Raw genomic sequence first — 111537 nt, 5'->3', positions numbered from 1 at the left:
CACGCGCACGGCTGGCAGGCCAGTGGCGTCGATCTTCACCACGGCCACGTCGGTGCGCTTGTCGGCGCCGACGATCTTGGCCTTGAATTCACGCTTGTCAGTCAGGGTCACGACCACCTCGTCCGCGCCCTCGACCACATGGGCATTCGTCATCACGTAGCCGTCGCTGCTGAGGATGAAGCCCGAACCCACGCCGCGCGGCTGTTCCTCGGGCTGCTGGCGCCTAGGCCCCTGCTGGCGCGGAATGTTGGGAACGGGCAGGCCGAAGCGCTTGAAGAACTCCAGCATGTCCTCGTCCATGCCATCGATCGACGGGCGTGCCGCCACCTTCTCCATGGTGCGGATGTTCACGACCGAAGGCCCCACCTGCTCCACCAGCTCGGTGAAATCGGGCAGCCCCCTCAGCGCAGGCGCCGACTGGGCGTGCGCCGCGGATGCGCCCGCCAGCAGGCCCGTTCCCCCGGCCAGCACCACCACCACCGCCAGGACGCAGGACTGCAGCCCCTGTTTCCACTCGATCCTCGACATCATCGGTCTTTCCCATTCCTCAAAGAGTTGCCCCGTCACCCACGGGGAATGCAGTATGTGAAGTTGCGCGGCGCCATTGGTTCCCCGCCATCGCCGCGCCCGGCGCGCGGCCTCAGCGCCCGCGCCGCATGGTTTGCATGAAGTACCGCAGCGTCCGCTGGGGCACCTCGCCCACGACGGTGACCCAGGTGTCGCCCGAAACCTTCTGCGCCAGCACCTGCGTGGCGCCCATGCTGGCCACCTGTTCCGTCAACGGGTGGCGCCGCACGCTGTAGGGCTCCATGAAAACCGACAGGGTCGCCATGCCGTCGGAATAAATGCATTGCACGACCGGCCGCGCCGGTTCCGCCGGCGCGAGGCCGTGCCGCCTGTAGCACCCTTGCGGCGCGAAGCCGGCTACGCTCTCGTCCAGGGTCCAGCCCTCGGCCTGCGCGGTGGTCGGCTGTGTGGGCACGGTCACCAGACGGTAGCCGGCCACGTCGGCCATCATGCGCGCCATCGATTGCAGGCCCAGGGGCACCCCCATGGTCAGCTCCGAGAACGCCGACTGCTCCAGCACGCGCCCGTCGCCATCGATGGTCTGCATCTTCATGAGCAACCCGGATGCCCGGTCGATCCAGACACGGTAGCCAAAGCGCCAGGCATCGCGCGGCACGAAATCCAGCATGTCGGCGTCGAGCCCCGCCACGCGCTCCGGCCGGCCCATCCGCACCATATAGTGCCGTGCCGGCTGGGCGCCGCTGGCGGCAGGCACGCCCGGGAAGGAGCCGGGAGCCTGCCGCATCTCGCTGCGCACGACGCGCTCCTGCGGCAGGAAGGTGCGGACCTCGCCATCACGGCGGAAGACGATGCGGGGCGTGCCGCTCAGCGCCTCCACCCGTTCGATCTGGCGCTGCCCGTCGCAGGCATGCCAGATGCGGTAGCTCGCCATGGCACCGTGCGCCGACAGGACCACGAAGGTGCCGCTGTAATTGCGCTCGAGCGCGGCCTGGCGCATGCGGCCGATCCAGGCGGCCACGTCCATGGACTCGCGCGCCTCTCCTGGCGCCGCCGCGCCCGCCTCGTGCGCGCGGGTAGCAGGTGCTGCAGCCATGAGCATGCAGCCCACCACGGCCACGCACCGCGCCGCCCGGCGAAGGCAGGCACGGTGCTTCGGCGGCAACCGGTTCCCATACACCCTCATGCGCCCGCTCGACTGCCGGACATGCGCTCGCCCCGCGCTCAGCGCGCCGGGGCCTCGAAAGTCGCGTTGCGCAGGAAGCCCGCGGGCATCTGCAGCGCGGAGGTACTGCCGAACTGCTTGTGCGCGGCCAGCAGCTCGTCCAGGCGCGGGTCGCGGATCATGATCTGCTGCCCCTGCGGCCCACCCGCCGTTGCCACGAACGCGGGCGCCACGGCCTCTGCAGGCGGCTGCGCCGCGGCAAGCTGCGCCCCCTGGGGCGCGGTGCCGCCCAGACCCAGGTAGGCGTTCCAGCCCAGGGCCGCCACCGCGGCCAGCGAAGCGAAGCCCGCCGCAAGCTTCCAGCGGAAGACGGAGGCGTTGGCCGCCGCATCCTGCGCATGGGGCGCGGCTTCGCGCGGCGCGGGCGCCACCTGGACCAGCGGCTGGGCCGTGGCCACGCCGGCGTGCCGGGGCTCCAGCGCCAGTTGTTCGCGCAGGCGCCCCAGAAACGCCGGATCGGCGACATACGTCACCTCGGAGCTGCGCAGGGTGTCGCCGATCAGGTGGTAGATACGCCAGGCCGATTCGCCCTCCTCGGTCGCTGCATAGGCCACCGCCTGGGCAAACGCCTCGCCCTGCAACTCGCCATCGGCCAGGGCCGACAGATGTTCACGCATCCTCGCATCGTCGTTCATGGAATCACCTGCCATAGTGCGCAATCTCCGACCTTCCTGCTACCACCGCTTGCCCGACTGCTTTTCGAGCAAGGGCTTGACCTTCGCCGATATGGCCTCGCGGGCCCGGAAGATCCGCGACCGCACGGTCCCGATCGGGCACGCCATTGCCACGGAAATCTCCTCATAACTCAAACCCTCGATCTCCCTGAGCGTCACGGCCTGGCGCAAATCTTCGGGCAAGGCCTCCATGGCAGCGTTCACCGCCGCCGCCACTTCCTGGGCCGCGAGCACGGTTTCGGGGGTTTCGTCGCTGGTTAGTTCGCGGTCCAGCAGGGAAGTTTCATCTTCCTCGTCGCCGCCGCCGCGCAAGCTGCTTTCCGAGATCACGGGGTCGCGCTTGATGTCCACCAGGGCCTTCTTGGCGGTGTTCACGGCAATGCGGTACAGCCATGTATAGAACTGGGCCTCGCCGCGGAACTGGTGCAGCGCGCGATACGCCCGCAGAAAGGTTTCCTGCGTGATGTCGGGTATCAGGTCCACGTCGCGCACCATGCGCCCCACCAGGCGTTCGATGCGGCGCTGGTACTTGATGACCAGCAGCTCGTAGGCCCGCTGGTCGCCGGCGACCGTGCGCTCGACCAGGCGCAGATCGCTGTCGGCGGAATCGGGTGGCGCGGGCGAGGGTGCTGTCATGTCTTGGTGGTTACTCCGCCATCCAGCGCGGGGGGCGCTGCGTCGGTTGCTTCTGCCGGATCCGGCGCTTTGCTACGGGCGGGCGAATATACCGCACGCCGCAGCGCCGCCCATTGAACCGGATCGCTGCGCCGTTCGAGCCAGAGCCACGACGGCCGCCCCCGCAGGAGCCTGACGGACAGCAGCAGGCAGCCCTGCAGATCCAGATGGACATGCGGCTTGCCTTGCACGGGGTCCGGCCCGGGTGCGCCGCAGTCGAGCAGCCATTGGCCGCCATCCCAGGCCAGGTGCCCCATGGGCATGCGCCGCCACCAGAGCCAGGCCGCAGCGGTACACGAAAGCCAGAGCCCCAGGCCGGCCGCGGCCTTGACGGCCATGTCCGCATCTGCGGTGCCCAGCTCCAGCCAGGCAGCCATGCCTGCCAGAGCGGTGGCGGCCACGATGGCCAAAGCCCAGCCCACGGCCGGCGAGCGGCCGCAGGGATAGCGTACGGCCGGCGCATGCAGTGGAGCGCGCATGGTCGCAAGGACTGGTCTATGTCCGGCTCAGGCCGCGTGCGGCTGTGCCGGGTGCTCGCGGCTCAGACGCGCTGGAACACCAGCGTGCCGTTGGTGCCGCCAAAGCCGAAATTATTCTTGAGAGCGACATCCATCTTCATGTCGCGCGCGGTGTTGGCGCAGTAGTCCAGATCGCACTCCGGGTCCTGCGTAAAGATGTTGATGGTGGGCGGCACCTTCTGGTGGTGCAGCGCCAGCACGGTGAACACGCTCTCTATGCCACCGGCCCCGCCCAGCAGATGCCCGGTCATGGACTTTGTTGAGCTCACCACCATCTTCTTCGCATGGTCGCCCAGGGCGGCCTTGATGGCATTGGTCTCGTTCAGGTCGCCCAGCGGCGTGGAGGTGCCATGGGCGTTGAGATAGTCCACCTGGTCGGCATTCAGGCGCGCATTGCGCAGCGCGGCCTGCATGGCGCGGCGCGGACCGTCCATGTTGGGTGCCGTCATGTGGCCCGCGTCGGCGCTCATGCCGTAGCCGGTGATCTCGGCATAGATGCGCGCTCCGCGCGCCTTGGCGTGCTCGTATTCCTCGAGCACGAGGACACCGGCGCCCTCGCCCAGCACGAAGCCGTCGCGGTCCTTGTCCCAGGGGCGCGAGGCGGTCTTGGGATCGTCGTTGCGCGTGGACAGGGCGCGCATGGCGGCAAAGCCACCCACCCCCAGCGGGGACACGGTGGACTCGGTGCCGCCGGCCACGATCACGTCGGCATCACCGTACTCGATCTTGCGCGCGCCCTCGCCGATGCAGTGCAGGCCGGTGGTGCACGCCGTCACCACCGAAAGATTCGGGCCCTTGAAGCCGAAACGCATGGACACATGGCCCGCCACCATGTTGATGATCGACGCCGGCACGAAGAACGGCGTGATGCGGCGCGGGCCGCGGCTGGTCAATTCCGCGTGCGTATTCTCGATCAGCGGCAGGCCACCGATGCCCGAGCCGATGATGCAGCCGATGCGGGTGGCCAGTTCCTCGTCCAGCGCCTCGCCCGTGGGCAGGCCCGCATCGCGCACCGCCTCCTGGGCAGCGGCAATGCCGTAGTGGATGAAGCTGTCCATGGTGCGCGCATCCTTGGCGCTGATGTAGGACTCCAGGTCAAAACCCTTGACCTCGCCTGCGATCCTGCAGGCAAAGTTCGTTGTGTCGAACTTGGTGATGAGGTCGATGCCGGATTTTCCGGCGAGGATGTTGGCCCAGGCATCGGCCACCGTGTTACCCACGGGGGTGATGCAACCCAGGCCGGTCACGACAACGCGACGACGGCTCATGCGTTAAACCTTTTGCTGATCGGATGCCGCACCCCGGTACACGCGGGGCTGCAGCGGCTTAGGCCTTCTGATGGGTATTGGCGTAGTCGATGGCGTTCTGCACTGTCGTGATCTTCTCTGCGTCCTCGTCAGGGATCTCGATGCCGAATTCGTCTTCCAGCGCCATCACCAGCTCCACCGTGTCCAGCGAGTCGGCACCCAGGTCGGCCACGAAGGCCTTTTCGTTGGTGACTTGAGACTCTTCCACGCCGAGTTGCTCGGCAATGATTTTTTTGACACGTGCTTCGATATCGCTCATGGTTTCCCTCGGGGGGTTGTGAATGAATCCGCGATTCTAGCTGCTTCGGGCAAAGCTCCCTAGCAACCCGCCGCACGGACGATCCGGCGTCAACTTGCTTCAACTACATGTACATGCCGCCATTGACGTGCAACTCCTGCCCCGTCACATAGCCGGCGCCCGCCGAGGCGAGGTACGCCACGGCATGCGCGATGTCGCTGGGCTGGCCCAGGTCGCCCATGGCGATCTGAGACTTGAGCGCTTTTTTCTGCTCTTCGGGCAGATCTGCCGTCATGTCGGTGGCGATGAAGCCGGGCGCCACGCAGTTCACGGTGATGCCGCGGCTGCCGAGTTCGCGCGCCAGCGCGCGCGTCATGCCTGCCACGCCCGCCTTGGCGGCCGCGTAGTTGGCCTGGCCGGGGTTGCCCGAGGCGCCCACCACGCTGGTGATGCTGATGATGCGCCCGAAGCGCTGCTTCATCATGGGGCGGATGGCGGCGCGGCTCACGCGGAACACGGCCTTGAGGTTGGTGTCGAGCACGGCGTCCCAGTCGTCGTCCTTCATGCGCATGGCCAGCGTGTCGCGCGTGATGCCGGCGTTGTTCACCAGCACGTGCAAGCCGCCATGCTCCTTGACGATGGCGTCCACCAGCGCGTCCACGGCCGCGCCGTCGGTCACGTTCAGCTTGACGCCCTTGCCGCCCCAGGCCGCCAGGACCTGGGTGATGCGCTCGGCGCCCTCGTCGGTGGTGGCCGTGCCGATCACACGCAGGCCGCGCCCGGCCAGCTCGGCCGCAATCGCGGCACCGATGCCGCGCGTGGCGCCGGTGACCAGCGCAATCTGGGGAGTGGTCTCGCTCATGCCAGCAGCTCCTTGGTTTCGGCCAGCGTGGCCGGGTCGGACAAAGAGGCCCCGATGAGTTCGGGGGAGATGCGCTTGGTCATGCCGGCCAGCACCTTGCCCGGACCGCATTCGATCACGTGGGTCACGCCGCGGGCCTTGAGGGCCTGCACGCATTCGACCCAGCGCACGGGACCGAAGGCCTGACGGTACAAGGCGTCGCGGATGGCGTCGGCGTCTTGCTGCACGGCCACGTCCACGTTGTTGATCACGGGGATCTGCGGCGCGGCCAGTTCCAGCGCAGCCAGGGCCGTGCGCAGCTTCTCGGCCGCCGACTTCATCAGGCTGGAGTGGAACGGCGCGGACACGGGCAGCGGCAGCGCGCGCTTGGCACCGGCTGCCTTGAGCACCTCACAGGCCTTGTCCACGCCGGCCTTGGTGCCGGCGATCACGGTCTGGGCCGGGTCGTTGAAGTTCACGGCCTCGACCACCTCGGGCGAACCCGCCCCGAAGCTGGCCGTGGCCTCGGCGCAGCCGGCAATGACCTTGGCGGCATCCAGCCCCAGGATGGCGGCCATGGCGCCGGCGCCCACGGGCACGGCCTCCTGCATGGCGGCGGCCCGCAGGCGCACCAGGGGCGCGGCCTGCGCCAGCGTCAGCGCGCCCGACGCCACGAGCGCGGAGTATTCGCCCAACGAGTGTCCGGCCACGGCCGCAGGCAGCGCGCCGCCCTCGGCGCGCCACGCGCGCCACGCGGCTACGCCCGCGACGAGCATCACGGGCTGGGTGTTGGTGGTCAGGGCCAGGGCCTCCTTGGGGCCGGAGTGGATCAGCGCGCCCACGTCCTCGCCAAGGGCGTCCGAGGCCTCGCGCAGCGTTTCGGCCACCACGGGGTGGTCGCCCCAGGCGTCCAGCATGCCCACCGACTGGGAGCCCTGGCCGGGGAAAACGAATGCAAAGGTTTTAGCCATTGTCTCTTCTTGGAATACGAACGAAATCAGGCCCCAGCGCTTTCCAGGAAAGCACCAGCAGCTACATTTTCAGGAGTATGGCACCCCAGGTGAAGCCGCCACCCACGCCTTCGAGCATGACGATCTGGCCGGGCCGGACCTGGCCGCAGCGAACGGCGTGGTCCAGGGCCAGCGGGATGGAGGCCGCCGAGGTGTTTCCATGCTGGTCCACCGTCACCACCACCTTGTCCATGGACATTTTCAGCTTGCGCGCCGTGCTCTGCATGATGCGGATGTTGGCCTGGTGCGGAATCAGCCAGTCGATGTCGGCGTCCTTGAGCCCGGCCTTGTCCAGGGCGGCGCGCGCGGCCTTCTCCAGCACGCCCACGGCCAGCTTGAACACGGCCTGGCCGTCCATCTTGAGCAGTGGGTCACCCAGAACCTGCCCGCCGCAGACGTTGCCCGGCACGCACAGGATGCCCACGTGGCTGCCGTCGGCATGTAGCTCGCTCGCCAGGATGCCCGGCGTGTCGGAGGCCTCCAGCACCACAGCGCCGGCGCCGTCCCCGAACAGCACGCAGGTAGTGCGGTCGTGGAAGTCCAGGATGCGGCTGAACACTTCCGAGCCCACCACCAGCGCGCGGCTGGCGGCGCCGGACTGGATCATGGCGTCCGCCACCGTCAGGGCATAGACGAAGCCGCTGCAGACGGCCTGCACGTCGAACACGGGGCAGCCGTTGGTGATGCCCAGCTTGTGCTGCAGGATGGCGGCGGTGGAGGGGAACACCATGTCCGGCGTGGACGTGGCGACGATGATCAGATCGATATCCTGGGCCTCGCGGCCAGCCGCCTCCAGCGCACGGCGCGAGGCCTCCAGCGCCAGGTCGCTGCTGGCCACGTCGCGCTCGGCGAAGTGGCGCGCGCGGATGCCGGTGCGCTCCACGATCCATTCATCGGAGGTCTCGATGCCCTGCCCTGCCAACTGGGCCACCAGATCGTCGTTGGTCACACGGCGCGGAGGAAGCCAGCTGCCGGTACCGGTAATGCGGGAATAGCGTCTCATCTATAGAAGGGCCGGGGCCGGTCAGGATGCGGTTTGGGCGCCTGCGGCGGTCAGCAGGGGCGCCGCATGCGCAACCCGCGCACGGACGCGGTCGAGCAGGTTGTTGCGGGCCGCATCATACGCCCGGTTCAAGGCCTGCTCGAAGGCCAGCACGTCGGCCGAGCCATGGCTCTTGAAGACCAGGCCGCGCAGGCCAAGCAGGGCCGCGCCGTTGTAGCGCCGGTGATCCATGCGGCGCATCAGCGCGGATAGCACCGGATAGGCAACGATGGCGGCCATTTTCGTCAGGATACCGCGCGAGAACTCTTGTTTGAGCGCGCCGACGATCATCGACGCCACACCTTCGCTGGCCTTGAGCGCCACGTTGCCCACGAAGCCGTCACAGACCACGATGTCCACCGTGCCCTTGAAGATGTCGTTGCCCTCGACATTGCCGTGGAAGTTGAGATCGCCGGAATTGGCCGCAGAACGCAGCAGTTCGCCGGCTTTCTTGATGATTTCGCTGCCCTTGATGAGCTCTTCGCCGATGTTGAGCAGACCCACGCTGGGCGCGTCCGTGTTCTTGAGGGCGGAAACCAGGGCCGAGCCCATGACGGCGAACTGCAGCAAGTGCTCCGCCGAGCAGTCCACGTTGGCACCCAGATCCAGCACGGTGGTGGCGCCGCCCCGCTCGTTGGGCATCTGGGTGGCTATCGCGGGGCGGTCTATGCCGTCGAGCGTCTTGAGCAGGTAGCGCGCGATCGCCATCAGCGCGCCAGTGTTGCCGGCCGAGACGGCCGCCTGCGCGGCGCCGTCCTTGACCTGCTGGATGGCCACGCGCATCGAGGAATCCTTCTTGCGGCGCAGCGCCACCTCCACCGGGTCGTCCATGGAGACGACCTCGGAGGCCGCGACCACCGCCGCGCGCTCATGCGCCAACCCCTGCAGGCTGGCAGGCTGGCCGACCAGCAGCAGGCGCGCCTCGGGATGATGCGCGAGAAACTGGCGGCACGCGGGAAGCGTCACGCCGGGGCCGTGGTCGCCCCCCATGCAGTCAACAGCCAGTGTGATCATCGGCAGGTAGTCGGTCCGTCAGGCAGTCATGAAAAACAGTCGTCATTTTGGTGCAAGCCAAAACGACAAAGGCCCGCGCTACGCCATCTGTAGCAACGGGCCCTTTGTGGGCAGCCTGGAGATCAGGCTTCGGACTTGTTCTTCAGCACCTGGCGGCCACGGTAGAAGCCGTTGGGGCTGATGTGGTGGCGCAGATGGGTTTCGCCGGTCGTAGGCTCCACGGCCGTGCCCGGCGTCGTCAGGGCGTTGTGCGAGCGGTGCATGCCGCGCTTGGAGGGGGACTTCTTGTTCTGCTGAACAGCCATGATCGGCTCCTAGGGTCTTGAAAGGGTTGGTGAAAAACGCGATCAGCCCATTGAAGACACGAGGGGGTTTCGCGCGAAGCCCGCCATTATATGACAAATGGCCTGGAATGCGGTGGGCCGGGACGATCGCTGCCCGTCAGCCCCCCGGCTTGCCCTTGCGCAGCCCGGCCAGGGCTGCGAACGGATTGGGCTTTTGCACGCTGGCCTCCTTGAAGTCCTCGTCGCTCGACGCCATCCGGACCTCGGTGGGGCACTCGTCGTGGCGCGGCACCACGGGCAGCGCCATGAGCAGCTCGTCCTCGATGAGCTCGCGCAGGTCGAACTCGCGGCTCAGGGCCAGCAGGTCTTCCTCGCTGTCGCTGTCGAGCGCCTCGGCCGTGGCCTCGTCGGCGACGAAGCGGAATTCCCGGTCCACCTCCAGCGGCACATCCACCGGCTGCAGGCAGCGCTGGCAGATCATGGGCAGGGTCGCGTTCGCCTTCAGGCGCAGCCAGACCTGGCCGCCGACGCCCTGGGTGGTGCGCAGTTCGCCATCGGCCATCCAGTCCACGCGCAGGTCGGGATGCAGGCCCTTGGCCTCTTCGGCCAGGCGTTGGTATTTCAGCAGCGTGTCATGACCGGACAGGTGAGCGCCGGCCTGGGCGAAGGCCTTGACGTCCAGCCGGTCGGGGGAGTGTTCCTTGGTCATGCCGGGCAGTGTAAGAGAATCAGGGCATGCCGGAATCCCCCCCCCTGCCCCGTTCCCTGGTATTGGGATCGACCTCGCGCTACCGGCGCGAACTCCTGGCCCGCCTGGGCCTGCCCTTCGACGTGGCCGCCCCCGCCGTCAATGAAACCCCGCTGGCGGGCGAGGCCCCGCGCGCGCTGGCGCTGCGCCTGGCGCTGGCCAAGGCGCGCGCCGTGGCCGCGGCCCACCCGCAGGCGGTGGTCATCGGCTCGGACCAGGTGGCCGACCTCGACGGCGAGCCCCTGGGCAAGCCCGGCAATCACGAGCGTGCCACGGCGCAGTTGCGCCGGATGCGCGGACAGACCGTCGTCTTCCACACCGCGCTGGCCGTGGTCTGCCAGGCCACGAGTTTCGAACAGGTGGACCTGGCCCCCGTGCGCGTGCGTTTCCGGGACCTGTCGGACGCCGAGATCGAGCGCTACCTGCACGCCGAGCAACCCTACGACTGCGCCGGCAGCGCCAAGAGCGAGGGCCTGGGCATCGCCCTGCTGGACGCGATCGACAGCGACGACCCCACGGCCCTCATCGGCCTGCCGCTGATCCGCACCTGCCGCATGCTGCGCGCCGCGGGGCTGGCCCTGCCATGAGCGGCCCGCCCTCGCCCGGCACGCTGTACCTGGTGCCCGCGCCACTGGACTTCGGCTGCGACGGCGAGACCGCCCTGGCCGAGGTCCTGCCCGAGGGCACGCTGCGCCGGGCCGCGCGGCTCACCCACTGGATCTGCGAGAACGCCAAGAGCTGCCGCGCCTACCTCAAGCGCATCGACGCCCTGCACGCGCTGGCCGCGCCCCTGCAGCAGCAGCACATCGCCGAACTGCCGCGCGAGGTGCACAAGAAGGGCGACCACGGCGGCAAGGACCATGCCAGCATCGACGCCACAGCCCTGCTCGCCCCGCTGCTCGCGGGCCACGACATGGGCCTGGTCAGCGAAGCCGGCATGCCCGCCGTGGCCGACCCCGGCAGCTCGGTGGTGCGCGCCGCGCACGGCATGGGCGCGCGCGTGGTGCCGCTGGTCGGCCCCGTCTCGCTGCTGCTGGCGCTGGCCGCCAGCGGCCTCAATGGCCAGAACTTCGCCTTCGTCGGCTACCTGCCGCAGGACGCCGCCGAGCGCGCCCAGCGCATGCGCCAGCTGGAGGCCCTGGCGCTGAAGACCGGCCAGACGCAGCTCTTCATAGAAACGCCCTACCGCAACGCCGCGCTGTGGCAGGCGCTGCTGCAGGCGCTGCAGCCCGGCACGCGCCTGGCCGTGGCGGCGGGGCTGACGCTCCCGCAGGCCGAGGTGCAATGCCGCAGCGTGCAGCAGTGGCGCGCCCTGGGCGCGCCGCCGCCCGGCAAGCACGTGCCCGTCGTTTTCGCGCTTGGAGCTTGAAGCCTCAGCGCAGCACCGGCGCCGCGCGCATGCCGCGCAGCACGGTCTCGCCGAACGTGGCGCCGAACTTGCGCGCCAGGCGCTCGGCCACGTTGTCGCGGCGCGTGTAGTCGATCACGTCCTCGGCCTTGACGATCTCGCGCGCCACGTAGTCCAGGCTGCCGAACTGGTCGGCCAGGCCCATCTCAACGGCCTGCTGGCCGGTCCAGAACAGGCCGCTGAAGGTCTCGGGCGTGGCCTTCAGGCGCTCGCCCCGGCCTTTCTTGACCGCGGCGATGAACTGCTGGTGGATCTGGTCCAGCATCTGCTGGGCATAGCCGCGCTGCGTGGGCGACTGCGGGCTGAACGGGTCGAGGAAGCCCTTGTTCTCGCCCGCGGTGAGCAGGCGGCGCTCCACGCCGAGCTTTTCCATGGTGCCGGTAAAGCCGAAGCCGTCCATGAGCACGCCGATGCTGCCCACGATGCTGGCCTTGTCCACGAAGATGTCGTCGGCCGCCGCCGCGATGTAGTAGGCGGCCGAGGCGCAGGTCTCCTCCACCACAGCGTACACGGGCTTGTTGTACTTGGCCTTCAGGCGGACGATCTCGTCGTTGATCATGCCGGCCTGCACCGGGCTGCCGCCGGGCGAGTTGATGAGCAGCACCACAGCCTGCGAGCCCGAATCCTCGAAGGCGCTGCGCATGGCAGCCACGACGAACTCGGCGCTGGCCTCGGCGCCGGCGGCGATCTCGCCCTTGACGTCCACCACCGCCGTGTGCGGGGCGCTCTTGGCGGGGCTGGCGATGTCGCGCGAGACCACGGCCCAGCCCACCAGAACGATCAGGACGAGCCAGCCGAAGCGCCAGAAGTTGCGCCAGCGCCGTGCCGCGCGCTGCTCGGCGAGCGTGCCGAGCACGAGCTTCTCGAGCAACTCGCGCTCCCAGCCGGGCGCGGCGGAGGCGGCTTTTCTCGCTTCACTTTCAGTAGCATTCCGCGCCCACAGGTCGGGCGGCTGGGGCTGATTTCCGTCGAATCCTGTGGGTTCGGTGCGGGTGGGCTCGGTCATGGTGTCAGAACGCTACGGGGTGCAGATCGGGGGCAGTATGCCAGTACACCATGCCGCCTTCTTCGCTCAGGGCCACCTTGGCCAGCGGCCCGCGAGCCGGGCCGCCGAGGCACACGCCGGTGTCGGGCGCGAACACCGCGCCATGGGTGGCGCAGATGAGCCGGCAGCCACTGTCGTCGAAGAAATGGCCTTCCTGGTAGTCCATCTCCATCGCCACGTGGGTGCAGCGGTTCAGGTAGGCATGGACCCGCCCCTGATAGCGGATGGCGAAGGCGCGCAGGTTCTGGCCGCGGTAACAGACGTCGAAGGCCGCGGCGAGGCCGCCGTCGACGAGCGCGTCGCTGGCGCACAGGGGTATGCGCTGAGCATCGGGCATGGTCAGGCGTTCTCCAGCAGCCAGCGGTGCAGTTCGGCCACGGACGGGACCACGCACAGCGGACCGAACTCGGCGAAGCCCGCATGGTCGTGCGCGCCATAGCCCACGCCCACGCTGGCGCAGCCGGCGGCGCGGGCCATCTCCAGGTCGTGCGTGGTGTCACCGATCATGAGCAGGCGCCCGGGCTCCACGCCGAACTCGGCCATCAGCTCCTGCAGCATCAGCGGATGCGGCTTGCCGGCCGTCTCGTCGGCCGTGCGCGAGCCGTCGAACATGCCGCGCAGTTGCACCATCTGCAGCACCTGGTCCAGGCCGCGCCGGCTCTTGCCCGTGGCCACGGCCAGCAGGTGGCCGCGCGCGCGCAGGGCCTGCAGCATGGGCAGCACGCCGCCGAACAGGGCCACGTCGTCCTGGCGCTTAAGGTAGTGGTAGCGGTAGCGGTTGCCCAGCTCGGCGTATTTCTCGCGCGGCACGTCGGGCGCGGCATGGGCCAGGGCCTGGGGCAGCGCCATGCCGATGACCCAGGCGGCGGCCTCGTCGCTGGGCACGGCGCCTCCCAAGTCGCGCACGGCGTCCTGGATGCTGCGCACGATGATGGCGGTAGAGTCGAACAGCGTGCCGTCCCAGTCGAAGGCGATCAGGTCGAAACGGCGCGGGCGAGGGGATTCAGGCATCGATATGTCCTGTGGAAAGAAAGGCCGCCAGCTCGGGCGGCAGCTCGGCGCGCAACTCCATGCGCTCGCCGCTGGCCGGGTGGTCGAACTGCAGGCGCCATGCGTGCAGGAACATGCGCCTCAGGCCCTGCTTCTGCAGGCGCCGGTTCAGGTCGAAGTCGCCGTATTTGTCGTCGCCCGCGATCGGGTGGCCCTGGGAGGCCAGGTGCACGCGGATCTGGTGCGTGCGCCCGGTCTTGATGGTCACCTCCAGCAGGCTCATCGCGGGCAGCCCCTGCAGCGGGCGAGCGGGGAGGTGGCTGTGCACCTTGACCAGGGTGATGGAGCGCATGCCGTCGGAGTCCTGGGGCGTGGTGACGCGCACGCGGCGCTCGCCATCCTCCTGCAGATATTTGTGCAGCGGCAGGTCGATGACCTTCTTGTTGGCAGGCCAGGCGCCCGGCACCAGGGCCAGGTAGGTCTTGCCGGTCTCGCGCTCCCGGAACTGGTCCTGCAAGTGCTTGAGCGCCGAGCGCCGCTTGGCCACGAGCAGGATGCCCGAGGTCTCGCGGTCCAGCCGGTGCACCAGCTCCAGGAAGCGCGCCTCCTGCCGGGCCTGGCGCAGCTGCTCGATCACGCCGAAGCTCACGCCGCTGCCGCCGTGCACGGCCACGCCGGCGGGCTTATCGAGCGCGATGAGGTGCTCGTCCTCCAGCAGGATTGGGAATTCGCGCGCGGGCGCGGGGCGTTCGGCCTTGTCCTGCACCTTGTCCGACACGCGCACGGGCGGCAGGCGCACCCGGTCGCCCGCGGCCACGCGCGCGTCGGCGCTGGTGCGGCCCTTGTTCAGGCGCACCTCGCCGCTGCGGATGATGCGGTAGACGTGGGTCTTGGGCACGCCCTTGAGGTGGCGTATCAGGAAGTTGTCGAGCCGCTGGCCCGCAGACTCGGCATCGACCTCGACGATGCGTGCCGCAGGGGCTTCGACTGGGGCCCTGCCCTGGGCGGGTTTGCCCCCTATAATGTGTTTCACCTGCGCGACGAATGTGTAAGCGGTTGATTTGTCTGGAGTTTAAAGGACACAGCCCGACTCGGTGCGCGGTATGGTCGATGCCAACGGGCGTCGTGCGCACGGATTGCAGGCCGGATGCCTGCGATGGTCCGCACGCCACACGGCAGGCTGACACATTGAAACACTGAATACGGAAATTCCAAGCCGGCTCCCGCCCCACCAGGGCGCGGCGGCCGGCGGATCAAAGCGAAAACATGTGGGTACTGCTGGCATGGATGGTGTCGTTGTGGCGCGGGCGTCAGCCCTTGCCATGGACACGAAAATCGCCTGTAGCGCCCGTCCGGCAAGCGCAAGTAGCTACTGTTTCAGTAGTACATCTGCGCCCGCTCCGGCTCGCCCCCATCCACGCGCCACCACCCGGCCCGCGCAGCTAGACGGCTGCGCGGCCGCAGGCATCCCGGCCATTCCCTTCGTTTCGATGCGTCAGTCCAGGCATTCCCGGCTCTTCTAGAGCCTGTATTGGTTTGGCACCGGCGGGACACGCCAGCGCAGCCCTGATGAGGCGCTGCGCGCAGTCCCGCCAGACAACATAACGAAAAGGACACGCATCATGAAACGGATGCTCATCAACGCCACGCAGCCCGAGGAGCGGCGCCTGGCCATCGTGGACGGCCAGAAGCTGCTGGACTACGAGATCGAGATCGAAGGGCGCGAGCAGCGCAAGGGCAACATCTACAAGGCCGTGGTCACGCGCGTGGAGCCGTCGCTGGAGGCCTGCTTCGTCGACTACGGCGAGGACCGCCACGGCTTCCTGCCGTTCAAGGAAATCTCCAAGCAGTACTTCTCCGAGGGCGTCTCGCCCAGCCAGGCGCGCATCAACGACGTGATCAGGGAAGGCCAGGAGCTCATCGTCCAGGTCGAGAAGGAGGAGCGCGGCAACAAGGGCGCGGCGCTGACCACCTTCATCAGCCTGGCCGGCCGCTACGTGGTGCTGATGCCCAACAACCCGCGCGGCGGCGGCGTCTCGCGCCGCATCGAGGGCGAGGACCGCGCCGAGCTGAAAGAGGCGATGGACCAGCTCGAATACCCCAAGGGCATGAGCATCATCGCGCGCACCGCCGGCATCGGCCGCAGCGCGCCCGAGCTGCAGTGGGACCTGAACTACCTGCTCAAGCTCTGGAACGCCATCGACGGCGCGGCCAAGGCCGGCAAGGGCGCGTTCCTGATCTACCAGGAGTCGAGCCTGGTGATCCGCGCCATCCGCGACTACTTCAACAGCGACATCGGCGACATCCTGATCGACACCGACGACATCTACGAACAGGCGCAGCAGTTCATGCAGCACGTCATGCCCGAGCATGCCGCCCGCGTGAAGCGCTACCGCGACGACGCGCCGCTGTTCTCGCGCTTCCAGATCGAGCACCAGATCGAATCCGCCTATGCGCGCACCGTCAACCTGCCCTCGGGCGGCGCCATCGTGATCGACCACACCGAGGCGCTGGTCAGCGTGGACGTGAACTCCGCGCGCGCCATCAAGGGCGGCGACATCGAGGAGACCGCCACGCGCACCAACCTGGAGGCCGCCGACGAGGTGGCGCGCCAGATGCGCCTGCGCGACCTGGGCGGCCTGATCGTGATCGACTTCATCGACATGGAGGAATCGAAAAACCGCCGCGAGGTCGAGAACCGCCTGCGCGACGCGCTGCGCCAGGACCGCGCGCGCGTGCAGTTCGGCGCCATCAGCAAGTTCGGCCTCATGGAGATGAGCCGCCAGCGCCTCAAGCCCTCGCTGTCCGAAGGCGCTCACATCCGCTGCCCGCTGTGCGACGGCACCGGCCACGTGCGCGATACGGAAGGCTTCTCGCTGCAGATGCTGCGCATGATCCAGGAAGAGTCCATGAAGGACAACACCGCCGCCGTGCACTGCCAGGTGCCCGTGGAGGTGGCGAGCTTCCTGCTCAACGAGAAGCGCACCGAGATCGCCAAGATCGAGCTCAAGCAGCGCGTCAACGTGGTGCTGATTCCCAACAAGACGCTGGAGACGCCGCACTACAAGCTCGATCGCCTCAAGCACGACGACCCGCGTCTGGAGAACCTGGACGCCAGCTACAAGCTGGCCGACGTGGTCGAAGAGCAGACCCGCGTCACGCGCCGCTCGCAGGAGCCGACCAACAAGCAGACCCCGGTGATCAAGGGCGTACTGCCCGACGCGCCCGCCCCCGTGGCCGAGCCGCGCCCCGAGGGCGCCCAGCGCGGCGCCGCGCGCGGCCAGGGCCAGCAGCAACAGGCTGCGGCGGCACCCGCCCCTGCGCAGCCGCGCCCCGCACCGGCGCCCGCGCCGGAACAGGGCTTCTTCGCCTGGCTCAAGAGCCTGTTCGGCTTCGGCCCGGCACCCTCGCCCGCCCCCGTGGCCACGCCGGCGCCGCAGCCGGCCGAGCCGGCGGCACGTGGCGAGGCGCGCCGCGGCGGCGAGCGCGGCAACCGCCGCGGCGGCGAGCGCAGCGGCAGCCGTGACGCGAACCGCGAAGGCGCCGGCGCCGAAGGCCGCGGCCGCCGTGGCGAACGCCAGGCCGAAGGCCGCGACACCCGCGAGCCGCGCAACGGCCGCGACGGCGAGCGCCGCAGCGAACGCACCGAGAGCGAAGGCCGGCGCGAAGGCCGTGGCGGCCGTGATCGCGGCGAGCGCGGCACGCAGCAGCCGGCACAGGCCGCCGCCGACCTGGCGGTGAACGCGGAAGCCACGGCAACGCAGGAGCGCGGCGAACGCGCCCCGCGCAACGGCGAACGCGGCGAACGTGCAGAGCGCCGGGAACGTGGCGAACGCGGTGAACGCAGCCGCGAGCGCGGCCCCCGCACCATCGATGCGGACGCACCGGCCGCCACCGCCACCGCCACCGCCACCGCCACCGCCACCGCCACCGCCGCTGCCGCTGCCGACTTCGCCGATACCGCGCCGCTGACCTCGCTGCCCGACCTGGACCTGACGGCCAACGAGACCGCGTCCGCCACGCCCGAGGCCGCCAACGGCGGTGAGGAGCGCCGCGAACGCCGCTCGCGCGACCGCTATGGCCGTGACCGGCGCGAGCGTGGCGAGCGCGGCGCACGCGCTGCCGAGGCTGCGAGCGCGGCCCCGCTGATGGAGTTCGACCTGCCCGCGGCGCAAGCCGAGGCCCCGGCGGACGCGGAGCCCGCGCCCGAACCGGCACGCCGCAGCTACTTCGCGGCACCGGCGGCGCAGCCCGCCGCTGCACCGGCCGCCGAGCCCATCGCCGCGCCCGTGGCGGCAGAGCCTGCCGCAGCAGCCCCGGTGGCGCCCCCCGCCCCCGAGCAGGCCGTGACCGTGGCCGGGATAGCGCCCGCCAGCGCCGAGCCCGAGGCCGTGGCCGTTTCTGCCCCCTCGGCACAGGCCGAAGAGCCGGCACCGACCGGCGGCATGCCGCGCGTGCAGGCCTTCACGCTGCCCGTGGATTCGCTGATCCAGGTGGCGCAGGCATCGGGCCTGGAGTGGGTCAACTCCGACGCCGGGAAGATCGCGGCCGCCCAGGCCGCGATCGCCGCCGAGCCCAAGCCCGTGCGCGTGCCGCGCGAGCGGCCGCCCGCGCCTGTGCTCGACGAGGGCCCGCTGGTGCTCGTGGAAACCCGCCGCGACCTGCGCGACATGCAACTGCCTTTCGAGAAGGAAGGCACGGCCGCCTGAAGCCGGCGCGGCGACACGGCCGCGCGCCATGGCACCGGGGGCGACAGCCCCCGGTTTTGTTTCAACATCAAAAAACAGAGCTGCCAGCGCTTGATATGCAAGGGCTAGAGGCCGATTTGGCTTGAAGGCTTAAAGACTGGCAGCCTGTGGAGTCACGCATGCTGTTCGTGCTATCGCCCGCCAAGTCGCTGGACTACGACACGCCCCTGCCCGAGGGCCTGCCGCACACGCGGCCCGCCTTCGTGCCCGAGGCCGGGCGCCTGATCGAGGTGCTGCGCACGCAGTCGCCGCAGCAGATCGCCTCGCTCATGTCCATCAGCGACCCGCTGGCCGCGCTCAACGTGGCGCGCTACGCCACGTGGCGGCCGCGCTTTTCCGCCGCCAACTCCCGCCAGGCCGTGATGGCCTTCAACGGCGACGTGTACGAGGGGCTGCAGGCACGCACGCTCTCGGCCGAGGACCTGGCGTGGGCGCAGCAGCACCTGGCGATCCTGAGCGGCCTGTACGGCGTGCTGCGCCCGCTGGACCTGATGCAGCCCTACCGCCTGGAGATGGGCACGCGCCTGGCGACCGACGCGGGCGCCAACCTCTACCAGTTCTGGGGCACGCGCATCGCCGGGCACCTGAACCAGCGGCTTGCGCCCGAGCCCTCGCCCGTGGTGGTGAACCTGGCCTCGCAGGAGTACTTCAAGTCCGTGAACCGCAAGGCGCTCAAGGCGCGCGTGGTCGAATGCGTGTTCGAGGACTACAAGAACGGGGCGTACAGGATCATCAGCTTCCACGCCAAGCGCGCGCGCGGGCTCATGGCGCGCTATGCCATACAACGGCGCGCTACAACCCCGCGCCAGTTGGAGGGCTTCGACCTCGAAGGCTATGCTTTCCACCCCGGGGCCTCCGCGCCCGACCGCCTGGTGTTCAGACGCACGCCATGACCGACAGACAGACCATCACCCCCGCGCTGCGCCAGTGGATCATCGACCAGGCCGGAACCGGCATCGCCGCGCCCGCGCTCATCGATGCCATGGGCCAGGTCGGCTGGGCGGAGGATGTCGCCGTCCGGGCCGTCGAGGAGGTGCTGCGTGCTCATCTGGGCGAGGCGGCGCGGGCGCAGGGCCTGCCGCCCGCCGTGCCCGTGCCCGAGCCACCCCTCGCCGACTCGCCGCTGTTCATCGACGCGGGCGACCGCCGGGTCGAGGTGCTGATGGCCATGGCCAACCCGCGCGTGGTGCTGTTCGGCAACCTGCTCTCGCCCGAGGAATGCCAGGCCGTCATCGAGGCCGCGCGCACGCGCATGGCGCGCTCGCTCACCGTGCAGGCCGCCAGCGGCGGCGAGGAGGTGAACAAGGACCGCACCAGCGACGGCATGTTCTTCCAGCGCGGCGAGAACGAGGCCGTGGCCCGGCTGGAGGAACGCATCGCACGCCTGGTGCGCTGGCCGGTCGAGAACGGCGAGGGCCTGCAGGTGCTGCACTACCGCCCCGGCGCCGAGTACAAGCCGCACTACGACTACTTCGACCCCGCCGAGCCCGGCACGCCCAGGCTCCTGAGGCGCGGCGGCCAGCGCGTGGCCACGCTGGTCATCTACCTGAACGACCCCGTCAGGGGTGGCGGCACCACCTTCCCCGACGTGCCGCTGGAGATCGGCCCGCGCCAGGGCAACGCCGTGTTCTTCAGCTACGGCCGCGCCCACCCCAGCTCGCGCACGCTGCACGGCGGCGCCCCCGTGATCGAGGGCGAGAAGTGGATCGCCACCAAGTGGCTGCGCGAGCGGGAATTCAAGTGAAATCGGCCTTCAAGGCTTACCAGGCAAGCGCGACAAGCTATCAAATGAGAAACCCATGACCACGCCGGAACAATCCCAGCTCGGCAGGGCATCCGCCTACGCCGACCAGTACGACGCATCGCTGCTGTTCCCGCTACCGCGCGCGCCCAAGCGCGCCGAGATCGGCATCGCGGGCGACCCGCCCTTCTTCGGCGCCGACCTGTGGACGGCCTACGAGCTGTCGTGGCTGAACTCGCGCGGCAAGCCCCAGGTGGCTATCGCCCACATCACCGTGCCCTGCGAAACGCCGAACATCGTGGAGAGCAAGTCGCTCAAGCTCTACCTCAACAGTTTCAACAGCACGCGCTTCGCGAGCCTGGACGAGGTACGCGCGCGCATCCGCCAGGACCTGAGCGAGGCCGCATGGCGCGGCGCCTCCATCACAGGCACCGTGGGCGTGCGCCTCGTCACGCCCGACCTGTTCGCGCAGGAGCGCGTGCACGAGCAGGATGGCCTGCTGCTCGACCGCCTGGACATCGAATGCACGCGGTACCAGCCCGCGCCCGAGCTGCTCAAGGCCAACCACGACGAGGCCCCCGTGACCGAGACGCTGGTGAGCCACCTGCTCAAGAGCAACTGCCTGGTCACGGGCCAGCCCGACTGGGGCAGCGTGCAGATCGCCTACAGCGGCGCGCAGATCGACCAGGAGGGGCTGCTGCAGTACATCGTGAGCTTCCGCGGCCACAACGAATTCCACGAGCAGTGCGTGGAGCGCATCTTCATGGACGTCTGGCAGCGCTGCCGCCCCATCAAGCTGGCCGTGTACGCGCGCTACACGCGCCGCGGCGGGCTGGACATCAACCCCCTGCGCACCAGCCACCCGCAGCCCATGCCGGCGAACGTGCGCACGGCGCGGCAGTAGCGCGCACCAGCCGGCGGGCAGCCGCCCTGTCAGCGCATCTGGAAGACGTCCAGCGTGCGGCCCAGGATGCCCGCGTTGCCGCTCATCGCTCGCGCCGACGCGGCCGACTGCTCGACCAGCGCGACGTTCTGCTGGGTCATGCGGTCCAGGTCCACGACGGCGTCGTTGACCTGGCCTATGCCCGTGGCCTGCTCGCGCGTGGTCGCCTCCATCTGCTCCATCAGCTGGCTCACGTGGCCGACCGACTCCACCACCTGCACGATGGTCTGGCCGGCCCCGTGCATCTGCTGCACGCAGCGCGTGATGCTGGCGTTGGATTGGCCGATCAGCCCCCGGATCTCGCCCGCCGCCTGGGCGCTGCGCTGCGCCAGCGCGCGCACCTCGCCCGCGACAACGGCAAAGCCCCGGCCCTGCTCGCCGGCGCGCGCGGCCTCGACGGCGGCATTGAGCGCCAGGATGTTGGTCTGGAACGCGATGCTTTCGATGGTGGCGATGATCTGCCCCATCTGGCGCGAGGACTGCTCCATCGCCTGAACCACGTCGCCCACCTCGGTCATGGCCTGGCCGCCGCGCTGCGCCAGCTGGGCGCTGTGGGCGCTGCGCTCCAGCACCTGCCGTGCCGACTCGGACGACTGGCGCACCGTGCTGGCCAGTTCCTCCATCGCGGCCGCCGTTTCCTCCAGGTTGCTGGCCTGCGCTTCGGAGCGCGCCGACAGGTTCTGCGCGCCGGTGGCGATCTCCGAGGAGATGGAGCCGAACTGGGCGATCTCGCTGCGCGCATCGCCGACCACGGCGCGCAGGTTGATCTGGATCTGGTGCAGGCTCTCCAGCAGCAGCCCCAGCGGATGGCGGCCAGCGACCTGGACGCTGGGGGTGTGCAGATTGCAGCAGGCCAGGTCGCGGGCCAGGCGCTGGGCATCGCCGATGGCGGTGGTGATGCGCCGATGGAAGCACCAGAGAATGCCTCCCGCCATGGCCAGCAGCAGCACGGCCTGTACGACCGCCGCCTGCATGCCGCCCCAGCCCAGCAGGGCGGGCGCCAGCGCCACGGCCAGCAGCGGCACCAGCAGGGCCGCCAGGCGCAGGGTGAAGCCGGCGCGCTGCAGCTTGCCCAGTTGGTTGCGCCAGCCCAGGGGCCGGATCTGGCCGCCATGCAGCACGAAGGTGGGGCGCCCGGCCTCGCGCTCGCTGCGGATGCGGGCGTACAGCGCCTCGGCAGCGCGCACCTCTTCGCGCGTGGGCTTCTCGCGCACCGACATGTAGCCCTGGGGCTTGCCGTCCACCATGATGGGCGTGACGTTGGCGCGTACCCAGTAGCAGTCGCCGTTCTTGCGCCGGTTCTTCACCAGGCCGCTCCAGGGCCGCCCATGGCCGATCGTGGCCCACAGATCCTTGTAAGCCTCGGGCGGCATATCGGGGTGGCGGACCAAGTTGTGCGGCTGCCCCAGCAGCTCGTCGATGTCGTAGCCGCTGACCCTGGCGAACGCCGCATTGCAATGGGTCATGAGTCCACGCTTGTCGGTGGTGGACATCAGCAGCTCTTCTGCCGGGAAATCGTATTCGTTGTCGGTCACCGGATCGTTGATGCGCATGGCAATGGCGGCAGAGGACGGCAGAGGGCGGCACAGCCCCGCAACTGAACGGTCACCAGCGGAGCGTGCCGATTGATAGGATGAATCCAGTATAGGAAGCCGTAATGAATTATTACAGGCGTTTCTGTTGTTTTTGACTCAAGTCAACGCAAGAACGGGCGTCAAAGCAACAGGGGCTCTTCCGTCTCCCCCTCGCCCGCCTGCGCGCCGCCGTCGTCCGGCTGCAGCTTGCCCACGCGCACGCCCAGGAGGCGCAGGCGCTTGGTCAGCGGCACGCGCTTCAGGCACTGGCCGGCCGCGCGGCGTATCGTGGCCGCGTCCCGCGTGGGCTGGTCTATGGTCTGGTCGCGCGTGGCGGTCTGGAAGTCGGCATAGCGCAGCTTGATGCCTATGGTGCGCCCCTTGTAGCCCTTGGCGGCCAGATCCTGCGCCACCTGCTGGCACAGGGTGGTGAAGATCTCCCCGAGCAGCGCCTTGTCGCTCACCGCGTGCAGGTCGCGCTCGAAGGTGGTCTCGCGGCTCATGCTCACCGGCTCGCTCTCGGTCACCACAGGGCGCTCGTCGCGGCCCCAGGCTGCGTCGTGCAGCCAGGCGCCGCTGGCCTTGCCGAAGTGCGCCACCAGCCAGTCGCGCGGGCGCGCGGCCAGGTCGCCGATGGTATGGATGCCGTGCGCCTGCAGCCTGTCGTTGGTCTTGGGGCCTATGCCGTTGATCTTGCGGCAGGCCAGCGGCCAGATGCGCGCCTGCAGGTCCCCGGGCTGCACGATGGAGATGCCATTGGGCTTGTCGAACTCGCTGGCCATCTTGGCGATGAGCTTGTTGGGCGCCACGCCGATGGAGCAGGTCAGGCCCGTGGCATCGTGGATGCTTTTCTGGATCAGCCGCGCCAGCACCCGCCCGCCCTCGCGCTGGCCGCCGGGTACCTGCGTGAAGTCGATGTAGACCTCGTCCACGCCCCGGTCCTCCATCACCGGGGCGATGGACAGGATGACCTCCTTGAAGCGCCGCGAATAGCGCCGGTATTCGGCAAAGTCCACCGGCAGCAGGATGGCCTCGGGGCACAGGCGCGCGGCCTTCATCAGCCCCATGGCGGAGCCCACGCCGAACTGCCGCGCGGCATAGGTGGCGGTGGTGATCACGCCGCGGCCCACGTAGTCCTTCAGGCGCGGGAACGCAGCCGGTGGAATCTCGGCCAGGCGCCCCGCATAGGCGGCGGCCAGTGCGTCGTCGTGCTGCCGGCGCCCGCCGCCTATGACCACGGGCAGGCCGGTGAGCTGGGGGTAGCGAAGCAGTTCGACGGACGCGTAGAACGCATCCATGTCGAGGTGGGCGATGCGGCGGGGCTGGGCAATCATGGCCGCGGGATCATGGGGCTTCGGGAACAAGGAATCTGGCACGTAGTACGCAACCGGGAGCTATGGAAAGGCGCATCATGATGCGCCTTCTTTCAATTGCAGCGCCATTTCCGCCAGCAAGGGGCGGATCAGGCTTTCGTGGTCCTCCCCGCGCCAGGCCCCTATGAGCTCCGAATCGACGCGGGTGCCGGCCAGGGGGCGGAACTGCAGGCCATCGATCGCCACGCGGCCAACGGACCGGGGCACGATGGCCACGCCAAAACCCGCCGCCACCAGCGACGCTACCGTGGCGTTGGCGCGCACCTCGTAGCGCACCTGCGGCGTGAACCCCGCCGCCACGCACATGGCGATGATGCGGTCGTGGTACTCGGGCGAGAAATGGCGCGGAAAGAGCACGAAGGATTCGTCCTTCAATGCCCGCAGGCGGATCTCCTTCCTGCCCGCCAGCGGATGGGAGGCCGGCAGGGCGCAGACGAAGGGCTCGCGGTACAGCACCTGGGCATGCAGGCCCTCAGGAATGGAGCGCGGGTGCAGGATGCCGAAATCTATCTGCTCGCGCTGCAATGCGTCGATCTGCTCGAAGCTGTTGAGCTCGTGCACCGTCATGAGCAGGCCCGGACGCTCCAGATCGAACCGCCGCAGCACCGAGGCCATGGGCGTGAGCAGCGCCGCCCCCACGAACCCGATGCGCAGGCTGCCTGCCTCGCCCCGCGCGGCGCGGCCACCCAATGCCTGGGCCTGGTCGGCAAGGCTGAGGATGCGGCAGGCCTCGCGGTAGAAGACCTTGCCAGCCGCCGTCAGCTCCACCGCGCGGGTGCTGCGGCGCAGCAAGGCGTAGCCCAGCGATTCCTCCAGCCGGGCGATGTTGAAGCTCAGCGGCGGCTGCGAGATGGCCAGCCGCTGCGCGGCCTTACCGAAGTGCAGCTCCTCGGCCACGGCCACGAAGTAGCGCAGCTGTCTCAGTTCCATGCTTGTCCCGCCCCGGCTTATTGATATACGAATTAGATAAATAACAAGAAAAAATGTATTGGACGGTATGGATCACGTCAAGAAGAATCAACTCCGGACGCAAGATCCACACACACACACACCATCAGGAGACAAGACATGGACATCAAGCAAATGCTGCTGGGCGCAGCCCTGACCGCCCCGCTCGCCACCGCCGCCTGGGCCCAGGATTACCCGCGACAGCCGATACGCCTCGTGGTGCCGTACGCGGCGGGCGGTATGACGGACGTGGTGGCGCGCATCGTGGGGCAAAGGCTCGGCGACAGCCTGGGCCAGCCGGTGGTGGTGGAGAACAAGCCCGGCGCCTCCACCATCACCGGGGCCGACTTCGTGGCCGGCTCCAGGCCCGACGGCTACACCCTACTCGCGGCCACAAACGCCACGCTGTCCGCCAACCCCTGGCTGTACAAGAACCTGCGCTACGACGCGGTCAAGAGCTTCAACCCCATCGCGCTGGTGGCGATGGCACCCAGCGTCATCGTGCTCAACCCCAAGGTGCCCGCCAGCACCCTGGCCGAACTGGTGCAGCTGGCCAAGGGCAAGCCAGGCAGCCTGAGCTATGCCTCGTACGGCAATGGATCGAGCGCCCACCTGGCCGGCGAGCTACTGCGCACGCGCGCCGGCATCGACGTGCTGCACGTGCCCTACAAGGGCAGCGCACCGGCCAAGGCGGCCACCATCACGGGCGAGGTGTCGATGACGTTCGAGCCCGCCTTCACCGGCGCGCCGCTGATCAAGGGCGGCCAGCTCAAGGCCGTGGCGGTGATGGGCAGCAAGCGCTCCGACGCCCTGCCCGACGTGCCCACCGTGGCCGAGGTGGGCTACCCTGGCATGGAGATGCAGGCCTGGGTGGGCTTCGTGGCGCCCGCCGGGGTGCCGCAGCCGGTGCTCGCCAGGCTGGCCGAAGAGATCAAGAAGATCATGGCCGCCCCCGAGGTGCAGAAGCAATTGGTCAGCAGCGGCGCCGAGCCCGTGGGCTACTACCTGGGCGACTTCGCCGCCTACCTGAAGGACGAGAGCGCCAAGTACAAGGCCGTGATCGAGGAAGCCCGCATCAAGGCCGAATGACGGCGGCCCCCGCAGCGAACCACCCATACCATGAGCGACAAACCACTGCAAAAGTACCGCGTGCTGGACATGACCCGGGTGCTGGCCGGCCCCTGGTGCACGCAGAACCTGGCCGACCTGGGCGCCGAAGTCATCAAGGTGGAGCGTCCCCGCCTGGGCGACGAGACCCGCGGCTGGGGCCCGCCCTGGATGCCGGCCGCCGCGGACAGCGAACGGCGCGATTCGGCCTATTTCGGCTCCGCCAACCGCGGCAAGAAATCGGTCACCATCGACTTCACCACCGCGCAGGGCCAGGCGCTGGTCAAGGACCTGGTGCGGCAATGCGACGTGCTGGTGGAGAACTACAAGGCCGGCACCCTGGCGCGCTACGGCCTGGGGTACGACGATCTCAAGGCCATCCACCCGGGCCTGGTGTACTGCTCCGTCACCGGCTTCGGGCACACCGGCCCGTACAGCCACAAGCCGGGCTACGACTTCGTGTTCCAGGCCATGAGCGGGCTCATGAGCATCACCGGCGAGCGCGACGACCTGCCCGGCGGCGGCCCGCAGAAGGTGGGCATCGCCGTGGCCGACATCACCACCGGCATGTACGCCACCGTGGCGGTGCTGGCGGCGCTGCTGTGGCGCGAGGGCAGCGGCCAGGGCCAGCACCTGGACATGGCGCTGCTGGACTGCGCCATGGCCTTCAACAGCAACCAGGCGGTGAACTACATGGCCTCCGGCAAGCTGCCGCGCCGCTACGGCAACGCCCATTCCAACGCCGTGCCCTACCAGGTGTTCGACACGCGGGACGGGCAGATCGTGGTGGCCGTGGGCAACGACGCGCTGTTCGCCGCCTACTGCCAGGCCATCGGCCGCCCCGACCTGGGCGCGGACGCGCGCTTTGCCAAGGTCTCGGGGCGGCTGCAGAACCGCGACGCGCTGCTGCCCGAGCTCTGCCGCGCCATGGCCGGCCAGGCCAGCGCCGAATGGCTGGCCCGGCTGGACGCGGCCGGCGTGCCCTGCGCGCCCATCAACGACTTCGAGCAGGCGTTGGCCGACCCGCAGGTGCGGGCGCGCGGCATCGAGACCCCGATCACGCTGCACGACGGCGCCACCTTCCGCGCCATTGCCAGCCCGCTGCGTTTTTCCGCCACGCCCCTGGATTACCCCGCCGGCCCGCCCACCCTGGGCCAGCACACCGACGCCGTGCTGCGCGAGCGCCTTGGCCTGACCCCGCAGCAGCAGGCCGCGCTGCGCGCGTCCGGGGTCATCTGAAGCCCTGTCCACCCTCTATCACAAGGAGATTCCGCCATGACCTTCCTGCCCCGCTACAGCGCCTTCGCCAAGCCGCGGCCAGCCACGTCCCGGCAAAGCTCGGACAAGCTGGCGTCCGACTGCGCCGGCCTGGATTTCTTCGAGATCGACCCCGGCCTGCAGCAGCTGCTGCCGCTGTACGTGCCGCAGGCCGAGCTGCAGTACTTCCTGCCGCACCTCAAGCGCCTGGGCCAGCTGGCGGGCGGGCGCCTGAACGAGCTGGCCACCGTGGCCGACAAGCACGGCCCGGTGCTGCATGCGCGCTCGCGCTGGGGCGAGGACGAGGACTGGGTGGAGTACCACCCCGCCTACCAGGAGATGGAGCACATCGCGTTCGAGCAGTTCCAGTTCCACGCCATGACGCACCGGCCCGGCGCCATGGGCTATCCCGGCACCCTGTCGCCCGTCACCAAGTACGCGTTCCAGTACCTGTTCGTGCAGTCCGAGTTCGGGCAGATGTGCCCGATCAGCGTCACCGACACCTCCATCCACCTGATACGCAAGTTCGGCAGCGAGGAGCTCAAGGCGCGCCTGCTGCCGCGCATGCTGGCCGAGAAGCTGGAAGACCTGTGGAAGGGCACCCAGTTCATGACCGAGAAGGCCGGCGGCTCCGACGTCGGCCAGGTGGAGACCACCGCCCGGCTGATCGACGGCCAGTGGCATCTGTTTGGCGAGAAATGGTTCTCCTCGCACGTGGACGCGGATGTGGCGCTCATCCTGGCGCGCCCCGAAAACGCCCCCGCCGGCACGCGCGGCCTGGCCCTGTTCGCCATGCCGCGCCAGCGCGAGGACGGCAGCCGCAACAGCTACCGCATCGTGCGGCTCAAGGACAAGCTCGGCACCCGCAGCATGGCCAGCGGCGAGCTGCGCATCGAAGGCGCCTTCGCCTACCTGGTGGGCGACCCCACCCGGGGCTTGAAGCAGATGATGGAGCAGGTCAACCTCTCGCGGCTGTCGCACGCGGTGCGCGCCGCCGCCATGATGCGCCGCTGCCTCAACGAGGCCCTGCAGGCCGCGAGCAACCGCCACGCCTTCGGCCAGCGGGTGATGGACTACCCGCTGATGCAGCGCCAGCTGCTGAAGATCATGGTGCCCACCGAAGCCGCCCTGTCCGTGACGCTGGCCACCGCGGACATGATGGCCAAGGGCTACGCGGGCGACAAGCAGGCCGCGGCCGCGCTGCGGCTGCTCACGCCGCTGCTCAAGCTGCGCACCTGCCGGGACAACATCACCGTGGCCACGGGCGCCATGGAAGTGCGCGGCGGCAACGGCTACATCGAGGACTTCGTGAACGCGCGCCTGGTGCGGGACGCGCACATCGGCGTCCTGTGGGAAGGCACGAGCAACATCAACGCGCTGGACGCCATCGGCCGCGCCGTGCGCAAGGACCGCGCCCACCTGGCCCTGCAGGCCGTGCTGCGCGAGAAACTGCATGGCGTGCAGCACAGCGCGCCGGACATGGCGCGCCAGTTGGGCCATGCGCTGGACCAGGCCATCGCCCTGGCCGAAACCGTGGCCACCCGCCCCGAGTTCGAGAACGAAACCCGCCGCGCGGCCTCCGCCGTGTACTACGCCGCCGCCGCCGTCCTGCTGGCCTGGGAGGCCACGCAGCCCGGCGTGGACGGCCGGCGGCTGCTGCTGGCCGACGCCGTGCTGCGTACCCACCTGCTTGCCGCAGACCCCATGGCGGCCCCCAGCACCCTGACGCACCCACGCGAGGCCGCCCTGCTGGGCAGCGCCAGGCTCAGCCTCCAGGAAGCCCGGGAATTCCTGGCCCCGGCGCAGCGCACAGCCACGGCGCCAGCGGCCGCCGCGCAGCCGGAACTGGTGGGCTGAACCGCATGCCGCTCAGACACCCTGCAGGCAAATGAGCACCAGCCCCGCCAGCATCAGCGCCATGCCGGCCTTCTCGGGCCGGGTGAAGGATTCGCTGAGCAGGCGGCGCGACACCAGGTAGCTGAACACCACCTCCACCATGCCCAGGGTGCGCACCGGCCCCGCGCCCTGCATGGCATAGGCGGTGAACCAGGCCAGCGACGCGGCCGCGCCCATGCTGCCGGCCAGCAGCGACAGGCGCCAGGCGGGCCACAGCGGCGCCAAGCCCTTTTCGGACGTGAACGCCACCCAGGCGCCCAGGCCCAGCGTCTGCAGCGCCTGCGCGATCAGCACGCCCCAGGCGCCCGAGAGCCACGGCGTCTCGGCCCCCAGGGCCAGCGCGCCGCCGCGAAAGCCCACGCTGGCAATGGCGAAGCTGCCGCCGCAGGCCAGGCCATACAGCGCCGGGCGGCTCAGCCAAGCCGACGGCGACCACAGCTGCCCGCGCGGCGGCAGCGACAGCAGCAGCACGCCCAGCGTGGCCACCGCCATGGCCAGCAGCGCCAGCGGCGTGGGCAGCTCGTGCAGGAAGATGCTGGCGAACAGCGCCACCTGCAGCACCTCGGTCTTGGTCAGGGTGACGGCCACGGCGAAGTTGCGCCCGGCCATGGCCAGCAGCAGGAACGCCGTGCCCGCGATCTGGAAGAACGCGCCCAGGGCGATCCAACCCAGGTAGGCGGCCGTGAAGCGCGGCCAGGCCGGCGCCTGCGCGGGCCACCAGTACAGCAGCGCCAGCCAGGCGGCGGCAAACGGCAGGCCATAGAGAAAGCGCACCAGCGTGGCGGGCAGCGTGCCCAGCTCCTGGGTCAGCGTGCGCTGGGCGGTGTTGCGCAGGGTCTGTGCGAAGGCGGCGAACAGCACCACCGGCACCCAGAGCCAGGCGAGCGTATCAGGGGGAAGGGACATGAAAGGGCGACATGGCAGCGGCCCCGCAGCATAGCCAGCGCCGCCGGCGCCGGGCCGCAGCCATTGGCGAGGGCCGCCCGTGCGCATGGCGATGGCCCATGCGACATTTCAGTCAAAAAGGCCTCCAGCGCTTATCAGGCAAGCGCTGACAGCTATCGAAACGCAAGCAGGCTCAGGCCTGCGGCGCCGTGGGGTAGGTGCCGGGGACGAGGATGGAGCGGTCCACGTTCTGGAGGTTGGTGTGGCCGCAAAAGGCCATGCTCACGTCCAGCTCCTTGTGGATGATTTGCAGCGCCTTGGTCACGCCGGCCTCGCCGAAGGCGCCCAGGCCGTAGACCATGGCGCGGCCGATCATGGTGCCGCGCGCGCCCAGGGCCCAGGCCTTGAGCACGTCCTGGCCGCTGCGGATGCCGCCGTCCATCCACACCTCGATCCTGTCGCCCACGGCATCGACGATGGCCGGCAGCGCGCGGATGGAGGATGGGGCGCCGTCGAGCTGGCGCCCCCCATGGTTGCTGACCACGATGGCATCGGCGCCGTTCTGCACGGCCAGCACCGCGTCCTCCACTTCCATGATGCCCTTGAGGATGAGCTTGCCGCCCCACTGCTGCTTGACCCAGCGCACGTCCTCCCAGGACAGGCGCGGGTCGAACTGCTCGTTGGTCCAGGCGGCCAGCGAGTTCATGTCGGACACGCCCTTCACATGGCCCACGAGGTTGCGGAAGGTGCGGCGCTTCGTGCCAGCCATACCCAGACACCAGCGCGGCTTGGTCATGAGGTTGACGATGTTGGCCAGCGTGGGCCGGGGCGGCGCGGTCAGGCCGTTCTTGATGTCCTTGTGGCGCTGGCCTATCACCTGCAGGTCGAGCGTGAGCACCAGGGCGCTGCACTTGGCGTCCCGGGCGCGCCCGATCATGCGCGCCATGGCCTCGCGGTCGCGCATCATGTACAGCTGGAACCAGAACGGCGCGCTGGTGTTCTCGGCGATGTCCTCGATGGAGCAGATGCTCATGGTCGAGAGCGTGAACGGAATGCCGAACTTCTCGGCCGCGCGCGCGGCGTGGATCTCGCCGTCGGCATGCTGCATGCCGGTCAGGCCCACGGGCGCGATGCACACGGGCATCTTGACCTGCTGCCCCACCATGGTGGTGGCGGTGCTGCGACCCTCCATGTTCACGGCCACGCGTTGGCGCAGCTTGATGCCGTGGAAGTCCGCCTCGTTGGCGCGGTAGGTGCCCTCGGTCCATGAGCCCGAGTCGCAATAGTCGTAGAACATGCGCGGCACGCGGCACTCAGCGACCACGCGCAGGTCTTCGATACAGGTGATTTTGGAAAGATCGGCCACGGCTGTCCCCCGGTGTTTTCGACAAGCCGTGCATCGTAGTGCCAGGCGCCTTCGGCCGGCTTGAAGGCTTTTGCGCGGCCCGTGAATTTTTTTTACTGAACGGGGACGATCAGCGCCACGCGCCGGTTTTCCTGGCGCGCGGCCTCGCTGGTGCCGATGACCAGCGGGCGGCTCGCGCCGTAGCCGCGGATGTCGATGCGCTCGCGCGGGATGCCCGCCTCGGCCAGCACCTGGGCCACCGCCTGCGCGCGGCGCAGCGACAGACGTTCGTTGTAGTCGGGCGAGCCCTGGTCGTCGGCATGCCCTTCCACGCGCAGCGCGCGCACGCCCACGCCGACCAGCGCATGGCCCATGCGCACCAGCATCTCGCGGCGCTCGCCGGTCATGGCGTCGGAGTTGAAGTCGAACAGCAGCTTGCCGGACATCTGCAGCTCCCAGCCGTCGCCGGTCTGCACGAAGCCCTGCTCGCGCAGCACCTGGGCGCGGCGCGCGGCCTGCGCGTCGGCAGCCGCGGGCGGCGGGCTCTGGCATGCGCCCAGGGCCAGCGCGGCGAAGCACAGCCACAGCAGGCGCAGGAAAAAACGGGAAGGGATTGGCATCGTCATCATCTCTGTGCTCTCTCGTACACGTCCGTCGTCCGCCGGCCCCGGCGGGCTTTCACTTCGTACATGGCGGCGTCGGCGCTGTGCAGCAGCGACTCCATGTCGCCGCCCTGCTGCGGGAACACGGCCACGCCCGCGCTCATCTGCGGCCGCAGCACGCCGCCGCTCTCCAGCACCAGCGGCTCGCGCATGGCGGCCGCCACGCGGCCAGCCAGGGCCTGCGCGTCGGCCTGCGTGGCCGGAGGCGCCATGACCACCGCGAACTCGTCGCCGCCCAGGCGCGCGGCCACGTCGCCCGCGCGCACCTGCGCCTGCAAGCGGCGCGCCACCTCGATCAGCAGCGCGTCGCCCGCAGCATGGCCGTGGGTGTCGTTGACCTGCTTGAAGCGGTCGCAGTCGATGAACAGCAGCGCCATGGCCTGGCCGGCGCCGCGCGCCCGCGCGATGGCCGCCTGCAGGTGCTGCTCGAAGCTGGCGCGGTTGGGCAGGCCGGTCAGGCTGTCGTGCAACGCGCGCTGCTGCAGCTCGGCGTTCTTCTGCTGCAGCAGCGCCTCGCGGTCCTCCAGCTCGCCCAGCAGGGCGTTGAAGTCGTCGCCCAGCTCGCGCAGCTCGGCCAGCCGCGCCGGCGGCACGCGCAGGCCGGTGGCGCGCTCGCGCCGCACCGCGCGCGCCACCTGCGCCAGCGCCTGCAGCGGCGTGACCATGTCGCGCAGCATGCGCCGCGCGAGCAGCAGGCCCACCGCGCCGCTGACGGCCGTGCAGGCGAGTAGCGCCACCAGACCGGTGAGCACGAAGTTCAGCAGCGCCTGGCCGTCGCCGCGCAGCTCCACCGTGCCCATGGGCGCGCCTTCATACCGGATGTGCGCCACCGCCGGGGCCAGCAGCGCCAGCCGCGCCAGCGCCTGCCCCGTGCGCGCGCGCAGACCGGGCGCGGCGCCCTGCCACTGCGCGAACACGGCGCCCTCGGCGTCGCGCACCACGGCACGGGCCACGCCCTCGCGCGCGAGCATGCGCGCCAGGGCCTGGCCAGCCTCCTCCGCGTCCTTGAAAACCACCGCCGCCTCGACCGTGTAGGCGACGGAGCGCGCCATCAGCTGCAGGTTGTTTTCCAGGTGCACGCGCAGCGCCACCAGCCCCGCAAGCAGCAGCAGCGACCCCGCCAGCGCCATCGCCATCAGCGCCATGCCCAGGTGCGCGCGGCGCACCACGCCGCGCAAAGAGGAGGACCTTCCCACCGCCCTGCTCCGCTGATCCATCAGGCGCCGCCCTTGCGCCGCGCCAACTGCAGCACGCGCGGGTTCACGCGCACGCCGCTGCGCGCCACGGAGTCGAGGTTGGTCTCGAAGGCCACGCCGCCCTCGCGCACGTCCAGGCAGAACATGCAGCCGATCAGGCACAGCTCCTGCCGCTCGCTGATGGACAGGAGCGGCTGCGATTCGAGCCGCGCGCGCAGCTGGCGCCACGCGGCGTCGTCCAGCATGCCGGCGTAGACGCCGTCGCACTGCGACAGCAGCTCGGAGTCGTCCAGCCGCATGCGGCGCACCTGCACGCGGCGGTCGCCGGGCAGCAGGCCGCCCTTGAGCAGCTCGTCCGCGTATTCGGTGGGGCCGACGACGCACAGGCGCACCGTCTGCGGCGCGGAGGGCCAGCGCGTGTAGCCCAGGATGCCCAGCACCGTCTTGGCCACGGCCTGCGACTTTTCGTCGGTGACGATCTCCTGCGCGCGCGCCGCGCCCGCGGCCAGCCACAGCGCGCACAGCGCCGCCAGGGCACGCATGAAGAGTGGGTGAATCGGCACGCCGCGGTCTTTCGAAACAAAAGGAAACAGTGTAGCGGCCACGCTATTCCCGGGCGCGCACGCCCGCGCCGCGCACCTCGATCGGGATCTGGTCCAGCACCCTGCCGCGCGCGTCCAGCAGCTCCACGCAGTGGCGGCCGGGCCAGGGCAGCCACGCCCACTGCGCGCCCTGCCCGGCCGGCTTGCCGTCGATGCGCCAGAGCACGGCGGCGCTGTCGGCCTCGAAGCGCAGGCGCTGGTGCGCGGGCGGTATGTCGGGGTCCAGCGCGACGATGGTGCCCGGCGCGGGCGCGAGGATGCGTGCCGTAGGTTTCAAGTCTTTTTGACCCTCAGCGCTTTCCTGGTAATCGCTTTCAGCTATTTTATCAATAGCAAACAGCGCCTGCTGCGTGCCGCGCAGGAACCATTCGTCGCGCGCGCTTTCCAGCCGGCCGCCGTCGGGCGCGGGCCCGTAGCGCACCGCCTGCCGCGCCACGCCTTCGGGCGGCCGGGGCGCGCGGCTGGGCGTGCCGCGGTGCAGCCAGCCCATCACGTCGGCCCAGATGGGCGCGGCGCCGCTGGTGCCGCTCACGTCGTGCATGGCCGCGCCGCCGGCGTTGCCCACCCATACGCCCACGGTGTAGCGCCGCGACCAGCCCACGGCCCAGTTGTCGCGCATGTCCTTGCTGGTGCCGGTCTTCACGGCCGTCCAGAAGCGCGTAGCGAGCACGCTGTCGGTGCCAAAGGTGGGCGCGCGGGCGTTCGCGTCCGACAGGATGTCGCCCACGATGAAGGCAGCCCCCGCGTCCAGCGCCTGCGTGAACGCCGGGCGCGGCGTGGCGGCGAAGGCCACGGGGCTGGCCCGCCCGCCGTTGGCGAGCGCGCGGTAGGCGTTCGTGAGGTGCAAAAGGGGCACCTCGCTGCTGCCCAGCGCGAGGCTGTAGCCGTAGTAGCCGCCCGATTCGGCGAGCGGCAACCCCAGCGCGCGCAGTTGCGCGAAGAACGCATCGGGCGTGACCATGACCAGCGTGCGCACCGCCGGCACGTTGAGCGAGGCCGCCAGCGCCTGGCGCACCGACACCCAGCCCTTGAACTGCCGGTCGTAGTTCTGCGGTATGTACAGGCCGCCGGCGGTGGGGATCTGCGCGGGCGAGTCGTGCAGCAGCGATGCCGCGGTGAGCCGCCGCTGCCCGATGGCCTGCGCGTACAGGAAGGGCTTGAGCGTGGAGCCGGGCTGGCGCGCGGCCAGCACGCCATCCACCTCGGCGGCCTGGCTCAGGGGGCCGGACGAACCCACCCAGGCCAGCACCTCGCCCGTGGCGTTGTCCAGCACCACCAGCGCGCCATCCTCCACGTTGCGCCCGCGCAGCTCGCGCAGGTGGCGCGTGAGCGTTTCCACCGCCACGCGCTGCAGCGGCGCGCTGACCGTGGAGCGCACGCGCTCGCCGGGCGGCACCCTGCGCAGCAACTGGCGCGCGAAGTGCGGCGCGATGCCCTCGCTGGCATCGAACGCGCGGCGCTGCAGGGCGGCGGCGGTGAACAGATCGAGCGCATCGCAATGGGCCTGCCTGCGCATCTCGCGCAGCACGCCGCAGGCGCGCCGGGCGACCCGCGCGGGCGCGGCATTGGGCGCGCGCACCAGCACGGCGGCCACCGCAGCCTCGCGCTCGTCGAGCCCGTGCGCGGCCTTGCCGAACAGCGTGCGCGCGAGCGCATCGATGCCCACGATCTCACCGCGAAACGGCACGAGGTTCAGGTACGCCTCCAGGATCTGGTCCTTACGCCAGCGCCGGTCGAGCACCTGCGCGGCCACGGCCTGGCCAAGCTTCTGCGTAACCGTGCGCCCGCCGGGGCCCTGGCGCCAGTCGCCATCGAGCAGGCCCGCCAGCTGCATGGTGATGGTGGAGGCGCCGCGCGTGCGCTGGTTCCACAGGTTGGCCCAGGCGGCGGCGGAGACGGCGGCCCAGTCCACGCCGCTGTGCTCGTAGAAGCGCTTGTCCTCGCTGAGCACCAGCGCCGTGCGCAGCGCGGGGGACACGTCGGCCAGCGGCAGCCACTGGCCGCGGCGCACCGTGGCGTCGGTGCGCAGGCGCTGGATCACCTCGCCCTCGCGCGAGAGCACCAGCGTCTCGGACGGACGGAAGTCCGCGCGCACCTCGTCGAACGTGGGCAGCGCCAGCGCTGGCAGTGCCGCCAGGGCCAGCCAGGCGGCGATGAGCGCGCGCCGCATCAGCGCCCGGCGCGCGAACCACGCAAACGAGCGGCGTCGCACCAGCGCTGCGCCACCACTGGCGAGGTAGTGCACACCGCGTCGTGCGTGGCGGTGGTCACGGCGCGCTCCAGCAGCTGGATGTCGGCCTCGTGCTGGCGCGCGACGTGCGGATCCTCGAAGAAGATGGCGCGGCGGCAGCGGCGCTCCAGCACCAGGTCGGCGATCTGCGCATCGCCGCCCAGCGGGCCGCTGTTGAAGCGCTGCACCCAGGGCTCGCCGGCGGGCCAGCCGCGGCTCCAGGCCATCTCGTTGAGGCGCTGGCCCGTGGTGCCCGTGCCCACGCGACAGCCGAAGCGCGAGAGCAGGTCGAAGTTGCGCGCGGCGAAATCCAGCATGGCGCCCTTCATCGCGTCGTGCGCGATCAGCGCCAGCGTCTGCGCTTCGTAGTCATGGAAGCGGTCGGCATGGCGGTCGGGCGGCAGGCCCGAGTGGATGCGCTCCATCTCCACCCAGTCGCGCGCACTGGCCACGGTGGACAGGAACGGCTTGCCATGGATCACGCACTGGCGCTTGAGCGCGAGCGCCTCGGGGAAGATGGACGAGGGGTCCACCGGGTCGATGAGGTAGATGGCGCCGTCGAGCGTGCGCCCCGGCTCCGGCATGCCCACCACCTCGGCCACGAGCTTCATCAGCCCACCCTCACGCCCGTAGGGGTAGCGCACCAGCGGCGCGTAGCCGCGCAGCATGCCCGCCGCGGCGATCGCGTCGTGCGTGCGGCCCACGGCGTGCAGGCCGAGCCGGAGTTCACGAATGCCCGCCTCGCAGGCGCGCAGGAAAGCGAACAGCGCGGCATCTTCTGACTGGTGGTGCAGGCGGTTGGCGGCAAGGCCCATGAGCATGTGCGGCAGCTTTCTGTGGAAGGTCAATGAAAGCGCCCATCGTAAACGCAGCCGGCACCCGGTGGCGCCTGTCCATTAACGCCCCCACAGCCCCCCAAGGGCCCGGCATTGCAGAGGAAGCCCGGCCCAATGCGCAGGCTCATGGACTGCGATGCCGTGCCACACTTGGGGCTCACGTCCGGTCAAGACCTGCGTGCCACTATAGGCTTGGTGTGTGACGCTGGCATGACTGTCCGGGGCCCCGAGCCACCACCTCATGCGGCGCCTGGCCGGCCCGGTCCAGCGCTGTCCCGGCGTCCGGATTCCATACCGCAAGCACCCATCTCACACCCGCGAAGGATCGCGCTCGGGGCCTGCCACGATGCCGGCGTCGTGCAGGCGGCCGATCACGCCGGAATCGAGGCCCAGCACTTCGTGCAGCACCTGGTCGGTATCCGTCCCCAGCAGCGGCGCCGGGGACGTCGGCTGGCGCGGGAGGCCGGCTGCGCGGACGACTGCACCGGCGGCCAGGTGCGTGCCGATGCCCGGCGTGTCGATGCGCTCGAACACCGGATTGGCGACGCTCGCGCGCGCATCGGCGGCGAGCAGTTCGGTGACCGTGTTGTAGCGGCCCCAGCAGACCTTGTGGCGCGTGAGCTCGGCTTCCGCCTGCGCGCGCGTGCGCGCCGTGAACCACGGTTCGACCAGCGCGGCGATCTCGGCGCGCGCCTCGAAGCGCTGCGCCTCGTCGCGGAATTCAAGGCCCAGGCGCTGCTCGAGCGCCGCGATCGCGTCGGCGATGCCGCACGCCTGCACCAGCGCATCCCACTGGTTGATCGAGATCGCCGCCACCATGATGCGGCCACCGTCGCTGGTGCCGAAATCGCGGCCGAACGCGCCGTACAGATCGTTACCGATCGAGGGCCGGTCCTGGTGCAGCAACTCGGCCTCGCCCATGACGCCGAGGTGCGACAGGGCCGTGAACGCGACGTCCGACAGCGCGATGCGCAGCTGTGCGCCTTCGCCGCACGTTGCGCGGCGGCTGACGGCGGCGACGATCGCGAACGCCGCTTGGTACGCGCAGGCCATGTCCCAGGCGGGCAGCACGTGATTGACGGGGTGCTGCACCGAGCCGCCGCCGGTGACCGCCGGATAGCCGGTCGCGCAATTGACGGTGTAATCGAGCGCTGTCGATCCGTCGCTGTTGCCTTCGATCGTGCACGTGATGACGTCGGCGCGCTTCGCCGCGAGCACTTCGTGCGCAAGCCAGGGCGTGCCGATGTTGGTCAGCAGCACGCCGCCGCGCGGCCCTGGCGCGGTCGCGAGCGCCTGCACCAGCTCGCGCCCTTGCGGCCGGCGCAGGTCGATCGCGATCGAGCGCTTGCCCTTGTTCAGCGCGGTCCAGTACAAGCTGCGGCCGCGCCCATCGGCCTGCGGCATGCGCGGCATGCGGCCGTAGTCGATCCCGCCGCCGATCATGTCCACGCGGATCACTTCGGCGCCGTACTGCGACAGCGTGAGGCCGGCCAGCGGCGCGGCGATGAACGCGGAGCTTTCGATGACGCGTAGGTTGTCGAGGAAGGGGTAGGTCACGGAACTGCCTTTCGTCAATGCGTTACGCCAGGTCCCGGCAGAACGCCTCTGCCGGGCGGTCGGGTGGGAGGGTCCGGCCTTCGGCGCGGTGCGCGCGAAGCGCACGGGACTCGTTCGGTATGGACCCCATTCTTCAGCGCTTCTCCAGCGCCTGCTCCAGCAGGCTGCGCGCGATCACCTTCAGCGCCAGCGTCTCCTCGGCGCCCTCGAAGATCGACAGAACGCGCGCGTCGACGAAGTAGCGGCTCACGGCCGTTTCCTCCGCATAGCCCATGCCGCCGTGGATCTGCAACGCCTCGCGCGTGACCAGCTCCGCCGAGCGGCACGCCAGCAGCTTCACCAGGCTCGCCTCCATGCGGCCGCCGCCCGCATCGAGCAGGCGCGCAACGTCGTAGGCGAGCCAGCGGCAGGCGACGAAGCGCGCCGCCATGGCCGCGATCTTCACCTGAGTGAGCTGGTACGAGACGAGCGGCGCGCCGAACACCTGGCGGTCGCCGGCGTAGCGGATCGCCGCGCGCACCGCGGCCCGCATCACGCCCAGTGCACGGCCGGCCGTCTGCATGCGGCCGCCCATCATGCCGGTCATCGTGAAGTAAAACCCCTTGCCCAGGCCCGCGTCCCCGCCGACCAGGTTCTCGTCCGGCACGAAGAAGTTCTCGAACACGAGGTCGAACGAATGCATGCCGCGGTAGCCAATGGTCGGGATCGCGCGGCCGTGCAGCGTGCCGCCGCCCTCCTGCGCCACGGCGAACTCATGGCCCTCGAACGCGGGCTTCTCGACCAGCAGCAGGCTCAAACCGCGGTGGCCCGCCGCTTTGTCCGGATCGGTGCGCGCGACGACCATCAGCACGCCGGCCTTGCCGGCGAAGGTGCACCAGGTCTTCGCGCCATTCAGCAGCCAGCCGCCTTCGGCGCGCGTCGCCTTCAGCTGCAGGCCCGCGACGTCCGAGCCGAAGTCCGGCTCGGTCATCGCGATCGCGCACAGCGGCTCGCCCACGGCGAGCGCCGGCAGCCAGCGCCGCTTCTGCGCCTCGGTGCCGCCAGCCAGCAGCGCCCGCGCCAGGATCTCGGGCCGCGTGATGAGGCTTCCGGCCGCGCCGAGCGAGCCTTCCGACAGCGCCTCGGTGACGGCCACCATCATCTGCGTGTCGTCATGGCTGCCAGGCGCGGTACCGCCGTAGGCCTCCGGGATCGACAGGCCGAACACGCCCATCTCGCGCAGCGGCTGCAGCAGCGACTCGGGGACGATCTGGTCCTCACGGTGGATGCGCTCTGCGAGCGGCGCCACCGCCTCTGCGGCGAAGCGGCGGAAGCCGTCGCGCGCCATGACGATCCCGGCATCGAGCGGCACGTCGCCGAGTTCGCCATCGCCGGCGGCGACCGCCGCGCCGGCCTGCGCCTGCACCGCGGCGCTCGCCGCCTCGCGCCGGAACTGCGCGAGCTCGCCGCTCGCGGCCAGCGCGTGCAGCTCGCCCAGCTGCAGGTCCAGGCGCAGGTCGAGCAGCAGTGGCTCCAGCCGGCGCAGCACGGCGCCGAGCGCTTCGGCGACGAACACTCCCGCCAGCTTCGCGTCAAGGGCGTTGAGCCGCGCTCCAGCGAGGGTCTCGGCGGCCAGCAGGTCCGCGGCGGCCCACGCGATCTCGTAACTTGCGAACTGCTGCGCGTCCAGCTTGCGCGCATCGAGCTTGTCGCCTTCGGCGCATTCGCGCGCGAGTGCGGTGACCGCGCCGCCGAACAGCGCGCGCGTGCGCGCCAGCAGCGGACTCACGATGGCGGGCATCATGGCCGCCTCCGCAAAACCAGCGCGTCGACCGCGAGCACGCCCGCACCTTCCTTCATCACCATCAACGGATTCACTTCTGCCTCCACGACGCCCAGCTGCGGCTGCAGCGCCAGTTGCGACAAGGCCGACACGGCACGCGCGAGCGCATCGAGATCGCCACGCGGTCGTCCGCGCAGACCCGCCAGGGTCCGGAACGCCTTCACTTCCGCGATCATCTCACGCGCCGCCTCGACGGTCACCGGCGCGAGCCGCAGGGCGCGGTCGCGCGCCACCTCTGTCCACACGCCGCCGGCGGCCAGCATCACCAGCGGACCGGCATCGGGATCGACGCGATAGCCGACCAGCGCCTCCATGAGCCCGCTGCGCATCGTCTGCACGAGCACATCGCGGCACTCGATGCCGGGCGCGCGCTCGGCGAGGTTGCGACGCAGCGTCTCGAACGCGGCGTGCAGCCCGTCCTCGTCGCGGATGTCCAGCACCACGCCGCCGACCTCGGTCTTGTGGGGGATGCGCTCGTCGCAGACCTTCGCTACGACCGGGAATGCGAACGGCAGCGCGCGCGGCGGTTCGGCCAGCGGCATCTTCACGACCGGCGCATGCGGCACATCGAGCTTTTCCAGCAGACCGTAGGCGTCGGCCTCGCTGATGAACGCAGCCTCATCGCGCGCTGGCTGCGTGGCCGCGGCGGGCACCGCCGGCGATCGCCGCTGCAGCACCGCGGCGATCGCGTCGGCGCACGCCTCGGGCGAACGGAAGCACGGCACGCCATGCGCGGTGAGTTCCGCGAGCGCCTGCGGCGCATCGGGCACCAGCATCGCGGCCAGCGGCCTGGTCGCCGTGCACGCGGTGTCGATGACGGGCTTGACCGCCAGCTCCGGCTGGAAGCGCGCCGACGAGCCGACGACGGTGACGACGAGGTCGAACTCCGGCGCGTCCAGCAGAATCGCCAGCAACTGCCTCATGATCTCGTACTTCGCACCGGCCAGCGTCACGTCCAGCACGCGCCCCGGCGTGGCCGGCAGGTTGGCCGCCGCCAGGCGCGCCAGCGTCGCTGGCGAGGGCGGCTCGACGACGATGCCGCGGATGCCGAGCTGGTCGACCACCATCGCGGCACCGCCCCCGGTCGTGGTGACGATGCCGACGCGCGGCGGGCGCGCCGCGCCGGTAGCGCCGAGCGGGATGCGGCGCGCGAGCGCCGGGGCTTCCAGCAGCGCCTCCAGCACCCCCACGCGCGCGACGCCCAGGCCGCGCAGGAACGCGTCGGCCACATCGTCCTCGCCAGCGAGCGCGCCAGTATGCGTGGTCGCCATCTCCGCGGCCGCCTGCGAGCGCCCCAGCTTGTACGCGATCACCGGCTTGCCGCGGCGCGCCGCCTCTCGCGCGAACCGCTGCAGGTCAGCGCCGCGGCGCAGGCTTTCCAGGAACAGCAGGTAGCTGTCGATCTCCGGGTCGTCCAGCGTCGCGCTGCAGATCTCGCCCAGGCTCAGGTCGGCCTCGACGCCGACCGACACCATGCCGGCGAAGCCGACACCGCGCGCCTTGCCGCGCGACAGCAGCGCGCCGAGCATGCTGCCGCTGTGCGAGGCGACGAACACTTTGCCCGGCGGCAGCTCGCGCTCGGCGAATGCGGCGTTGGCCGTGAGCAGCAGGCCCGAGCCCGGATGCGCGACGCCCAGGCTTGCCGGACCGACCAGCCGCAGGCTGCTGGTACGCGCAAAGGCGCGCACCGCCTCCTCGCGCGCGACACCTTCCGGACCCGCCTCGGAAAAGCCGCCGGCCAGCACGGTGGCGACCTTGACGCCCAGGCGCTCGCATTCGCGCAGCGTGTCCAGCACGTGCTCGGTGGCAGTCATCACGAACACATGTTCGGGCACCTCGGGCAGCACCGCGAGGCTGGGCCACGCGCGCTCGCCCTGCACCGTCCCGCGCCGCGGGTTGATCGGATACACGGCGCCCGCGAACCCGGCCTGGCGCAGATAGCGCAGCGGACGCGCCGCCGGCTTGGCCGCATCGTCGGAAACGCCCACCAGCGCGACGCTGCGCGGGCGCAGCAGCACGCGCGCCAGCTCGGCCCCGCTCGCACGTCCGGCGGCCATCACGCCGCCATCCCCGGACGCTGCGAAAAGGTGCGCCCGAAGACACCCTCCGCGATCCGGTTCTTCAGGATCTCGATCGAGCCGCCTGCGATCATCCAGCCGCGCGTGCGGCGTACGCAGTATTCGACCAGCAGGTCCTGCGTGAAGCCCAGGCCGCCCATGACCTGCATGGCTTCATTGGAGACTTCCCAGCCTGCGAGGTTGCACGCGAGCTTGGCCATCGCCGTGCTCTGCGCCGACGGCAGCCCGTGCTCGCCTTCCATCGCCGCCTTGTACAGCAGCAGCTGCGCCTGTTCCAGCTTCATCGCCATTTCGGCGAACTTCCACTGGACGCCCTGGAACTCGGCGAGCGTGCGGCCGAACTGCTTGCGCTGCAGCGCGTGCTCGCGCGCCAGGTTGAAGCAATAGCGTCCGCAGGCCAGCGCGCGCGACGCGTTGCCCAGACGCTCGACGTTGAAGCCGGAGATCTGCTTCTTGAAGCCGCCGGCCCCCAGCAGCAGATTCCTCGCCGGGACGCGCACGTTGTCGAAATACAGCTGCCCCCACTGCTCGCCGTTCATGAAGCGGGTCGGCTGCCCGATCGAGAAGCCCGGCATGCCGCGCTCCAGCAGCACCGAGCCGATGCCGCCCACGCCGGGGCCGAACCGCACGTAGATCAGGAACAGGTCGGCTTCCAGGCCGTGCGAGGAGAACACCTTGGAGCCATTGATCACGTACTCGTCGCCTTCCTGGCGCGCCGTGGTCTTCAACTCGGTGACGGCCGAACCGGCCTCGGGCTCGCTCATGCCCAGGCAGATCAGCTTCTGGCCGGACAACAGGCCTGGCAGGAAACGCGCCTTCTGCTCGGGCGTCGCATACTCGACGAAGGTGCGGATCGGGCCGAAGTTGCCGACCTGCACGATGTCCGCGCTGCGCGGGCACGCCAGCGCCACCTGCTCGATCGCCAGCACCGCGTGCATCAGCGTTCCGCCCTGGCCGCCATCGGCTTGCGCAAACGCAATGCCCAGCAGGCCCTGCTCCGCGATCAGCTGGCCGGCCTCGTAATCCCACTCGTGCGAATGCGCGCGCCGCAGCGCCCCCGCGGCCAGCTTCTCGCGTGCGAAGCGCGCCACCGAATCGGCAAAGGCCTGTTGCTCTTCGCTCAGTTCAAAATCCATGTTGCAGTCCTGAAGGAAAGGCGCGTCGCCGCGCCGGGGTCATTGATCGAACAGCCTCGCCAGCTCGGGAGCGGGCACCGGCCCGCGCTGCAGCGCCAGCATCAGCACGATGCGCGCTTTCCAGGGCGAGAGGTCGCCGGCAAGCACGGCACCAGCCTCGGCCAGCCGCTGCGACGAGCCGGGGAAACCGTAGCCCGCGCGCGTGCCGCCACGGGGAATGCGCGTGGAGACGGCGACGGCGACGCCGCGCGCCAGCACGGCGCCGATCGCACCGGCCATCGCCTCGTTGACATGGCCGGAGGCGACGGCCTGCACGACGATGCCGCGGGCGCCCGCATCGGCGGCGGCCGTGATCAGCGCGCCGCTCGCGCCGGGATACATCGAGACGATCTCGACGGGCGGCAGCGCGGAGGCCGTGAGCGGGATGTGCAGCCGGCGAGCCGGCGCGCGATGGAACGTGACCCTATCGTTCACCACCGAGCCGAGGTAGCCCCACTCGCCCGACTGGAAAGTCTCCACGTCGACGGTGTGGGTCTTGGTCGCCTCGCGCGCCGCGTTGACGTGCTCGTTGAGCGCGACCAGCACGCCCAGTCCGCGCGCCGCCGGAGCGCGGCAAATCTTCAATGCCGTGAGCAGGTTGCGCGGGCCATCGAAGTCCGGCGCCGACGCGTTGCGCTGCGCGCCGGTCACGACGACCGGTTTTTCGGTGCGCAGCACGAGATCGAGGAACCACGCCGTGTCCTCCAGCGTGCTGGTGCCGTGCGTGACGACGATGCCGGCGACGTCCTCGCGCGCGGCAATCGACTGCGCGAGCGCCGACAGTCCCACCCACTCCCGGGGACCGATGTGCGGCGACGCGACGCGGCAGAAGTCGTGCACCTCTACCTCGCCCGGGTCGCCGTGGCCACGCAGCGTGCTCAGCAACTCGTCGCCTGACAGCACCGGCATCGCCAGGCCGGTGGCCGGGTCGATGCGCGAGACGATCGTGCCGCCGGTCGTGATCAGCGCGCAGCGGTGCGGTTCGATGGGCGGCATGGGCGGCTCACTCCAGCGCGAAGCCGGCGGACTGCACCACCGCGCTCCAGGTCTGGATCTCCGAGTTGACGAACGAAGCAAACTCCTCCGGCGTGCCGCCGACCGGATCGCCACCGAGCGACTGCAGTTGCTTCTTCACGTCGGGCAGCGCGAGGATGCGGTTGACTTCCCTGTTCAGCTTCTCGACGATCGCCTTGGGCGTCTTCGCCGGCGCGGCCAGGCCGTTCCACGACAGCACCCAGAATCTGGGCAGGCCGGCGTCCTCCATCGTCGGCACGTCCGGCATTTCCGGACTGCGCTTCGGGCTGGCGATCGCGATCGCGCGCAGGCGCCCGCTTTCCAGATATGGCACCAGTCCCAGCGCTGTCATGAAGCCCATCGACACGTTCCCTGCCAACAGGTCGTTGAGTGCCGGGCCCGCGCCCTTGTACGGGATGTGCACGATGTCGATGCCAGCGCGCATCTTCAGCATCTCTCCGGCCAGATGCGGCGAGCCGCCGACACCGGTGGACGCGTAATTGAGCTTGCCCGGTTCCGCCTTCGCCAGCGCGATCAACTCCTTGAGGTTCTTCGCCGGCAGCTTGGGGTTGACCACCAGCACGCTGGGCGCGGCCATGAACTGGACGATCGGCACCAGGTCGCGCTTCGTGTCGTACTTGAGGTTCTTGTAGACAGACATGTTGGTCGCGTTGGCGATCGTCTCCACCAGCAGCGTGTAGCCGTCGGGCGCGGCGCGCACTACCTGCTCGGTCCCGATGTTGGAGCCCGCGCCCGGCTTGTTGTCGACGACCACGGGCTGGCCCCAGGCCTGCGACAGCTTGGTCGCCACCACCCGCGCGACGATGTCGGTCGGGCCACCGGGCGCGAAGCCGACCACGATGGTGATCGGGCGCGACGGATAGTTCGCCGCATCGTCAGCAGCGAACGCCGGCAGGCCGGCCGCGCCAGCGAGCGCGCCCGCAAGGGCGGTGTTGAACGTTCTGCGGGTGGGATGCTTCATGGTGTCTCCTTGGTATATCGCGACGTCGTGCAGGCTTGCCTCGGGCCGGTTGGTGCGCGTCGAAAAAAATTCTAGTGACCCGGGTCACTTCACAAAAGCTATATTTCGGCAACTAGCAGTGAAGGAAAACTGATGAAGTTCTCGTTTTTCGACACCCTGGAAGCGGTGCTGCGCAGCGGCAGCCTGGCGGGCGCCGCGCGCCTGATGAACGTGACGCCCAGCGCGGTGAGCATGCAGATGAAGCAGCTGGAGGCCCATTTCGGCCGACCGCTGTTCGACCGCGCCGGACTCACGGTGCGGCCGACGCCGCTCGCGCGCGAGATCGTCGAGGTGATGCGCGAGCCCATGCAGCGGGTCGAGGCGCTGCGCCGCCGGCACGGCGCGCAGGTCGACGGGCTGATGCGCCTGGGCGTCATCGAGACCATGCAGTCGGCGCTGCTGCCCGGGGTGGTCGCGTGGCTTCGCGCCCACCACCCGGCGCTGCAGGTGCGGCCGGTGCGCGGGCGCAGCGTGGAACTGCTGGAGTCGGTCAAGGCCGGCCGGGTCGACGCCGCGATCCTCGTGCAGCCGGCCACCGGCGCCTCGCGCGGGCTCGTGTGGTACCCGCTGCTGCGCAAGGAGCTGGTGCTGCTCGCACCACCGGGCACCAGCGAATCGCGGATCCCGGCGCTGTTCCGGACGCACGACTGGATCCGCTTCGACCCCGAGACCAACGCGGGCCGGCTGACAGCGCGCTGGATGCGCAAGCATGTCCCGGGCGCACGCCCGGCGATGGACCTGCAGTCGGTGCAAGCCGTGGTGGCGATGGTCAGCGCGGGCCTGGGCGTGTCGATCGTGCAGCAGCCGGACGCGCACATGACGCAGCCGCTGCCGGTGCGCATCCTGCGGCTGGGGCGCGACGCTCCGTCCGTGCAGGTAGCGCTGATGGCGCGCCAAGCCGACGCGGGCAGCCGCAAGCTGGAGGTGCTGCGCGACGCGGTGGCGTCGGTGCCGGACCCGACCGCCGCCCGCTGATGCGCTTCGGGTGCCGTGCGGTGTTCACGGCAGCGGCCTGCCGCTGCTGCAGCCCGTCGCCTGCTGCATGTCCTGCGCCGGGTGCGTGGCCGGCAGCCTCCAGAGAGGGCTAAGCCTGCGCATCGGCGGGCGTGCCAAAACCCTGCGTTGGCGCCTGTACGCCGTCGTCGAACACCAGCGTGCGCTCGGGCCAGCGCAGGGCGGCCAGCTTGAAGCGGCGCCCCGGCTCCTCGCCATTGCGGCGTGCCACCCAGCGCGCGCCCACCGAGTAGTCCACGCAAAACACATTGCCGCGCAGGCCGTGCCAGGACAGCGGCGAGGTGTGGCCGAACAGGTTTTCCGCCTGCGGTCCATGGGCCGCCGCGTCGCCCTCCAGCAGGCGGCGCCAGTAGTGGCCCACGACGACGGCCTGGGCGTCGGCGTATTCGCTCCACCAGGCCACGCGCTGCACGAAGCGCCATTTGCCGCCCGCGTAGAACGGGGTGCGGCATTCGCGCTCCACCCCGGCGGTCAGCACCTTCAGCGGGTTGACCATGGACTTGCCCAGCTCGCGCTCGCTGTGCGCGGGCAGGAACGGCGGGGGATGGCCATGGTCCTCCAGGCTGTGGGGCCAGAGCTGGCGCTCGTCCTGCATGCGCCGGACCACGTCGCTGGCCTGGGCCTGGCGGGCCGCCACGTCCTCGTAGTGGTCGTAGGCGCTGCGTACGGTGCCGGCGGGCAGGCCGCGGGCCGCGGCGATCTGCGGCTCGCACCAGGCGGCATGCACCACGCGCAGGTCCTCGCGCTCCAGCGCGATCGGCAGCCGGCCCAGCTGCTCCAGGATGGCCGGCGCCTCGCCCATGGGCATGCGCGCGAACGGGGCGTACTTGGCCTCGTCGGACGCGCGGCGGCTGTCGAAGTACCAGCCCGAGCCGTCCTTGGCGTCCCCGCGCAGCAGGTTGATCTCGTGGTTGCCCAGCACCGCCAGGGCCTGCCCGCTGGCGAGCATGGGCATGAGCAGGCGCAGCACCGCGGGGCTGTCGGGGCCGCGGTCGCAGAAGTCGCCGACGAACACCAGGCGGCGCCCCTCGGGGTGCCTGCCCGCGCCGCCATAGCCCAGGTGCGCGAGCAGCTGCTCCAGGGCCGCAATCTCGCCGTGGATGTCTCCGACGATGTCGAGGGGGCCCGCGGGCAGGCGCTGGATGAGGCTCATGGATTCGGACGTTGGCATGGAAGTCGAGCGATTGTCAGGGCTGCACCACCTTCACCCGCGCGTTGGGCGCCTCGCCGAACATCTCGGGCGCGTAGAGCGCCTCCACGCGGCTCGGCGGAAGCTGGAACTCGCCTGCATTGTTCAGGCGCAGCGTGTACTGCATCTTCACCGTGCCCTTGGGCAGGTATTCGTAGTAGCCGCGGAAGGACTCGAAGCCGCGCTCCTCGAACGCGGGCCAGCCCCAGCCCTCGCGCTTCTCGCCCTGGGTGGCGATCTCGGAGTCGCGCCCCAGGCCGCCGCCCAGGATGGTGGCGCCGGCGGGCACCGGGTCGGTGATGGCCACCCAGGCCATGTCGGCCGCGCCCGTGACCTCCAGCGTCACGCGCAGCACGTCGCCGCGGCTGTAGGTGCCCGGGGGCAGGCTCTTGTCGGCCTGCTCGATGGGCGTGACGCTGCGGCGGATGCCGTAGCCGGCGTTCATGGGCGCCTGCAGCGCCACGGCGGCGACGGACTGCAGCGTGAGCCAGGGCTTGCCCGGCCCCTGGTGGGTGACCGTGAGCTGCCCGCCGCCGCCCTCCGCGCCCCAGGGCAGGAACATGGTGTCGTTCTTCCAGCCGCCAGGGGCCGCCGGCGCGCCGAACCAGGTCGTCTGGTGCATGGCGCCGCCTTCGTCGCCGGTGCCGGCACGCACCACCTTGCTCCAGTCCACGCTGGCCTGCCGGCCGCCCATGGCGGCGCGGGTGGTGCCGGCCACGGGCGTGGCCTCGTACCTGGCGCCGAACTGCGCCAGCGCCAGCGCGCCCCACAGGTTGGCCGTGGTGGTGCGCCAGGCGCCGCCCTGCTGGCGCGCGATGAAGCCGCTGGCCAGGCGGCCCATGTCGCCCTGCCAGGCGGGGTCGTCCATCACGGCCAGCATGAGGCGCGCGGCGTTCACGTCGCCGCCCTGCATCAGCCACCACCAGGCGTCGTCCTGCTCGGTGCTGAAGGCGAGCCTGCTGCCCTGGTAGGACAGGCGGGCGCGCAGGATCTGCGTGGCCTCCTGCAGGCGCTGCGCGCGCTGGGGCAGGTCGGGCATGCGCCGCAGGATGTTGAGCCAGTCGATCACCGCGTGCGTGGGCCACTGGTTGGGCGCGATGTTCAGGCTGGTGAGCCAGCGCGCCTGGGCCTTGCCGTAGCGCGACAGCGCCTCGATGGCGGCGAGCTTGCGCAGGTCCAGGTCCTTGCGCGGGCTCCAGAAGCTGCGCTCTATGCGCCCTTCGACGAAGGCGATGAGGCCGCGCTCCAGCGGCTCGCGCGCCTCGGGCGGCAGCGCGAATTCGGGCGACAGGCGCGCCGCCTCGTGCGCGGCCGCGAGCAGGTAGGCAGTGAGCGTGTCGCTGCCGCGGTCGGCACTGCCGGCCTGGGGCGGGAAGTAGTACGCCAGGCCGTCGGCGTCCAGGTAGGTGGGGAGCCTGGCGACGATGGACTGCCACTGCCTGGCGTCGCCCATGCCGATGGCCTTGCTGGCCTGCTGCTCCAGGCAGGCGTAGGGGTAGCGCGCCCACCAGTCGCGCACGCCGGGCAGGCCGTCGGCCAGACCGGGCTGCAGCGCCAGCTTCAGGCCGCCGCGCCCGGGCAGCGCGCCCGCGGGCGGCGCCACGTCCACGCGATAGCTGCCATCGACCTGCACCAGCGTGGCCTGCTGCACGCCGAGCGGCACGGCCGGGATCAGCCGCTGGCGGGCCTTGAGCGCGTCGCGCGCGCCGCCGAGCGTGTCGCGCGCCTCTATCTCCCACAGCAGGGCCTGCGCGCGCGTCTGCCCGGGCTGCGCGGGCGCGGTGACGTTCCAGGCCAGCTCGCGGGCCTGGCCCGCGGGGATGTCCACGGTCTGCCTGTCGAGCGCGAGCAGCGTGGCGCGCGGCGCCACCTCCACCGTCATGGTCCGGGCCGTGGTGTTGCGCAGCGTGACCTGGGCGCGGAACTGGTCGCCCTCGCGCACGAGCGGCGGCAGGCCGCTGATGATCTGCAGGTCCTGCGTGGCGCGGATGCTGGCGCTGCCGGTGCCGAACAGGCCCGTGCCCGCGTCGGCCACGGCGACGATCCTGAAAGTGGTGAGCGCGTCGTTGAGCGGCACCGTCACCCTGGCCTGCCCCTGCGCGTCGAGCCTGACCGCGGGCTGCCACAGCAGCAGCGTGTCGAGCAGTTCGCGCGTGGGCGCGCGCCCGCCGCCGCCGCCCGCGGGCACGGCCTTCCTGCCGTAGTGGCGCCGGCCGACGATCTCCATCTGCGCGGTGGACGTGGCGACGCCCCAGGCACGGCGCTGCAGCATGGCGTCGAGCAGGTTCCAGCTGGTGTTGGGCATCAGCTCCAGCAGCGCCTGGTCCACGGCGGCCAGCGCCACCTCGGCGCCCGCGGCGGGCTTGCCGTCCGGCAGCGTGGCCTGGATGGTGACCTGGGCCTTGCCGCGCACGGGGTAGCTGTCCTTGTCGGCCTTGACCTGCACCGCGATGCGGTGCGCCTGCTCGCCCACGCGCAGCTCGGCCAGGCCCAGGCGGTAGGCGGGCCTGGACAGGTCCACCATGGCCGTGGGCGCCACATACTCGCGGCCCTCGTACCAGAAGGCGTTCCACCATTCGCGCGGCGCCTTGAAGCCCCAGGTGAAGAAGCTGTACCAGGGCACCTCGCGCAGACGCCCGCGCAGCGCCAGCACGCTCACGTAGACGTTGGGCGCCCAGCCATCCTCGATCTTGATCTGCACCGTGGGGTCCTGGCCGCTGAGCTGCACCACGCGCGTGCTGATCACGCCCTCGCGCTCCACGCTGACCAGGGCCGTGGCCTGGCGGAACGGCATGCGCACCTGCAAGCGCGCCGTCTCGCCGGGCTGGTAGCTCTTCTTCTCGGGCAGCAGGTCGATGCGGTCGTGGTCCTCGCCGCCGAACCAGAGTTCGCCGCGGCGCGTGACCCAGACAGAGGACGCGGCCTGCGCCTCGTTGCCATTCTTGTCGCGCGCGCTCACGACCAGCTCCACCTCGCCGGGCTCGTCGAGCCTGGCGTCGCACAGCAGCAGGCCGCGGCCGTCGCTCTTGCCGGTGCAGACGGTGCCCAGGTCCTTCGTTTCGGTCTTGTTGTCGTAGCTGTAGAAGCCGCCCACCATGCGTTTTCGGCTCGTGGTGGTGGTGCGCGCGATGGCCTGCACGGCCAGCGGCACGCCCTCCTGCGGCTTGCCGTCCAGCGACAGGGCCAGCGCCTGCAGGCGCACGCGGGAGCCGCTGGAGACCCAGCCCTCGGCCTTGATGCCGGCCACCACGGCCGCGGGCCACAGCGTGTGCGTGCCGCGCAGGGTCTGCACCTCGCCATTGGGGTCGGAGTAACTGGCCTCCAGCACCAGCTCCTGCGCCCTGGGCGCCTGGGGCACGTCGTCGATGGCGATGCGGCCTGCGCCGTCCTTGTCGAGCGTGAGCGGCAGCTTGTCGGCGATTACGCGCGTGTCCTGGCTCGCGGATTCCTCCTCGTCGTCGCTGCTGCCGCGGGCATCGCGCTTGCGCGGGGGCTGGAAGCTGAAGGCGTCGAAGTCGGAGAACTGCAGCGACTTGGCCCGCACCATGGCCGACACGCGCACCGGCAGGCGCGCCGCGCCGCCGCCCGACACGTAGCCGACCTGCACGTCGGTGGGCACGCTGCGCGCGCGCACCAGGGGCTTGCCGTCCACGGGGGCTATGCGGCCCTCCAGCACGGGCAGGCGGAATTCCTCCACGCGGAAGCTCCCCGACAAGAAGGAACGCGCACCGTCCCCGCCCTCGCCCCCGCGCAGCTCCACCTGGTACATGCCCAGCCTGGCGGCCGGCGGCACGGCGAATTCGCTCTCGGCGGAAAGCCCCCCCGTGGCCGTCTTGCGCCATTTCAAAGGCTGCGTGAACTGCTGGCCGCTGCCAACGTGGGTGATGGCCAGCTCGGCGGGGCGCGCGTCGGGCAGCCCCAGGCCGCGGCCGGTCTGCGTGCGCAGCAGGTGCTTCATGGACAGGGTCTCGCCCGCGCGCAGCAGCGTGCGGTCGAAGATGGTGTGGGCCACCTCGTCGGGGCGCGGCTCGCTGCTGACGGGCACGTTGAAGCGCCAGGGCTCTATGCCGCGCTGCCAGTCGCTCCAGGTGAAGGCCAGCTCGTCCTGCGCGCGCGCGCTCACGAAGTAGGCGTTGCGCCATTCGTCCCCGCCGCCGCAGGCCGGCGGATCGCTGTCCAGGCCCTCGAACCGGGCCACGCCATCGCCGCCCGTGGTGACCGTGGAGAGCAGCCTGCCGTCGCAGGCGGACACGCGCACCTGCGCGCCGGCCACGGGCCGGCCCTTGTCCAGCGTGGTCACCCAGGCCACGGCGTTCTCGCGCCCGAGCTTGAAATGCACGCCCAGGTTGGTGACTAGGACGCTCGTGCGCACGTACATGGTGCGCGACGCGCCGTGGCGCTCGTCCAGCAATGACTGGCCGAGCAGGGGCGAGGCGATCTCCACCACCGAGAACCCGGGCGGCAGCGGGATGCCCACGACCTCGAAGGGGCGCGGGTCGTCCTTGGCGGGCCGGGGCAGGTCGAGCTTCTTCACGCCGGCCTGCCCCTGGAGCAGCGAGAGCATGCGCGTCTGCACCCGGTCGCCGTCCCGCTCGTCGAACGCCGCGGGCAGCGGGCCGCGCGCGTCGCGGCGGGCCTGGGCGCGGTCCACGGTGGCCTCGTCGTAGCGCTGCACCTTGCGCAGCCAGGCGATGATGTCGGCGTCGCTGTCGGGCCGCAGCGTGCTCACCTTGCCGCCCTGCACGGCGGCGCCGGGCTGCAGGCCCTGCACGTCCAGGCCTGCCTCCACCCTGCGCAGCGTGACGGGCAGCAGCGCCGGGCCGTCGGGCCCTTCGGCGAAGCGCTCCACCACGCCGAACGGCGCCGCGGCGAACTTGGCCAGCGGCGGCATGGCGCCGGTCGCCACCTTGAGCGGAAAGCTCTGCGCGTTGGCCAGGGGGCGGCCCGATGCGTCCTTGAAGCCCGAGGGCAGCTCCAGCGTGAACTGCGTCTGCGCCGCGAGCGGCGCGGCAAAGCGCACGCCGTTGACCAGCGCATCGCCCTCCTGCGACCCGTCGATCTCCGGCGCGAGCGTCTGGCCGCCCCCCTTCAGGCGTATGCCCTGCGCCAGCTTGCGCGCCACGGGCGCGTTGAAGGCGAGGTGCATGGGCCGCACGGGCAGACAGTCCGAGCGGGCGTTCTCGCGCTCGCAGCCGAACTCGGCGCTGAAGGGCTGGCGCACCTTGTAGGCGAAGCGCCGCTCCTGCGCGTTGGCCACGCCGCTGGGCGTGGCCACGCCCCGGCCGTACACCAGCTGCATCTGGCTGCCCGCGCTCAGCCGGCGCCCGCAGGTCAGCGTGGCATAGCGCAGCGGCTCTTTGGCCGCCGCCTTGTCCAGGTGCAGGGACTGCAGCAGCGCGGCGCGCTGCGCGCCTTCGACCAAACGCACGGGCACGCGCTCGCCCACGCCGTCGGCCACGCACCACGTGTGTTCGAGCAGGCTGGCCTGCGTGGCAGGGCCGTTGAGCTGCAGCACGAAGAACTGCTCCTCGTCGATCTCCTGCCAGGTGCCGGGCCGCACGCTCTGCACGAACGGGCCGCCGGTATTGAATTGATAGCTTACAGCGCCCGCCAGTTGGGCGCCAGAGGCCGATTTGAACCCAGGTTTCACGCTGACCGTGCAGCGCACGCCGGGCGGCAGATCCTGCGCGAAGTCGTACACCCATTCGCGCTCGCCGGTCCAACGGGCCTGGCCCTTGGCGGCGTCGGCATCGCTGCAGGCCACCGTGAGCGGCGCCGGCGCCTGCGGGTCGCCCAGGCGCACGGCCGGGGCGTCGAACTTGGCCACCACCTGGCGCACGCGCGCCACCTCGCCCTGGGGCGACAGGCTGGTCACCACGAGGGCCTGCGCCGCTCCTGCGGCCAGAAGAAGCAGGGCGGCGGCCGCCCTGCGCATGGAATGCGTGCTGGTCATGCGTGTCACGGAAATGGTGGATGGCCGCGCCCCATGGCTCTCAGCAGCCGGCGCGTGCCGCATGCGCCAAGCGTAGCCCATCGGCCGGCCGACCCGCATGCCCGCAGGGTCTGTCACTGCGGCTTGAAGCCGCTGTCCTGGATGATGCGCTGCCACGCCGCCGTATAGGCCCGCTCGCGCGCGGCCAGCTGCGCGGGCGTCATGAACCCCACCGTGAGGCCCATGGCGGTGAGCTGCTCGCGCACCTGGGACTGCGCCACGACGCGGGACAGCGCCTCGGCAAAGCGCGCGAGCACGGCCTCGGGCGTGCCCGCCGGGGCATAGAAGCCGTAGTACGGCGTGTCCTCGAATCCGGGCAGGCCCAGCTCGGCGAAGGTGGGGACCTGGGGCAGCGCCGCCTGGCGCCTGCCGCCCAGCACGGCCAGCACGCGCAGCTTGCCGGCGCGGTGGTTCTCGATGAAGTCCTGCACCGAGCCGATGCCGGCCGCGATCTGGTTGCCCAGCATGTCGCCGATCATGGGCGCGCTGCCGCGGTACGGCGCGGCCACCAGGTCCAGCTGGTAGCGCTGGCCCAGCAGCCGGACCAGGAACTCGGGCGTGGAAGCCGGCGCGGGGATGCCCACGGCGCTCTTGCCGCCCTGCTGGCGCCTGACCCAGTCCACGTACTCCGCGAAGCTCGCGGCCGGCGTGCCGGGCGAGACGGCCAGGCAGTTGACGAAGGTGGCGAAGCCGCCCGCGGCCACGAAGTCGCGCGCGGGGTCGAAGCCGGGGTTCTTCACCACCTGGGGCAGGATGGAGATGGTGTGGTCGTGCGTGAGGAACAAGGTGCTGCCGTCGGCCGGCGCGCCCTTGAGCGCCTGCGCGGCGATCTGCCCGCCCGCGCCGGGGCGGTTCTCCACCACCACGGGCACGCCCAGCGTGTCCTTGAGCTTGTCGGCCAGCAGCCGCGCGATGGCGTCCGAGCCGCCGCCCGGCGGAAAGCCCACCAGCACGCGCAGGGTCTTGGGCGCATCGGCCCGGGCGGGCAGCAGCGGCAATGCGCCAGCGGCAAGGGCGCTGGCCAGCAGGTGGCGGCGGGACAGTGTCATGATGGCTTCCTCATTATTCAAGCGGCCAGCCGCGCGCGGTGGCGCGCCAGCTGCGCGCGCACCTGCGCGGGCGCCGTGCCGCCCAGCGTGCCCCGCGCGCAGAGCGAGCCCTGCAGGCTCAGCGCGTCGAACACGTCCTTCCCGATCGCGGGGTGGAAGCCCTGCAGCACGGCCAGCGGCAGCTCCGACAGGTCCACGCCGTGCGTGGTGGCGGCCTTCACGGCGTGGGCTACGGTCTCGTGCGCGTCGCGGAACGGCAGGCCCTTCTTGACGAGGTAGTCGGCCAGGTCGGTGGCCGTGGCGTAACCCTTCTGCGCGGCGGCGCGCATGGCCTCGGCGTTGACGGTGATGCCGCCCTCCTTCGCGCCCGTGGCGGGGTTGGCCTGGCCGCCGATCATCTCGGCGAAGATGCGCAGCGTGTCCTTCAGGGTGTCCACGGTGTCGAACAGCGGCTCCTTGTCCTCCTGGTTGTCCTTGTTGTAGGCCAGGGGCTGGCCCTTCATCAAGGTGATCAGGCCCATGAGGTGGCCCACCACGCGGCCGGTCTTGCCGCGCGCGAGCTCGGGCACGTCGGGGTTCTTCTTCTGCGGCATGATCGACGAGCCGGTGGTGAAGCGGTCGGCGATGCGGATGAAGCCGAAGTTCTGGCTCATCCAGATGATGAGTTCCTCCGACAGGCGGCTCACGTGCACCATGCACAGGCTGGCGGCCGCCGTGAACTCGATCGCGAAGTCGCGGTCGCTCACGCCGTCCAGGCTGTTCTGGCACACGCCTTCCATGCCGAGCGTCCTGGCCACGCGCTCGCGGTCAAGCGGATAGGTGGTGCCGGCCAGCGCCGCGCTGCCCAGCGGCAGCACGTTCACGCGGCGGCGCGCGTCGCGCATGCGCTCGGCGTCGCGCGCAAACATCTCCACGTAGGCCAGCAGGTGGTGCGCGAAGCTCACGGGCTGGGCCACCTGCAGGTGGGTGAAACCGGGCAGGATCACCTCCACGTTCTTCTCGGCCACCTCGACCAGCGCCAGTTGCAACTCTCGCAGCAGGCCGTCGATCAGGTCGATCTCGCCGCGCAGCCACAGGCGCACGTCGGTGGCCACCTGGTCGTTGCGGCTGCGGCCTGTGTGCAGGCGCTTGCCGGCGTCGCCCACGAGCTGGGTCAGGCGCGCCTCGATGTTCAGGTGCACGTCCTCCAGGTCGAGCTTCCAGTCGAACTGGCCGGCCTCGATCTCCTGCGTGATCTGGGCCATGCCGCGCTCGATGGCGGCCAGGTCGTCGCCCGAGATGATGCCCTGCGCGGCCAGCATGTCGGCATGGGCCAGGCTGCCCGCGATGTCGGCCTGCCACAGGCGCTTGTCGAAGAACACGCTCGACGTGTAGCGCTTGACCAGGTCGCTCATGGGCTCGGAGAACAGCGCCGACCAGGCCTGTGCCTTGGTGGCGAGCTGGTCGTTGGAAGGTTGCGATGCGGGGGTATGGGGCATGGGGGCAATAATCCGGGGGGTTACGACAGCCGGAACGCCCGGATGCCGCGATGCAGGAAACGCAAATTTTATCGACCCACCCCGCCCCCCTGCCCGGGCCCGCGCCGCGCGGCCGCGCCGTGGGGCGCGCGCTGGTGTTCGACGCCTGCCAGGTGGGCGTGGTCCTGCGCGCCGTGCTGTTCGTGGAAGCGGTGCTGGGCGTGGGCGCCATGTTCGGCGCCGCCGGCCCCGGCGAATGGCTGGCGCGGCTGGCGCTGCTCACGGGCGGCGCCCTGCCGGCCACCCTCGCCTGGCTGGTCACGGCCTGCAGCCTCAAGAAGGGACTGCAGCGCCTGCGCGAGCCCCTGCAATACGCGGCTGGCGTGCTGCTGGGCATGCTGGCCGGCCTGTACGCCTGCGCCATGCTGGCGCTGGCCGGCACCACGGCCGACAGCCCGCCCTGGCTGGCCTGCGCCGCCAGCGGGGCGCTGCTGTCGGCGCTGCTGGTCACGGCCCTGCTGCTGCGTGCACGCGCGCGCACGCCGGCGGCCACCACGGCGCGCCTGACCGAGCTGCAGTCGCGTATACGCCCGCATTTTTTGTTCAACACGCTCAACAGCGCCATCGCCCTGGTGCGCGAGGAGCCCGCCAAGGCCGAGGCGCTGCTGGAGGACCTGAGCGACCTGTTCCGCCACGCCCTGGTGGAGCAGGGCGAGTCGGCCACGCTGGAGGACGAGATCGCCCTGGCGCGGCGCTACCTCGACATAGAGCAGGTGCGCTTCGGCGAGCGCCTGCGCGTGCAATGGCTGATCGACCCGCGCGCCAGCGCCGCGCGCCTGCCGCCGCTGCTGCTGCAGCCGCTCGTGGAGAACGCCGTCAAGCACGGCGTGGAGCCCACGCCCGGCCCGGCCAAGCTGCGCATCACGGCCGAGCGGCGCGGCAGCCGCGTGGTGCTGACCATCACCAACACCCTGCCGCCCGGGAACACGGGCGCCGAGCCGCGCGCGCGCGGCCACGGCATCGCCCTGGCCAACGTGCGCGACCGCCTGCGCCTGCTGCACGACGTGGACTGCGACTTCCATGCCGGCGTGCGCGATGGTCTGTATCAAGTACGCATCGCGTTGCCAGTGAAATAAGAAACCCCATCGTTATATCGATATGAATTTAATTAAGTCATGCCCCGGGGTGTAAACCCGTAAACTACGCCGCACGCCGCGCCCACACCGACCCGGTTCTGGGCGCTTTTTGTTGACCCACCCAAGGTTGCATCCGATGCTCAAGCAAACCCTCTCCGCCCTGGCGATCGCCGCACTGGCCTTTTCCGCGCAGGCCGCCGACGTGCTCAAGGTGGCCGCCACGGCCGTGCCGCACGCCGAGATCCTGAACTTCGTCAAGCCCCGGCTCAAGGCCGAGGGCGTGGACCTGCAGGTCAAGGAGTTCAGCGACTACGTGCAGCCCAACATGGCCGTGGAGGACAAGCAGCTGGACGCCAACTTCTTCCAGCACCAGCCCTACCTGGACAGCTTCAACAAGGACCGCAAGACCAGCCTGGTCATGGTGCCGGGCGGCAAGGTGCACGTGGAGCCCTTCGGCGCCTACTCCAGCAAGATCAAGAACGTGAAGGATCTCAAGGACGGCGCCACCGTGGCCATCCCCAACGACCCGTCCAACGGCGGCCGCGCCCTGATCCTGCTGGCCAAGCAGGGCCTGATCGAGCTGAAGGACCCCAAGAGCCTGACGCCCACCCCTCTGGACGTGGTGAAGAACCCCAAGAAGCTCAAGTTCAAGGAGCTGGAGGCCCCGCTGCTGCCGCGCGCCCTGGCCGACGTGGACCTGGCCCTGATTAACACCAACTACGCCATCGAGGCGAAGCTGAACCCGACCAAGGACGCGCTGTTCATCGAGGGCGCGGACTCGCCCTACACCAACATCGTGGCCGCCCGCGCCGACCGTGCCAACGACCCCAACATCGCCAAGCTGATGAAGGCCTTGCACCAGCCCGAGGTCAAGAAGTTCATCCAGGACAAGTACAAGGGCGCCGTGGTGCCAGCATTCTGACCAACTTCTTTGCCCAGCACAGAAGCGCTGCCCGTGGGCAGCGCTTTTTTGTTTCTCACTATTTTTTCAATAGCTGCCAGCGCTTGTTGGAAAAGCCCTAGAGGCCAATTTCGATAAAAACGCGCTTCAGGCCGGCGGCGCCGGCACACTGTGCAGCAGCACCGGCATCTCGCCATCGCCGCTGACAGTCTCCAGCCGCACGCCGAAGCCCCACAGCCGCGCCACGTGCTTGAGCACCTCCAGCGCGTCGTCGGCCAGCGGCCGGCCCTGGTACTGGGTGTGGCGCAGGGTCAGGCAGCGGTCGCCGCGCAGGTTCACGTTCCAGACCTGGATGTTGGGCTCGCGCACCCCCAGGTCGTACTGCTGCGACAGGGTCTGGCGCAGCTGGCGGTAGCCGTCCTCGTCGTGGATGGCGCTGACCAGCAGTTCGCGCTCGCTGGCATCGTCGTGGATGGCGAACAGGCGCATGTCGCGCATCAGCTTCGGGCTCAGGAACTGGCCGACGAAGCTCTCGTCCTTGAAGTTCTGCATGGCGTGGTGCAGCGCCGGCAGCCAGGGCGTGCCGGCCATGTCGGGGAACCAGCGCCGGTCTTCCTCGGTGGGGTCCTGGCAGATGCGCCGGATGTCGCGGTACATGGCGAAGCCCAGGGCGTACGGGTTGATGCCGCTGTAGGCGCGGTGCCCCGCGGGCGGCTGGTAGATCACGTTGGTGTGCGACGAGAGCCATTCGATCATCACGCCGTCGGTGAGCCAGCCCTCGTCGTACAGGGTGTTGAGCAGGGTGTAGTGCCAGAAGGTGGCCCAGCCTTCGTTCATCACCTGGGTCTGGCGCTGCGGGTAAAAGTACTGGGCGATCTTGCGCACGATGCGCACGAGTTCGCGCTGCCAGGGCTCGAGCAGGGGCGCGTTCTTCTCGATGAAGTACAGGATGTTCTCCTCGGGCTCCTTCGGAAAGCGTTCGCTCTCCTGCACGGCGCTGTCGCCCTTGCCCGGGCGCGCCGGCAGGGTGCGCCACAGCACGTTGACCTGCTGCTGGGCGTAGGCCTCGCGCTGCTCGCGCTCGGCGCGCTCGCGCGCCAAGCTCTTCTTGGACGGGCGGTGGTAGCGGTCCACCCCCAGGTTGGCCAGGGCGTGGCAGGAGTCGATCCACTGCTCCACGGTATCGAGGCCGTAGCGTTCCTCGCATTGGGAAACGAAGTCGCGGGCATAGACCAAGTAGTCGATGATGCTGCCCGCGTCCGTCCACATGCCGAACAGGTAGTTGCCCTTGAAGAAGCTGTTGTGCCCATAGGCCGCGTGGGCGATCACCAGCGCCTGCATGGCGGTAGTGTTCTCCTCCATCAGGTAGCTGATGCAGGGGTTGGAGTTGATGACGATCTCGTACGCGAGCCCCATGTGGCCGCGCCGGTAGCGCCGCTCGGTCGCCAGGAACTCCTTGCCGTAGCTCCAGTGGCGGTAGCCCACGGGCATGCCCACGCTGGCGTAGGCGTCCATCATCTGTTCGGCCGATATCACCTCCAGCTGGTTGGGATAGGTGTCCAGCCCGTAGCGCTCGGCCGTGGCGGCGATGGCCGCGTGGTAGCGCTCGATGAGCTCGAAGGTCCAGTCGCTGGGGTCCGGCAGGGGATGCGCCGGGCGCTTGCCCGCCGGCAGCGGGGAACGGGGCACGCCGCGCTGGTGGCGCTCCCCGGGTACGGACTGCTTCCAGGACTGGCGGCCCGCGCGGCGCTGCAGCACGGGGTATTGCGAGAGGTTCATGCCACAGCCCCCTCTTTCTTGAACAGGTCGCGGAACACGGGATAGATGTCGCCCGGCCCGGACACCTTGCGCATGGCGAAGTACGGGAACAGCGGCGGCAGCTGGCTGTATTCGTCCCACAGATTCTGCTCCTCCTGCGCCACCTGCACGTAGGCGAAGTAGCGCACCAGGGGCAGGATCCTGTCGGCCAGCAGGCTGCGGCAGTTGCCGCCGTCGTCGTGGAAGTTGTCGCCGTCGCTGGCCTGGGCCACGTAGATGTTCCAGTCGCCCGCGGGGTAGCGCGCGCGCATGATCTGGTCGAGCAGCACCAGGGCGCTGCTGACCACGGTGCCGCCGCTCTCGGTGGAGTGGAAAAACGCGTCCTCGTCCACCTCGGCGGCCTGGGTGTGGTGGCGTATGAAGACGATGTCGATCTTCTCGTAGTGGCGCGTGAGGAACAGGTACAGCAGGATGAAAAAGCGCTTGGCCAAGTCCTTGCGCTCTTGGTCCATGGAGCCGGAGACGTCCATCACACAGAACATCACGGCCTGGCTGCTGGGCACGGGCAGCTTGGTGCGGTTGCGAAAGCGCAGGTCTATGGGGTCGAGGAAGGCCACCCTGGCCATGCGCTCCCGCAGGGCGTCTATGCGCTGCTGCAGCTCGGCCACGGCCTCGCTGGTGCCGTCGTCCTGCGCCAACAGCCCGTCGAGTTCCTGCTGCAGCGCCTGCAGCTCGCGATGCGGCGCCTTGGTCAGGGCGATGCGGCGGCCCAAGGCGCCGCGCATGGTGCGCAGCACCGCCAGGTTGTGCGGCGTGCCGTCGTGGCTGTAGCCGGCGCGGCGCGTCTTGTACTGCGGCGTTTCGCCCAGGTGGGTGCGCAGCATGCGCGGCAGGGCAAGATCCTCGAAGAAGATCTGCATGAACTCTTCCTTGGTGAGGGTGAAGGTGAAGTCGTCCTCCCCCTCCCCGCTGTCGCTGGCCTGCGAGCCTGACCCGCCCCCGCCGCCCAGGGGCCGGGCGATGCGGTCGCCGCGCACGTGGTCGCGGTTGCCCGAGTGCACGGTGTCGCGTATGCCGCCGGAGCCATGGCGGAACACCGGCTCGCGGATGTCCTTCCTGGGGATGGTGATGTTCTCGGCCTGCTCGATGTGGCGGATGTCGCGCTTGTCCACGGCGCGGCGCACCGCCTCGGCGATCTGCTGCTTGTAGCGGCGGATGAAGCGCTCGCGGTTGCCCACCGACTTGTTCTTGCCTGCGAGCCTGCGGTCGATGATATGCAATGCCATCTGTGTCCCCATGCATGGCCCGGCGCGTCGGTGCCGGGTCCCGGTCAGCTGCTCTTGCGCACGCGCAGATACCACTCGCACAGCAGGCGCACCTGCTTGGAGGTGTAGCCCTTGGCCACCATGCGGGTGACGAAGTCCTCGTGCTTGCGCGCATCCTCGGCGCTGGCCTTGGCGTTGAAGCTGATGACGGGCAGCAGCTCCTCGGTGTTGGAGAACATCTTCTTCTCGATCACCAGGCGCAGCTTCTCGTAGCTGGTCCAGCTCGGGTTCTTGCCCTGGTTGTTGGCGCGCGCGCGCAGCACGAAGTTGACGATCTCGTTGCGGAAGTCCTTGGGGTTGGCGATGCCCGCGGGCTTCTCGATCTTCTCCAGCTCGGCATTGAGCGCATTGCGGTCGAACACCTCGCCGGTGTCGGTGTCGCGGTACTCGCTGTCCTGGATCCAGTAGTCGGCGTAGGTGACGTAGCGGTCGAAGATGTTCTGGCCGTACTCGCTGTAGCTCTCCAGGTAGGCTGTCTGGATCTCCTTGCCGATGAACTCGGCGTAGCGCGGCGACAGGTATTCCTTGATGTAGCCGGTGTACTTGGTCTCCAGCTCGGCCGGGAACTGCTCGCGCTCGATCTGCTGCTCCAGCACGTACATCAGGTGCACGGGGTTGGCCGCCACCTCGGTGCTGTCGTAGTTGAAGACCTTGGACAGGATCTTGAAGGCGAAGCGCGTGGAGATGCCCGACATGCCCTCGTCCACGCCGGCGTAGTCGCGGTACTCCTGGTAACTCTTGGCGCGCGGGTCGGTGTCCTTGAGGCTCTCGCCGTCATAGACCTGCATCTTGCTGAAGATGCTGGAGTTCTCGGGCTCCTTCAGGCGCGTGAGCACGGCGAACTGGGCCATCATCTTGAGCGTGCCGGGCGCGCACACGGCGTTGGCCAGCGACGATTCGCGGATCAGCTTCTCGTAGATCCTCACCTCCTCGGAAACGCGCAGGCAGTAGGGCACCTTGACGATGTAGATGCGGTCGAGGAAGGCCTCGTTGTTGCGGTTGTTGCGGAAGGCCTTCCACTCGCTCTCGTTGCTGTGCGCCAGCACCAGGCCGTCGAACGGAATGGCGCCGAAACCCTCCGTGCCCTTGTAGTTGCCCTCCTGCGTGGCCGTGAGCAGCGGGTGCAGCACCTTGATGGGCGCCTTGAACATCTCCACGAACTCCAGCAGCCCCTGGTTGGCCAGGCACAGGCCGCCCGAGTAGCTGTAGGCATCGGTGTCGTCCTGGGCGAAGTTCTCCAGCTTGCGGATGTCCACCTTGCCCACCAGGCTGGAGATGTCCTGGTTGTTCTCGTCGCCCGGCTCGGTCTTGGCGATAGCGATCTGCTTGAGGATGCTGGGGTAGCGCTTGACGACGCGGAACTTGCGTATGTCGCCGCCGTACTCGTCCAGGCGCTTGACGGCCCAAGGCGAGAGTACGTGCTGCAGGTAGCGCCTCGGGATCCCGAACTGCTCCTCCAGCACCGGGCCGTCCTCCGCCACGTCGAACAGGCCCAGCGGCGACTCGTTCACCGGCGAGCCCTTGAGCGCGTAGAACGGCACCTTCTGCATCAGGTGCTTGAGGCGCTCGGCGATCGAACTCTTGCCCCCGCCCACCGGGCCCAACAGGTACAGGATCTGCTTGCGCTCCTCCAGTCCCTGGGCGGCATGGCGGAAGAAGCTCACCACCTGCTCGATCGCATCCTCCATGCCGTAGAACTCGGCAAAGGCGGGGTAGCGGCGGATCACCTTGTTGGCGAACAGGCGCGACAGGTGCGGGTCGCTCCTGGTATCCACCATCTCGGGTTCGCCGATGGCAGCGAGCATGCGCTCGGCAGCACTGCCATAGGCCATGGGATCGCGCTGGCACAGGGCGAGGTACTCGTCGATCGACATCTCCTCTTCGCGCAAGCGGACATAGCGTGCAGCGTAGTTGCTGATGGCATCCATAAGGGCCTCCTGTGGCGGCACTCCGGTGACGGGCAGCGCCGCGAAGTTGCTCGGCATCCAATTGCCGTGTGAGACCCTTGTAGCACCTTGCCCCGGCTTTGAACAGGTAAATAAATCCGACAATGGTGTCCGCTTGCGAGGCAAGCACGATGGCGGGCCGGGCACCCCGCCAGGCGATGGCCGCGGCCCGCGGGCACAGCGGCCGCAGGCCCGGGGCCAAGGGCAGGGCCAGGGCCTGCAATCACTACATAAAAAATAGCTACAAGCGCTTACCAGATAAGCGTTTTATCCATTTTTACCTTAAACACTTCGCACGACCTGCGGCAGGCCCGGCACCCAGCGCATGGCCTGGGTGGAGGCCCTGGCGCCTTGGCTCGCCGCCGGCTGCGGCGCCACCAGGTCGGCCACGCTGAGCCCGTCGAGCACGGCGAGGTAGGCGCGCGTGGCGTTGGACAGCACGGACTGCAGCCGGCAGTGGCTGCTCATGCGGCACTGGTTGAGCTCTGCGTTGAAGCACTCGACCATGTCGAAGTCGGTCTCGGTCATGCGCACGATCGCGCCCAGGTTGATCTCGTGCGCGGGCTTCATCAGCCGCATGCCGCCGCCGCGCCCGCGCGTGGTGTCCAGCAGACCCTGGGCGGCAAGCTGCTGCACGATCTTCGTGAGATGGCTGCGCGAAATGCCATGCGCCTCGGCCACCTCGCTGATGGTCACGGGCTGCTCGCGCTCCTGGCTGGCCGCGCAGTACATCAGCACACGCAGCGCGTAATCGGTCCACTGGGTCAGTCGCATGGTGTTGCCGCAAACGGCCCAAAAGATTCACACACGATGAATTTTAAAGAATAAAATATGCAAATCAAATGAATCTTTCGGACAAATGACCACCATGAACGCCATCGCTGCCGCAGCAACCTCCCCCATCGACCCCAGCCAGGCCATAGGCCAGATCGCCGTGCAGTTGCCCGGCGCCACGGCCGTGTTCCGGCGCCTCAAGCTCGATTTCTGCTGCGGCGGCCAGGTGAGCCTGCGCCAGGCCGCCGGCGACAAGGGCCTGGACCTGCAGGCCGTGGTGGACGAGCTGTCGGCGCTGCAGCGCCCCAACACCCTGCCCGACGCGGGCACGCCGTCCGAGCTGGTCGACCACATCGTCGCGCGCTACCACGACGTACACCGCGCCCAGCTGCCCGAGCTGATCCGCATGGCGCGCCGCGTGGAGGCCGTGCACCGCAGCAACCCGAACACCCCGCATGGCTTGGCCGACGCGCTCGAAGCCATGGAGCAGGAGCTGGTGGCGCACATGCACAAGGAAGAGGCCGTGCTGTTCCCCATGCTGCGCGCCGGCGGCAACAGCTTCGTGAGCCAGCCCATTGCCATGATGCGCCACGAGCACACCGACCATGGCGAGGCGCTGGAGCAGATCGCCCGCCTGACCGACGACATCACGCCGCCCCGCGAGGCCTGCAACACCTGGCGCGCGCTGTATGCCGGCCTGGCCCAGTTCAGCGACGACCTGGTCAATCACATCCACCTGGAAAACAACGTGCTGTTCCCGCAGTTCGAGGCCGCGGCGCAAGGCGGCTGCGGCTCCTCGGGCTGCGGCTGCAGCTGAGTATGGACACCACCGCCAAGCGCCCGCTGGACGCGGACAGCATCACGGCGCTGGTGTACGGCTTCTATGCCGACGTGCGCGCCGACGCGCAGCTGGGCCCCCTGTTCGACCGCGCCATAGGCGCGCACTGGGACGCGCACCTGGCGCGCATGGTGGACTTCTGGAGCACGGTGGCGCTGGGCGCGCGCAGCTTCAAGGGCGACGTGTTCGGCAAGCACATGGCCGTGCAGGGCGTGGAGCCCGGGCATTTCGCGATCTGGCTGCGCCTGTGGGGACAGCGGACCGACGCCCTGTTCGAGCCCGAGGTGGCGCGCGAGCTGCAGCAAGCCGCCCAGGGCATTGCGCGCAACCTGTTCCGCGGCTATTTCGGCTAAGCGCGCAACGGCGCGAGCAGCTCGCGCAGGCCGTTGTGGTCGATCTCGTACATCAGCGCCAGCAGCTGGCCGATCTCCCCACGCGGAAAGCCTTCGCGCGCAAACCAGTGCAGGTAGTTGGCGGGCAGGTCGGCGATCACCGTGCCGCGGTGCTTGCCGAACGGCATCTCGCGCTCCAGCAGCAGCCGCAGGCGCTGCGCGGTGCAGCCGGCGATCTCCATCACAGCCCGCCGTAGCGGAAGCTGATGCCCGTGAGCACGAAGCCCACCGATAGCAGCGTGACCGCCGCCACATGCCAGGCCATGAGCGGCAGCGTCCGGGCATTGAGCCGGGGGATGACGCGCAGGCGCGCATGCGCGGCCACCAGCGCCGTGCCGGCCAGCAGCGCCAGCTTGACGGACACGGCGCGCTCGAGCGCCGTGCCGGGGCTGAACCATCGCCCCCAGTCGGGCACGAGCTGCAGCGCCATCCACAGGCCCGACGCCACCTGGATGGCCAGCGCCGGCATGCCCAGCTTTTCGTAGCCCTGCTCGAAGTCGAGCAGCACCTGGGGGTTGCGCAAACGCAGCGCGCGCGGCAGCACCGTCAGCGCCAGCACCAGGTGGCCGCCGGTCCAGACCGTGGCGGCCAGCAGGTGCAGCGAAAAGATCCAGGGGTACATGCCTACGCCCTGCGCGCCTGCAGCGGGTAGGCCGGGTCGGTATAGCCCAGCGTGGACGGATGGCCGGGCGCGACCAGCCCGTCGACGAGCGCCTCGTCCTCGGGTGTGACCGTGTAATCCAGCGCGGGCAGGTAGTCCTGCCACTGCGCCAGCGTACGCGGGCCGGCGATCACGCTGCTCACGCTGCGGTGCGCCAGCACCCAGGCGGTGGCGAACTGCGCCAGCGTCACGCCGCGCGCCTGCGCATGCTGCATGAGCGTCTGCGCGATCGCGAGCGACTCCTGGCGGAACTCGGTCTGGCCCATGCGCCGGTCGCCGCGCCCGGCGCGCGAGCCGGCCTCGGGCGCCTGGCCCGGCAGGTACTTGCCGGTGAGCACGCCGCGCGCCACGGGGCTGTAGGGCGTCACGCCCAGGCCGTAATGCCGGCAGGCGGGCAGTATCTCGACCTCGGGCATGCGGTTGAGCAGGTTGTAGTACGGCTGACACACCGTGGGGCCGGGCATGCCGATGCGGCGCGCGCCGTGCACCAGCTCGGCGATGCGCCAGGCGCGGAAGTTGGACACGCCCCAGTAGCGGATCTTGCCCGCGCGCAGCAGCGCCTCGATGGCGTACAGCGGCTCCTCCAGGTCCATGTCCTCGTAGTCGCGGTGCAGGTAGAGGATGTCCACGTGGTCGGTCTGCAGGCGCGCCAGGCTGGCCTCCACCTCGCGCAGCATCCAGGCGCGCGAGTAGCGGCCCTCGTTGGGCCGCTCGGACATCTTGTTGCCCAGCTTGGTCGCCAGCACCCAGTCGTGGCGCTGGCCCTTGAGCAGCTTGCCCAGCATGGCCTCGGACGCGCCCTTGGTGTACACGTCGGCCGTGTCCATGTAGTTCACGCCGTGCTCGCGCGCATGAGCGACGATGGACGCGGCCTCGGCCTCGTCCGTCTGGTCGCCGAACATCATGGTGCCCAGGCACAGGGCGGAGACCTGGAGCTGGCTCTTGCCGAGAAAACGGTATTGCATGGCGAATCTTTCACTATCAAAAAAAGAGCTTATGACGCTTGCTGGGCGGACGCTGGAGGCCAATTTTGCTCAAAATCTCAGTAATGCGGCGGCAACTCGTCGCGCAGGCTGCGCACGGCCGCGCCGCCGCCCTCGGGCACCTGCTGGCGCAGTTGCGCCACCTCGCGCAGCAGTTGGTCGATCTGTTGCTGCTGCCGGTAGATGGTCAGGTTGAGCTGGTCGAGCATGTCTTCGGCGTAGGCCGCCTTGACTTCCAGCGCCTCCAGTCGGTCTTTCATGTCAAGCCACCGCCTGCCCCAGGCGCGCCACGCCTTCGCGGATCTTGTCCACTCCGGCGGTGGCGAACGACAGGCGCAGCGTGGCACGGTCGGGGTTGGCGCAGAAGAACGGCGCGCCCGGCACGAAGGCCACGCCCTTGTCGATGGCGCGCTTGGCAAGCACGTCGCCGTCCGCCACCGCGCCGTTCGCACCCGTGAGGCGCGCCCACACGAAAAGGCCCCCCTGCGGCTGCACGAACTCCACGGCCGCGCCCAGCTCCCGGCGCAGCGCGTCGCCCATGGCCTGGGCGCGCTCGGCGTACACGGCACGCACGTGGGCCAGCGTGCCCGGCATGCGGCCTGCCTTGAGGTACTGCGCGGCCGTGGCCTGAGCGAAGGTGCTGGTGTGCGCGTCGGAAAACTGCTTGCACATCGTGGCCTTGGCCAGCAGCTCGGGCGGCGCGACGAGCCAGCCCACACGCAGGCCGGGCGAGAGCACCTTGCTCAAGGACCCGCAGTGCGCCAGCAGCTCGCGGCTGCCCGGCACCTGGGGCGAGAGCGCAAGCAGGCTGGGCGGCGGCGCCTCGCCGAAGTACAGGTCGCCGTAGGGGTCGTCCTCGACGATCAGCGTCTGGTATTTGACGGCCAGCTCCAGCACCTTCCTGCGCCGCTCCAGGCTCAGCATGGCGCCACTGGGGTTGCCGAAGGTGGGGATCAGGTAGACGAGCTTGGGACGGTGCTCGGCGATGAGCCGCTCCAGCTCGTCGGTCTTCACGCCCTGCCCGTCGATGGGCGCGCTGACCAGGTCGGCGCCGTAGAGGCGGAAGCACTGGATGGTGGCCAGGAAGGTCGGCCCCTCGACGATCACCTTGTCGCCGGGACCGATCATGGTCTTGCCCAGCAGGTCCAGCGCCTGCTGGCTGCCCGTGGTGACGATGAGCTGCCCGGGCGCGACGTCCTTCGCGCCCTTGGCGGCCATGAAGGCCGAGAGCTGCTCGCGCAGCGGCTCGTAGCCCTCGGTGGCGCCGTACTGCAGCGCGCCGCCGGGCTCCTCGGCCAGCGCGCGCTGGCTCGCCTCGCGGATGCCGTCCACGTCGAACATGGCGCTGTCGGGAAAGCCGCCCGCGAAGCTGATGATGCCGGGCTTGCCCAGCAGCTTGAACAGCTCGCGGATGGCGGAGGTTTCTACGTTGTTCAGACGGTCGGCGAATTGCATGGGTCGGGGCCCTCGGCGGGCGCTACGGATACGGCGAAGCCCCCATTGTCGTCAATCGCGCCGCGGCTTTCCGCCGCCGCGCGCATGTCCCGGCGCGGACACGGCATCGCGGTACATTGCGGGGCCGCCCCCGTCCCCCGAGGTGAATCGACATGCACGTAGAGATCCGAACCCTTCCCGCCCTGCGCCTGGCTTACCTGCGCCACACCGGCCCCTATGGCGCGCCGGCCATCGCGCAGACCTGGGAGCGCCTGGGCGCCTGGTGCGAGGCCCAAGGGCTCATGCGGCCCCGGCCCAGGTTCTACGGCATCAGCCACGACGACCCCGGCGCCACGCCCGCGGCGCAGTGCCGCTACGACGCTTGCGTGCCCGTGGACGCCGCGTTCGCGCCGCAGGGCGACGTGGGCGTACAGGCCTTCGCGGGCGGGCGCCATGCCTGCGCGCGCTTCACGGGGCCCGCCAGCCAGATGGGGGCCGCGTGGGAATGGCTGTACGGCCAGTGGCTGCCCGCGAGCGGCCTGCAGGCCGACCAGCGCCCCGGCGTGGAGGTCTACGAAGAGGACTTCGCCGTCGACCCGGCCACGGGCGCGTTCAGCTGCTGGATCTGCATGCCCGTGCGCTAATCCACGCGAATGCCCGAGCGCGCGGCCACGGCGCGCATCTGCGGCAGCTCGCGCTCCACGCGCTCCGTCACCACGCTGCCCGGCCCCCAGGCGGGCGTGAGGCCCACGTCCACCAGCCTGGCGCGCACCGCCGGGTCGGCCATCACGTCGGCCAGGGCCTTCTCGACCTTCTGGCGCACGGGTGCGGGCAGGCCGGCGGGCGCGAGGAAGGGGAACCAGGTGTCCGCGCTGAAGCCGGGGTAGCCGCTCTCGGCCACCGTGGGCACCTGCGGCAGCAGCGGCAGGCGCTGCGCGCCCAGCGTGGCGATGGCGCGGATCTTGCCCGCCTTGATGAGCGGCGTGGTGGCCACCACCGTGTCCACCGCCAGCTGCACCTGCCCGCCCATGAGTGCGGTCAGGCTCGGCGAGCTGCCGTTGAACGGCACGTGCATCGCCTTGAGCCCCGTGGCGGTCTTGAGCATCTCGCCGCCGAAGTGCACCGACGAGCCCGTGCCAAACGAGCCGTACGAGAACTTGTCCGGCTCGGCCTTAGAGAGCGCCACCAGCTCCTGCAGGGTCTTGCCCGGCGTGGCGTTGTTCGCCACGAGCACCAGACCCATGTCGGCCACCATCGCCAGCGGCGTGAAGCTGTGCAGCGGGTCGTAGGGCAGCTGCGCGCGGATCGCCGGGTTGTAGGTGAGCGTGGAGCTGGCCCCGAGAAACAGCGTGTAGCCGTCCGGCGGCGCCTTGGCCACGAGGCCGCCCGCCACCACCGTGCCCGCGCCGGGACGGTTCTCGACGACCACCGGCTGGCCCAGCTTGTCCGACAGCCCCGCAGCCAGCAGCCGCCCCAGGATGTCGGTGGCGCCGCCGGGCGCGAAGGGCACGATGAGCTTGATGGGCCGGTCGGGGTAGTTCTGCTGCGCGAACGCGGCGGGGGCGGCCAGCGCCGCGGCGCCCGCGACGAGGCACGACAGGAAGCGGGAACGGGTGAGCGAGGTCATGGCTGTCTCCTTTTTTGTGTAGATGGATAAGTCGTTCAGCCCAGCAGCGGACTGCGCCGGCGCGCATAGCCGCTGGCCTGGTCGTAGGCGTGGCCGATCTGCAGCACGGCCAGGTCGGCCTGGGCGGGGCCGATGATCTGCAGGCCCGCGGGCAGCCCCTGCGGGCCGAAGCCCGCGGGCGCGGCCAGCGCGGGCAGGCCGGCCATGGTGGCGGGCACCACGGCCTGCATCCAGCGGTGGTAGGTGTCCATCTCGCGCCCGCCCACGGCGTGCGGCCAGTCGAGCGCGGCGTCGAACGGGAAGACCTGCGCGGCGGGCAGCACGAGGAAGTCATACGTGGCGAACAGGCGGCGCAGCGCCTCGTACCAGGCCGAGCGCACGCGCGCCGCGTCGTACACCCGCATGGCGCAGAGGGCGCGGCCACGCTCTATTTCCCATAGCGCCTCTGGCTTGAGCAGCGCGCGCTTTTCCGGGTTTTCATAGAGAGCGCCATTCGCGCCCGCCACGCTGAAGCTGCGCAGGTCGAGCCAGGCGCGCCACAGGCTCTCGAAGTCGAACGCGGGCAGCGCATCGTCCACCGTGCAGCCGATGTCGGTGAAGTGACGCAGCGCCGCGCGGCAGGTGTCGAGCACGCCCGGCTCCGTGGGCAGGTGCCCTTTCAAATCGCCCAGCCAGCCGATGCGCGCGCCACGGAAGTCGCGCGCCAGCGCCGCGCCCCAGTCGCGCGGCCCCTCGCCGCGGCGCGTGAGGGGCAGCCGGTCGTCGAAGCCCGCCTGCACCGAGAGCAGCAGCGCCAGGTCGGGGATGTCGCGCGCCATCGGCCCGGCCACGCTGAACTGCTGGAAGAACACCTCCTCGCCCGGCCCGTGCGGCACGCAGCCCACCGAGGTGCGCAGGCCGTAGACGTTGTTGAACGCGGCCGGCGTGCGCAGCGAGCCCATCATGTCCGAGCCGTCCGCCACGGGCAGCATGGAAAGCGCAACGGCCACGGCCGCGCCGCCGCTACTGCCGCCGGCCGAGCGCGTGGTGTCCCAGGCGTTGCGCGTGGTGCCGTAGACGGGGTTGTAGGTGTGGCCGCCCAGGCCGAACTCGGGCGAATTGCTGCGCGCCACGAACAGGCAGCCGCCGGCGCGCATGCGCTCGAACACCACGCAGTCGGCCTGCGAAACCTGCCCCGCGAAGAGGGGCGAGCCCTTGGTCGTCACCATGCCCGCCGCGGGCATGATGTCCTTGGGCGCCTGCGGAAAGCCGTGCAGCGGCCCCAGGCTTTCGCCGCGCGCGAGGCGCTCGTCCAGCGCGCGCGCCAGCTGGCGCATGGCATCGCGGTCGGCGAACGCCACGAGCGCGTTGACCACGGGGTTGAGCCGGTCGATCTGCGCATAGCAGGCGTCGAGCACCTCCACGCAGGACACTTCGCGCGCATGGATCGCGCGCGACAGCGCCACGGCGCTCATCTCGGCAATGCCGGCCGCGGCGGGGAACTGGGGTTGCTGTGGCATGGAAATCCTTCGGTCGCGTGACGGAACGGGGCAGGATACGCAGCCGCACCGCTTTCAACAATCGCCGATTTCTTGATTTATCGTTGCGTTTTTCGCAAACCTGGCCGTCCATGATCTCCCACCGCCTGCAAGACACCGCGCTACGCTACTTCCTCGAAGTGGTGCGCAGCGGCTCGGTCAGCGAGGCCGCCGCGCGCCTGAGCGTCTCGCCCTCGGCCGTGAGCCGGCAGGTGGCGGGGCTCGAAGACCTGCTGGGCCTGCCGCTCTTCGAGCGCCGTCCGCGCGGCATGGTGCCCAGCGCCGCGGGCGAGTTGCTGGCCGCCCACGCGCGGCGCGGCGCGCTGGAGGCCGACCGCGTGGTCTCCGACATCCAGGCGCTGCGCGGGCTGCGGCGCGGGCTGATCCGCGTGTGCGCGTCGGGCGGCTTCGTGGTGGAGTTCCTGCCGCGCGCGATGGCGCTCTTTCGCGCCGAACACCCGGGCATGCAGTTCCACCTGCGCGCAGCCGCGCCCGCGGCGGTGACGCAGGCGGTGCTGGACGGCGATGCCGACATCGGCCTGACCTACAGCCGCGCGGCCGAGCGCGACATCGAGGTACAGCACCGCCAGGTCTCGCCCGTGATCGCCATCATGCGGCCCGACCACCCGCTGGCGCGCCACGCGAGCGTGACGCTCGCGCAGATGCACCCCTACCCCATCGCGCTGCCCGACGGCGACAACACCGCGCGCCAGTTGTTCGACATCGCGTGCAGCCAGCGGCGCCTGGTGTTCGAGCCCGCGCTGGTCACCGGGCAGTTCGAGGCGCTCACGCACTTCGTGCTGCACGGCGGAGGCCTCTCGCTCGCGGGCGAAGTCACGGTGCGCGAGCGCATGCGCCGCGGCGAGCTGCACGCCGCGCAGATCCGCGAGCGCGCGGTGAACGGCCGCGCGATCGAGCTGCAGACGCTCGCGGGCCGCACGCTGCCCGAGGGCGTGCACGCCTTCCTGAACCACCTGCGCGCGCTGCTGCCCGCGCCGAGGGCGGCGACAATCCCGCCCAACCCGCAGAACGACACCCCGCCATGAAGACAGAAGACATAGAACCCTTCTTCGCCGCCCTCAAGGCCGCGAACCCGCAGCCCAACACCGAGCTGGAATACACCAGCGTGTTCGAGCTGCTCACGGCCGTGCTGCTCTCGGCCCAGGCCACCGACGTGGGTGTGAACAAGGCCACGCGCCGGCTGTTCCTGGTGGCGAACACGCCGCAGGCCATGCTGGATCTGGGCCTGGAGGGGCTGGAGGGCTACATCAAGACGATCGGCCTGTACCGCAGCAAGGCCAGGCACCTGATGCAGACCTGCCACATCCTCGTGGAGCGCCACGGCGGCCAGGTGCCGCGCACGCGCGAGGCGCTGGAGGCCTTGCCCGGCGTGGGCCGCAAGACGGCCAACGTGGTGCTTAACGTGGCCTTCGGCGAGGCCACGATGGCCGTGGACACGCACATCTTCCGCGTGGGCAACCGCACGGGCCTGGCGCCCGGCAGGAACCCGCTGGAGGTGGAAAAGCGGCTGCTGGAACGCGTGCCGCAGCAGTACATGGTGGACGCGCACCACTGGCTCATCCTGCTGGGCCGCTACGTGTGCCAGGCGCGCAAGCCGCGCTGCTGGGAGTGCGTGGTGGCGCCGTACTGCGGCTACCAGCCCAAGACGCCGGCGCCCTGACGCGGGCGCCGGGGAGATCACAGGCCTTCGTCGGCCTGCACGTCCTTGCGGTAGGTGCTGTAGACGATCACGGGGATGCCCAGCTCGCCCAGGTACTGGGTGATCAGGGGCCTGACGTCGTCCCATTCCAGGCCGCCCACGCCGGTGGCCAGGCGGGGCAGCGCCACGCTCTTGATCCCCTCCTGCCGGATGACCTTGGCCAGGTTCTGCAAGGCGGCGCGCACGTTCTCCACGCTGGCCTTGCCCGGCTTGGCGGCGGGGCCCTGGCCCAGGGTGTTCTGGGTAACCAGGTTCACGATGCGGCGCACGCCGCCGCCTTCCTGCACGCCCGCCCACGCCCATACCTCGCCCGTGCCGATGGCCTTGGAGCGGGTGTCGTGGCGGTAGTCCTTGACCAGGGAAGGCCAGCGCTCGCGCAGCGCCAGGGCCAAGCCGCTGTCGAAGGGGTCGTTTGCCGAAATGCCGTGTGCAAGCAGATCCGCCTTGCTGAGCAGGATGTCGCCGGTGACTTCTTTGATCATTCAATGTTCCTTTCAGTGATCGAGGCGGGCGATAGCTCCTACCTCAAGGAAACATTAGTGCGTATAGGGATTTCCCGTATTAACCCAGATCAAGACGCACTCGGCCCGGCCACTCCGGCCGACGCGAAGCTCGCCATCTCGCGCAGCACGCGGCAGGCAGATTCGAGCAGCGGCCAGGCCAGCGCCGCGCCCGAGCCCTCGCCCAGGCGCAGGCCCAGGTCGAGCAGCGGCTCGGCCCGCAGCTCCTCCAGCATGCGCGCATGCCCGCGCTCGCCCGAGCGGTGGGAGAACACGCAGCGCTCGAGCACGGCGGGCGCCAGGCGCGCGGCCACCAGCACTGCGGCGCTGGTGATGAAGCCATCGACCACGATCACGCGGCGCTCGCTGGCGGCCTGGAGCACGGCGCCGGCGAGCGTGGCGACCTCGAAGCCGCCCAGGGCCGCCAACGCGTCCAGCGGCCCGGTGGCGCCCGCATTGGCCGCCAGCGCCTGCTCCAGCACGGCCTGCTTGCGCGCGATGCCCGCCGCGTCCAGCCCCGTGCCGGCGCCGGTGCACTCGGCCAGCGGCACGCCGGCCAGGCGCGCCAGCAGCAGCGAGGCGACGGAGGTGTTGCCTATGCCCATCTCGCCCAGCAGCAGCACGTTGCCCGGCAGGCCGCGCACGATGTCCCTGCCGTTTTGCAGCGCCTGGGCGCATTGCGCCGCGCTCATGGCCGGGCCGCCGCTGGCGTCCTGCGTGCCCGCGGCCACGCGGCAGTGCACCAGGCGCGGCGCCCCCGGCGCCGCGGCGCGCGCCGGTACTTCGCGCGCCACGCCGCAGTCGGCCACGGTGAGCACCAGCCCGTGCTGGCGCGCCAGCACGCTCACGGCCGCGCCACCGGCCAGGAAGTTCTCCACCATCTGCCAGGTCACGTCGCTCGGGTAGGCCGACACGCCGCGCGCGGCCAGCCCGTGGTCGGCCGCGCACACCAGCATCTGCGGCGCGCGCAGCTCGGGCATCTCGGTGCCCAGGATCAGCCCGAGCCGCAGCGCGAGCGCCTCCAGCCGCCCCAGGGCGCCCAGCGGCTTGGTCTTGCCGTCGATGCGCGACTGCAGGCGCGCGGCGAGGGCGGAATCGTCGATGGAAGGAATGTCGGGAATCAATTGCATAACTCTCAAAAAAATAGCTGCCAGCGCTTGATGGGTAAGCGCTTGAGGCCAGTTTCACTTAAATTTCAAGCACCCGGGGATCGAACCACCGTCCCACCCCCTCGGCCATGCGGTCGAACACCTGCTCCAGCGTGGGCGCGCCAGCGCCGAACAGCGCGCGCAGCACGCCGCCGTCCTCGAACAGGCCGTGCAGGTACAGCCCCAGCACGTTGCCGGCGCCGTTCTGCCAGGCCAGGCCGGGGATGACCTCGCGCGCCACGTCGCCCTTGGCCGCCATGGCCGGGTGCTGCGCGGTCTGGCCGTGGTGGATTTCGTAGCCCTGCACGGGCACGCCGCCCAGGGCCTGCCAGGCGCCCTGCACGGCGCCGAAGCGCGTGTGCGCGGGGCGCACGGTCTTCTCGGCCTCGAAGCTCGTCACCAGCGGCAACAGGCCCAGGCCGGGGCCGTTGCCGTCCACGCCCACGGTGTCGATGAGCGCCTCGCCCAGCATCTGCAGGCCGCCGCAGATGCCCAGCACGCGGGCGCCGCGCGCGGCATGGACGGCGACGGCCGCGTCCAGCCCCTGGGCGCGCAGCCAGGCCAGGTCGGCCGCCGTGGCCTTGCTGCCGGGCAGCACGATCCAGTCGGCGCCGTCCACGTCGGCCGGGCTGCGCGCCCACGAGAGGCGCACGCCGGGCACGTTCTTGAGCGGCTGGAACTCGTCGAGGTTGCTGATGCGCGGATACGCCACCACGGCGATGCGCGTGTGCACGCTGCCGCCCGCCGTGGCGGCCATGTCGAACACGCCGTCCTCCTCGGGCAGGCCGTGGTTCCACTGCATGGGGATGGTGGCCACCACGGGCACGCCGGTCTTCTCGCGCAGCATCTCGGGCGCGGGGGCGAGCAGGCTGGCGTCGCCGCGGAACTTGTTGAGCACGAAGCCCGCGATGAGCGCGCGCTCGTCCCCGGGCAGCAGCGCCCAGGTGCCGTACAGATGCGCGAAGGCGCCGCCGCGGTCGATGTCGGTCACCAGCAGGCAGCGCGCATGCGCATGCCGCGCCACGCGCATGTTGACCACGTCGCTCGCGTGCAGGTTGATCTCGGCCGGCGAGCCCGCGCCCTCGATGACCACCACGTCGTTCTCGGCGCGCAGCGCATCGAGCGCGGCGGTGATCTGCGGCCACACGCGCGCGCTGCGCCCGCGCCAGGGCAGTTGCGAGAGCGCATCGCTCACCTGCCCCAGCAGCACCACCTGGCTCTTCGTGTCGGCCTCGGGCTTGAGCAGCAGCGGGTTCATGCGCACGTCGGGCTCGGCGCGCGCGGCCAGGGCCTGGAAATACTGCGCGCTGCCGATCTCGCCCCAGGCGCCGCCCGGGCCGGCGACCACGCGCGCGTTGTTGCTCATGTTCTGCGCCTTGAAGGGCGCCACCTTCAGGCCCTGGTTGCTGTAGTGGCGGCACAGCGCCGTGGCCAGCCAGCTCTTGCCCGCGCCGCTGGTGGTGCCCAGCACCATGACGCAACGCGCCGGGCCCGGTAATGTCTTGGTCTTCATGCCACGCATTGTCGCCACGCCGCGGCCAGCGCCTGCTGCGCAGGGGGCGCCAGCACGCCCAGGCGCACATGGCCGGACAGGCCGAACGACGCGCAGTCGCGCAGCTTGATGCCCTGGGCGCGCAAGGCCTGCAACGCACCCGGCAGGTCGCCCGCCGGCGGGCGCGCAGTGAAGAAGTTGGCCAGGCTGCCCGGCAGCACGGCCCATCCCAGCGATGCGCACAGCGCCACCTGCGCCGCCTTCCATGCGCGCAGCGTGGCGAGCGACGCGGCGAGCCACGCCTGCGCAGCGTCCCCCGTCCAGGCCTGCAGCAGCGCCACGCCATCGGCCCCCAGCGGCCACGACGGCGCCAGCGCCTGCACGGCGGCGGCCTGCGCCTCGCCCGGCGCGATGGCGTAGGCCGCGCGCACGCCCGTCAGGCCCAGGGCCTTGTTGGGCGACCAGAGCTGCCAGGCGTCAACGGGCGGCGCGGCGGCGGCGCCCTCCAGCCGCAGCGGCGCATAGGCGCGGTCGATCACGCGCACATCCCCCTGGCGCGCGGGCTGCAGCGCCCAGCGCGCCAGGGCCTCGTCGGCCGTGCCCAGCGGGCTGGCGGGCTCGCAGGCCCAGTGCAGCGCGGGCTGCCCTGCCGCATCCGCCCGCGCCAGCCCCCACGCGGCCGCGGCGCGCGCGTAGTCGCCATAGCCATGCGCGGGCAGCACGGCATGGCGCAGGCCGCCGCGCGCGGCAAAGGCCGTGATGCGGTGGATGAACTCGCTGGCGCTGGCCGCAAGCACGATGCGCGGCGCGGGCACGCCATGGAACGCGGCCAGCCGCGCGTGCAGCGCGGTGTAGGCCGGGTCGGGATAGCGGCTGCGGTCGGCCTGCCGCAAGGCATCGAGCGCGGCAGGGCACGGCCCGCAGGCGTTGGCATTGGTGGAAAAGTCGTACGGCGCCGCGCCCAGTGCGTCCGGGCCGCCGTGCAGCAAAGCGGGATCAGACATGGCGGCGCACTATAGCTATCAATAAAAGAGCTGCCAGCAAAAGTGGGATAAGCGCCGCGATCGACCTGGACGCCAGATCGACGGCACGCCGCGTGTCCTCCGCCCGCGCCGCGCGGCCCGCGGCGTTCAGCACGTACACGCCGGGCTTGGACAGCCGCACACCCAGTGCCAGCGCCATGGCGCCCATGGGCCAGCCGCCGTTGGGCGACGGCGTGGCACGCGCCAGCGCCCGCAGCGCGCCCCAGCGCACGCCGCCGCGCGCCGCCAGCCACAGCAGCAGCGCCGTCAGCCGCGCGGGCAGCCACGACAGCGCGTCGTCCGCGCGCGCCGCCCACTTGCCGGCCCACTGCCAGTACCGGCCGCCGCGCATGTCCGGGTAGCCCCACATGGCGTCGGCCGTGTTGGCGAAGCGGTACAGCGCCGCGCCCGGCAGGCCCAGCAGCACGAACCAGAACAGGGGCGCGACCACCGAGTCGCTCAGGTTCTCGGCCAGCGACTCGATGGCGCTCTCGCGCACCTGCGCCTCATCGAGCTGCCGCACATCGCGGCTCACCAGCCAGGCCAGGCGCGCGCGTCCGACCTCCAGCGACTCGCCCAGCGCGGCCTCCACCGCCAGCACCTCACGGCGCAGCATGCGCCAGGCCAGCAGCGGCTTGAGCAGCAGCCCCAGCGCCAGCGCCGCACCCCAGGCGGGCAGATGGGCCACGGCGGTCCATTGCAGCACGCCGAAAACTACCAAAACAATAGCTGCCAGCGCACACCAGGCAATCGCTGCAAGCCAAAAAGACCACAAATCACGCCCTGTGGCCTGCGCCGGCGCCACACGCGCGCCGCACGCCCCCAGCGCCCGCCCCATCCACACCACGGGATGGAGCGCCGCGGGTGGCTCGCCCCACCAGCGGTCGATGGACAGGGCCAGCAGCAGGGCGACGGCCGCCGCGGCGGCATCCAGGATCGGGAACGGCATGCGGCGAGCCTACCAGCGGCGCAAGAAAGCCACTCCCGCGCGCCGCCCGTCGGCATTGCGGCTCCGCTCGTCGGTCTGGCAGGTGCCAGGCCAACTTGTCACAAATAGCATCAAGAGCATGCAATCGTTGCCCTCACCTTGCTCCTCGCGAACACGCCCGCGCCGCCGTCCCGGTACACCCTCGCGCGGCTTCACGGCCGTCGAGCTGATGGTGACCGTGGCCATCCTGGCGGTCCTCGCGGCGCTTGCGGCGCCCAGCTTCAACCCCTTGATCGAACGCTGGCGCGTACGGCAGACGGTGGAGGGACTGCAATCCTCGCTGTACTACGCACGCTCCGAGGCCATCAAGCGCGGCGGCAACGTGGTCGTGCAGAAAATCCCGAACAACACCGACGGCTGCACGACTGCCCCAGGCACCAATGACTGGGGCTGCGGTTGGCAGGTCCTGGCCTGCGCCAGCATCAACGCCAGCGGTAACTGCGTCACCCCCACGGAACTGCAGCGCTTCGACGCGCCCGCCAGGATGCAGATCACGCGAACCAGCGGCGGCGAGGCCATCACGCTGAACCGCTGGGGCCTGGTGAACGGCACCTGGATCGGCATGAGTGTCGTCCCGCAGAACAAATCCATTTCCGATGCAGCCGCCAAAGGCGTGTGCGTCAGCTCAGGCGGGCGCATCCGCGTCATCTCCGATCCCCCTTGCACATCCGGCTGAAATTCCATGCGCCCCTCCATACACCGGCCCCGCCAAAGCGGCATCACGCTGATCGAATCGCTCGTCGCCATCGTCGTCGCGGCCCTGGGCATCCTGGGCATCCTGGGCGTGCAGATGCGCACCCTGGCCGACACCCAGACCACCGTGCGCCGGTCGCAGGCCATCCGGCTTATCGAAGATCTCGGCGAGCGCATGAAAGTCAACCCCAATGCCCTGGCCGACCTTGGCGCCTACGTCTCCGCATTCAGCGCCACGCCCTCGGCCGGCGACTGCAAAACCAAGCAGTGCAGCCGCACCGAACTAGCCGTCTACGACCTGGGCACCTGGAAGCAAACCGTCAAGGATTCCCTGCCTCTGGGCCAAGCCAGCATCTTCCTGGCTCCGGGCGAAACCGTCGCCGCCAACCGTCGCCTGCTGGGCGTGATGATCAGTTGGCGCGAGAACGAACGCGACACCGCCGGCGACTACAAGAACAACATCGACGCCACCAAAATCCGCGCTGCAGACGGCAGCTTCAGCGATGGCGGCGGCACTGCCGCCACCTGCCCTGCCGACCGCACCTGCCACCTGCAATACATCCCGGTGGCTGCCCGCTGCGCGCCCTACCTCGGCGGCGGCCCCACCCAGTATTTCTGCCCGGGATCTTGAAGATGCTTCCAAAAACAATGACAGGACGCCCACATGCCCAGCGCGGCGTCACGCTGATCGAACTGATGGTGGGCGTAGCCATAGGCCTGCTCGTCGTGGCCGTGGCCATGGGTGCGCTCATGGTCTCGCGCAGCGTCTCTGGCACCGTGAGCGACGCCAGCGAAATCCAGCAGCAGGCGGCCTACGCCATGCGCGTCATAGGTCTGCAACTGCGCCAAGCGGGTTCGCTGTACCTCAACCCCAACCCCACCAATGCGGCATCGGACAACGTCCTCACCGCACCCGTGGCGTTTGAAACCACTGCCCCCGCATCGGGAAGCGCCAACGGCTTCGATCCGGGCACCAACACCCTGAGCGGTGCCAGCGATCCCATCACCCTTACCGTGGGCTACCGCCGCTACAAGGAGTCGGTGCATGGCAGCGCGGTCGAGCAGGCCCTGGCACGCAACTGCACCGGCGGCCCCGCCAGCACCAGCGACGACCAGCGGGTGGAAAGCGTCTTCCAGCTCAACGGCAGCGAATTGCGCTGCGCCGGCAATGGCGCCAGCGCCCAGCCCATCGTGCAGAACGTCGCCAACTTCCAGGTGCGCTACCTGCTGCAGGACAACACCGAACCGGGCAACACCAAGATTCAGTACGCCACTGCCGACGCCGTGGGCGCCGCCAACTGGGGCCGGGTGCAGGCCGTGGAGGTCTGCCTCGTGCTCTACGGCGTCGAGCCCATCGACATGCCCTCAGGCAGCACTTACACCGACTGCGACGGCAGCACCAAGGTAGACATGAGCACCCTCACCGGCGAGCGCACCCGGCGCATGCACATCGCGTTCCGCAACGTATTCCAACTGCGCAGCCAGGGACTGGTTGGCTCCGTGCTCTAGGAAAAACCACCATGCAACGCACGCCTCCCGTCCACCTCCGGCGTCAGCAACAGCGCGGCATCGCGCTGTTCGTCGTCATCGTGTTCGTCATGCTCTCAATGCTGCTAGCGCTGTGGGCGTCGCGCACCTCGCTGTTCAACGAGATGGTGGTGGGCAACGACGCCGACTATCAGCGCGCCTTCGAGGCTGCCCAGGCCCTGCTGCAGGACGCCGAACTCGACATCCGCGGCGAGAACGCCAACGGCAGCGTCTGCACCGGCAGTGGCAACGTCTGCCGCACCAGCACCCCCGACAAGATCCCGCTGGAAGCCAAAGACGTGGGCCCCCTGCTGGCGACGCTGGATCTGGAGACCACCAAGTGTCGCAACGGCCTGTGCGCCAAACGCACGGCCAAGCAGGATTTCTGGAACAACACCGACACTTCCAAGGGCCCCACGCTGGCCCAAATGGCAACCAGCGGCGTGGGCGCCCGCTACGGCCAATACACCGGCGCAGCCAACACCACCACCGACGGTCCGATCAATCCCATATTGGCGGACACCAGTGCCGACACCCAAGGCGGCTGGTACTGGATCGAAGTGCTGCCCTATGACGAGAGCAGCAAGAGTTCCGGACTGATCGTGGGCGGCCCCAACAACCTGCTGCCGCTCAACCTGACGCCCAGCGTGGTGTACCGCATCACCGCGCTGGCTTACGGCCGCAAGCTCAACACCATGGTGGTGCTGCAGCAGACCTACGCCCAGCAGAAACTCAAGGATTGATCGCTTCCAAGAAGTGAGCGGCCATCGCCCACCACACAAGCCTTAGATCCTGCTTTCACGCATTACACCATCGATACGAGGAGGAGCATCCATGCCCCGCAAAACGCCCCCCCGCTTTCGCAAAACCCTGCTCGCCCTGGCCGCGAGCACGATGCTGGCGCCGCATGGCGCCTGGGCCATCGACCTAGTACAAGCGCCGCCGGGCACGGTCCAGCCTTACGTGACCCCCAACGTCATCATCTCTATCGACGACTCGGGCAGTATGGACTACCGCGTGGACAGGGAGAGCTCCTCGGGCGCCACCAACAACACCACCCCAAATGCCGACGGCACCTGGCCAGGCACCAGCAGGCGTATGAACGTGCTGAAGTACGCACTGCAGTCGATTTTCGACCCCACCCACGAGAAATACGACAGCAGCCTACTGCCCGACAAAAAGATCCGTCTGGCATGGCAGGCCATGAATGCCAACAATGGCAACCCGGGCTCGCTTCCTGGCTCGACGGGCAGCACACCGACACTTGCTACCAATTCCATGCAGGTGCTGGCTGGTGCCCACCGGGCGAACTTCCTCACCTTCGTCAGCAAGCTGAAACCGAGCAGTTCGACGCCTTCGCACAAGATGTTCAAGCAGGCCGATGAATATATGCGTGCCAATCTGGACAAGAACGGCCCCTGGGCCTCCGTACCCGGCACCGCGGCCACACCCTATCTGGGATGCCGGCGCAACTACCACATCTTCATGACCGACGGGCGCTGGAACGGTTCTGTGTCGGGCGGCACTCAGGACGACAACACCAACAACATCACCCTTCCCGATGGCACCGTGTATGGGAGCACAACCCTCGCCAACCGCCCCAAGAACGGCCTGTACGCAGACACCTACAGCAACACCCTTGCCGACTGGGCCTTCAAGAGCTGGTCCACCAAGCTGCAAACGGCCACGGACTCCAATGGCGTGACCGGCTTGAAGGGCACTCCGCAGCCCACCGCCGAATACAACAAAGCCCCTGCAACGGAAAACTTCGGCAAGGACACCACGGGCAACGACGCCATCCTGGATCGTTTCTGGAACCCGCGCTACAACCCGGCCAACTGGCCACACATGGTGACCTATACCATCGGCCTCAGCAAGATGGCCTACACCTGGCCCGGAAACAAAGTCTCCGGAAGCAAAGACCCAGCGGCACCCGATACGGCATGCACCGTCATCCAGGCCCCCGGCCAGGGATGCGCCACGGGTAACAAGGCCACCTTCGACACCGACCTGATGGTCCCGTTCAGCTACGACCCGGGCTCCAACGGGAGCCTGCCCGACTTCATCACCGGCAACATCAAGTGGCCCGACATAGGCAGCGGCGGCGAACCCGTCCGCTCGCTGGATTTGTGGCATGCGGCCCTCAATGGCCGGGGCCGCTTCTATGCCGTCGAGAAGGGGGAGGACCTGGCGAAAGCCTTCCGCGACATCTTCCAGCAGATCAACACCCAGGTCGATCCGGACCTCACCTCCACGGCCACCAGCGGCTCGAACATTTCGCGCAACGACGTAGGCAAATTCACCGGCAACTACGAACCCAAGAACGCCTGGAAAGGCTTCGTGACGGCGGAAACGGTGAAAAAGGACGGGACCACGGAGCCCACCACAAGCTGGGGCGGCAAGAACACGGCCGACAAGCTGGACGCCATGGATACCAGTACCCGGCTGATCTTGAGCTGGAGCGACCAATGGGTCACATCCAAGAACAAGGGCGGCGTGGCCTTCAAATGGGCCAGCGATCAAAGCAATCTCAGCACTGACCAAAAAGCCCTGCTGGGGAAAGACCCCAGCGACACCACCGTGACCGTCGCCACCAACGGCGAGAACAGGCTCAACTTCATCCGCGGCGACCGCTCTCTGGAAGGCTCCGAAACCTCGGGCTACTCGACGTCCAAACCTTTCCGCGAACGCAAGAGCCGCCAGGGTGACATCGTCAACTCCGTGGTGTGGTACACGGGGGCTCCGGCCAGCAACTACCCGCTCAAAGGTTATGGCGCCTTCACGCTTGCCAGGAAATCCCGCACGCCCATGATCTACGTGGGGGGCAACGACGGCCTGCTTCACGGCTTTTCCGCCACCGACGGCACGGAAAAAATTGCCTACGCGCCGCGCGGCGTGATCGCCAGCCTCCCCCTGCTGACCGATCCCGCCTACAACAACAAGCACAGGTTCTTTGTCGATGGCTCGCCCATGACCGGCGACGTGGATCTGGGAAGCCCCGACCCGGCTAACCCCTCCAGCACCGTTCCGGATTGGCGGACTCTCCTGGTGGGAACGATGGGTGCCGGCGGCAAAGGCTACTTCGTGCTGGACGTCACCAACCCCGCCCCGGGTGATGACGGAAGCGTCCCCGGCTTCAATGAGGGCAGCGCGCAGAAGCTAGTGGTACTCGACCGCACCCGGGGAGCCGAAGGCGCACCCAACTGCGCAGCCATGAGCGGTACCCAGAAGACCGCCTGCGAAACGGCAGTGGAAGAGGACAAGGACATAGGCAACATCACCGCCCGTCCCGTGCTGGATGAGAACAATCCCATGCGCACCACGCAGATCACGCGCATGAACAACGACCGTTGGGCGGTTGTCATGGGCAATGGCTACAACAGCGCCAATCAGCGGCCCGTGCTGCTGATCCAGTACCTGGACGGAAACAAGGAACTCAAGCGCATTTCCGCCGCCACGGCCGATGCCGTCGGTACGGACAAGGCCAACGACAATGGCTTGGCGGCTCCGCGTCTGGTTGACCTCAACGGCGACGGTCGTGCCGACGTAGCCTACGCAGGCGACAACCTGGGCAACCTGTGGAAGTTCGACCTCACCAACGTGAACGACTCGAACTGGAGCGTGGCTTTCGGCGGCCAGCCGCTGTTCACGGCCAAGGGGCCTGCATCGTTGGGCAGTGCCCGCACAAAACTCCAGCCCATTACCACCGCCCCCACCGTGCGCGCCAATGATCGCACTATGGTCGTGGGAACCGGAACAAGCGCCAAGGCCGTATCGGTCGGCGGAATGATGGTGGCCTTTGGCACGGGCCGCAACGTCACCAAGGTAGACGAAAACGACGCGACTGTGCAAACCCTGTACTCGGTGCTCGATAACACGCGCTACCGCCTCGTCGACACGGCCAAGGGCAAACGCCTGGAGGTGCACCCTGGCGGAGGCACTTGCCCCACCGGCCCCAACTGTGTTCCTGCGCCAGCGGCGCTGGGCGAAGGCGTGGTCAATGCCAAGCTGGCCGCCCAGAAAATAACGGCCGTAGGCGCTGCCGGCTATGCCACCGTGGATGTAACGGATGAGTTGAAAAAGGAAACCTGGGTCAACTTCAATGGCTGGTACATGGATCTGCCAGCCGTCGGCGAGCGTCTGCTTAAACCCATGGAGTTCTACGACGGCAGCAATATCCTGGCCGTCTATTCCCAGGTGCCCGCTAAAGGCTCTGACGTAGACCCCAATGTGGAAAGCTGCGAATCCAGCACGGTGGACGAAGAGCGCCAGTACCTCACCCTGGTCAACATCATGGATGGCAAGCGGCCCACGGTGCAACTGCTGGACTATGACGGCAATGGCATGTTCTACAGCCCACCCGGCAGCGGCAGCAGCAGCGGTACATGCCATACATGCGGAGACGACAAACGCGTATCGCGCTCACAAGTGACCAAGGGCTCGCACACCATTATCAAGAAGGGCGGAAGTGGGGACTGCCAGAACCTGGATATCGACGCGAAAAACAACAAGGTTGCCATGGCCTGCATGCCCGAACAATCCCTGCGCCCAAGCTGGCGGCAAGTGAAGTGAAAGGAAACCCATGATCCAACGAATGCACGAGAAACAGCGCGGCTTCACCCTCATCGAGCTGATGATCGTGGTGGCCGTCGTGGGCATCCTCACGGCCATTGCCTACCCCAGCTACACCGAGTATGTGCAGCGCGGGCATCGCGCCGATGCACGCGCCGGCCTGCTGCAGGCGCAGCAATGGCTGGAGCGGGCGGCCACCGCCACAGGCGTTTACCCCACAACGCTGCCCGCCGCACTCACCTGGAGCGGCGATACCACTAAGCGCTATGACATTGCCTTTCAGGCGGGCAATACCAATGCTGCCTACACGCTCACGGCCGTACCCAAGGGTGCGCAGACGGGCGACAAATGCGGCACCTACACACTGAGCAATACTGGCGTGCGTGGCGCCGCAGGCAAGAAGTCCGGCGAATCGGGCTACAACCCCGACTGCTGGAGCAAATAAGCCGCGCCCCTCATGGCGCGCTACCATCGCCAGCGCCATGACAGACGCTGCCCCCTTCATCACCCAAGCGCTTGGGCTCGCCGCCCAGGCGCTTTTTCTTTCCAACCCCAATCCGCGCGTCGGCTGCGTCATTGCCAGCGGCGCCGGCGCTGTGCTGGGCCAGGGCTTCACCCAGCAGGCCGGCGGCCCGCATGCCGAGGTGGTGGCACTGCGCGACGCGGCGGCCAGCGGCAATGACGTGCGCGGCGCGACGGCCTACGTGACGCTGGAGCCCTGCGCGCACCAGGGGCGCACAGGGCCGTGCTGCGACGCGCTGATCCAGGCCGGCATCGGGCGCGTGGTGGCCTCCATCGAGGACCCGAATCCCTTGGTAGGCGGGCAGGGCTTCGCGCGGCTGCGGGCGGCGGGCATCGACGTGCAGGTGGGGCCGGGCGCGCAGCAGTCGCGCGAGCTCAACATCGGCTTCTTCAGCCGCATGGTGCGCGGCATGCCCTGGGTGCGCATGAAGGCCGCGGCCTCGCTCGACGGCGTGACGGCGCTGGCCAATGGCACCAGCCAGTGGATCACCGCGCCCGCCGCGCGCGCGGACGGCCATGCCTGGCGCGCGCGCGCCTGCGCGGTGCTGACCGGCATCGGCACGGTGCTGGAGGACGACCCGCTTCTGAACGTGCGCGAGGTGGCCACGCCGCGCCAGCCGCACCTGGTGGTCGTGGACAGCCGGCTGCAGACGCCGCTCGGCGCGCGCCTGTTCGACGTGCCTGGGCGGCGCGTTTTCATCTACGCCGCCGACGGCCACCCTGACCGGGCGCAGGCGCTGCGGGCGCGCGGCGCCACGGTCATCGTGCTGCCCAATGCGCGCGGCAAGGTGGACCTGCCCGCCATGCTGCGCGACCTGGGCGCGAACGGCGTGAACGAACTGCACTTGGAGGCGGGCCACAAGCTCAACGGCTCGTTCCTGCGCGAGGGGCTGGTCGATGAGCTGCTGCTGTACCTGGCGCCCTTGCTGCTGGGCAGCGGCGCGCATGGGCTGGCGAGCTGGGGGCCGCTGCAGGCCCTGGCCGATGGCGTGCGCATGGAGTTCCACGGCATGCAGCAGCTGGGCCCGGACCTGCGGCTGATCGCCCGCGTGGCGGGACGGGCCGATTTCTGACGGCACGAGCCGCCACGCCGCCCATGCCCGCCGCAACCACGCTTCCCAGCCCCGCCGCATGCACCCCGCGGCGCTGGTGTGCCATCGCGTGGCTGGCGCTGCTCTGCGCGGGCTGCGCCGGCCTTCCCAAGGATGTGGACAGGCCCGTCTCCACCGCCCTCGATGTCGCCGCGCAGCCCACGGCACTGGCGCAACTGGTGCAGGAGCGCCGCCAGGCGGCAGGCTCCCGCTACGCCTCGGGTTTCATGCTGCTGAGCGGCCCGCAAGAGGCCTACGGCAGCCGGCTGGCCCTTGTGCAGTCGGCGCAGAAGACGCTGGACCTGCAGTACTACGCGATCCATGCCGACGAGAGTTCCGCGCGCCTGCTGCGCGGCGTGGCGGCGGCCGCGCGGCGCGGGGTGCGGGTGCGCATACTGCTGGACGATTTCCACAGCACGGGGCGCAACGCCCTGGTCATGGGCATGGCGTTCGTGCCGAACGTCGAGATGCGCATGTTCAACCCCGTGGCGGGCCCGCGCGCATCCGCCCTGGGGCGGCTGTGGGGGTCGCTCGCCGATTTCCAGCGCGTGCAGCAGCGCATGCACAACAAGCTGTTCATTGCCGACAACATGATGGGCGTGACGGGCGGGCGCAACCTGGGCGATGCCTACTTCGGCAGGTCGCAGGCCGAGAACTTCGTCGATCTCGACGTGCTGGCCGCAGGCCCCATCGTGGCCGACATGTCGCGCAGCTTCGACAGCTACTGGAACAACCCGCGCGCCTACCCCGTGCAGTCGCTCATCACCCGCGAGGAGCTGGAGCGCCTGCGCGCGCAGGTTCAGCCCGAAGGGAATGGCTCGCCCGTGGCGGATGCGCCCGCGCCGGAGCAGCCGGCCCATGCATGGGACTCGCAGCCCATGGACCTGCGCACCGCGGAGTTCACCTGGGCGCCGGCGGCGATGCTGGCGGACAAGCCCGCCAAGATCCCGCTGGACGGCGACGAGGCGCAGGAGTTCGGCGACACGGTGGTCGACGGCCTGCTCGACCTCATGGCGGGGACGCAGCGCGAGTTGCTCGTCATCTCGCCCTACTTCGTGCCGGGCGACGACATGCTGCGCGCCTTTGCGGCGGCACGCGCGCGCGGCGTACGCGTGCGCGTGCTGACCAACTCGCTGGCCTCCAACGACGCGCCCATCGCCCACGTGGGCTACGCGCGCCACCGCAAGGCCCTGCTGGCCATGGGCGTAGAGCTCTACGAGCTGCGCAGCGAGCAGGCCGGCCTGCGCTCGGCCCTGGGCAGCTCCGGCGGCGCGGCCGGCTCGTCGCGCGCGATGCTGCACTCCAAGGTCATGGTGGTGGACGGCAGGCTGCTGGTCGTGGGCTCGATGAACCTGGACCTGCGCTCGCAGCTGCAGAACACCGAGATCGCCCTGCTGATCCGCAGCCGCAGGCTGGCCGCCGAGGCGGCCGGGCAGATCGACGCGGCGATGCGCCAGGGTGCCTGGCGCCTGGAGCACCAGGAGGAGGACCGGCTGGTGTGGCACCCGCCCGAGGGCAGCGGCCTGCAGGACGCTCACACCGACCCCGACAGTAGCCTGGGCCTGCGCCTGCTGCTCAGGCTGCTGGGCCCGCTGGCGCCCGACCACCTGCTGTAGCGGCCAGCTCCACGGCCCGCGCGACCCAGGCGCCGATGGCGCGCTGCTCGGTCATCACGCGCACCTCGTCGAAGGCCCGCTGGGCCTCGGGGTAGCGCCGGCGCAGCAGGTTCAGCCATTGCTTGAGCCGGCCGGCACGCTGGCGCGGCTCCAGGTCTTCGCACACCAGCTGCCAGAAGCGCGCCAGCTGCGGCAGCAGGGCCGCCCAGGGCAGGGCAAAGGCGCCCTGCCCCACGTCCTGCGCGCGGATGGCCAGCGCCAGCCCCGGGTCGGCCACCATGCCGCGGCCCAGCATGAGTGCGTCGCAGCCCGACACGCCCCGGCAGCGCAGCGCGTCGGCCACGGTCCAGATCTCGCCGTTGGCCACCACGGGGATAGCTACCGCCTCGCGTATCTCGGGGATCCGCTCCCAGTACGCGGGCGGGCGGTAGCCGTCGGCCTTGGTGCGCGCGTGCACGACCAGTTCGCACGCGCCGCCCTGCTCCATGGCCTGGGCGCATTCGCGCGCGCGGCCGGCGTCGTCGTAGCCCAGGCGCATCTTGGCCGACACGGGCAGGTGCGCGGGCACGGCGCGGCGCACGGCGGCCACCACGGCGGCTATGACCTCGGGCTCGCGCAGCAGGGCCGCGCCGCCGCCGTGGCGGTTCACGGTCCTGGCCGGGCAGCCGAAGTTCAGGTCTATGCCCTCGGGGCCCAGGGCCGCCAGGCGGGCGGCGTTCTCGGCCATGCTGACCGGGTCGGAGCCCAGCAGCTGGGCGCGCACGGGCACGCCGGCCAGCGTGCGTCCGCCGTTCCTGAGCTCAGGGAGGTAGCGCAGGAACACCTTGTCGGGCAGCAGGCTGCCCGTGACGCGGATGAACTCGGACACGCACCGGTCCACGCCGCCCACGCGCGTCAGCACGTCGCGCAGCACGAAGTCCAGCAGCCCCTCCATGGGGGCCAGCAGCAGGGGTTTGCGGGCTGGTGCTTTGGTAATCATTTTGGCCTGCAGCGCTTTACCATAAAGCGCTAGCAGCTATTTATTGAATAGCAAACTACGCAGTGGCGCCCAGCCGCCACAGCGAGGTGACCTCGGCTGCGCGCGCGGCGTGCAGGGGGTCGCCGGCGTCCTGGGCTTTGCCGTGGCGCGGGCGCGTGTCCAGGCGCCCCAGCACGCACAGGCCGGCCGCTGCGATCCAGCCGAGCAGGTCTTCACGCGAGCGCAAGCCCAGATGCTCGGCCAGGTCCGACAGGACCAGCCAGCCCTCGCCGCCGGGCTCCAGGTGCTCACGCAGCCCGGCCAGAAAGCCCTTGAGCATGCGGCTGCCCTCGTCGTACACGGCCTGCTCTATGGCCGAGCTCGGCCGCGCCGGCAGCCAGGGCGGGTTGCAGACCACGAGCGGCGCGCGCCCGGGCGGGAACAGGTCGGCCGCCAGCAGCTCGACCCGGTCCTGCAGGCCCAGGCGCCGCAGGTTGTCCTGCGCGCAGGCCAGGGCGCGCGGCGCCAGCTCGGTGGCGACGACGCGGCGCACGCCCCGGCGCGCGAGCACGGCCGCGAGCACGCCGGTGCCGGTGCCGATGTCGAACGCCAAGCTGGTGCCCGGCAGCGGCGCCTGCGCCACGAGGTCGATGTACTCGCCGCGTACCGGCGAGAACACGCCGTAGTGCGGGTGGATGCGATCGCCCAGCGCGGGGACTTCCACCCCCTTCTTGCGCCATTCATGCGCACCGACGACGCCCAGCAGCTCGCGCAGCGCGACCGCGCTGGCCTCGCCGCTGGCCGGGCCCCAGGCCTCGGTGCAGGCGGTGCGCCAGTCGGGCGCGCGGCGCAGCGCAATCGAGTAGTCACCCTCGACCGGGATGAGCAGCGCGCCAAGGGTGCGCGTGCGCTGCGCCTGCGCCTGGCGGTGCAGGTGGAAGCGCTCGGCCGGGCTGGCCTCGGCCATTTTCTGCGCCGCCCGGGCCGCGGCCTTCGCGGGCCTGCGGTCGGCGCGGCGCATCAATGCCTGCAGCAGCTGGCGCGCGTTCTGGAAGTCGCCGCGCCAGAGCAGCGCCGTGCCCTCGCAGGCCAGGCGGTAGGCGATGTCGGCCGCCACAGTGTCGTCCACCGGCTGCACGCGCCGCGGCGCCGCGGCGCCGCTTTCCGAGCGCCAGAGCGCGCGGCGCACCTCGCCCCGCTCGCTCCACTCGATCATCGCCAGGCCCGCCAGGGAAAGGGTTTCAGTTGATGGAGCGCTTGAGGCGCACCTCTTCCACCTTCACGCCACCGATCACGGCGGTCTTGGCGGTGGTCATCTCGCGCTTGAAACCGGCCATTTCGTGAAAGCGCAAGGCGCGCTCGTTGCGCAGCGGCACCCAGGCCGTGACGGTGGTGCAACCTTCCTCGTGCAGGCCGTCGCGCGCGGCGTCCCACAGGGCAAGGCCCACGCCTTTGTTCCAGTGCGAGGGAGCGGCGTAGATGGCCCAGATCTCGCCCGTGGTGTTGCGGGTCTTTTCATCGCGCGAACGGTCGAAGCCGACGAAGCCGACGATCTTGTCGCCCTCCACGGCCACCTGGACCTGGGGCTCGCAATACTCGATGGCCTCGCGCCAATAGGCTTGGCGCTTCTCGACCGATGACATGGCTTTCAATTGATCGTCCGGCAGCAGACCTCGGTAAGCTTCCATCGCGGCAATGGTATGGACCTGAGCAATGGCTTTGGCATCGCGAAGAGTGGCGGGACGAACCTGGATACTGGACATGGGAAACGAAAACGGGTGAATTTCGAGAAACCTAACATTCTCGCGCAAATGCCTTACGGCACGCTAGCCCCCAGGTTTAGCCCTGCCCGTTCAAACCGCCCTGCATCAGGCGCCGCAGCAGCGCCATGATCCTGTCGAAGCGCGCGCCGTAGGGCGGATACAGCAGATGCCCCAGGGACCAGCGCGACTGCGCCAGCACCGGTTTCTGGTGGCAAAAGCGCAGGAAGCCAGCCTCGGCGTGGTACGCCCCCCAGCCGCTGTCGCCCACGCCGCCGAAGGGCAGGTTGTCGTGCGCGATGTGCATCAGCGTGTCGTTCACCGACACGCCGCCGCTCACGGTGCGGCGCAGCACGTCGCCCTGCACCGCCTCGCTGCGGCCGAACCAGTACAGCGCCAGCGGGCGCGGGCGGGCGTTGATGTGCGCGATGGCGTCGTCAAGCCGCTCGTAGCTGAGCACCGGCAGCACGGGGCCGAAGATTTCCTCCTGCATGAGCTGCATGCCCGGCGTGGCGCCGAACACTAGCACCGGCGCCATCTGCCGGCCCACGCCGTCGCCGATGCCCTGGGGCGGCGGCGGGGGCGAGCCCGGCACGGGCTCCATGGCATGCACCTCGGCGCCCAGAGTCTGGGCCTGCTGCAGCATGGTGCGCAGCCGCGCAAGATGGCGCGGGCTGATGATGGAGGCGTAGTCCGGGTTGCCCTCGAAGTACGGGAACAGCCGCGCCACCGCGGCGCGGAACGCATCGGCAAAGGCGGCTTCGCTGCCACGCGGCAGCATCACGTAGTCCGGCGCGATGCAGGTCTGGCCCGCGTTGAGCAGCTTGCCGTGGGCGATCTTGAGTGCGGCGTCCGCCATGTCGCAGTCCGCGTCGATGATGGCGGGCGACTTGCCGCCCAGCTCCAGCGTGGTGGGCGTGAGGTTGGCCGCCGCCGCCTGCGCCACCCTGCGGCCCACGGCGGTGGAGCCCGTGAACACCAGGTGGTCGAACGGCAGCGAGGCCACCAGCGCGGCGGTGGCCGCGTCGCCCTGCACCACGCAGAACTCGTCCGGGGCGAAGAACTGCGACACCAGCGCCGCAAGCTGCGCCGAGGTGTGGGGCGTGAGTTCGCTGGGCTTGAGCATCACGCGGTTGCCCGCCGCCAGCGCGCCGATGGCGGGCGCCAGGGCCAGCTGCACGGGGTAGTTCCAGGGCGAGATCACACCCACCACACCCAGCGGCTGGCGCTCGATCCACCCGCGCGCGGGCTGCAGGAACAGGGGCGTGCGCACCCTGGTGCGCCGGCACCAGCGCGCGAGGTGGCGCAGCGTGTGCGCGAGCTGGGAGCGCAGCACGAACAGGTCGGCCACCTCGGTCAGGCGCGGCGAGCGCATGCCGAAGTCGGCCTGCACCGCGGCAGCGAGCGCCGGGCCATGCTCGTCGAGCAGTTTGCGCATGCGCAGCAGGCGCTCGCGCCGCACCATCAGCGGCACGTCGGGCTGGGCCCTGCTGGCCTGGCGCTGCAGGTCGAAGAGGTTGCGGATGTCGTCAGGCGTCATGGCACCCCATCATAAAAAAGAAAGCCACGCGGGCCTGCCTGGGCAGGCCGCGCGGCGGCACATGGAAGGGCAAGAGGCAGCAGGCAGCGGCCAGCGGCCAGCAGCCCATCGACCGGGTTTCAGGGAATCTCGCGCGGCACCACGTCCGTGATGTCGTGCACCCCGCCGGCCTCGCTGCGCCGGCGCTCGGACGAGGCCTGCGCCGTCCAGCGCGCCGTGCTGCGGTAGACGGTGCTCCAGCCGGTGCGCGGGTCCATGCGCATGGTCCACGGCATGGCCGACCTGCCGGTCAGCCGCGCCCAGAGGGCGCGCAGGCCCCACACCAGCGCCAACACTGCGGCGGCCACCACCAGGCTCAGGAACAGAACCACGCCCATGGCAAAGACCACCAGACGCAACGCCCACCGGATCACACCGGCCACAACTTCATTCAAACCATGCCCCTTTCTGACATCCGGGCGCGCGGGCCAGGGCCCGCGCATGCCCTATGGTAGGGCTCAGCCCGCCGCGCGGGCCTCGCCAAAGTGGAATACCCCTGGATCCTTCACAGGATCGACGTCCACCGGAATCACGCTCTTGGGCGGATAGCGCCCTTCGAGCAGCAGCCTGGACAGCGGGTTCTCGATACGCTGCTGGATCGCCCTCTTGAGCGGCCGCGCACCGAACACCGGATCGAACCCCACCTTGGCCAGCTCGCCCATGGCGGCCGGAGACACTTGCAGCGAGAGATCCATCTTCGCAAGCCGCGCCTCCAGCAGCCGCAACTGAATGCGGGCAATGGCTTCGATGTGTTTCGCGTCGAGGCCGTGGAACACCACCGTCTCGTCGATGCGGTTCAGGAATTCGGGTCGGAAATGGCTCTTGAGTTCCCCCCACACCGCTTCCTTGATGTCCTCGGCGTCCTGCCCCACCATGGCCTGGATCAGCGGCGAGCCGATGTTGCTGGTCATGACGATCACCGTGTTCTTGAAGTCCACGGTGCGGCCCTGGCCGTCGGTCAGACGCCCGTCGTCGAGCACCTGCAGCAGCACGTTGAACACGTCGGGATGGGCCTTCTCCACCTCGTCGAGCAGCAGCACGGAATAGGGCTTGCGCCGCACGGCCTCGGTTAGATAGCCGCCCTCTTCATAGCCGACATAGCCCGGAGGCGCACCAATCAAGCGCGCAACGCTATGCTTTTCCATAAACTCGCTCATGTCGATGCGCACCATGTGCTCTTCGCTGTCGAACAGGAAGCCCGCCAGCGCCTTGCACAGCTCGGTCTTGCCCACGCCCGTGGGGCCGAGGAACAGGAAGCTGCCCAGCGGCCTGTTGGGGTCCGACAGGCCCGAGCGCGAGCGGCGGATGGCGTTGGCCACGGCGGAGATCGCCTCGTCCTGGCCCACCACGCGCTCGTGCAGCTTTTCCTCCATGTGTAGCAGCTTGTCCTTCTCGCCCTGCATCATCTTGGCCACGGGGATGCCGGTGGCGCGGCTCACCACCTCGGCGATCTCCTCCGCGCCCACGTGGGTGCGCAGCAGCTGGTGCCTGGGCGCGCCGCCGCCGGCCTCGCTGTCCTGCGCCTCCTTCAGGCGCTTCTCCAGCTCGGGCAGCTTGCCGTACTGCAGCTCAGCCACGCGGTTGTAGTCGCCCTTGCGCTTCAGGTCCTCGATCTGGATGCGGATCGCGTCGATGTCCTTGCGGATCTGCTCGCTGCCCTGGGCGCTGGCCTTCTCGGCCTTCCAGACCTCTTCCAGGTCGGCGTACTCGCGCTCGGCGTTGGCCAGCTCTTCCTCGATGAGCTGCAGGCGCTTCTGCGAGGCCTCGTCGGTCTCCTTCTTCATCGCCTCGCGCTCGATCTTGAGCTGGATCATGCGGCGTTCGAGCTTGTCCAGCGCCTCGGGCTTGGAGTCGATTTCGATCTTGATGCGCGCAGCCGCCTCGTCGATCAGGTCGATGGCCTTGTCGGGCAGGAAGCGGTCGGTGATGTAGCGGTGGGAGAGTTCCGCCGCGGCGACGATGGCCGGGTCGGTGATGTCCACGCCATGGTGCGCCTCGTAGCGCACCTGCAGGCCGCGCAGGATGGCGATGGTGTCCTCCACCGAGGGCTCCTCGACCAGCACTTTCTGGAAGCGCCGTTCCAGCGCCGCGTCCTTCTCGATGTACTTGCGGTATTCGTCCAGCGTGGTCGCGCCGATGCAGTGCAGCTCGCCGCGCGCGAGGGCGGGCTTGAGCATATTGCCCGCGTCGATCGCGCCCTCGGCCTTGCCGGCGCCGACCATGGTGTGGATCTCGTCGATGAACAGGATGATGCGGCCCTCGTCCTGCGCCACTTCCTTGAGCACGGACTTCAGGCGCTCCTCGAACTCGCCGCGGTACTTGGCGCCGGCCAGCAGGCCCGCCATGTCCAGCACCAGCACGCGCTTGTTCTTGAGCGTCTCGGGCACCTCGCCCGCGACGATGCGCTGGGCCAGGCCCTCCACGATGGCGGTCTTGCCCACGCCGGGCTCGCCGATCAGCACGGGGTTGTTCTTGCTGCGCCGCTGCAGCACCTGGATGGCGCGGCGGATCTCGTCGTCGCGCCCGATCACGGGGTCGAGCTTGCCCTGGCGCGCGCGCTCGGTCAGGTCCAGGGTGTATTTCTTCAGGGCCTCGCGCTGGCCCTCGGCCTCGGCGCTGTCCACCTTCTGGCCGCCGCGCACGGCGTCGATGGCGGCTTCCAGGCTCTTGCGCGTGAGGCCGTTGTCCTTGGCGATCTGCGCTGCCTCGCCCTTGCTGTCCACGAGGGCCAGCAGGAACAGCTCGCTTGCGATGAACTGGTCGCCGCGCTGGATGGCCTCCTTCTCGGTAGCCTGCAGCACGCGGCCCAGCTCGGGGCTGGCCTGCACCTGGTCATGGCCCTGCACCTGTGGCAGGCGCTTGATGGCGGCCTCGGACGCCTTCAGCAGGCCGGGCACGTTGGCGCCGGCGCGCTCCAGCAGCGCGCGCGGGCCGTCCTCCTGGCGCAGCATGGCGGCCAGCAGGTGCACGGGCTCGATATAGGCGTTGTCATGGCCCAGCGCGAGCGACTGGGCATCGGACAGGGCTTCCTGGAATTTCGTGGTGAGTTTGTCAAGACGCATGTAAGACCTCCAACTTGTCGCTAGCTAAGGCTGCGGCGCCCTGATTTCAAGCCATGGCGCGATAAATTCAGCCTGCCTGAGGCGGCGCGGCGATGCCCCAGCGCGCCAGCGCCGCGTCGTCGCTCACGCGCGCATCGACCCAGCGCGCGCCCTGCGGCGTGGCTTCCTTCTTCCAGAACGGCGCCTGGGTCTTGAGGTAGTCCATGAGGAACTCGCAGGCCTGGAAGCTCTCGCCGCGGTGCGCCGAGGTCACGGCCACGAGCACGATCTGGTCGAGCGGGGCCAGCAGCCCCACGCGGTGGATCACGCGCACGCCGTACAGGTCGAAGCGCGCGAAGGCCTCGTCGATCATGGCCTCGATGGACTGCTCCGTCATGCCGGGGTAGTGCTCCAGCTCCATCGTGGCGACGGCGTCGCCGTCGTTGCGGTCGCGCACCGTGCCCACGAAGCAGCACACGGCGCCCACGCGCGCGTCCCGGGCGCGCAACGCCGCCAGCTCGGCGGAGACATCGAAATCCTGGGTCTGGATGGAAACGCGGGTCATGGGGTCAGGCATTGCAAAATGGCGGCATTGCCCGGCACTTTAACGCCCCGCCCGCCATGGCCCTGCAGACCATCACCACCGCCGACTACACGCTCTACCCATCGCCGCGCAACACGCACCACGTGGTGTTCGAGTTCCAGACCTTCGTGCCCCAGCCCTATGCGCTGATCGACCTGCCGAGCTTCGGGCTGGCGGGCCGGTGCAGCCTGTTCGCCGCCCACCGCCGGGCCGACGGCAAGATGGGCCAGCTCGTGACCTTCGAGCTGGAGGTCGACCAGCAGCGCTTCGAGCGCCTGTTCGTGCCCGATTGAAGGTACTTGACGACAGTACTAGGGTATACCCCGATTTTTGACTTGTCTCAAAGTAGCCCTCGCCGGGCTGCGCTGCAATGGCAGCAACAGTCAACAACGGAGGAAATGCGCCATGCAACTGCTCAAGCAACTCTTCACGACCGACGTAGGCCTGTTCAGCGCCGTCGGCATCGGCTTCATGCTGTGCATGCTGGGATTCTTCGTGTGGCTGTTCACGCGCAACGACGCGCCCAAGGCCGGGGACAAGCAGCCCTGATAGCCCTTCTCCAAGGCAGAAGGCGCCGCCTCCGCCAGGAACGGCGCCTTTGTTTTGCCCCCATTGCCGGACAATGCAGGCCATGCACGACGGCGACAACCAGATCCTGGTCCCCTCTTCCTTCATCGCGCTGTACAGCGACGCGCGGCAGCGCCTGCTGGCGCCGGCGGACGAGGTGCGCGCGCGCTACGAGCTGTGCGAGGACCTGGCCTGCCACCTGGTGGAGCAGGCGCAGCAGCTCTACCACGGCGGCGCGCGCTCGGAGGAAGGCGTGCTGCTGGGCATCCACGCGGGCCTGGCCGCGCCCGGCGCGTGCGTGAGCCCGCAGGAGGCGCGCTGGATCACGCTGCGCCTGGCCGAGTTGCTGGACTGGCGCAGTCCGGCGCTAGCCTGATTCCTTCCCCTGCCTCGCTATACTGCGGCGATGCCTTCACGCCTTGCCCCCGTCCGCCGAGCCGCCCCCATGGCGGCCCTGCCGTGCGTGGGCAAAGCCCAAAAACCCCAGCTCATCTGACCGGAGCTGCGGTTCCGTCCGGATGAGCGACGGAACCGACAGGCACGATTCCCACCCGTTTTCCTTTTCATCGAGCCCCGAGGCCCCGCGCGCACGCCGGCCGATTCATTTCCCGGTCGCTTGCCCTTGAAAGGACGAAAACCCATGTCTTCCCCCCACCCCTCCGCCGGGTTCTCCGGCCTGTGGATTCCCCTCGTCACGCCATTCGATGGCGACGGCGCCATCGACCACGCGGCGCTGCGCGCCCTGGTGCAACGGCTGCGCTCCGGCGGTATTGCCGGCGTGGTCGCGTGCGGCTCCACGGGCGAAGCCGCCGCCCTCGACACAGCCGAGCAGGACGCCGCGCTTGATGCCGTACTCGCCGCAGCGCCTGGGCTGCCTGTAGTCATGGGCTTGTCGGGCTACCACCTGGGCCATGTGCTCGAACGCGTGCGCGGCTGGAACACGCGCCCCCTCGCGGGCCTGCTCGTGCCTGCGCCGCACTACATCCGTCCCTCGCAGGCCGGCCTGCTGCAGTGGTTCCGCACCATCGCCGACGCAAGCATGCACCCGCTGATCATTTACGACATTCCCTATCGCACGGGCGCCACGCTGGAGCTGGCCACGCTGCAAGCACTGGCGGAGCATCCACGCATCCGAGCCATCAAGGACTGTGGCGGCGATGCGGCCAAGACCCAGGCACTGATCTCCGGCGGCCGGCTGCAGGTGCTGGCGGGCGAGGATGCGCAGATCCTCTCCACGCTCGCGCTGGGCGGCAGCGGCGCCATTGCCGCCAGCGCGCACTGGCAGCCTGCCCGCTTCGCCGAGCTCATGCGCTGCGTGGCCACCGGCGACCTGCCGCGCGCCCGCGCGCTGTGGCAGGCCCTGCTGCCGGTGGTGCAAGCCTGCTTCACCGAGCCAAACCCCGCGCCCATCAAGGCGCTGCTCGCACAGCAGGGAGAGATGGGCGCCAGCCTGCGTGCGCCCATGGAGCACGCGAGCACCGGGCTCGCACGGCGCCTCGCGGCGCTCGCAGCAGCGCAGGAGGCCGCGCTCAACCGCCTGTGACGGGCGGGAAGAACGCAGCCTCTGCACCCGGCGCCAGCGGCGTGGTGTCCTGTGCCATGACCTGGTTCAGGGCCATTCGCACGGCGCGCCCGCGTGCGAGGCAGCCGGCCCAGGGTTCGCCGCGCGCGATGAGTTCATCGCGCAGCGCGCCCAGGGTGTCGGCGCCGGTCTGCAGCGTCTCGTGGCCGGTGCCCACGGCCTCGCGGATGGAGGCGAAATACCGCACCTGGATGGTCTTGAGGGTCATGACAGCAACTCCACGAACGGCAGAAAGCGCACGCGGTTGCCGCGCGCGATCGTCTGGCCCGCGGGGTTGTCCACCACGCCGTCGGCCCAGGCGGCCGAGGTGAGCACGCCCGAGCTCTGGTTGGCAAACAGCTCCAGCGTGCCGTCTGCCGCATGGCGCACGCGCAGGAATTCACGGCGCTTGTCGGCCCTGGGCCAGTCGAATCCGGCGCTTGCAGCTATTGCCTTGGGAGCAACATCGCGCACGCCCTGCAGGCGCAGCAGGAAGGGCCGCACCAGCAGGCCGAAGGTGACGAAGCTGGACACCGGGTTGCCCGGCAGGCCCATGAAGTGCGCGCCGCCGATGCGGCCGTAGGCGAAGGGCTTGCCCGGTTTCATGGCGATCTGCCACAGGTCGAGCCGGCCCAGGCTCTCCACGGCGGGCTTGATGTGGTCTTCCTCGCCCACGGAGACGCCGCCGCTGGTCAGGATCAGGTCGTTCCCCTGCGCGGCCTCGCGCAGCGCGGCCACGGTGGCCTCGCGCCGGTCGGGCACTATGCCCAGGTCGCTCACCTCGCAGCCCAGGCGCAGCAGCATGGCACGCAGGAAGAAGCGGTTGCTGTTGTAGATGGCGCCAGGCTTCATCTGCGCGGGCGGCACTTCGCCAGGCATGACGAGTTCGTCGCCCGTGGAAAAGAGCGCCACGCGCGGCCTGCGTGCCACCTGCAGGCTGGCCAGTCCGATGCTGGCGGCCAGGCCCAGCTCTGCGGGGGTCAGGCGCGTGCCGGCGGCCAGCACCTGGGCGCCCAGGGCGATATCCTCGCCCGCGCGGCGTATCCACTGCCCGGCTGCGGGCACGGCGTTCACGCGCACGCGCGCGCCCCCGTCCAGGGCCTCGCAGTCTTCCTGCATGACGATGGCGTCGGCCCCCTCGGGCACGGGCGCGCCCGTGAAAATGCGCGCGGCCGTGCCGGCCGCGAGCGGCGTGCCACAGCCGCCCGCGGCGATGCGCTGGGCTACGGGCAGCTCCACACCCGCTGCCGTGACGTCGGCGCGGCGCACGGCGTAGCCGTCCATGGAGCTGTTGTCCTGCGGCGGCACCTGCAGCGGCGAAATGGCCGGTTGGGCGAGCACGCGGCCGTCGGCGTCGAAAGTACTGACGGTATCGGTACCCGACAGCGGCGCGGCCTGGGCCAGCAGATCGGCCAGGGCTTCGTCGAGGGGCTTGAGGGGCGCGCGCGCCTGGGATTTCGCCTGGGTTGTCATTCGCAAACCTCCACCCGTTGGGGCACATAGTCAAAGCGCGCGCCCTGCGCCAGCAGCCACTGCGCCACGGCGTGGGGGTTGCGCACATCCAGCACCGGCAGCGCCGTGGGCGCGGGCAGCGCGGATGCGTCGGTGGCCACGGCGACGATGCAGGGGTCGTGCGGGTAGAGCGCGGGGCGCTCATGGTATTCGGGCGAGGGCGCGCGCCAGATCTCGACCTTGGGCAGGTCGCTGTCCTTGAAGCCTTCCACCAGCACCCAGTCGGCGCGCGGATCCAGCTCGGCCAACAGCTCGTGCACGCTGGGCGCGTGCGCCCGCTCGAATTCTCGCATCAGCGCCATGCGGCGATCGGAGGCCACGGCCACCTCGTAGGCTCCGGCCTCGCGGTGGCGCCAGCTGTCCTTGCCCACATGGTCGATGTCGAACTTGTGGTGCGCATGCTTGACCACCGACACGCGCAGGCCGTGCAGGCGCAGCTCGGGAATCAGCTGCTCCACCAGCGTGGTTTTGCCGCTGCCCGAATAGCCGGCAAAGCCAACCACCTTCATCGCGCCACTCCTTCTAATCATTTTTGATAGCTTCCAGCGCTTGCCTGGCAAGAGCTGAAGGCCATTCTGGCCATCAATCGCAATGGGCTGCGATGTAGGCCTTGACCCGCTCGGCGTCGGCCGGCAGCACCTGCACGCGCTTGGGCAGCTGCTCTATGCCCTCGAACTTCGCCGGGCGCTCGGGCGCGCGGCCCAGGGCCTCCTGGATGGTTTCGGCGAACTTGATGGGCAGGGCCGTCTCCAGCACGATCATGGGCACGGCGGGGTCGCCGCGCCGCTCGCGCGCCACTTTCACGCCGTCGGCTGTGTGGGTATCGATGATCTGGCCGAAGCGCTCGTAGGTATCGCGGATCGTCGCCAGGCGGTCGGCGTGCGTGCTCTTGCCGCTCTCGAAGCCGTACTTGGCTCGGGCGTCCTGGAACACCGGGTCCGTCCCCAGGTCGAAGAAGCCCTGCCGGGCCACGCCTTCGGCGAACAGCTGGCGCGTGCGTGCACCGTCGCGGCCGACCAGGTCGAACACGAAGCGCTCGAAGTTGCTGGCCTTGCTGATGTCCATGCTGGGGCTGCTGGTCTCGTGCGTGTCGGCCGCGCCGCGCACGCGGTACGCGCCGGTGCGGAAGAACTCGTCGAGCACATCGTTCTCGTTCGTGGCGACGACCAGTCGGTCGATGGGCAGGCCCATCTGGCGCGCCACATGGCCGGCGCAGATGTTGCCGAAGTTGCCGCTGGGCACGGTGAAGCTGACCTTCTGCGCGTTGGTCTGCGTGGCCTGGAAGTAGCCCGCGAAGTAGTAGACCACCTGCGCGAGCAGCCGCGCCCAGTTGATCGAGTTGACGGTGCCGATCTTGTACCTGGCCTTGAACGCGTGGTCGCTGCTCACCGCCTTGACGATGTCCTGGCAGTCGTCGAACACGCCCTCGATGGCGAGGTTGTGGATGTTCGCGTCCTGCAGGCTGAACATCTGCGCCTGCTGGAAGGGGCTCATGCGCCCGTGCGGGCTGGTCATGAACACGCGCACGCCCCGCTTGCCGCGCATAGCGTACTCGGCCGCGCTGCCGGTGTCGCCGCTGGTGGCCCCCAGGATGTTGAGCTGCTCGCCGCGGCGGGCCAGCTCGTACTCGAACAGGTTGCCCAGCAGCTGCATGGCCATGTCCTTGAAGGCCAGCGTGGGGCCGTTGGACAGGGCCTCGATCCACAGGCCCTCTTCCAGGTGGCGCAGCGGCACGATCTCGCGCGTGCCGAAGACCTCGGCCATGTACGTCTTCTCGCACAGGCGCTTGAGGTCGGCGGGCGGGATGTCGTCGATATAGAGCGAGAGGATGCGGAAGGCGAGTTCCGCATAGCCCTGGCTGCGATAAGCCCCGCGCAGCTCGGTGAGCTGGGCGTCGCTGACCTGGGGATAGCGCTCGGGCAGGTACAGGCCGCCGTCGGGCGCCAGGCCTTCGAGCAGGATGTCGCAGAACTTGCGGGGGGTGGCGTCGCCACGGGTGGAGAGGTAGTTCATGTCTTGCTTCTCATGCCCCGGGCGCATCGGCCCAGGGGTTGACGAGCCGGATGCCCGTGTCTTCGAAATGGCGGGTGTTGCGGGTGACCAGGGCCAGCCCATGCCGCAGCGCAGTGGCAGCGATGACGATGTCCAGCGCATCCTGCATGCGACCCATGGCGCGCAGCGAAGCCTTGAGCTCGCCGAACTGCTGCCACACGACCTCGTCGGTATCGAGGATGCGGCCATCGAACTGCTGCGCCAGGGCGTTCGCCCAGGCCTGCAGCTGGTTGCGCTTGGCGCTGGGGGGCAGGCAGGCGATGCCGTAGCGGATCTCGCCGAACGAAGCCGCCGCCACCGCCGCATCGTCGCCGTGGCGCCGCAGCCAGTCCACCACACCGGGATGGGGCTGCGGGCAGATGGTCTCGGACAGGGTGCAGGTATCGAGCAGCCAGCGCATGCGCTTCATTCCTCGCCGAACAAGGGCGCGCGGCCCGCGCTGACGTCGCGCGGCATCTCGGGCAATCCGCCCTCGATCTTGGGCGCATTCAGCAGGAACTCGACAAAGCCGTCGTCGGCATGCGGCTCATGCGTCTCGCCCGCCACCGCCACCACGCGCACCACCGGCTTGCCGTGGCGCGTGACGGTCTGCGGTCCTTCGCGCAGAGCCCGTTCGATGACTTCGCTGAAGCGGTTCTTGGCTTCCTGGACTTGCCAGACGGCGTTCACGGCAGGCTCCTTTCTGGACCATCTAGCCAGAATTGTAGCCAGATTAGTTCAGCTCTTCCTTGCGGATGCGCGTGATCGGCGCCAGCACCGTGGGCAGCCCCTGGATCTGCGCGAGCACCGCGTCCATGTCGCCCTCGCGCGTGTCGTGCGTGAGGATGATCAGGTCGGTCTGCGTGGAGCCCTCGCCGCCCACCTCGTCGGCCTCGCGCTGCAGCACGGCGTCGATGCTGATGCCGCCGCCGGCCAGGATGCCGGTAATCCTGGCGAGCACGCCGGCCTCGTCCGCCACGCGGATGCGCAGGTAGTAGCTGGTGACCACCTCGGCCATGGGCAGCACGGGCAAGTCCTGGCCAGCTTCGCGCAGCGTGTGGCTCTGGAAGGCCAGCGGCGGCACGCGGTGCGTGGGGTCGGCCTCAATCAGCCGGGTGATATCCACCAGGTCGGCGATCACGGCGCTGGCCGTGGGCTCGCTGCCCGCACCCTTGCCGTAGTACAGCGTGGTGCCCACGGCGTCGCCGTGCACTACCACGGCGTTCATCGCGCCCTCGACGTTGGCGATCAGGCGCTTGGCCGGCACCAGGCTGGGATGCACGCGCAGCTCCACGCCCTTGTCCATGCGCTTGGTGATGCCCAGCAGCTTGATGCGGTAGCCGAGTTGCTCGGCATAGCGGATGTCAGTGGCCGCCAGCTTGGTGATGCCCTCCACGTAGGCCTTGTCGAACTGCACCGGAATGCCGAAGGCGATGGCGCTCATGATGGTGGCCTTGTGCGCGGCGTCCACGCCCTCGATGTCGAAGGTGGGGTCGGCCTCGGCGTAGCCCAGGCGCTGGGCTTCCTTCAGCACCACGTCGAAGTCCAGGCCCTTGTCGCGCATCTCGGACAGGATGAAGTTGGTCGTGCCGTTGATGATGCCGGCCACCCACTGGATCTGGTTGGCCGCCAGCCCCTCGCGCAGCGCCTTGATGATGGGAATGCCGCCGGCCACCGCCGCCTCGTAAGCCACCACCACGCCCTTCTCGGCCGCGGCCTTGAAGATCTCGGTGCCATGCACGGCCAGCAGGGCCTTGTTGGCGGTCACCACATGCTTGCCGGCGGCAACGGCCTCCAGCACCAGCTGCTTGGCGATGCCGTAGCCACCGATGAGCTCGACGACGATGTCGATCTCGGGGTTAGCGATCACTTCGCGCGCATCGCCCACCACGCGGGCCTTGTCGCCCACGATGGAGCGTGCGCGCTCGGCGTCCAGGTCGGCAACCATGGCGATCTCGATGCCGCGACCCGCGCGGCGGTGGATCTCCTCCTGGTTGCGTTGCAGCACGTTGAACACGCCGCTGCCCACGGTGCCGATGCCGAGCAGGCCAACTTGGATGGGTTTCATATCGAGGTTACCAGTCAAAAAGGGCTGTAGCGCTTTCCATTCAAGCGCTATAAGCTATCAAAAACAGAGTCTCATGCCGCCTTCGCGTGACGCTGCCGATAGGCGGCCAGGAAGCCCGCCAGCCGGCTGACGGCCTCGCGCAGGTCGTCCTCGTGCGGCAGGAACACGATGCGGAAATGCTGGTTGTCCGGGTAGTTGAAGCCCGAGCCCTGCACCAGCATCACGCGCGTGGCGCGCAGCACCTCCATGAAGAACTGGCGGTCGTCGGCGATGGGGTACATCGCCGGGTCCAGGCGCGGGAACATGTACAGCGCCGCCTGCGGCTTGACGCAGGCGACACCGGGAATCGCGGTGATGAGCTCGTAGGCCAGGTCGCGCTGGCGGCGCAGGCGCCCGCCTTCCCTGACCAGGTCGTTGATGCTCTGGTAGCCGCCCAGCGCCGTCTGGATCGCCCACTGGCCCGGCACGTTGGAGCCGAGCTTGAGGTTGGCCAGCATGTTCAGCCCCTCGATGTAGTCGCGGGCGTCGGCCTTGGGGCCGGAGACCACCATCCAGCCCGCGCGGTAGCCGCAGGAGCGGTAGGCCTTGGACAGCGAGTTGAACGTCAGCGTAAGCACGTCGGTGGACAGGCTCGCCATCGAGGTGAACTTCACGCCGTCGTACAGCACCTTGTCGTACACCTCGTCCACCATCAGCACCAGGTTGTGCTCGCGCGCGATCCCGATGATGCCTCTGAGCAGCGAGTCGGGGTAGAGCACGCCGGTCGGGTTGTTCGGGTTGATGACCACGATGCCGCGCGTGCGCGGCGTGATCTTGGCGCGCATGTCATCCAGGTCGGGCAGCCAGCCCGCGTCCTCGTCGCAGCGGTAGTGCACCGGCGTGCCGCCCGAGAGCGAGGTCGCCGCCGTCCACAGTGGATAGTCGGGCATGGGCACGAGCAGCTCGTCGCCGTCGTCGAGCAGCGCGTTGGTCGCCATCACGATCAGCTCGCTCGCGCCGTTGCCCAGGTAGATGTCGTCGAGCGTCACGCCCGCGATGCCGAGCTGCTGCGTGTAGTGCATCACCGCCTTGCGCGCGGCGAAGATGCCCTTGCTGTCCGAATAGCCCGCCGAGTTGGGCAGGTTGCGGATCATGTCCTGCTGGATCTCTTCAGGCGCATCGAACCCGAACGGCGCCATGTTGCCGATGTTCAGCTTGATGATCTTCTGGCCCTCGTCCTCCATCTGCTTGGCCGCATCCACGATCGGGCCCCGGACATCGTAGAGAACGTTGTTGAGCTTGGCGGACTTGTGGATCGGCTTCATTGCGCAGGCCTGGGTGTGGAAAAGAGGGGAAACCTATAATTTGACCACAGATCCCTACTCGCAGGCTGGGGCCGCCGCCCAGCTCCCAGGGCCGCGCGGCCCCCATTGCACGGCACCCATGAAATTCCAGCCAGACCGTTTCGACGTACAGACCATCACCGCCTACGGACCGGGCTGGATCAATGTGGATGCAGACCGGATCGAGCACAGCATCATCGTGGGCGCGCGCGGCCAGCGCATCGCCTGGGACTGCAGCCGCTTCGAGGACCTGGCGCCCGCGCATTTCGCCCAGTTGGCCGAACTGGACGCCGAGGTCGTGATCTTCGGCAGTGGCACGCGCAACCGCTTCCCTCCTCCGGCCTGGCTGCAGCCGCTGATGGCGCGGCGCATAGGTCTGGAAACCATGGACACGCTGGCCGCCTGCCGCACCTACAACATCCTGGCCGGCGAAGGGCGCAATGTGATTGCGGCCCTGCTGCTGGAGGCCTGAAGCCCCCATAGCCTGACAAGACCCGTTCAGGGCCGCTTAGAATGGCGGACTTGCCTGGAAGCTCGGGTGAGTGGTTTAAATCAGCAGTCTCGAAGACTGACTGGCGTTCAGGCGGTGCGTAAACGGATAGAAGCATATTTGCCAGCGTGTTTATTACAGCGCCGATACAGGCGCCGTTTAACGCGCATCTAGCGCATCACGGAAGCGGTGGGTTGGCCGAGCGGTTGAAGGCACTAGTCTTGAAAACTAGCAAGGGGGTCACCCCTTCCAGGGTTCGAATCCCTGACCCACCGCCAATTTCGTGGATGCTCCGTAGCCATTGAGGGATGGCTATCGGGGTCTTCGATCTGCCCTCTACACCTCGCAAGCGTGCACGGGAAAATGCCCGACGTATACGTCTACGACGGCCTGCCGTAGCCGTTGCGGGTACGGATCGTTCACCGGCCCCGTTCCCGAATACTTGGCTCGATATGCGCTGAACCTCACGGCAACGCCCATCTTTTTTTCACGACGTTCGCGCCGCCGCACAAGCAACAACGGGGCCGGCGGCACCCTTTGAAGGCCAAGTCGGACGAGGCAGGAGCAGTCTCACTCCTGACTGCGCCCGTCGAATTTATGTCGACAGCCCACCATGGAACAGCACGGTTTCTCAAGGGCTGCGCACCGCCTGCCCCGTGACGACCGGAGTTCTGCATCCACGGCCGGCCCCGTTCCAAGCACGGAAACGCAACCGCTGCGCATACACGTCCGCCACGTTCAATACGTGCTCTTGGTCAGCTCCAGTTTCTTGAGCAGTGGAACCCACCGGTCATACTCCTTGCGGATGTACTTGCCAAGGTCATCAGGCGAACCACCGCGGGGTTCCATGCCCATGGCCTGTGCCTTGGCGACAAAGTCCTCGCGTACCAACACGTCGTTAACAGCCTTGTTCAGGCGCTCGACTGCTTCGCGCGGAGTCCCGGCGGGAGCAACCAGCGCATACCAGGCATAGGCCTCCAGGTCGTAACCAGCTTCTTTGAATGTGGGTGCGTTCGGCACCTGGGACATGCGCTTGTGATCCATCACGCCGAGCACGCGAATTTTGCCGGATTGCACGTGCGGCAGCGACGCCGTTATCGAAGTGCCATGAATGTCGATGCTGCCGCTCAGGAGCGCCTGCAGCCCCGGGGCGTCTCCATTGAACGGAACGTGCGTGGTGCGGATACCGGCCTGGCGCTCGAACATCAGTGGTGCGAGATTGCTGATGATGCCTGCGCCCGGTGAACCGCGGTTGATCTTGCCAGGGTTGGCTTTGGCGTAGGCCACCATCTCCTGTAGCGTGCCGTATGGAAGGTCGGTACGGGCCACGATGATCATTGGCTGGTAGCCGATGTGCGAGACCGGCACGAAGTCCTTCAATGGATCGTATGGCAGTTTCTCGAAAAGAACCGTGTTGTTGGCCATCGTGCTGTTCGTGCCTACGAACACCGTATGCCCATCCGGACGAGACTTGGCCACGTAGTCAGCAGCGATGTTGCCGGAAGCGCCTGGTTTGTTCTCGACGATGACCGGCACACCAGCCTTGGTGATCTCCGAAGCCAGCAGACGCACGTACACGTCGGTGCCGCCGCCAGCCGCGAACGGCACAACGATCTTCGTGACGGGCTGAGCGCTGGCGAAGCCACAGGTCACGGCGGTGACGAGCAGCAGCAGCAGCCTGATGAGTGATTTCATAAAAGGATCTCCTCTTGGGTGGAAGCGGGGCCGACAGTCCCCGTTTTGATAAAAATGGAACTTGTTGCATCACACGGTACAAGACCATATTTTTCAGGGGACAGACCACATCGTCAAGTAGCTTTCCCCTGATAGCGGCGTAACCATTTCAGTAGATAGTCGGATTGGCCCAAATGTATTAAAATGGAACTTGTTCCTTTATATGGAACAGATTATGACTATGGACATAGCCTTCACCCTCGAACAGCAGACCTTCCGCGAGGAGGTCCGCGCCTTCATCGCCGCCCGGCTACCCTCATCCATTCGCGAACGCCTTCGTCAAGGCCACCTTCCGAACCGGGAAGACACCATCACCTGGCAGCGCATCCTGGCCGAGCGCGGCTGGTCGGCGCCGCACTGGCCGAAGGAATACGGTGGCGCTGCCTTGAGCCAAGCCGAGCGGCTGATCCTGCTGGACGAGCTCTATCGCGCTCCAGCCCCGTTGCCACAGATCTTCAATATGAACATGCTGGGGCCGGTTCTGATGAAGTTCGGCACGTCGCGGCAGCGCGAACATTTCCTGCCCAAGCTGGCGAACCTGGACCTATGGTTCTGCCAAGGCTTCTCCGAGCCGGGCGCCGGTTCGGACCTGGCGGCCCTGCGCACCAGCGCTCGCCGCGAGGGGGATTTCTACATCGTCAACGGGCAGAAAACCTGGACATCCACTGCGCAGTGGGCCGACTGGATCTTCGCCCTGGTGCGCACCGATCCGCAAGCGCGCAAGCAGGCTGGTATTTCCTTCCTGCTGATCGACCTGAAGTCGCCGGGGATTACCGTGCGGCCGATCCGTTCGATCGACGGCACCAACCACGTGAACGAAGTGTTTTTCGAGGAAGTGAAGGTGCCGGCCTCCCAACTGGTAGGCGAGGAGAACCAGGGCTGGGAATGCGCCAAGTTCCTGCTGGCCAACGAGCGCACCGGCATCGCCAACGTGGGACTGTGCCAGGAGCGGCTGGAGCTGGCACGCGAGATGGCGCACGCTGGCGCGCTGGCGCAGGACCCGGTGCTCCAGCGGGAGTTCGCGGTGTTCGACGCCGAGATCCGCGCACTGGAGCTCACCAACGCGCGCTTCCTGCTGACTCCCTCCGAGCAGGTGGCCCTGCCGGCATTCGCCTCGGTGCTGAAGCTCAAGGGCACCGAGATCCAGCAGGAGCTGCACATGCTGCTGGCCAAGCTGGCCGGGGAGGACGGACTGGAGCAGCCTGAATCGGCCGAGCATGGCCCGCACCTGGTGCAACGCTACCTCTTCTCCCGCGCCCTGAGCATCTACGGGGGCACCTCCGAGATCCAGAAGGACATCCTGGCCCGCACAGTCCTGGCCTGAGAACCGCCATGAATTTTGAAACCAGCGACGAACTGAAAACCGTCCGCGACAGCCTGGCCCGGGTGCTCGCGGACCATTACACCCCCACACACCGCCAGGCCATGGTGGGTGACGAGACGGCCTACGCCGCACAGGCCTGGAAGGAGATGGCCGGCCTGGGCCTGGCCGGCCTGCAGGTACCCGAGGCCTTCGACGGCCTGGACTTCCAGGCCACCGACCTCCTGCCCTTGTTCCACGAGCTGGGCCAGGCCCTTGCCCCTGTGCCCTTCCTGTCCACCAGCGTGCTGGGGGCGACTGCGCTGCAGGCCTGCAGCGACGCTGAGGTTCAGCGCGAGCTGCTGCCGCCTCTGGCGGCAGGTGCCCTGCAGGTAACCTGCCCGCACGGTTTCGTACCGGCTGCGTCCGGCGTACGGGCCCAAGCACAGGGCAGTGGATGGCGCCTGGAGGGCGTTCACAAGCACATGCCCTATGCGGCGTCGGCCGATTGGCTGGTAGTGTCGGCACGCACTGGCGACGGTGCGGGCGGCGACGCCTGCCTGTTCCTAGTGGCCCGGCATGCGCCGGGCGTGCGCCTGCGTCCCTATCGCCTGATCGACGGCACGCCGGCGGCCGATGTCCACTTGGAAGGCGCCGAGGCGACCGCGCTGTGCACGCCGGGCAGCGCACAGGCTCACGAGGCCATGGAGGCAGCGAACGCCGCCGGCATCGCCGCAGCCTGCGCGGAGATGGTAGGCGCGATGGAAGCGGCCCTACGACTGACCGTAGACTACGTGAAGACGCGCCAGCAATTCGGCCGGGCGATTGGCGAGAACCAGGCCCTGCGGCACCGGATCGCCGAAATGCTGGTGGCCCTGGAGACTGCGCGCAGCATGTCCATCGCCGCCGCAGTGGCGGTGCGGGATGGCGGTTTTGCCAAGGCGCAGACCCGCGCCGACCTGCACCGCGCCAAGTTCCTGGTCGGGCGCAACGCGCGCACCGTGTGCCAGTCAGCGATCCAGCTGCACGGGGGCATCGGGATGACCGAGGAATACACGGTGGGCCACTACCTGCGCCGCGTGCATGTGCTGGACCAGCAGTTCGGGGACGGCGCCTCGCATTTGAAACAGCTGGCTCGCGTAGAGTGAGACCCGCGGGCTGACATTCGGCTCGCTGCGCTCGTGGTGCAGTTGACGCCGACCTGCGACGCAGCGGATTCCGCGGCTGGCGTACGCCTGCGACGATCGCCCGGCGTCCACGTCCCCTACACCCTCGGGTATCTGGCGCTCGACCCATTCGGGCAACGTGCATCCGGGACTGGCCTCGCCCGAACGACGCCACATCTGGGGCTCCTCCCCAGCGCCCACGCGGCGCACAGCCCCTCCCCTGCGGAACTTGCCCTCAATGAAAAAGGGCGCCAGCCGGCCCCCCCTTTCATCGAAACCACGCAACGCTTCAGAGCGCCCGCACCAACTCCGGCACGGCGGTGAACAGGTCGGCCTCCAGGCCGTAGTCGGCCACGCTGAAGATCGGCACCTCGGAGTCCTTGTTGATCGCCACGATCACTTTGGAGTCTTTCATGCCCGCCAGGTGCTGGATCGCCCCGGAGATGCCCGCCGCAACATATAGCTGCGGCGCCACGATCTTGCCCGTCTGCCCCACCTGCAGGTCGTTGGGCGCGTAGCCCGCGTCCACCGCCGCCCGGCTCGCGCCGATCGCCGCCCCCAGCTTGTCGGCCAGCGGGTTCATCACCTCGTTGAACTTCTCCGCTGAGCCCAGCGCGCGCCCGCCCGAAACGATGATCTTGGCGGCTGTCAGCTCGGGCCGGTCGCTCTTGGCGATCTCACTGCCGACGAACTGGCTCCTGGACGAGGCAGGCACGGCAGCCACGTTCTCCACGGCGGCCGAGCCACCGGTGGCCGCGGCAGCGTCGAAGCCGGTCGTGCGCACCGTGATCACCTTCGTGGCATCGGCGCTTTGCACCGTGGCAATGACGTTGCCCGCGTAGATCGGGCGCTCGAAGGTGTCCGCGGAGACGACCTTGGTGATGTCGCTGAACTGCGCCACGTCCAGCTTGGCCGCCACGCGCGGCGCGGCGTTCTTGCCGCTGGCGGTGGCCGGGAACAGGATGTGGCTGTAGCCCGAAGCGATGGCCAGCACCTGGGCCGCCAGGCTCTCCGCCAAGCCGTGTGCCTGGCTGTCGCCGTCGGCATGGATCACCTTGGACACGCCTGCGATCTGGGCCGCAGCGGCGGCTGCGGCGCCGGCATTGTGGCCGGCCACCAGCATGTGGACGTCCCCTCCGCAGGCAGCGGCAGCGGTGACGGCGTTGAGGGTCGCGCCCTTGATGGAGGTGTTGTCGTGTTCTGCGATGACGAGTGCAGTCATGTTGTTCGGGCTCCTCAGATCACCTTGGCTTCGTTCTTCAGCTTGTCCACCAGCGTGGCCACGTCCGGCACCTTGATGCCCGCGCCGCGCTTGGACGGCTCGCTGACCTTCAGGGTCTTGATCCGCGGGGCCGCATCCACGCCCAGATCCTCGGGCTTGAGCGTCTCCAGCGGCTTCTTCTTGGCCTTCATGATGTTGGGCAACG

General features: G+C 69.4%; 103 protein-coding genes and 1 tRNA gene (2 of these 104 only partly in view). 33 read left to right on the top strand and 71 right to left on the bottom strand.

The features are described 5' to 3' along the window. The 13 genes from ALIDE2_RS06335 to ALIDE2_RS06275 form a co-directional block, all read right to left on the bottom strand. A protein-coding gene (locus tag ALIDE2_RS06335) for a DegQ family serine endoprotease (protein WP_013519981.1) crosses the window boundary here: on the bottom strand, window positions 1-531 show its 5' portion. The gene continues 951 nt to the left of window position 1, outside the view; only the first 531 of its 1482 coding nucleotides appear in the window; it begins with the start codon at window positions 529-531; its stop codon lies off the left edge, out of view. A 109-nt stretch (window positions 532-640) separates the two neighbouring features. After that, window positions 641-1621 carry a MucB/RseB C-terminal domain-containing protein gene (locus tag ALIDE2_RS06330; protein ID WP_238530111.1) on the bottom strand — a complete coding sequence of 327 codons (981 nt, stop codon included), beginning with the start codon at window positions 1619-1621 and terminating at the stop codon, window positions 641-643. A gap of 128 nt (window positions 1622-1749) precedes the next feature. Continuing rightward, window positions 1750-2385, bottom strand: coding sequence for a sigma-E factor negative regulatory protein (locus ALIDE2_RS06325; protein ID WP_238530109.1), 636 nt, complete (start codon window positions 2383-2385; stop codon window positions 1750-1752). A 39-nt stretch (window positions 2386-2424) separates the two neighbouring features. Then, on the bottom strand, window positions 2425-3060 hold the full coding sequence (gene rpoE / locus ALIDE2_RS06320) for an RNA polymerase sigma factor RpoE (protein WP_013519984.1): 636 nt from the start codon (window positions 3058-3060) through the stop codon (window positions 2425-2427). Next, complete coding sequence (locus ALIDE2_RS06315; RefSeq protein WP_013519985.1) at window positions 3057-3578, bottom strand: hypothetical protein; 522 nt, start codon at window positions 3576-3578, stop codon at window positions 3057-3059. The genes rpoE and ALIDE2_RS06315 overlap by 4 nt, the downstream gene beginning before the upstream one ends. A 62-nt stretch (window positions 3579-3640) precedes the next feature. Next, window positions 3641-4885: a beta-ketoacyl-ACP synthase II gene (gene fabF / locus ALIDE2_RS06310; RefSeq protein ID WP_013519986.1), complete on the bottom strand. Its 1245-nt coding sequence runs from the start codon at window positions 4883-4885 to the stop codon at window positions 3641-3643. 58 nt (window positions 4886-4943) lie between these two features. Then, the gene (gene acpP, locus ALIDE2_RS06305; protein WP_003058049.1) at window positions 4944-5183 is read right to left on the bottom strand and encodes an acyl carrier protein; all 240 of its coding nucleotides are present in this window, start codon (window positions 5181-5183) and stop codon (window positions 4944-4946) included. A gap of 103 nt (window positions 5184-5286) precedes the next feature. After that, the gene (fabG, locus tag ALIDE2_RS06300; RefSeq protein ID WP_013519987.1) at window positions 5287-6024 is read right to left on the bottom strand and encodes a 3-oxoacyl-ACP reductase FabG; all 738 of its coding nucleotides are present in this window, start codon (window positions 6022-6024) and stop codon (window positions 5287-5289) included. Next, window positions 6021-6974: an ACP S-malonyltransferase gene (fabD, locus tag ALIDE2_RS06295; protein ID WP_013519988.1), complete on the bottom strand. Its 954-nt coding sequence runs from the start codon at window positions 6972-6974 to the stop codon at window positions 6021-6023. The genes fabG and fabD overlap by 4 nt, the downstream gene beginning before the upstream one ends. Before the next feature lie 61 nt (window positions 6975-7035). Continuing rightward, window positions 7036-8016 carry a beta-ketoacyl-ACP synthase III gene (locus tag ALIDE2_RS06290; RefSeq protein ID WP_013519989.1) on the bottom strand — a complete coding sequence of 327 codons (981 nt, stop codon included), beginning with the start codon at window positions 8014-8016 and terminating at the stop codon, window positions 7036-7038. Between the two features lie 21 nt (window positions 8017-8037). Beyond that, the gene (gene plsX / locus ALIDE2_RS06285) at window positions 8038-9069 is read right to left on the bottom strand and encodes a phosphate acyltransferase PlsX (RefSeq protein WP_013519990.1); all 1032 of its coding nucleotides are present in this window, start codon (window positions 9067-9069) and stop codon (window positions 8038-8040) included. A gap of 122 nt (window positions 9070-9191) precedes the next feature. Then, on the bottom strand, window positions 9192-9374 hold the full coding sequence (gene rpmF / locus ALIDE2_RS06280) for a 50S ribosomal protein L32 (RefSeq protein ID WP_013519991.1): 183 nt from the start codon (window positions 9372-9374) through the stop codon (window positions 9192-9194). A gap of 136 nt (window positions 9375-9510) precedes the next feature. Continuing rightward, window positions 9511-10062, bottom strand: coding sequence for a YceD family protein (locus ALIDE2_RS06275; RefSeq protein ID WP_013519992.1), 552 nt, complete (start codon window positions 10060-10062; stop codon window positions 9511-9513). 26 nt (window positions 10063-10088) lie between these two features. Between ALIDE2_RS06275 and ALIDE2_RS06270 the strand changes: the two genes are divergently transcribed. After that, window positions 10089-10688, top strand: a complete 600-nt coding sequence (locus ALIDE2_RS06270) for a Maf family nucleotide pyrophosphatase (RefSeq protein ID WP_013519993.1) — start codon at window positions 10089-10091, stop codon at window positions 10686-10688. Further along, a complete protein-coding gene (locus tag ALIDE2_RS06265) occupies window positions 10685-11470 on the top strand; it encodes an SAM-dependent methyltransferase (RefSeq protein WP_013721647.1) in 786 nt (261 codons plus the stop codon). The genes ALIDE2_RS06270 and ALIDE2_RS06265 overlap by 4 nt, the downstream gene beginning before the upstream one ends. A 4-nt stretch (window positions 11471-11474) precedes the next feature. Here ALIDE2_RS06265 and ALIDE2_RS06260 read toward each other — a convergent pair whose 3' ends face one another. The 4 genes from ALIDE2_RS06260 to ALIDE2_RS06245 are packed head-to-tail and all read right to left on the bottom strand — an operon-like array spanning window position 11475 to window position 14577. After that, complete coding sequence (locus tag ALIDE2_RS06260) at window positions 11475-12515, bottom strand: S49 family peptidase (RefSeq protein WP_013519995.1); 1041 nt, start codon at window positions 12513-12515, stop codon at window positions 11475-11477. Between the two features lie 4 nt (window positions 12516-12519). Continuing rightward, entirely contained in the window at window positions 12520-12891 is a 372-nt protein-coding gene (locus ALIDE2_RS06255; protein WP_013519996.1) for a Rieske (2Fe-2S) protein, read from the bottom strand. Between the two features lie 2 nt (window positions 12892-12893). Next, a complete protein-coding gene (locus tag ALIDE2_RS06250; RefSeq protein ID WP_013519997.1) occupies window positions 12894-13565 on the bottom strand; it encodes an HAD family hydrolase in 672 nt (223 codons plus the stop codon). Continuing rightward, complete coding sequence (locus ALIDE2_RS06245; protein WP_013519998.1) at window positions 13558-14577, bottom strand: RluA family pseudouridine synthase; 1020 nt, start codon at window positions 14575-14577, stop codon at window positions 13558-13560. The genes ALIDE2_RS06250 and ALIDE2_RS06245 overlap by 8 nt, the downstream gene beginning before the upstream one ends. 589 nt (window positions 14578-15166) lie before the next feature. On the opposite strand from ALIDE2_RS06245, the gene ALIDE2_RS06240 reads away from it, so the two are divergent. The 4 genes from ALIDE2_RS06240 to queF all read left to right on the top strand — a co-directional run bounded on the left by ALIDE2_RS06240 (window position 15167) and on the right by queF (window position 20937). Continuing rightward, window positions 15167-18253, top strand: a complete 3087-nt coding sequence (locus ALIDE2_RS06240) for an Rne/Rng family ribonuclease (RefSeq protein ID WP_013721646.1) — start codon at window positions 15167-15169, stop codon at window positions 18251-18253. Window positions 18254-18411: 158 nt separating this feature from the next. Beyond that, window positions 18412-19185 (top strand): peroxide stress protein YaaA, encoded by a 774-nt coding sequence (gene yaaA, locus ALIDE2_RS06235; RefSeq protein ID WP_013520000.1) that lies wholly within the window; start codon window positions 18412-18414, stop codon window positions 19183-19185. Continuing rightward, window positions 19182-20036, top strand: coding sequence for a 2OG-Fe(II) oxygenase (locus ALIDE2_RS06230; protein WP_013520001.1), 855 nt, complete (start codon window positions 19182-19184; stop codon window positions 20034-20036). The genes yaaA and ALIDE2_RS06230 overlap by 4 nt, the downstream gene beginning before the upstream one ends. 55 nt (window positions 20037-20091) lie before the next feature. Beyond that, entirely contained in the window at window positions 20092-20937 is an 846-nt protein-coding gene (gene queF / locus ALIDE2_RS06225; protein WP_013520002.1) for an NADPH-dependent 7-cyano-7-deazaguanine reductase QueF, read from the top strand. A 29-nt stretch (window positions 20938-20966) separates the two neighbouring features. Here the strand turns inward: queF and ALIDE2_RS06220 are convergent, their stop codons facing one another. From ALIDE2_RS06220 to ALIDE2_RS06210, 3 genes are all read right to left on the bottom strand, one after another. Further along, window positions 20967-22529, bottom strand: coding sequence for a methyl-accepting chemotaxis protein (locus ALIDE2_RS06220; RefSeq protein ID WP_013520003.1), 1563 nt, complete (start codon window positions 22527-22529; stop codon window positions 20967-20969). Window positions 22530-22690: 161 nt separating this feature from the next. After that, window positions 22691-23884: a DNA polymerase IV gene (gene dinB, locus ALIDE2_RS06215; RefSeq protein WP_013520004.1), complete on the bottom strand. Its 1194-nt coding sequence runs from the start codon at window positions 23882-23884 to the stop codon at window positions 22691-22693. Window positions 23885-23959: 75 nt separating this feature from the next. Then, complete coding sequence (locus ALIDE2_RS06210; protein WP_013520005.1) at window positions 23960-24853, bottom strand: LysR family transcriptional regulator; 894 nt, start codon at window positions 24851-24853, stop codon at window positions 23960-23962. 138 nt (window positions 24854-24991) lie between these two features. Here ALIDE2_RS06210 and ALIDE2_RS06205 point away from each other — a divergent pair, with 138 nt between their 5' ends. The 3 genes from ALIDE2_RS06205 to ALIDE2_RS06195 are packed head-to-tail and all read left to right on the top strand — an operon-like array spanning window position 24992 to window position 29092. Continuing rightward, entirely contained in the window at window positions 24992-25960 is a 969-nt protein-coding gene (locus ALIDE2_RS06205) for a tripartite tricarboxylate transporter substrate binding protein (protein ID WP_013721645.1), read from the top strand. A 30-nt stretch (window positions 25961-25990) separates the two neighbouring features. After that, entirely contained in the window at window positions 25991-27217 is a 1227-nt protein-coding gene (locus tag ALIDE2_RS06200) for a CaiB/BaiF CoA transferase family protein (RefSeq protein WP_013520007.1), read from the top strand. A 36-nt stretch (window positions 27218-27253) separates the two neighbouring features. Then, window positions 27254-29092, top strand: coding sequence for an acyl-CoA dehydrogenase family protein (locus ALIDE2_RS06195; RefSeq protein ID WP_013721644.1), 1839 nt, complete (start codon window positions 27254-27256; stop codon window positions 29090-29092). Window positions 29093-29104: 12 nt separating this feature from the next. Here ALIDE2_RS06195 and ALIDE2_RS06190 read toward each other — a convergent pair whose 3' ends face one another. The 13 genes from ALIDE2_RS06190 to ALIDE2_RS06130 all read right to left on the bottom strand — a co-directional run bounded on the left by ALIDE2_RS06190 (window position 29105) and on the right by ALIDE2_RS06130 (window position 45515). Further along, on the bottom strand, window positions 29105-30037 hold the full coding sequence (locus ALIDE2_RS06190) for a DMT family transporter (RefSeq protein ID WP_013520009.1): 933 nt from the start codon (window positions 30035-30037) through the stop codon (window positions 29105-29107). 172 nt (window positions 30038-30209) lie between these two features. Continuing rightward, a complete protein-coding gene (locus ALIDE2_RS06185; RefSeq protein ID WP_013520010.1) occupies window positions 30210-31382 on the bottom strand; it encodes an alpha-hydroxy acid oxidase in 1173 nt (390 codons plus the stop codon). A 92-nt stretch (window positions 31383-31474) separates the two neighbouring features. Beyond that, window positions 31475-31981 carry an outer membrane lipoprotein YfiB gene (gene yfiB / locus ALIDE2_RS06180; protein WP_238530107.1) on the bottom strand — a complete coding sequence of 169 codons (507 nt, stop codon included), beginning with the start codon at window positions 31979-31981 and terminating at the stop codon, window positions 31475-31477. Between the two features lie 5 nt (window positions 31982-31986). Further along, complete coding sequence (gene dgcN / locus ALIDE2_RS06175; protein ID WP_013721643.1) at window positions 31987-33219, bottom strand: diguanylate cyclase DgcN/YfiN; 1233 nt, start codon at window positions 33217-33219, stop codon at window positions 31987-31989. 20 nt (window positions 33220-33239) lie between these two features. Further along, window positions 33240-33761 carry a regulatory sequestration protein YfiR gene (gene yfiR, locus ALIDE2_RS06170; RefSeq protein WP_013520013.1) on the bottom strand — a complete coding sequence of 174 codons (522 nt, stop codon included), beginning with the start codon at window positions 33759-33761 and terminating at the stop codon, window positions 33240-33242. Between the two features lie 64 nt (window positions 33762-33825). After that, window positions 33826-35991, bottom strand: a complete 2166-nt coding sequence (pbpC, locus tag ALIDE2_RS06165; RefSeq protein WP_013721642.1) for a penicillin-binding protein 1C — start codon at window positions 35989-35991, stop codon at window positions 33826-33828. Then, window positions 35991-36872, bottom strand: a complete 882-nt coding sequence (locus tag ALIDE2_RS06160) for a methylglyoxal synthase (protein WP_013520015.1) — start codon at window positions 36870-36872, stop codon at window positions 35991-35993. The genes pbpC and ALIDE2_RS06160 overlap by 1 nt, the downstream gene beginning before the upstream one ends. A 324-nt stretch (window positions 36873-37196) precedes the next feature. Further along, complete coding sequence (locus tag ALIDE2_RS06155) at window positions 37197-38444, bottom strand: CoA transferase (RefSeq protein ID WP_013520016.1); 1248 nt, start codon at window positions 38442-38444, stop codon at window positions 37197-37199. Between the two features lie 133 nt (window positions 38445-38577). Then, window positions 38578-40227: an acyl-CoA dehydrogenase family protein gene (locus ALIDE2_RS06150; RefSeq protein ID WP_013721641.1), complete on the bottom strand. Its 1650-nt coding sequence runs from the start codon at window positions 40225-40227 to the stop codon at window positions 38578-38580. Further along, window positions 40224-42323, bottom strand: a complete 2100-nt coding sequence (locus ALIDE2_RS06145) for an acetate--CoA ligase family protein (protein WP_013721640.1) — start codon at window positions 42321-42323, stop codon at window positions 40224-40226. The genes ALIDE2_RS06150 and ALIDE2_RS06145 overlap by 4 nt, the downstream gene beginning before the upstream one ends. Beyond that, window positions 42323-43480, bottom strand: a complete 1158-nt coding sequence (locus ALIDE2_RS06140; protein WP_013520019.1) for an acyl-CoA dehydrogenase family protein — start codon at window positions 43478-43480, stop codon at window positions 42323-42325. Before ALIDE2_RS06140 ends, ALIDE2_RS06145 begins: the two co-directional genes overlap by 1 nt. 39 nt (window positions 43481-43519) lie before the next feature. Beyond that, a complete protein-coding gene (locus ALIDE2_RS06135; RefSeq protein ID WP_013721639.1) occupies window positions 43520-44515 on the bottom strand; it encodes an asparaginase in 996 nt (331 codons plus the stop codon). Window positions 44516-44522: 7 nt separating this feature from the next. Beyond that, on the bottom strand, window positions 44523-45515 hold the full coding sequence (locus ALIDE2_RS06130; RefSeq protein ID WP_013520021.1) for a tripartite tricarboxylate transporter substrate binding protein: 993 nt from the start codon (window positions 45513-45515) through the stop codon (window positions 44523-44525). Window positions 45516-45647: 132 nt separating this feature from the next. On the opposite strand from ALIDE2_RS06130, the gene ALIDE2_RS06125 reads away from it, so the two are divergent. Beyond that, the gene (locus tag ALIDE2_RS06125; RefSeq protein WP_013721638.1) at window positions 45648-46529 is read left to right on the top strand and encodes a LysR family transcriptional regulator; all 882 of its coding nucleotides are present in this window, start codon (window positions 45648-45650) and stop codon (window positions 46527-46529) included. A 109-nt stretch (window positions 46530-46638) separates the two neighbouring features. Here ALIDE2_RS06125 and ALIDE2_RS06120 read toward each other — a convergent pair whose 3' ends face one another. From ALIDE2_RS06120 to argH, 4 genes are all read right to left on the bottom strand, one after another. Continuing rightward, window positions 46639-47721, bottom strand: coding sequence for a metallophosphoesterase (locus ALIDE2_RS06120; RefSeq protein ID WP_013520023.1), 1083 nt, complete (start codon window positions 47719-47721; stop codon window positions 46639-46641). 34 nt (window positions 47722-47755) lie between these two features. Then, window positions 47756-53692 (bottom strand): alpha-2-macroglobulin family protein, encoded by a 5937-nt coding sequence (locus ALIDE2_RS06115; RefSeq protein ID WP_013721637.1) that lies wholly within the window; start codon window positions 53690-53692, stop codon window positions 47756-47758. A gap of 131 nt (window positions 53693-53823) precedes the next feature. Further along, the gene (locus tag ALIDE2_RS06110) at window positions 53824-54798 is read right to left on the bottom strand and encodes a Bug family tripartite tricarboxylate transporter substrate binding protein (RefSeq protein ID WP_013520025.1); all 975 of its coding nucleotides are present in this window, start codon (window positions 54796-54798) and stop codon (window positions 53824-53826) included. Window positions 54799-54815: 17 nt separating this feature from the next. After that, complete coding sequence (gene argH / locus ALIDE2_RS06105) at window positions 54816-56276, bottom strand: argininosuccinate lyase (protein ID WP_013520026.1); 1461 nt, start codon at window positions 56274-56276, stop codon at window positions 54816-54818. A gap of 50 nt (window positions 56277-56326) precedes the next feature. Between argH and ALIDE2_RS06100 the strand changes: the two genes are divergently transcribed. Then, complete coding sequence (locus ALIDE2_RS06100) at window positions 56327-57391, top strand: sensor histidine kinase (RefSeq protein ID WP_013520027.1); 1065 nt, start codon at window positions 56327-56329, stop codon at window positions 57389-57391. Between the two features lie 136 nt (window positions 57392-57527). After that, window positions 57528-58313, top strand: coding sequence for a MetQ/NlpA family ABC transporter substrate-binding protein (locus ALIDE2_RS06095; protein ID WP_013520028.1), 786 nt, complete (start codon window positions 57528-57530; stop codon window positions 58311-58313). Between the two features lie 126 nt (window positions 58314-58439). On the opposite strand, the gene ALIDE2_RS06090 is transcribed toward ALIDE2_RS06095, so the two are convergent. The 4 genes from ALIDE2_RS06090 to ALIDE2_RS06075 all read right to left on the bottom strand — a co-directional run bounded on the left by ALIDE2_RS06090 (window position 58440) and on the right by ALIDE2_RS06075 (window position 64095). Next, window positions 58440-60071 (bottom strand): SpoVR family protein, encoded by a 1632-nt coding sequence (locus tag ALIDE2_RS06090; RefSeq protein WP_013520029.1) that lies wholly within the window; start codon window positions 60069-60071, stop codon window positions 58440-58442. Next, window positions 60068-61336 (bottom strand): YeaH/YhbH family protein, encoded by a 1269-nt coding sequence (locus ALIDE2_RS06085; RefSeq protein ID WP_013721636.1) that lies wholly within the window; start codon window positions 61334-61336, stop codon window positions 60068-60070. Before ALIDE2_RS06085 ends, ALIDE2_RS06090 begins: the two co-directional genes overlap by 4 nt. Window positions 61337-61380: 44 nt before the next feature. After that, entirely contained in the window at window positions 61381-63303 is a 1923-nt protein-coding gene (locus ALIDE2_RS06080) for a PrkA family serine protein kinase (RefSeq protein WP_013520031.1), read from the bottom strand. Between the two features lie 300 nt (window positions 63304-63603). Continuing rightward, window positions 63604-64095: an RrF2 family transcriptional regulator gene (locus tag ALIDE2_RS06075; protein ID WP_013520032.1), complete on the bottom strand. Its 492-nt coding sequence runs from the start codon at window positions 64093-64095 to the stop codon at window positions 63604-63606. Between the two features lie 94 nt (window positions 64096-64189). Between ALIDE2_RS06075 and ytfE the strand changes: the two genes are divergently transcribed. Beyond that, window positions 64190-64912, top strand: coding sequence for an iron-sulfur cluster repair protein YtfE (gene ytfE / locus ALIDE2_RS06070; RefSeq protein ID WP_013520033.1), 723 nt, complete (start codon window positions 64190-64192; stop codon window positions 64910-64912). 2 nt (window positions 64913-64914) lie between these two features. Further along, window positions 64915-65286 (top strand): group III truncated hemoglobin, encoded by a 372-nt coding sequence (locus tag ALIDE2_RS06065; RefSeq protein ID WP_013520034.1) that lies wholly within the window; start codon window positions 64915-64917, stop codon window positions 65284-65286. Here the strand turns inward: ALIDE2_RS06065 and ALIDE2_RS06060 are convergent. The 5 genes from ALIDE2_RS06060 to ALIDE2_RS06040 form a co-directional block, all read right to left on the bottom strand. Then, complete coding sequence (locus tag ALIDE2_RS06060; protein ID WP_013520035.1) at window positions 65283-65507, bottom strand: DUF3820 family protein; 225 nt, start codon at window positions 65505-65507, stop codon at window positions 65283-65285. The two genes, ALIDE2_RS06065 and ALIDE2_RS06060, sit on opposite strands and share 4 nt — an antisense overlap. Beyond that, on the bottom strand, window positions 65507-65947 hold the full coding sequence (locus ALIDE2_RS06055) for a CopD family protein (RefSeq protein ID WP_013520036.1): 441 nt from the start codon (window positions 65945-65947) through the stop codon (window positions 65507-65509). The genes ALIDE2_RS06060 and ALIDE2_RS06055 overlap by 1 nt, the downstream gene beginning before the upstream one ends. Window positions 65948-65949: 2 nt before the next feature. Continuing rightward, complete coding sequence (locus ALIDE2_RS06050; protein WP_013721634.1) at window positions 65950-66951, bottom strand: aldo/keto reductase; 1002 nt, start codon at window positions 66949-66951, stop codon at window positions 65950-65952. A gap of 77 nt (window positions 66952-67028) precedes the next feature. Continuing rightward, complete coding sequence (locus ALIDE2_RS06045) at window positions 67029-67229, bottom strand: SlyX family protein (RefSeq protein WP_013520038.1); 201 nt, start codon at window positions 67227-67229, stop codon at window positions 67029-67031. A gap of 1 nt (window position 67230) precedes the next feature. Then, the gene (locus ALIDE2_RS06040) at window positions 67231-68424 is read right to left on the bottom strand and encodes an aminotransferase-like domain-containing protein (protein WP_013520039.1); all 1194 of its coding nucleotides are present in this window, start codon (window positions 68422-68424) and stop codon (window positions 67231-67233) included. Between the two features lie 152 nt (window positions 68425-68576). Here ALIDE2_RS06040 and ALIDE2_RS06035 point away from each other — a divergent pair, with 152 nt between their 5' ends. Further along, window positions 68577-69047 carry an AraC family transcriptional regulator gene (locus tag ALIDE2_RS06035; protein ID WP_013520040.1) on the top strand — a complete coding sequence of 157 codons (471 nt, stop codon included), beginning with the start codon at window positions 68577-68579 and terminating at the stop codon, window positions 69045-69047. Here the strand turns inward: ALIDE2_RS06035 and ALIDE2_RS06030 are convergent. Both ALIDE2_RS06030 and ALIDE2_RS06025 read right to left on the bottom strand, forming a co-directional pair. Then, on the bottom strand, window positions 69044-70030 hold the full coding sequence (locus ALIDE2_RS06030) for a Bug family tripartite tricarboxylate transporter substrate binding protein (protein ID WP_013520041.1): 987 nt from the start codon (window positions 70028-70030) through the stop codon (window positions 69044-69046). The genes ALIDE2_RS06035 and ALIDE2_RS06030 overlap by 4 nt on opposite strands. Before the next feature lie 35 nt (window positions 70031-70065). Continuing rightward, window positions 70066-71529 carry an amidase gene (locus tag ALIDE2_RS06025; RefSeq protein ID WP_013520042.1) on the bottom strand — a complete coding sequence of 488 codons (1464 nt, stop codon included), beginning with the start codon at window positions 71527-71529 and terminating at the stop codon, window positions 70066-70068. A 110-nt stretch (window positions 71530-71639) separates the two neighbouring features. On the opposite strand from ALIDE2_RS06025, the gene ALIDE2_RS06020 reads away from it, so the two are divergent. Together ALIDE2_RS06020 and nth are read left to right on the top strand one after the other, a co-directional pair. Beyond that, window positions 71640-72593, top strand: coding sequence for a LysR family transcriptional regulator (locus ALIDE2_RS06020; protein WP_013721633.1), 954 nt, complete (start codon window positions 71640-71642; stop codon window positions 72591-72593). Beyond that, window positions 72590-73228: an endonuclease III gene (nth, locus tag ALIDE2_RS06015; RefSeq protein WP_013520044.1), complete on the top strand. Its 639-nt coding sequence runs from the start codon at window positions 72590-72592 to the stop codon at window positions 73226-73228. The genes ALIDE2_RS06020 and nth overlap by 4 nt, the downstream gene beginning before the upstream one ends. 17 nt (window positions 73229-73245) lie before the next feature. Here nth and ALIDE2_RS06010 read toward each other — a convergent pair whose 3' ends face one another. The 5 genes from ALIDE2_RS06010 to cbiB all read right to left on the bottom strand — a co-directional run bounded on the left by ALIDE2_RS06010 (window position 73246) and on the right by cbiB (window position 78378). Further along, window positions 73246-73749: a macro domain-containing protein gene (locus ALIDE2_RS06010; protein ID WP_013520045.1), complete on the bottom strand. Its 504-nt coding sequence runs from the start codon at window positions 73747-73749 to the stop codon at window positions 73246-73248. A gap of 89 nt (window positions 73750-73838) precedes the next feature. Beyond that, a complete protein-coding gene (gene cobT / locus ALIDE2_RS06005) occupies window positions 73839-74897 on the bottom strand; it encodes a nicotinate-nucleotide--dimethylbenzimidazole phosphoribosyltransferase (protein ID WP_013520046.1) in 1059 nt (352 codons plus the stop codon). Between the two features lie 58 nt (window positions 74898-74955). Next, window positions 74956-76428: a cobyric acid synthase gene (locus ALIDE2_RS06000; RefSeq protein WP_013721632.1), complete on the bottom strand. Its 1473-nt coding sequence runs from the start codon at window positions 76426-76428 to the stop codon at window positions 74956-74958. After that, the gene (locus ALIDE2_RS05995) at window positions 76425-77411 is read right to left on the bottom strand and encodes an aminotransferase class I/II-fold pyridoxal phosphate-dependent enzyme (RefSeq protein WP_013721631.1); all 987 of its coding nucleotides are present in this window, start codon (window positions 77409-77411) and stop codon (window positions 76425-76427) included. Before ALIDE2_RS05995 ends, ALIDE2_RS06000 begins: the two co-directional genes overlap by 4 nt. Then, window positions 77404-78378, bottom strand: coding sequence for an adenosylcobinamide-phosphate synthase CbiB (gene cbiB, locus ALIDE2_RS05990; RefSeq protein WP_013520049.1), 975 nt, complete (start codon window positions 78376-78378; stop codon window positions 77404-77406). Before cbiB ends, ALIDE2_RS05995 begins: the two co-directional genes overlap by 8 nt. 118 nt (window positions 78379-78496) lie before the next feature. On the opposite strand from cbiB, the gene ALIDE2_RS05985 reads away from it, so the two are divergent. The 8 genes from ALIDE2_RS05985 to ALIDE2_RS05950 all read left to right on the top strand — a co-directional run bounded on the left by ALIDE2_RS05985 (window position 78497) and on the right by ALIDE2_RS05950 (window position 88438). Then, entirely contained in the window at window positions 78497-79093 is a 597-nt protein-coding gene (locus tag ALIDE2_RS05985) for a GspH/FimT family pseudopilin (protein ID WP_081462179.1), read from the top strand. 6 nt (window positions 79094-79099) lie between these two features. Next, complete coding sequence (pilV, locus tag ALIDE2_RS05980) at window positions 79100-79741, top strand: type IV pilus modification protein PilV (protein WP_013520051.1); 642 nt, start codon at window positions 79100-79102, stop codon at window positions 79739-79741. A gap of 2 nt (window positions 79742-79743) precedes the next feature. Further along, the gene (locus ALIDE2_RS05975) at window positions 79744-80619 is read left to right on the top strand and encodes a PilW family protein (protein ID WP_013721630.1); all 876 of its coding nucleotides are present in this window, start codon (window positions 79744-79746) and stop codon (window positions 80617-80619) included. Window positions 80620-80630: 11 nt separating this feature from the next. Further along, window positions 80631-81380: a pilus assembly PilX family protein gene (locus ALIDE2_RS05970; RefSeq protein WP_013520053.1), complete on the top strand. Its 750-nt coding sequence runs from the start codon at window positions 80631-80633 to the stop codon at window positions 81378-81380. 91 nt (window positions 81381-81471) lie between these two features. After that, on the top strand, window positions 81472-85209 hold the full coding sequence (locus tag ALIDE2_RS05965) for a pilus assembly protein (protein WP_013721629.1): 3738 nt from the start codon (window positions 81472-81474) through the stop codon (window positions 85207-85209). A 10-nt stretch (window positions 85210-85219) separates the two neighbouring features. Then, window positions 85220-85654, top strand: coding sequence for a type IV pilin protein (locus tag ALIDE2_RS05960; protein WP_013520055.1), 435 nt, complete (start codon window positions 85220-85222; stop codon window positions 85652-85654). A gap of 37 nt (window positions 85655-85691) precedes the next feature. Beyond that, window positions 85692-86804 (top strand): bifunctional diaminohydroxyphosphoribosylaminopyrimidine deaminase/5-amino-6-(5-phosphoribosylamino)uracil reductase RibD, encoded by a 1113-nt coding sequence (ribD, locus tag ALIDE2_RS05955; RefSeq protein ID WP_013721628.1) that lies wholly within the window; start codon window positions 85692-85694, stop codon window positions 86802-86804. 23 nt (window positions 86805-86827) lie between these two features. Further along, the gene (locus ALIDE2_RS05950) at window positions 86828-88438 is read left to right on the top strand and encodes a phospholipase D family protein (protein ID WP_013721627.1); all 1611 of its coding nucleotides are present in this window, start codon (window positions 86828-86830) and stop codon (window positions 88436-88438) included. On the opposite strand, the gene ALIDE2_RS05945 is transcribed toward ALIDE2_RS05950, so the two are convergent. The 7 genes from ALIDE2_RS05945 to moaE form a co-directional block, all read right to left on the bottom strand. After that, complete coding sequence (locus tag ALIDE2_RS05945; protein WP_013520058.1) at window positions 88398-89417, bottom strand: tRNA dihydrouridine synthase; 1020 nt, start codon at window positions 89415-89417, stop codon at window positions 88398-88400. The genes ALIDE2_RS05950 and ALIDE2_RS05945 overlap by 41 nt on opposite strands. A gap of 55 nt (window positions 89418-89472) precedes the next feature. Then, window positions 89473-90612: a methyltransferase gene (locus ALIDE2_RS05940; protein WP_013721626.1), complete on the bottom strand. Its 1140-nt coding sequence runs from the start codon at window positions 90610-90612 to the stop codon at window positions 89473-89475. A 25-nt stretch (window positions 90613-90637) separates the two neighbouring features. Next, entirely contained in the window at window positions 90638-91159 is a 522-nt protein-coding gene (locus ALIDE2_RS05935; RefSeq protein WP_013520060.1) for a GNAT family N-acetyltransferase, read from the bottom strand. A gap of 76 nt (window positions 91160-91235) precedes the next feature. Continuing rightward, entirely contained in the window at window positions 91236-92696 is a 1461-nt protein-coding gene (locus tag ALIDE2_RS05930; protein WP_013520061.1) for a coniferyl aldehyde dehydrogenase, read from the bottom strand. Window positions 92697-92815: 119 nt separating this feature from the next. After that, window positions 92816-93130, bottom strand: a complete 315-nt coding sequence (locus ALIDE2_RS05925) for a hypothetical protein (protein WP_041700697.1) — start codon at window positions 93128-93130, stop codon at window positions 92816-92818. Window positions 93131-93193: 63 nt separating this feature from the next. Further along, a complete protein-coding gene (clpB, locus tag ALIDE2_RS05920) occupies window positions 93194-95797 on the bottom strand; it encodes an ATP-dependent chaperone ClpB (RefSeq protein ID WP_013520063.1) in 2604 nt (867 codons plus the stop codon). Between the two features lie 67 nt (window positions 95798-95864). Next, window positions 95865-96341, bottom strand: a complete 477-nt coding sequence (moaE, locus tag ALIDE2_RS05915; RefSeq protein WP_013520064.1) for a molybdopterin synthase catalytic subunit MoaE — start codon at window positions 96339-96341, stop codon at window positions 95865-95867. Between the two features lie 56 nt (window positions 96342-96397). Here moaE and ALIDE2_RS05910 point away from each other — a divergent pair, with 56 nt between their 5' ends. The 4 genes from ALIDE2_RS05910 to dapA all read left to right on the top strand — a co-directional run bounded on the left by ALIDE2_RS05910 (window position 96398) and on the right by dapA (window position 98469). Then, on the top strand, window positions 96398-96652 hold the full coding sequence (locus tag ALIDE2_RS05910) for a hypothetical protein (RefSeq protein WP_013520065.1): 255 nt from the start codon (window positions 96398-96400) through the stop codon (window positions 96650-96652). Window positions 96653-96764: 112 nt separating this feature from the next. Then, the gene (locus ALIDE2_RS24225; protein ID WP_013520066.1) at window positions 96765-96908 is read left to right on the top strand and encodes a DUF3149 domain-containing protein; all 144 of its coding nucleotides are present in this window, start codon (window positions 96765-96767) and stop codon (window positions 96906-96908) included. An 82-nt stretch (window positions 96909-96990) separates the two neighbouring features. Continuing rightward, window positions 96991-97302: a hypothetical protein gene (locus tag ALIDE2_RS05905; protein ID WP_041701291.1), complete on the top strand. Its 312-nt coding sequence runs from the start codon at window positions 96991-96993 to the stop codon at window positions 97300-97302. A 264-nt stretch (window positions 97303-97566) separates the two neighbouring features. Next, window positions 97567-98469 (top strand): 4-hydroxy-tetrahydrodipicolinate synthase, encoded by a 903-nt coding sequence (gene dapA / locus ALIDE2_RS05900; RefSeq protein ID WP_013520068.1) that lies wholly within the window; start codon window positions 97567-97569, stop codon window positions 98467-98469. Here the strand turns inward: dapA and ALIDE2_RS05895 are convergent. From ALIDE2_RS05895 to ALIDE2_RS05860, 8 genes are all read right to left on the bottom strand, one after another. Then, window positions 98456-98716 carry a MoaD/ThiS family protein gene (locus ALIDE2_RS05895; RefSeq protein ID WP_013520069.1) on the bottom strand — a complete coding sequence of 87 codons (261 nt, stop codon included), beginning with the start codon at window positions 98714-98716 and terminating at the stop codon, window positions 98456-98458. The two genes, dapA and ALIDE2_RS05895, sit on opposite strands and share 14 nt — an antisense overlap. After that, a complete protein-coding gene (locus ALIDE2_RS05890) occupies window positions 98713-99960 on the bottom strand; it encodes a molybdopterin molybdotransferase MoeA (protein ID WP_013520070.1) in 1248 nt (415 codons plus the stop codon). The genes ALIDE2_RS05895 and ALIDE2_RS05890 overlap by 4 nt, the downstream gene beginning before the upstream one ends. Beyond that, entirely contained in the window at window positions 99957-100529 is a 573-nt protein-coding gene (gene mobB / locus ALIDE2_RS05885) for a molybdopterin-guanine dinucleotide biosynthesis protein B (RefSeq protein WP_081462180.1), read from the bottom strand. Before mobB ends, ALIDE2_RS05890 begins: the two co-directional genes overlap by 4 nt. 52 nt (window positions 100530-100581) lie before the next feature. Then, window positions 100582-102012 carry a threonine synthase gene (thrC, locus tag ALIDE2_RS05880; RefSeq protein ID WP_013721624.1) on the bottom strand — a complete coding sequence of 477 codons (1431 nt, stop codon included), beginning with the start codon at window positions 102010-102012 and terminating at the stop codon, window positions 100582-100584. Between the two features lie 10 nt (window positions 102013-102022). Beyond that, window positions 102023-102451: a type II toxin-antitoxin system VapC family toxin gene (locus tag ALIDE2_RS05875; protein ID WP_013520073.1), complete on the bottom strand. Its 429-nt coding sequence runs from the start codon at window positions 102449-102451 to the stop codon at window positions 102023-102025. Window positions 102452-102456: 5 nt separating this feature from the next. After that, window positions 102457-102720, bottom strand: a complete 264-nt coding sequence (locus tag ALIDE2_RS05870) for a type II toxin-antitoxin system Phd/YefM family antitoxin (protein WP_013520074.1) — start codon at window positions 102718-102720, stop codon at window positions 102457-102459. A 43-nt stretch (window positions 102721-102763) separates the two neighbouring features. Next, on the bottom strand, window positions 102764-104098 hold the full coding sequence (locus tag ALIDE2_RS05865; RefSeq protein WP_013520075.1) for a homoserine dehydrogenase: 1335 nt from the start codon (window positions 104096-104098) through the stop codon (window positions 102764-102766). Window positions 104099-104169: 71 nt separating this feature from the next. After that, window positions 104170-105402, bottom strand: a complete 1233-nt coding sequence (locus tag ALIDE2_RS05860) for a pyridoxal phosphate-dependent aminotransferase (RefSeq protein ID WP_013520076.1) — start codon at window positions 105400-105402, stop codon at window positions 104170-104172. A 118-nt stretch (window positions 105403-105520) separates the two neighbouring features. On the opposite strand from ALIDE2_RS05860, the gene ALIDE2_RS05855 reads away from it, so the two are divergent. Both ALIDE2_RS05855 and ALIDE2_RS05850 read left to right on the top strand, forming a co-directional pair. After that, window positions 105521-105892, top strand: coding sequence for an Mth938-like domain-containing protein (locus ALIDE2_RS05855; RefSeq protein WP_013520077.1), 372 nt, complete (start codon window positions 105521-105523; stop codon window positions 105890-105892). Between the two features lie 206 nt (window positions 105893-106098). Further along, window positions 106099-106188: transfer RNA gene (locus ALIDE2_RS05850), tRNA-Ser, on the top strand. Between the two features lie 460 nt (window positions 106189-106648). On the opposite strand, the gene ALIDE2_RS05845 is transcribed toward ALIDE2_RS05850, so the two are convergent. Then, entirely contained in the window at window positions 106649-107605 is a 957-nt protein-coding gene (locus ALIDE2_RS05845; protein ID WP_013520078.1) for a Bug family tripartite tricarboxylate transporter substrate binding protein, read from the bottom strand. 214 nt (window positions 107606-107819) lie between these two features. Between ALIDE2_RS05845 and ALIDE2_RS05840 the strand changes: the two genes are divergently transcribed. Both ALIDE2_RS05840 and ALIDE2_RS05835 read left to right on the top strand, forming a co-directional pair. Further along, entirely contained in the window at window positions 107820-108968 is a 1149-nt protein-coding gene (locus ALIDE2_RS05840; protein WP_013721623.1) for an acyl-CoA dehydrogenase family protein, read from the top strand. A gap of 8 nt (window positions 108969-108976) precedes the next feature. Next, window positions 108977-110092 carry an acyl-CoA dehydrogenase family protein gene (locus ALIDE2_RS05835; protein ID WP_013721622.1) on the top strand — a complete coding sequence of 372 codons (1116 nt, stop codon included), beginning with the start codon at window positions 108977-108979 and terminating at the stop codon, window positions 110090-110092. A gap of 307 nt (window positions 110093-110399) precedes the next feature. Here ALIDE2_RS05835 and ALIDE2_RS05830 read toward each other — a convergent pair whose 3' ends face one another. Together ALIDE2_RS05830 and ALIDE2_RS05825 are read right to left on the bottom strand one after the other, a co-directional pair. Beyond that, window positions 110400-111332 (bottom strand): electron transfer flavoprotein subunit alpha/FixB family protein, encoded by a 933-nt coding sequence (locus ALIDE2_RS05830; protein ID WP_013721621.1) that lies wholly within the window; start codon window positions 111330-111332, stop codon window positions 110400-110402. Between the two features lie 14 nt (window positions 111333-111346). Then, window positions 111347-111537: the 3' end of an electron transfer flavoprotein subunit beta/FixA family protein gene (locus tag ALIDE2_RS05825; protein WP_013721620.1), read on the bottom strand. Its footprint extends 559 nt past the window's final position; only the last 191 of its 750 coding nucleotides appear in the window; the start codon falls outside the window, past its right edge — the gene reads right to left on this strand; it ends in the stop codon at window positions 111347-111349.

Origin of the sequence: Alicycliphilus denitrificans K601 (assembly GCF_000204645.1) — a bacterium.
Classification (GTDB): Bacteria; Pseudomonadota; Gammaproteobacteria; order Burkholderiales; family Burkholderiaceae_C; genus Alicycliphilus; species Alicycliphilus denitrificans.
The sequence above is the reverse complement of the archived record's forward strand: the minus strand, read 5'-3'. Positions and strand labels throughout refer to the sequence as shown.

Excerpts from the sequence above, each read along its gene's own strand:
- ALIDE2_RS06330 (WP_238530111.1), bottom strand. The coding sequence starts at position 1,621 with ATGGCTGCAGCACCTGCTACCCGCGCGCACGAGGCGGGCGCGGCGGCG.
- ALIDE2_RS06325 (WP_238530109.1), bottom strand. The coding sequence starts at position 2,385 with ATGAACGACGATGCGAGGATGCGTGAACATCTGTCGGCCCTGGCCGAT.
- rpoE (WP_013519984.1), bottom strand. The coding sequence starts at position 3,060 with ATGACAGCACCCTCGCCCGCGCCACCCGATTCCGCCGACAGCGATCTG.
- ALIDE2_RS06315 (WP_013519985.1), bottom strand. The coding sequence starts at position 3,578 with ATGCGCGCTCCACTGCATGCGCCGGCCGTACGCTATCCCTGCGGCCGC.
- fabF (WP_013519986.1), bottom strand. The coding sequence starts at position 4,885 with ATGAGCCGTCGTCGCGTTGTCGTGACCGGCCTGGGTTGCATCACCCCC.
- acpP (WP_003058049.1), bottom strand. The coding sequence starts at position 5,183 with ATGAGCGATATCGAAGCACGTGTCAAAAAAATCATTGCCGAGCAACTC.
- fabG (WP_013519987.1), bottom strand. The coding sequence starts at position 6,024 with ATGAGCGAGACCACTCCCCAGATTGCGCTGGTCACCGGCGCCACGCGC.
- fabD (WP_013519988.1), bottom strand. The coding sequence starts at position 6,974 with ATGGCTAAAACCTTTGCATTCGTTTTCCCCGGCCAGGGCTCCCAGTCG.
- ALIDE2_RS06290 (WP_013519989.1), bottom strand. The coding sequence starts at position 8,016 with ATGAGACGCTATTCCCGCATTACCGGTACCGGCAGCTGGCTTCCTCCG.
- plsX (WP_013519990.1), bottom strand. The coding sequence starts at position 9,069 with ATGATCACACTGGCTGTTGACTGCATGGGGGGCGACCACGGCCCCGGC.
- rpmF (WP_013519991.1), bottom strand. The coding sequence starts at position 9,374 with ATGGCTGTTCAGCAGAACAAGAAGTCCCCCTCCAAGCGCGGCATGCAC.
- ALIDE2_RS06275 (WP_013519992.1), bottom strand. The coding sequence starts at position 10,062 with ATGACCAAGGAACACTCCCCCGACCGGCTGGACGTCAAGGCCTTCGCC.
- ALIDE2_RS06270 (WP_013519993.1), top strand. The coding sequence starts at position 10,089 with ATGCCGGAATCCCCCCCCCTGCCCCGTTCCCTGGTATTGGGATCGACC.
- ALIDE2_RS06265 (WP_013721647.1), top strand. The coding sequence starts at position 10,685 with ATGAGCGGCCCGCCCTCGCCCGGCACGCTGTACCTGGTGCCCGCGCCA.
- ALIDE2_RS06260 (WP_013519995.1), bottom strand. The coding sequence starts at position 12,515 with ATGACCGAGCCCACCCGCACCGAACCCACAGGATTCGACGGAAATCAG.
- ALIDE2_RS06255 (WP_013519996.1), bottom strand. The coding sequence starts at position 12,891 with ATGCCCGATGCTCAGCGCATACCCCTGTGCGCCAGCGACGCGCTCGTC.
- ALIDE2_RS06250 (WP_013519997.1), bottom strand. The coding sequence starts at position 13,565 with ATGCCTGAATCCCCTCGCCCGCGCCGTTTCGACCTGATCGCCTTCGAC.
- ALIDE2_RS06240 (WP_013721646.1), top strand. The coding sequence starts at position 15,167 with ATGAAACGGATGCTCATCAACGCCACGCAGCCCGAGGAGCGGCGCCTG.
- yaaA (WP_013520000.1), top strand. The coding sequence starts at position 18,412 with ATGCTGTTCGTGCTATCGCCCGCCAAGTCGCTGGACTACGACACGCCC.
- ALIDE2_RS06230 (WP_013520001.1), top strand. The coding sequence starts at position 19,182 with ATGACCGACAGACAGACCATCACCCCCGCGCTGCGCCAGTGGATCATC.
- queF (WP_013520002.1), top strand. The coding sequence starts at position 20,092 with ATGACCACGCCGGAACAATCCCAGCTCGGCAGGGCATCCGCCTACGCC.
- ALIDE2_RS06220 (WP_013520003.1), bottom strand. The coding sequence starts at position 22,529 with ATGCGCATCAACGATCCGGTGACCGACAACGAATACGATTTCCCGGCA.
- dinB (WP_013520004.1), bottom strand. The coding sequence starts at position 23,884 with ATGATTGCCCAGCCCCGCCGCATCGCCCACCTCGACATGGATGCGTTC.
- ALIDE2_RS06210 (WP_013520005.1), bottom strand. The coding sequence starts at position 24,853 with ATGGAACTGAGACAGCTGCGCTACTTCGTGGCCGTGGCCGAGGAGCTG.
- ALIDE2_RS06205 (WP_013721645.1), top strand. The coding sequence starts at position 24,992 with ATGGACATCAAGCAAATGCTGCTGGGCGCAGCCCTGACCGCCCCGCTC.
- ALIDE2_RS06200 (WP_013520007.1), top strand. The coding sequence starts at position 25,991 with ATGAGCGACAAACCACTGCAAAAGTACCGCGTGCTGGACATGACCCGG.
- ALIDE2_RS06195 (WP_013721644.1), top strand. The coding sequence starts at position 27,254 with ATGACCTTCCTGCCCCGCTACAGCGCCTTCGCCAAGCCGCGGCCAGCC.
- ALIDE2_RS06190 (WP_013520009.1), bottom strand. The coding sequence starts at position 30,037 with ATGTCCCTTCCCCCTGATACGCTCGCCTGGCTCTGGGTGCCGGTGGTG.
- yfiB (WP_238530107.1), bottom strand. The coding sequence starts at position 31,981 with ATGCCAATCCCTTCCCGTTTTTTCCTGCGCCTGCTGTGGCTGTGCTTC.
- yfiR (WP_013520013.1), bottom strand. The coding sequence starts at position 33,761 with ATGCGTGCCCTGGCGGCGCTGTGCGCGCTGTGGCTGGCCGCGGGCGCG.
- pbpC (WP_013721642.1), bottom strand. The coding sequence starts at position 35,991 with ATGCGGCGCGCGCTCATCGCCGCCTGGCTGGCCCTGGCGGCACTGCCA.
- ALIDE2_RS06160 (WP_013520015.1), bottom strand. The coding sequence starts at position 36,872 with ATGCTCATGGGCCTTGCCGCCAACCGCCTGCACCACCAGTCAGAAGAT.
- ALIDE2_RS06150 (WP_013721641.1), bottom strand. The coding sequence starts at position 40,227 with ATGATGCCCGCCATCGTGAGTCCGCTGCTGGCGCGCACGCGCGCGCTG.
- ALIDE2_RS06145 (WP_013721640.1), bottom strand. The coding sequence starts at position 42,323 with ATGGCCGCCGGACGTGCGAGCGGGGCCGAGCTGGCGCGCGTGCTGCTG.
- ALIDE2_RS06140 (WP_013520019.1), bottom strand. The coding sequence starts at position 43,480 with ATGGATTTTGAACTGAGCGAAGAGCAACAGGCCTTTGCCGATTCGGTG.
- ALIDE2_RS06135 (WP_013721639.1), bottom strand. The coding sequence starts at position 44,515 with ATGCCGCCCATCGAACCGCACCGCTGCGCGCTGATCACGACCGGCGGC.
- ALIDE2_RS06130 (WP_013520021.1), bottom strand. The coding sequence starts at position 45,515 with ATGAAGCATCCCACCCGCAGAACGTTCAACACCGCCCTTGCGGGCGCG.
- ALIDE2_RS06125 (WP_013721638.1), top strand. The coding sequence starts at position 45,648 with ATGAAGTTCTCGTTTTTCGACACCCTGGAAGCGGTGCTGCGCAGCGGC.
- ALIDE2_RS06120 (WP_013520023.1), bottom strand. The coding sequence starts at position 47,721 with ATGAGCCTCATCCAGCGCCTGCCCGCGGGCCCCCTCGACATCGTCGGA.
- ALIDE2_RS06115 (WP_013721637.1), bottom strand. The coding sequence starts at position 53,692 with ATGCGCAGGGCGGCCGCCGCCCTGCTTCTTCTGGCCGCAGGAGCGGCG.
- ALIDE2_RS06110 (WP_013520025.1), bottom strand. The coding sequence starts at position 54,798 with ATGACACTGTCCCGCCGCCACCTGCTGGCCAGCGCCCTTGCCGCTGGC.
- argH (WP_013520026.1), bottom strand. The coding sequence starts at position 56,276 with ATGCCCCATACCCCCGCATCGCAACCTTCCAACGACCAGCTCGCCACC.
- ALIDE2_RS06100 (WP_013520027.1), top strand. The coding sequence starts at position 56,327 with ATGCAGGAAACGCAAATTTTATCGACCCACCCCGCCCCCCTGCCCGGG.
- ALIDE2_RS06095 (WP_013520028.1), top strand. The coding sequence starts at position 57,528 with ATGCTCAAGCAAACCCTCTCCGCCCTGGCGATCGCCGCACTGGCCTTT.
- ALIDE2_RS06090 (WP_013520029.1), bottom strand. The coding sequence starts at position 60,071 with ATGAACCTCTCGCAATACCCCGTGCTGCAGCGCCGCGCGGGCCGCCAG.
- ALIDE2_RS06085 (WP_013721636.1), bottom strand. The coding sequence starts at position 61,336 with ATGGCATTGCATATCATCGACCGCAGGCTCGCAGGCAAGAACAAGTCG.
- ALIDE2_RS06080 (WP_013520031.1), bottom strand. The coding sequence starts at position 63,303 with ATGGATGCCATCAGCAACTACGCTGCACGCTATGTCCGCTTGCGCGAA.
- ALIDE2_RS06075 (WP_013520032.1), bottom strand. The coding sequence starts at position 64,095 with ATGCGACTGACCCAGTGGACCGATTACGCGCTGCGTGTGCTGATGTAC.
- ytfE (WP_013520033.1), top strand. The coding sequence starts at position 64,190 with ATGAACGCCATCGCTGCCGCAGCAACCTCCCCCATCGACCCCAGCCAG.
- ALIDE2_RS06065 (WP_013520034.1), top strand. The coding sequence starts at position 64,915 with ATGGACACCACCGCCAAGCGCCCGCTGGACGCGGACAGCATCACGGCG.
- ALIDE2_RS06060 (WP_013520035.1), bottom strand. The coding sequence starts at position 65,507 with ATGGAGATCGCCGGCTGCACCGCGCAGCGCCTGCGGCTGCTGCTGGAG.
- ALIDE2_RS06055 (WP_013520036.1), bottom strand. The coding sequence starts at position 65,947 with ATGTACCCCTGGATCTTTTCGCTGCACCTGCTGGCCGCCACGGTCTGG.
- ALIDE2_RS06050 (WP_013721634.1), bottom strand. The coding sequence starts at position 66,951 with ATGCAATACCGTTTTCTCGGCAAGAGCCAGCTCCAGGTCTCCGCCCTG.
- ALIDE2_RS06045 (WP_013520038.1), bottom strand. The coding sequence starts at position 67,229 with ATGAAAGACCGACTGGAGGCGCTGGAAGTCAAGGCGGCCTACGCCGAA.
- ALIDE2_RS06040 (WP_013520039.1), bottom strand. The coding sequence starts at position 68,424 with ATGCAATTCGCCGACCGTCTGAACAACGTAGAAACCTCCGCCATCCGC.
- ALIDE2_RS06035 (WP_013520040.1), top strand. The coding sequence starts at position 68,577 with ATGCACGTAGAGATCCGAACCCTTCCCGCCCTGCGCCTGGCTTACCTG.
- ALIDE2_RS06030 (WP_013520041.1), bottom strand. The coding sequence starts at position 70,030 with ATGACCTCGCTCACCCGTTCCCGCTTCCTGTCGTGCCTCGTCGCGGGC.
- ALIDE2_RS06025 (WP_013520042.1), bottom strand. The coding sequence starts at position 71,529 with ATGCCACAGCAACCCCAGTTCCCCGCCGCGGCCGGCATTGCCGAGATG.
- ALIDE2_RS06020 (WP_013721633.1), top strand. The coding sequence starts at position 71,640 with ATGATCTCCCACCGCCTGCAAGACACCGCGCTACGCTACTTCCTCGAA.
- nth (WP_013520044.1), top strand. The coding sequence starts at position 72,590 with ATGAAGACAGAAGACATAGAACCCTTCTTCGCCGCCCTCAAGGCCGCG.
- ALIDE2_RS06010 (WP_013520045.1), bottom strand. The coding sequence starts at position 73,749 with ATGATCAAAGAAGTCACCGGCGACATCCTGCTCAGCAAGGCGGATCTG.
- cobT (WP_013520046.1), bottom strand. The coding sequence starts at position 74,897 with ATGCAATTGATTCCCGACATTCCTTCCATCGACGATTCCGCCCTCGCC.
- ALIDE2_RS06000 (WP_013721632.1), bottom strand. The coding sequence starts at position 76,428 with ATGAAGACCAAGACATTACCGGGCCCGGCGCGTTGCGTCATGGTGCTG.
- ALIDE2_RS05995 (WP_013721631.1), bottom strand. The coding sequence starts at position 77,411 with ATGTCTGATCCCGCTTTGCTGCACGGCGGCCCGGACGCACTGGGCGCG.
- cbiB (WP_013520049.1), bottom strand. The coding sequence starts at position 78,378 with ATGCCGTTCCCGATCCTGGATGCCGCCGCGGCGGCCGTCGCCCTGCTG.
- ALIDE2_RS05985 (WP_081462179.1), top strand. The coding sequence starts at position 78,497 with ATGCAATCGTTGCCCTCACCTTGCTCCTCGCGAACACGCCCGCGCCGC.
- pilV (WP_013520051.1), top strand. The coding sequence starts at position 79,100 with ATGCGCCCCTCCATACACCGGCCCCGCCAAAGCGGCATCACGCTGATC.
- ALIDE2_RS05975 (WP_013721630.1), top strand. The coding sequence starts at position 79,744 with ATGCTTCCAAAAACAATGACAGGACGCCCACATGCCCAGCGCGGCGTC.
- ALIDE2_RS05970 (WP_013520053.1), top strand. The coding sequence starts at position 80,631 with ATGCAACGCACGCCTCCCGTCCACCTCCGGCGTCAGCAACAGCGCGGC.
- ALIDE2_RS05965 (WP_013721629.1), top strand. The coding sequence starts at position 81,472 with ATGCCCCGCAAAACGCCCCCCCGCTTTCGCAAAACCCTGCTCGCCCTG.
- ALIDE2_RS05960 (WP_013520055.1), top strand. The coding sequence starts at position 85,220 with ATGATCCAACGAATGCACGAGAAACAGCGCGGCTTCACCCTCATCGAG.
- ribD (WP_013721628.1), top strand. The coding sequence starts at position 85,692 with ATGACAGACGCTGCCCCCTTCATCACCCAAGCGCTTGGGCTCGCCGCC.
- ALIDE2_RS05950 (WP_013721627.1), top strand. The coding sequence starts at position 86,828 with ATGCCCGCCGCAACCACGCTTCCCAGCCCCGCCGCATGCACCCCGCGG.
- ALIDE2_RS05945 (WP_013520058.1), bottom strand. The coding sequence starts at position 89,417 with ATGATTACCAAAGCACCAGCCCGCAAACCCCTGCTGCTGGCCCCCATG.
- ALIDE2_RS05940 (WP_013721626.1), bottom strand. The coding sequence starts at position 90,612 with ATGATCGAGTGGAGCGAGCGGGGCGAGGTGCGCCGCGCGCTCTGGCGC.
- ALIDE2_RS05935 (WP_013520060.1), bottom strand. The coding sequence starts at position 91,159 with ATGTCCAGTATCCAGGTTCGTCCCGCCACTCTTCGCGATGCCAAAGCC.
- ALIDE2_RS05930 (WP_013520061.1), bottom strand. The coding sequence starts at position 92,696 with ATGACGCCTGACGACATCCGCAACCTCTTCGACCTGCAGCGCCAGGCC.
- clpB (WP_013520063.1), bottom strand. The coding sequence starts at position 95,797 with ATGCGTCTTGACAAACTCACCACGAAATTCCAGGAAGCCCTGTCCGAT.
- moaE (WP_013520064.1), bottom strand. The coding sequence starts at position 96,341 with ATGACCCGCGTTTCCATCCAGACCCAGGATTTCGATGTCTCCGCCGAG.
- ALIDE2_RS05910 (WP_013520065.1), top strand. The coding sequence starts at position 96,398 with ATGGCCCTGCAGACCATCACCACCGCCGACTACACGCTCTACCCATCG.
- ALIDE2_RS24225 (WP_013520066.1), top strand. The coding sequence starts at position 96,765 with ATGCAACTGCTCAAGCAACTCTTCACGACCGACGTAGGCCTGTTCAGC.
- ALIDE2_RS05905 (WP_041701291.1), top strand. The coding sequence starts at position 96,991 with ATGCACGACGGCGACAACCAGATCCTGGTCCCCTCTTCCTTCATCGCG.
- dapA (WP_013520068.1), top strand. The coding sequence starts at position 97,567 with ATGTCTTCCCCCCACCCCTCCGCCGGGTTCTCCGGCCTGTGGATTCCC.
- ALIDE2_RS05895 (WP_013520069.1), bottom strand. The coding sequence starts at position 98,716 with ATGACCCTCAAGACCATCCAGGTGCGGTATTTCGCCTCCATCCGCGAG.
- ALIDE2_RS05890 (WP_013520070.1), bottom strand. The coding sequence starts at position 99,960 with ATGACAACCCAGGCGAAATCCCAGGCGCGCGCGCCCCTCAAGCCCCTC.
- mobB (WP_081462180.1), bottom strand. The coding sequence starts at position 100,529 with ATGATTAGAAGGAGTGGCGCGATGAAGGTGGTTGGCTTTGCCGGCTAT.
- thrC (WP_013721624.1), bottom strand. The coding sequence starts at position 102,012 with ATGAACTACCTCTCCACCCGTGGCGACGCCACCCCCCGCAAGTTCTGC.
- ALIDE2_RS05875 (WP_013520073.1), bottom strand. The coding sequence starts at position 102,451 with ATGCGCTGGCTGCTCGATACCTGCACCCTGTCCGAGACCATCTGCCCG.
- ALIDE2_RS05865 (WP_013520075.1), bottom strand. The coding sequence starts at position 104,098 with ATGAAACCCATCCAAGTTGGCCTGCTCGGCATCGGCACCGTGGGCAGC.
- ALIDE2_RS05860 (WP_013520076.1), bottom strand. The coding sequence starts at position 105,402 with ATGAAGCCGATCCACAAGTCCGCCAAGCTCAACAACGTTCTCTACGAT.
- ALIDE2_RS05855 (WP_013520077.1), top strand. The coding sequence starts at position 105,521 with ATGAAATTCCAGCCAGACCGTTTCGACGTACAGACCATCACCGCCTAC.
- ALIDE2_RS05845 (WP_013520078.1), bottom strand. The coding sequence starts at position 107,605 with ATGAAATCACTCATCAGGCTGCTGCTGCTGCTCGTCACCGCCGTGACC.
- ALIDE2_RS05840 (WP_013721623.1), top strand. The coding sequence starts at position 107,820 with ATGACTATGGACATAGCCTTCACCCTCGAACAGCAGACCTTCCGCGAG.
- ALIDE2_RS05835 (WP_013721622.1), top strand. The coding sequence starts at position 108,977 with ATGAATTTTGAAACCAGCGACGAACTGAAAACCGTCCGCGACAGCCTG.
- ALIDE2_RS05830 (WP_013721621.1), bottom strand. The coding sequence starts at position 111,332 with ATGACTGCACTCGTCATCGCAGAACACGACAACACCTCCATCAAGGGC.